This window comes from Enterobacter sp. Tr-810, from assembly GCF_011752765.1.
Lineage (GTDB): Bacteria > Pseudomonadota > Gammaproteobacteria > Enterobacterales > Enterobacteriaceae > Enterobacter > Enterobacter soli.
On the sequence record NZ_VWWW01000003.1, the window covers coordinates 400,798 to 516,140 of the forward strand.

At 54.3% G+C, this 115,343-nt stretch carries 106 protein-coding genes, 12 tRNA genes and 1 riboswitch (2 of these 119 only partly in view); of the genes, 63 read left to right on the forward strand and 55 right to left on the reverse strand.

What is annotated here, in order from left to right; translation table 11 throughout:
• The 7 genes from F3J30_RS11980 to miaB form a co-directional block, all read right to left on the reverse strand.
• A protein-coding gene (locus tag F3J30_RS11980) for an amino acid ABC transporter permease (protein WP_014069337.1) crosses the window boundary here: on the reverse strand, positions 1-69 show its 5' portion. Its footprint begins 672 nt before the window's first position; the window shows 69 of its 741 coding nt (coding positions 1-69); the start codon lies at positions 67-69; its stop codon lies beyond the left edge, outside the window.
• Positions 70-223: 154 nt separating this feature from the next.
• A complete protein-coding gene (locus tag F3J30_RS11985) occupies positions 224-1,129 on the reverse strand; it encodes an amino acid ABC transporter substrate-binding protein (RefSeq protein WP_014069338.1) in 906 nt (301 codons plus the stop codon).
• Between the two features lie 372 nt (positions 1,130-1,501).
• The gene (gene lnt / locus F3J30_RS11990; protein WP_166717389.1) at positions 1,502-3,040 is read right to left on the reverse strand and encodes an apolipoprotein N-acyltransferase; all 1,539 of its coding nucleotides are present in this window, start codon (positions 3,038-3,040) and stop codon (positions 1,502-1,504) included.
• Between the two features lie 5 nt (positions 3,041-3,045).
• Positions 3,046-3,924 (reverse strand): CNNM family magnesium/cobalt transport protein CorC, encoded by an 879-nt coding sequence (corC, locus tag F3J30_RS11995; RefSeq protein ID WP_166717390.1) that lies wholly within the window; start codon positions 3,922-3,924, stop codon positions 3,046-3,048.
• A gap of 89 nt (positions 3,925-4,013) precedes the next feature.
• A complete protein-coding gene (gene ybeY, locus F3J30_RS12000; protein WP_003858677.1) occupies positions 4,014-4,481 on the reverse strand; it encodes an rRNA maturation RNase YbeY in 468 nt (155 codons plus the stop codon).
• Entirely contained in the window at positions 4,478-5,524 is a 1,047-nt protein-coding gene (locus tag F3J30_RS12005) for a PhoH family protein (RefSeq protein ID WP_014069340.1), read from the reverse strand. The genes ybeY and F3J30_RS12005 overlap by 4 nt, the downstream gene beginning before the upstream one ends.
• A 154-nt stretch (positions 5,525-5,678) precedes the next feature.
• Positions 5,679-7,103: a tRNA (N6-isopentenyl adenosine(37)-C2)-methylthiotransferase MiaB gene (gene miaB, locus F3J30_RS12010; protein WP_166717391.1), complete on the reverse strand. Its 1,425-nt coding sequence runs from the start codon at positions 7,101-7,103 to the stop codon at positions 5,679-5,681.
• Between the two features lie 135 nt (positions 7,104-7,238).
• Here miaB and ubiF point away from each other — a divergent pair, with 135 nt between their 5' ends.
• The gene (gene ubiF, locus F3J30_RS12015) at positions 7,239-8,414 is read left to right on the forward strand and encodes a 3-demethoxyubiquinol 3-hydroxylase (protein ID WP_166717392.1); all 1,176 of its coding nucleotides are present in this window, start codon (positions 7,239-7,241) and stop codon (positions 8,412-8,414) included.
• Positions 8,415-8,520: 106 nt separating this feature from the next.
• On the opposite strand, the gene F3J30_RS12020 is transcribed toward ubiF, so the two are convergent.
• The 12 genes from F3J30_RS12020 to nagB form a co-directional block, all read right to left on the reverse strand.
• Positions 8,521-8,595 (reverse strand) — tRNA-Gln (locus F3J30_RS12020).
• A 35-nt stretch (positions 8,596-8,630) separates the two neighbouring features.
• Positions 8,631-8,705: transfer RNA gene (locus tag F3J30_RS12025), tRNA-Gln, on the reverse strand.
• Between the two features lie 44 nt (positions 8,706-8,749).
• Positions 8,750-8,826 (reverse strand) — tRNA-Met (locus F3J30_RS12030).
• 17 nt (positions 8,827-8,843) lie between these two features.
• Positions 8,844-8,918 (reverse strand) — tRNA-Gln (locus F3J30_RS12035).
• 32 nt (positions 8,919-8,950) lie between these two features.
• Positions 8,951-9,025: transfer RNA gene (locus F3J30_RS12040), tRNA-Gln, on the reverse strand.
• Between the two features lie 23 nt (positions 9,026-9,048).
• Positions 9,049-9,133, reverse strand: a tRNA-Leu gene (locus tag F3J30_RS12045).
• A gap of 8 nt (positions 9,134-9,141) precedes the next feature.
• Positions 9,142-9,218, reverse strand: a tRNA-Met gene (locus F3J30_RS12050).
• A gap of 226 nt (positions 9,219-9,444) precedes the next feature.
• The gene (gene asnB / locus F3J30_RS12055; RefSeq protein WP_166717393.1) at positions 9,445-11,109 is read right to left on the reverse strand and encodes an asparagine synthase B; all 1,665 of its coding nucleotides are present in this window, start codon (positions 11,107-11,109) and stop codon (positions 9,445-9,447) included.
• A gap of 249 nt (positions 11,110-11,358) precedes the next feature.
• Positions 11,359-12,111, reverse strand: coding sequence for a ribonucleotide monophosphatase NagD (nagD, locus tag F3J30_RS12060; RefSeq protein WP_166717394.1), 753 nt, complete (start codon positions 12,109-12,111; stop codon positions 11,359-11,361).
• Between the two features lie 45 nt (positions 12,112-12,156).
• Positions 12,157-13,377, reverse strand: coding sequence for an N-acetylglucosamine repressor (locus tag F3J30_RS12065; protein WP_166717395.1), 1,221 nt, complete (start codon positions 13,375-13,377; stop codon positions 12,157-12,159).
• 8 nt (positions 13,378-13,385) lie between these two features.
• The gene (gene nagA / locus F3J30_RS12070) at positions 13,386-14,534 is read right to left on the reverse strand and encodes an N-acetylglucosamine-6-phosphate deacetylase (protein WP_014069346.1); all 1,149 of its coding nucleotides are present in this window, start codon (positions 14,532-14,534) and stop codon (positions 13,386-13,388) included.
• A 55-nt stretch (positions 14,535-14,589) separates the two neighbouring features.
• On the reverse strand, positions 14,590-15,390 hold the full coding sequence (nagB, locus tag F3J30_RS12075; RefSeq protein WP_014069347.1) for a glucosamine-6-phosphate deaminase: 801 nt from the start codon (positions 15,388-15,390) through the stop codon (positions 14,590-14,592).
• A gap of 325 nt (positions 15,391-15,715) precedes the next feature.
• Here nagB and nagE point away from each other — a divergent pair, with 325 nt between their 5' ends.
• The 4 genes from nagE to chiQ all read left to right on the forward strand — a co-directional run bounded on the left by nagE (position 15,716) and on the right by chiQ (position 21,796).
• Positions 15,716-17,734 carry an N-acetylglucosamine-specific PTS transporter subunit IIBC gene (gene nagE, locus F3J30_RS12080; protein ID WP_166717396.1) on the forward strand — a complete coding sequence of 673 codons (2,019 nt, stop codon included), beginning with the start codon at positions 15,716-15,718 and terminating at the stop codon, positions 17,732-17,734.
• Positions 17,735-17,904: 170 nt separating this feature from the next.
• Positions 17,905-19,572, forward strand: coding sequence for a glutamine--tRNA ligase (gene glnS, locus F3J30_RS12085; RefSeq protein ID WP_014069349.1), 1,668 nt, complete (start codon positions 17,905-17,907; stop codon positions 19,570-19,572).
• A gap of 449 nt (positions 19,573-20,021) precedes the next feature.
• Positions 20,022-21,419, forward strand: coding sequence for a chitoporin (chiP, locus tag F3J30_RS12090; protein WP_014069350.1), 1,398 nt, complete (start codon positions 20,022-20,024; stop codon positions 21,417-21,419).
• A 47-nt stretch (positions 21,420-21,466) separates the two neighbouring features.
• Entirely contained in the window at positions 21,467-21,796 is a 330-nt protein-coding gene (chiQ, locus tag F3J30_RS12095) for a ChiQ/YbfN family lipoprotein (RefSeq protein ID WP_166717477.1), read from the forward strand.
• Positions 21,797-21,933: 137 nt separating this feature from the next.
• Here chiQ and fur read toward each other — a convergent pair whose 3' ends face one another.
• From fur to ybfF, 4 genes are all read right to left on the reverse strand, one after another.
• The gene (gene fur / locus F3J30_RS12100) at positions 21,934-22,380 is read right to left on the reverse strand and encodes a ferric iron uptake transcriptional regulator (RefSeq protein WP_014069352.1); all 447 of its coding nucleotides are present in this window, start codon (positions 22,378-22,380) and stop codon (positions 21,934-21,936) included.
• Positions 22,381-22,670: 290 nt separating this feature from the next.
• Positions 22,671-23,201 (reverse strand): flavodoxin FldA, encoded by a 531-nt coding sequence (fldA, locus tag F3J30_RS12110; protein ID WP_003858653.1) that lies wholly within the window; start codon positions 23,199-23,201, stop codon positions 22,671-22,673.
• Between the two features lie 155 nt (positions 23,202-23,356).
• Positions 23,357-23,644 (reverse strand): LexA regulated protein, encoded by a 288-nt coding sequence (gene ybfE / locus F3J30_RS12115; RefSeq protein WP_041162017.1) that lies wholly within the window; start codon positions 23,642-23,644, stop codon positions 23,357-23,359.
• Positions 23,645-23,773: 129 nt separating this feature from the next.
• On the reverse strand, positions 23,774-24,547 hold the full coding sequence (gene ybfF, locus F3J30_RS12120) for an esterase (RefSeq protein WP_166717397.1): 774 nt from the start codon (positions 24,545-24,547) through the stop codon (positions 23,774-23,776).
• A gap of 183 nt (positions 24,548-24,730) precedes the next feature.
• Here ybfF and seqA point away from each other — a divergent pair, with 183 nt between their 5' ends.
• Together seqA and pgm are read left to right on the forward strand one after the other, a co-directional pair.
• Complete coding sequence (seqA, locus tag F3J30_RS12125) at positions 24,731-25,279, forward strand: replication initiation negative regulator SeqA (protein ID WP_014069356.1); 549 nt, start codon at positions 24,731-24,733, stop codon at positions 25,277-25,279.
• 24 nt (positions 25,280-25,303) lie between these two features.
• The gene (gene pgm, locus F3J30_RS12130) at positions 25,304-26,944 is read left to right on the forward strand and encodes a phosphoglucomutase (alpha-D-glucose-1,6-bisphosphate-dependent) (RefSeq protein ID WP_166717398.1); all 1,641 of its coding nucleotides are present in this window, start codon (positions 25,304-25,306) and stop codon (positions 26,942-26,944) included.
• Between the two features lie 103 nt (positions 26,945-27,047).
• Here pgm and potE read toward each other — a convergent pair whose 3' ends face one another.
• The 9 genes from potE to kdpF form a co-directional block, all read right to left on the reverse strand.
• On the reverse strand, positions 27,048-28,361 hold the full coding sequence (potE, locus tag F3J30_RS12135; protein WP_014069358.1) for a putrescine-ornithine antiporter: 1,314 nt from the start codon (positions 28,359-28,361) through the stop codon (positions 27,048-27,050).
• Positions 28,358-30,556 (reverse strand): ornithine decarboxylase SpeF, encoded by a 2,199-nt coding sequence (gene speF / locus F3J30_RS12140; protein ID WP_166717399.1) that lies wholly within the window; start codon positions 30,554-30,556, stop codon positions 28,358-28,360. The genes potE and speF overlap by 4 nt, the downstream gene beginning before the upstream one ends.
• Positions 30,557-30,813: 257 nt before the next feature.
• Positions 30,814-30,918, reverse strand: coding sequence for a leader peptide SpeFL (speFL, locus tag F3J30_RS12145; RefSeq protein ID WP_003858645.1), 105 nt, complete (start codon positions 30,916-30,918; stop codon positions 30,814-30,816).
• Between the two features lie 277 nt (positions 30,919-31,195).
• Entirely contained in the window at positions 31,196-31,873 is a 678-nt protein-coding gene (gene kdpE, locus F3J30_RS12150) for a two-component system response regulator KdpE (protein WP_014069360.1), read from the reverse strand.
• Entirely contained in the window at positions 31,870-34,557 is a 2,688-nt protein-coding gene (kdpD, locus tag F3J30_RS12155; RefSeq protein WP_166717400.1) for a two-component system sensor histidine kinase KdpD, read from the reverse strand. Before kdpD ends, kdpE begins: the two co-directional genes overlap by 4 nt.
• On the reverse strand, positions 34,558-35,133 hold the full coding sequence (gene kdpC / locus F3J30_RS12160; RefSeq protein WP_166717401.1) for a potassium-transporting ATPase subunit KdpC: 576 nt from the start codon (positions 35,131-35,133) through the stop codon (positions 34,558-34,560). It abuts the gene before it with no gap.
• A gap of 12 nt (positions 35,134-35,145) precedes the next feature.
• A complete protein-coding gene (gene kdpB, locus F3J30_RS12165; protein ID WP_014069363.1) occupies positions 35,146-37,194 on the reverse strand; it encodes a potassium-transporting ATPase subunit KdpB in 2,049 nt (682 codons plus the stop codon).
• Positions 37,195-37,212: 18 nt separating this feature from the next.
• Positions 37,213-38,892: a potassium-transporting ATPase subunit KdpA gene (kdpA, locus tag F3J30_RS12170; RefSeq protein ID WP_166717402.1), complete on the reverse strand. Its 1,680-nt coding sequence runs from the start codon at positions 38,890-38,892 to the stop codon at positions 37,213-37,215.
• Entirely contained in the window at positions 38,892-38,981 is a 90-nt protein-coding gene (gene kdpF, locus F3J30_RS22655) for a K(+)-transporting ATPase subunit F (protein WP_166717403.1), read from the reverse strand. The genes kdpA and kdpF overlap by 1 nt, the downstream gene beginning before the upstream one ends.
• 308 nt (positions 38,982-39,289) lie before the next feature.
• Between kdpF and F3J30_RS12180 the strand changes: the two genes are divergently transcribed.
• The 7 genes from F3J30_RS12180 (at position 39,290) to nei (ending at position 45,399) form a co-directional block, all read left to right on the forward strand.
• Positions 39,290-39,496, forward strand: coding sequence for a YbfA family protein (locus tag F3J30_RS12180; RefSeq protein ID WP_014069366.1), 207 nt, complete (start codon positions 39,290-39,292; stop codon positions 39,494-39,496).
• Between the two features lie 601 nt (positions 39,497-40,097).
• Positions 40,098-41,510 (forward strand): deoxyribodipyrimidine photo-lyase, encoded by a 1,413-nt coding sequence (gene phrB / locus F3J30_RS12185; protein ID WP_166717404.1) that lies wholly within the window; start codon positions 40,098-40,100, stop codon positions 41,508-41,510.
• Between the two features lie 10 nt (positions 41,511-41,520).
• Positions 41,521-42,264 (forward strand): type 2 GTP cyclohydrolase I, encoded by a 744-nt coding sequence (locus tag F3J30_RS12190; protein ID WP_166717478.1) that lies wholly within the window; start codon positions 41,521-41,523, stop codon positions 42,262-42,264.
• Between the two features lie 14 nt (positions 42,265-42,278).
• Entirely contained in the window at positions 42,279-42,935 is a 657-nt protein-coding gene (gene pxpB, locus F3J30_RS12195) for a 5-oxoprolinase subunit PxpB (protein WP_166717405.1), read from the forward strand.
• Complete coding sequence (gene pxpC / locus F3J30_RS12200) at positions 42,929-43,861, forward strand: 5-oxoprolinase subunit PxpC (protein ID WP_166717406.1); 933 nt, start codon at positions 42,929-42,931, stop codon at positions 43,859-43,861. The genes pxpB and pxpC overlap by 7 nt, the downstream gene beginning before the upstream one ends.
• The gene (gene pxpA / locus F3J30_RS12205; protein ID WP_166717407.1) at positions 43,848-44,585 is read left to right on the forward strand and encodes a 5-oxoprolinase subunit PxpA; all 738 of its coding nucleotides are present in this window, start codon (positions 43,848-43,850) and stop codon (positions 44,583-44,585) included. Before pxpC ends, pxpA begins: the two co-directional genes overlap by 14 nt.
• Before the next feature lie 22 nt (positions 44,586-44,607).
• The gene (gene nei / locus F3J30_RS12210) at positions 44,608-45,399 is read left to right on the forward strand and encodes an endonuclease VIII (protein WP_166717408.1); all 792 of its coding nucleotides are present in this window, start codon (positions 44,608-44,610) and stop codon (positions 45,397-45,399) included.
• Positions 45,400-45,594: 195 nt separating this feature from the next.
• Here the strand turns inward: nei and F3J30_RS12215 are convergent, their stop codons facing one another.
• Positions 45,595-46,878 carry a citrate synthase gene (locus F3J30_RS12215; RefSeq protein WP_014069373.1) on the reverse strand — a complete coding sequence of 428 codons (1,284 nt, stop codon included), beginning with the start codon at positions 46,876-46,878 and terminating at the stop codon, positions 45,595-45,597.
• A gap of 639 nt (positions 46,879-47,517) precedes the next feature.
• Here F3J30_RS12215 and sdhC point away from each other — a divergent pair.
• The 26 genes from sdhC to pnuC all read left to right on the forward strand — a co-directional run bounded on the left by sdhC (position 47,518) and on the right by pnuC (position 69,911).
• A complete protein-coding gene (sdhC, locus tag F3J30_RS12220) occupies positions 47,518-47,922 on the forward strand; it encodes a succinate dehydrogenase cytochrome b556 subunit (RefSeq protein WP_020684965.1) in 405 nt (134 codons plus the stop codon).
• On the forward strand, positions 47,916-48,263 hold the full coding sequence (gene sdhD, locus F3J30_RS12225; protein ID WP_008501088.1) for a succinate dehydrogenase membrane anchor subunit: 348 nt from the start codon (positions 47,916-47,918) through the stop codon (positions 48,261-48,263). Before sdhC ends, sdhD begins: the two co-directional genes overlap by 7 nt.
• Positions 48,263-50,029: a succinate dehydrogenase flavoprotein subunit gene (gene sdhA / locus F3J30_RS12230; protein ID WP_166717409.1), complete on the forward strand. Its 1,767-nt coding sequence runs from the start codon at positions 48,263-48,265 to the stop codon at positions 50,027-50,029. The genes sdhD and sdhA overlap by 1 nt, the downstream gene beginning before the upstream one ends.
• A gap of 15 nt (positions 50,030-50,044) precedes the next feature.
• Entirely contained in the window at positions 50,045-50,761 is a 717-nt protein-coding gene (sdhB, locus tag F3J30_RS12235; RefSeq protein WP_014069376.1) for a succinate dehydrogenase iron-sulfur subunit SdhB, read from the forward strand.
• A gap of 348 nt (positions 50,762-51,109) precedes the next feature.
• A complete protein-coding gene (gene sucA, locus F3J30_RS12240) occupies positions 51,110-53,917 on the forward strand; it encodes a 2-oxoglutarate dehydrogenase E1 component (protein WP_014069377.1) in 2,808 nt (935 codons plus the stop codon).
• A 14-nt stretch (positions 53,918-53,931) separates the two neighbouring features.
• Entirely contained in the window at positions 53,932-55,152 is a 1,221-nt protein-coding gene (gene odhB / locus F3J30_RS12245; RefSeq protein WP_166717410.1) for a 2-oxoglutarate dehydrogenase complex dihydrolipoyllysine-residue succinyltransferase, read from the forward strand.
• Between the two features lie 85 nt (positions 55,153-55,237).
• Complete coding sequence (sucC, locus tag F3J30_RS12250; protein ID WP_014069379.1) at positions 55,238-56,404, forward strand: ADP-forming succinate--CoA ligase subunit beta; 1,167 nt, start codon at positions 55,238-55,240, stop codon at positions 56,402-56,404.
• Positions 56,404-57,273 (forward strand): succinate--CoA ligase subunit alpha, encoded by an 870-nt coding sequence (gene sucD, locus F3J30_RS12255; RefSeq protein WP_166717411.1) that lies wholly within the window; start codon positions 56,404-56,406, stop codon positions 57,271-57,273. Before sucC ends, sucD begins: the two co-directional genes overlap by 1 nt.
• A 732-nt stretch (positions 57,274-58,005) precedes the next feature.
• Complete coding sequence (cydA, locus tag F3J30_RS12260) at positions 58,006-59,574, forward strand: cytochrome ubiquinol oxidase subunit I (protein ID WP_014069384.1); 1,569 nt, start codon at positions 58,006-58,008, stop codon at positions 59,572-59,574.
• 15 nt (positions 59,575-59,589) lie between these two features.
• Positions 59,590-60,729: a cytochrome d ubiquinol oxidase subunit II gene (cydB, locus tag F3J30_RS12265; protein ID WP_014069385.1), complete on the forward strand. Its 1,140-nt coding sequence runs from the start codon at positions 59,590-59,592 to the stop codon at positions 60,727-60,729.
• A 14-nt stretch (positions 60,730-60,743) separates the two neighbouring features.
• A complete protein-coding gene (gene cydX, locus F3J30_RS12270) occupies positions 60,744-60,857 on the forward strand; it encodes a cytochrome bd-I oxidase subunit CydX (RefSeq protein ID WP_014069386.1) in 114 nt (37 codons plus the stop codon).
• A complete protein-coding gene (gene ybgE / locus F3J30_RS12275) occupies positions 60,857-61,147 on the forward strand; it encodes a cyd operon protein YbgE (protein WP_014069387.1) in 291 nt (96 codons plus the stop codon). Before cydX ends, ybgE begins: the two co-directional genes overlap by 1 nt.
• A 148-nt stretch (positions 61,148-61,295) precedes the next feature.
• Complete coding sequence (ybgC, locus tag F3J30_RS12280) at positions 61,296-61,700, forward strand: tol-pal system-associated acyl-CoA thioesterase (protein ID WP_014069388.1); 405 nt, start codon at positions 61,296-61,298, stop codon at positions 61,698-61,700.
• Positions 61,697-62,389: a Tol-Pal system protein TolQ gene (tolQ, locus tag F3J30_RS12285; protein ID WP_014069389.1), complete on the forward strand. Its 693-nt coding sequence runs from the start codon at positions 61,697-61,699 to the stop codon at positions 62,387-62,389. The genes ybgC and tolQ overlap by 4 nt, the downstream gene beginning before the upstream one ends.
• A 3-nt stretch (positions 62,390-62,392) precedes the next feature.
• Complete coding sequence (tolR, locus tag F3J30_RS12290; RefSeq protein ID WP_003858589.1) at positions 62,393-62,821, forward strand: colicin uptake protein TolR; 429 nt, start codon at positions 62,393-62,395, stop codon at positions 62,819-62,821.
• Between the two features lie 41 nt (positions 62,822-62,862).
• Positions 62,863-64,149, forward strand: coding sequence for a cell envelope integrity protein TolA (gene tolA / locus F3J30_RS12295; protein ID WP_166717412.1), 1,287 nt, complete (start codon positions 62,863-62,865; stop codon positions 64,147-64,149).
• Positions 64,150-64,283: 134 nt separating this feature from the next.
• Positions 64,284-65,576, forward strand: coding sequence for a Tol-Pal system beta propeller repeat protein TolB (gene tolB / locus F3J30_RS12300; RefSeq protein ID WP_014069391.1), 1,293 nt, complete (start codon positions 64,284-64,286; stop codon positions 65,574-65,576).
• Positions 65,577-65,611: 35 nt separating this feature from the next.
• On the forward strand, positions 65,612-66,133 hold the full coding sequence (gene pal / locus F3J30_RS12305) for a peptidoglycan-associated lipoprotein Pal (RefSeq protein ID WP_003858578.1): 522 nt from the start codon (positions 65,612-65,614) through the stop codon (positions 66,131-66,133).
• A gap of 9 nt (positions 66,134-66,142) precedes the next feature.
• Complete coding sequence (gene cpoB / locus F3J30_RS12310; protein ID WP_014069392.1) at positions 66,143-66,937, forward strand: cell division protein CpoB; 795 nt, start codon at positions 66,143-66,145, stop codon at positions 66,935-66,937.
• A gap of 161 nt (positions 66,938-67,098) precedes the next feature.
• Positions 67,099-67,174: transfer RNA gene (locus tag F3J30_RS12315), tRNA-Lys, on the forward strand.
• A gap of 127 nt (positions 67,175-67,301) precedes the next feature.
• Positions 67,302-67,377 (forward strand) — tRNA-Val (locus tag F3J30_RS12320).
• Positions 67,378-67,380: 3 nt separating this feature from the next.
• Positions 67,381-67,456 (forward strand) — tRNA-Lys (locus tag F3J30_RS12325).
• Positions 67,457-67,498: 42 nt separating this feature from the next.
• Positions 67,499-67,574: transfer RNA gene (locus tag F3J30_RS12330), tRNA-Lys, on the forward strand.
• A 30-nt stretch (positions 67,575-67,604) separates the two neighbouring features.
• A tRNA-Lys gene (locus tag F3J30_RS12335) sits at positions 67,605-67,680 on the forward strand.
• Positions 67,681-68,125: 445 nt separating this feature from the next.
• Entirely contained in the window at positions 68,126-69,169 is a 1,044-nt protein-coding gene (nadA, locus tag F3J30_RS12340; RefSeq protein ID WP_166717413.1) for a quinolinate synthase NadA, read from the forward strand.
• 22 nt (positions 69,170-69,191) lie between these two features.
• Positions 69,192-69,911, forward strand: a complete 720-nt coding sequence (pnuC, locus tag F3J30_RS12345; RefSeq protein ID WP_166717414.1) for a nicotinamide riboside transporter PnuC — start codon at positions 69,192-69,194, stop codon at positions 69,909-69,911.
• On the opposite strand, the gene zitB is transcribed toward pnuC, so the two are convergent.
• Together zitB and F3J30_RS12355 are read right to left on the reverse strand one after the other, a co-directional pair.
• Complete coding sequence (gene zitB, locus F3J30_RS12350; protein ID WP_166717415.1) at positions 69,908-70,846, reverse strand: CDF family zinc transporter ZitB; 939 nt, start codon at positions 70,844-70,846, stop codon at positions 69,908-69,910. The genes pnuC and zitB overlap by 4 nt on opposite strands.
• Positions 70,847-70,945: 99 nt before the next feature.
• Positions 70,946-71,326, reverse strand: coding sequence for a protein YbgS (locus tag F3J30_RS12355; protein ID WP_166717479.1), 381 nt, complete (start codon positions 71,324-71,326; stop codon positions 70,946-70,948).
• 303 nt (positions 71,327-71,629) lie between these two features.
• Between F3J30_RS12355 and aroG the strand changes: the two genes are divergently transcribed.
• Positions 71,630-72,682, forward strand: a complete 1,053-nt coding sequence (gene aroG, locus F3J30_RS12360) for a 3-deoxy-7-phosphoheptulonate synthase AroG (RefSeq protein ID WP_166717416.1) — start codon at positions 71,630-71,632, stop codon at positions 72,680-72,682.
• Positions 72,683-72,743: 61 nt separating this feature from the next.
• Here aroG and gpmA read toward each other — a convergent pair whose 3' ends face one another.
• The 7 genes from gpmA to modE all read right to left on the reverse strand — a co-directional run bounded on the left by gpmA (position 72,744) and on the right by modE (position 80,514).
• Positions 72,744-73,496, reverse strand: a complete 753-nt coding sequence (gene gpmA, locus F3J30_RS12365) for a 2,3-diphosphoglycerate-dependent phosphoglycerate mutase (RefSeq protein WP_014069398.1) — start codon at positions 73,494-73,496, stop codon at positions 72,744-72,746.
• Positions 73,497-73,721: 225 nt separating this feature from the next.
• Complete coding sequence (gene galM / locus F3J30_RS12370) at positions 73,722-74,765, reverse strand: galactose-1-epimerase (RefSeq protein ID WP_166717417.1); 1,044 nt, start codon at positions 74,763-74,765, stop codon at positions 73,722-73,724.
• Positions 74,759-75,907 carry a galactokinase gene (galK, locus tag F3J30_RS12375; protein WP_166717418.1) on the reverse strand — a complete coding sequence of 383 codons (1,149 nt, stop codon included), beginning with the start codon at positions 75,905-75,907 and terminating at the stop codon, positions 74,759-74,761. The genes galM and galK overlap by 7 nt, the downstream gene beginning before the upstream one ends.
• Positions 75,908-75,912: 5 nt before the next feature.
• Entirely contained in the window at positions 75,913-76,959 is a 1,047-nt protein-coding gene (gene galT / locus F3J30_RS12380; protein ID WP_166717419.1) for a galactose-1-phosphate uridylyltransferase, read from the reverse strand.
• Between the two features lie 9 nt (positions 76,960-76,968).
• Positions 76,969-77,985, reverse strand: coding sequence for a UDP-glucose 4-epimerase GalE (galE, locus tag F3J30_RS12385; protein ID WP_014069402.1), 1,017 nt, complete (start codon positions 77,983-77,985; stop codon positions 76,969-76,971).
• A 200-nt stretch (positions 77,986-78,185) separates the two neighbouring features.
• Positions 78,186-79,658 (reverse strand): molybdate ABC transporter ATP-binding protein ModF, encoded by a 1,473-nt coding sequence (gene modF, locus F3J30_RS12390; RefSeq protein ID WP_166717420.1) that lies wholly within the window; start codon positions 79,656-79,658, stop codon positions 78,186-78,188.
• A gap of 67 nt (positions 79,659-79,725) precedes the next feature.
• Positions 79,726-80,514: a molybdenum-dependent transcriptional regulator gene (gene modE / locus F3J30_RS12395; RefSeq protein ID WP_014069404.1), complete on the reverse strand. Its 789-nt coding sequence runs from the start codon at positions 80,512-80,514 to the stop codon at positions 79,726-79,728.
• 127 nt (positions 80,515-80,641) lie between these two features.
• Between modE and F3J30_RS12400 the strand changes: the two genes are divergently transcribed.
• The 4 genes from F3J30_RS12400 to modC all read left to right on the forward strand — a co-directional run bounded on the left by F3J30_RS12400 (position 80,642) and on the right by modC (position 83,493).
• On the forward strand, positions 80,642-80,791 hold the full coding sequence (locus tag F3J30_RS12400; RefSeq protein ID WP_014069405.1) for an AcrZ family multidrug efflux pump-associated protein: 150 nt from the start codon (positions 80,642-80,644) through the stop codon (positions 80,789-80,791).
• A gap of 178 nt (positions 80,792-80,969) precedes the next feature.
• Positions 80,970-81,743 (forward strand): molybdate ABC transporter substrate-binding protein, encoded by a 774-nt coding sequence (gene modA / locus F3J30_RS12405; protein ID WP_014069406.1) that lies wholly within the window; start codon positions 80,970-80,972, stop codon positions 81,741-81,743.
• Positions 81,743-82,432 carry a molybdate ABC transporter permease subunit gene (gene modB / locus F3J30_RS12410; RefSeq protein ID WP_014069407.1) on the forward strand — a complete coding sequence of 230 codons (690 nt, stop codon included), beginning with the start codon at positions 81,743-81,745 and terminating at the stop codon, positions 82,430-82,432. Before modA ends, modB begins: the two co-directional genes overlap by 1 nt.
• Positions 82,433-82,434: 2 nt before the next feature.
• On the forward strand, positions 82,435-83,493 hold the full coding sequence (gene modC, locus F3J30_RS12415; RefSeq protein WP_014069408.1) for a molybdenum ABC transporter ATP-binding protein ModC: 1,059 nt from the start codon (positions 82,435-82,437) through the stop codon (positions 83,491-83,493).
• Here the strand turns inward: modC and F3J30_RS12420 are convergent, their stop codons facing one another.
• A complete protein-coding gene (locus F3J30_RS12420) occupies positions 83,494-84,312 on the reverse strand; it encodes a pyridoxal phosphatase (RefSeq protein WP_166717421.1) in 819 nt (272 codons plus the stop codon).
• 140 nt (positions 84,313-84,452) lie between these two features.
• Here F3J30_RS12420 and pgl point away from each other — a divergent pair, with 140 nt between their 5' ends.
• A complete protein-coding gene (pgl, locus tag F3J30_RS12425; RefSeq protein ID WP_166717422.1) occupies positions 84,453-85,448 on the forward strand; it encodes a 6-phosphogluconolactonase in 996 nt (331 codons plus the stop codon).
• A gap of 102 nt (positions 85,449-85,550) precedes the next feature.
• Here pgl and F3J30_RS12430 read toward each other — a convergent pair whose 3' ends face one another.
• The gene (locus F3J30_RS12430) at positions 85,551-86,834 is read right to left on the reverse strand and encodes a putative acyl-CoA thioester hydrolase (RefSeq protein WP_166717423.1); all 1,284 of its coding nucleotides are present in this window, start codon (positions 86,832-86,834) and stop codon (positions 85,551-85,553) included.
• Positions 86,835-87,058: 224 nt separating this feature from the next.
• Between F3J30_RS12430 and hutI the strand changes: the two genes are divergently transcribed.
• The 5 genes from hutI to hutH all read left to right on the forward strand — a co-directional run bounded on the left by hutI (position 87,059) and on the right by hutH (position 93,313).
• Positions 87,059-88,282: an imidazolonepropionase gene (gene hutI / locus F3J30_RS12435; protein WP_166717424.1), complete on the forward strand. Its 1,224-nt coding sequence runs from the start codon at positions 87,059-87,061 to the stop codon at positions 88,280-88,282.
• A complete protein-coding gene (hutG, locus tag F3J30_RS12440) occupies positions 88,279-89,217 on the forward strand; it encodes a formimidoylglutamase (protein ID WP_166717425.1) in 939 nt (312 codons plus the stop codon). Before hutI ends, hutG begins: the two co-directional genes overlap by 4 nt.
• 19 nt (positions 89,218-89,236) lie before the next feature.
• The gene (locus F3J30_RS12445) at positions 89,237-89,971 is read left to right on the forward strand and encodes a histidine utilization repressor (RefSeq protein WP_014069414.1); all 735 of its coding nucleotides are present in this window, start codon (positions 89,237-89,239) and stop codon (positions 89,969-89,971) included.
• A 136-nt stretch (positions 89,972-90,107) separates the two neighbouring features.
• On the forward strand, positions 90,108-91,793 hold the full coding sequence (gene hutU, locus F3J30_RS12450; protein ID WP_166717426.1) for a urocanate hydratase: 1,686 nt from the start codon (positions 90,108-90,110) through the stop codon (positions 91,791-91,793).
• Positions 91,793-93,313 (forward strand): histidine ammonia-lyase, encoded by a 1,521-nt coding sequence (gene hutH, locus F3J30_RS12455; RefSeq protein WP_014069416.1) that lies wholly within the window; start codon positions 91,793-91,795, stop codon positions 93,311-93,313. Before hutU ends, hutH begins: the two co-directional genes overlap by 1 nt.
• A gap of 84 nt (positions 93,314-93,397) precedes the next feature.
• Here hutH and F3J30_RS12460 read toward each other — a convergent pair whose 3' ends face one another.
• Together F3J30_RS12460 and bioA are read right to left on the reverse strand one after the other, a co-directional pair.
• Positions 93,398-93,874 (reverse strand): kinase inhibitor, encoded by a 477-nt coding sequence (locus F3J30_RS12460; protein WP_014069417.1) that lies wholly within the window; start codon positions 93,872-93,874, stop codon positions 93,398-93,400.
• Between the two features lie 70 nt (positions 93,875-93,944).
• Positions 93,945-95,252 carry an adenosylmethionine--8-amino-7-oxononanoate transaminase gene (bioA, locus tag F3J30_RS12465; protein WP_166717427.1) on the reverse strand — a complete coding sequence of 436 codons (1,308 nt, stop codon included), beginning with the start codon at positions 95,250-95,252 and terminating at the stop codon, positions 93,945-93,947.
• A gap of 68 nt (positions 95,253-95,320) precedes the next feature.
• Between bioA and bioB the strand changes: the two genes are divergently transcribed.
• From bioB to bioD, 4 genes are read left to right on the forward strand one after another with little or no spacing between them, the layout of a single operon-like run.
• Positions 95,321-96,361 (forward strand): biotin synthase BioB, encoded by a 1,041-nt coding sequence (gene bioB, locus F3J30_RS12470; protein ID WP_014069419.1) that lies wholly within the window; start codon positions 95,321-95,323, stop codon positions 96,359-96,361.
• Positions 96,358-97,515, forward strand: a complete 1,158-nt coding sequence (gene bioF, locus F3J30_RS12475; protein WP_166717428.1) for an 8-amino-7-oxononanoate synthase — start codon at positions 96,358-96,360, stop codon at positions 97,513-97,515. The genes bioB and bioF overlap by 4 nt, the downstream gene beginning before the upstream one ends.
• Positions 97,499-98,254 carry a malonyl-ACP O-methyltransferase BioC gene (gene bioC, locus F3J30_RS12480; protein ID WP_166717429.1) on the forward strand — a complete coding sequence of 252 codons (756 nt, stop codon included), beginning with the start codon at positions 97,499-97,501 and terminating at the stop codon, positions 98,252-98,254. Before bioF ends, bioC begins: the two co-directional genes overlap by 17 nt.
• On the forward strand, positions 98,247-98,948 hold the full coding sequence (gene bioD / locus F3J30_RS12485) for a dethiobiotin synthase (RefSeq protein WP_166717430.1): 702 nt from the start codon (positions 98,247-98,249) through the stop codon (positions 98,946-98,948). Before bioC ends, bioD begins: the two co-directional genes overlap by 8 nt.
• Here the strand turns inward: bioD and F3J30_RS12490 are convergent.
• Positions 98,911-99,633, reverse strand: a complete 723-nt coding sequence (locus F3J30_RS12490) for an ATP-binding cassette domain-containing protein (RefSeq protein ID WP_014069423.1) — start codon at positions 99,631-99,633, stop codon at positions 98,911-98,913. The two genes, bioD and F3J30_RS12490, sit on opposite strands and share 38 nt — an antisense overlap.
• Before the next feature lie 751 nt (positions 99,634-100,384).
• Here F3J30_RS12490 and uvrB point away from each other — a divergent pair.
• On the forward strand, positions 100,385-102,400 hold the full coding sequence (gene uvrB, locus F3J30_RS12495; protein WP_166717431.1) for an excinuclease ABC subunit UvrB: 2,016 nt from the start codon (positions 100,385-100,387) through the stop codon (positions 102,398-102,400).
• 103 nt (positions 102,401-102,503) lie between these two features.
• Here uvrB and yvcK read toward each other — a convergent pair whose 3' ends face one another.
• Positions 102,504-103,412 carry a uridine diphosphate-N-acetylglucosamine-binding protein YvcK gene (yvcK, locus tag F3J30_RS12500; protein ID WP_014069425.1) on the reverse strand — a complete coding sequence of 303 codons (909 nt, stop codon included), beginning with the start codon at positions 103,410-103,412 and terminating at the stop codon, positions 102,504-102,506.
• A gap of 226 nt (positions 103,413-103,638) precedes the next feature.
• Positions 103,639-103,773, forward strand: a riboswitch (molybdenum cofactor riboswitch).
• Between yvcK and moaA the strand changes: the two genes are divergently transcribed.
• The 6 genes from moaA to F3J30_RS12530 all read left to right on the forward strand — a co-directional run bounded on the left by moaA (position 103,761) and on the right by F3J30_RS12530 (position 107,240).
• The gene (moaA, locus tag F3J30_RS12505) at positions 103,761-104,750 is read left to right on the forward strand and encodes a GTP 3',8-cyclase MoaA (protein ID WP_166717432.1); all 990 of its coding nucleotides are present in this window, start codon (positions 103,761-103,763) and stop codon (positions 104,748-104,750) included. It overlaps the preceding riboswitch by 13 nt.
• 24 nt (positions 104,751-104,774) lie before the next feature.
• Positions 104,775-105,287, forward strand: coding sequence for a molybdenum cofactor biosynthesis protein B (gene moaB, locus F3J30_RS12510; RefSeq protein WP_166717433.1), 513 nt, complete (start codon positions 104,775-104,777; stop codon positions 105,285-105,287).
• 3 nt (positions 105,288-105,290) lie between these two features.
• A complete protein-coding gene (gene moaC / locus F3J30_RS12515; protein WP_166717434.1) occupies positions 105,291-105,776 on the forward strand; it encodes a cyclic pyranopterin monophosphate synthase MoaC in 486 nt (161 codons plus the stop codon).
• Positions 105,769-106,014 (forward strand): molybdopterin synthase sulfur carrier subunit, encoded by a 246-nt coding sequence (moaD, locus tag F3J30_RS12520; RefSeq protein ID WP_166717435.1) that lies wholly within the window; start codon positions 105,769-105,771, stop codon positions 106,012-106,014. The genes moaC and moaD overlap by 8 nt, the downstream gene beginning before the upstream one ends.
• A gap of 1 nt (position 106,015) precedes the next feature.
• On the forward strand, positions 106,016-106,468 hold the full coding sequence (gene moaE, locus F3J30_RS12525; RefSeq protein WP_014069430.1) for a molybdopterin synthase catalytic subunit MoaE: 453 nt from the start codon (positions 106,016-106,018) through the stop codon (positions 106,466-106,468).
• 64 nt (positions 106,469-106,532) lie between these two features.
• Positions 106,533-107,240, forward strand: coding sequence for a Bax inhibitor-1/YccA family protein (locus F3J30_RS12530; protein ID WP_166717436.1), 708 nt, complete (start codon positions 106,533-106,535; stop codon positions 107,238-107,240).
• A gap of 90 nt (positions 107,241-107,330) precedes the next feature.
• Here the strand turns inward: F3J30_RS12530 and F3J30_RS12535 are convergent, their stop codons facing one another.
• Genes F3J30_RS12535 through F3J30_RS12545 form a run of 3 tightly spaced genes read right to left on the reverse strand, consistent with a single transcriptional unit; the run spans position 107,331 to position 110,289 of the window.
• Positions 107,331-108,293 carry a YbhN family protein gene (locus F3J30_RS12535; protein ID WP_166717437.1) on the reverse strand — a complete coding sequence of 321 codons (963 nt, stop codon included), beginning with the start codon at positions 108,291-108,293 and terminating at the stop codon, positions 107,331-107,333.
• Complete coding sequence (gene clsB / locus F3J30_RS12540; protein WP_166717438.1) at positions 108,293-109,531, reverse strand: cardiolipin synthase ClsB; 1,239 nt, start codon at positions 109,529-109,531, stop codon at positions 108,293-108,295. The genes F3J30_RS12535 and clsB overlap by 1 nt, the downstream gene beginning before the upstream one ends.
• A complete protein-coding gene (locus tag F3J30_RS12545) occupies positions 109,528-110,289 on the reverse strand; it encodes an endonuclease/exonuclease/phosphatase family protein (protein ID WP_166717439.1) in 762 nt (253 codons plus the stop codon). Before F3J30_RS12545 ends, clsB begins: the two co-directional genes overlap by 4 nt.
• A gap of 133 nt (positions 110,290-110,422) precedes the next feature.
• On the opposite strand from F3J30_RS12545, the gene F3J30_RS12550 reads away from it, so the two are divergent.
• A complete protein-coding gene (locus tag F3J30_RS12550) occupies positions 110,423-110,833 on the forward strand; it encodes a YbhQ family protein (RefSeq protein WP_014069435.1) in 411 nt (136 codons plus the stop codon).
• On the opposite strand, the gene F3J30_RS12555 is transcribed toward F3J30_RS12550, so the two are convergent.
• From F3J30_RS12555 to hlyD, 4 genes are all read right to left on the reverse strand, one after another.
• The gene (locus tag F3J30_RS12555) at positions 110,795-111,901 is read right to left on the reverse strand and encodes an ABC transporter permease (protein WP_014069436.1); all 1,107 of its coding nucleotides are present in this window, start codon (positions 111,899-111,901) and stop codon (positions 110,795-110,797) included. The two genes, F3J30_RS12550 and F3J30_RS12555, sit on opposite strands and share 39 nt — an antisense overlap.
• 97 nt (positions 111,902-111,998) lie before the next feature.
• Complete coding sequence (locus F3J30_RS12560) at positions 111,999-113,132, reverse strand: ABC transporter permease (RefSeq protein WP_166717440.1); 1,134 nt, start codon at positions 113,130-113,132, stop codon at positions 111,999-112,001.
• Positions 113,122-114,861, reverse strand: a complete 1,740-nt coding sequence (locus tag F3J30_RS12565) for an ATP-binding cassette domain-containing protein (RefSeq protein ID WP_166717441.1) — start codon at positions 114,859-114,861, stop codon at positions 113,122-113,124. The genes F3J30_RS12560 and F3J30_RS12565 overlap by 11 nt, the downstream gene beginning before the upstream one ends.
• Positions 114,854-115,343 carry the 3' end of a secretion protein HlyD gene (gene hlyD, locus F3J30_RS12570; protein WP_166717442.1) on the reverse strand. Its footprint extends 506 nt past the window's final position, so only the last 490 of its 996 coding nucleotides appear in the window; the start codon falls outside the window, past its right edge — the gene reads right to left on this strand; it ends in the stop codon at positions 114,854-114,856. The genes F3J30_RS12565 and hlyD overlap by 8 nt, the downstream gene beginning before the upstream one ends.

The window sequence follows — 115,343 nt, forward strand, 5'->3', positions numbered from 1 at the left end:
GCCAAGATAGGTGGTGTTGCCGAACGGGGCTTCTTGCAGGAATATGCCCCAGTTCCAGTCAATTGACATAATAAACTCCAGAAAAAAAAGGGTAGCAGCGCTACCCTCGAAGATTGGTGAGAAGCTAATTTTCGCGCTGAGTGGGGAACGACCACTCAACGTATAGTCTGTCCGTGCTTCCCGACAATCGAGAGGGCAGGAGATCCCGCCCCTGTTGTTCTAATTAGTTAAGAGCCTTGTCGTTTGGTGATTTGAACAGTGCTTTCATGTCGTCAGACAGTTCAAAGTTCATGTTGAGATTTTTTGGTGGAATTGGGTTCTTGAACCACTTGTCGAACCATTTTTCCGCTTCGCCGGAGGTCTGCGCCTGAGCGATGGTGTCATCGATCAGTTTTTTGAATTCAGCGTCGTCTTTACGCAGCATACAGCCGTAAGCTTCTTTGGATTGCGCGGTGCCGACGATTTCCCAGTTGTCTGGTTTCTTCGCTTTAGCACGCTCGCCAGCCAGCAGTGCGTCATCCATCATGAACGCTACTGCACGGCCGCTTTCCAGCGTACGGAAGGAGTCGCCGTGGTCTTTCGCACTGATGATGCGCATATCCATTTTCTTCTCGTCGTTCAGCTTGTGCAGCAGAACTTCAGAAGTGGTACCGGATGTCACCACAACCGCTTTGCCTTTCAGGTCAGCAAAATCTTTAATTTCGCCGCCTTTCTTGGTCAGCAGGCGGGTACCTACCACGAAGATGGTGTCAGAGAACGCAGCCTGTTTCTGGCGCTCCAGGTTGTTCGTGGTTGAGCCGCACTCAAAATCGAAGGTGCCGTTTTGCAGCAGAGGAATACGGTTCTGCGAGGTGATAGGAATCAACTTCACCTGTAAATCAGGCTTGTTCAGCTTTTTCTTCACGGCTTCAACGATGGCGTTGGAGTAATCCTGTGAATAGCCCACGACTTTTTGCGTGTTGTCGTAGTAAGAGAACGGGACAGAAGATTCACGGTGGCCGACCACGATCACGCCGTTTTTGGCAATCTTGTCGAGAGTGCTCCCGGCAGCCGGAGCGTCTTCAGCGTGGACAACGCCTGCGGACATCCCCATAACCAGCATTGCTGTGGCCAGTTTACGTAATTGCATACCCAACTCCTTTTTTATCAGCGCCAGTGACGCATTGATACCCATTGTGATGTTGTTATATCTCGCGCTATGCGAGTGCAGTGTTATGCAAGCTTGTTAACATTTAGTTTGGCTTAATGTAAAGATTTTGCTGCGTTATTGTTTATTTTTGCGAAGCACGCCGCACCATTCAGAGGCGAAAATCTCTCGTTGCACCGTTTCGGTGCTACCGGTGATCTACGCTGGTGCGACCAGGTTGCACGTTAAGCCAAATTGCGTTTGCGTTAATATACAAAGCAATAGGCGTGCCAAAGTGAAAGTTTGGGAGGAATTGTCGAAGATGGAAAAGCAGGCCGGGTAAGCGTCAGCGCCACCCGGCAGGAGGAGATGAAATTATTTACGACGCTGACGAAGGCTCATCAGCACGGCGCCAAAACCAAACAGTGCGGTCAGGATCCACAGTGGCCAGTTGCCAGTACGGGCGTATGGCGTCATTCCGGTTGTCGGTGTGACCTTTGCGGTTAGCACGTCGCGAGTAAATTGCGGAAGCATGGCCTGAATTTCGCCCTGCGGGCCAATCACGGCGGTAATGCCGTTGTTGGTGCTACGCAGCAGCGGACGCGCCAGCTCCAGGGAGCGCATTCGTGCCATCTGGAAGTGTTGCCACGGGCCAATTGATTTCCCAAACCATGCATCGTTGGAGATGGTCAGCAGATAGTCGGTGTCCGGGCGGAAGTTATCGCGCACCTGCTCACCGAGGATAATTTCGTAGCAAATGGCGGCCGTTAGCGCGAAACCGTGCGCGTGCAGCTGAGGCTGAACGTACGGACCACGGCTGAAAGAGGACATCGGCAAATCAAAGAATGGCGCCAGCGGGCGCAGAATTGACTCCAACGGCACAAATTCACCGAACGGCACCAGGTGGTTCTTGTTATAGCGATTAGTGGAGTTGTAGCTGTATTCGCTGTCCTTGCCGAGCGTAATGATCGTGTTGTACGTGTCATAACGGTTTTGCGGGTTCAGACGCGCATCGACAATCCCGGTGATCAGCGTACTGCCACGCGCACGTAGCAAATTGTCCATCATGCTCAGGAAAGGCTGCTGGTTGATTTCGAGGTCAGGAATGGCGGATTCCGGCCAGATAATCAGCTGGGATTTTCCCATCACCTGCTCGGTCGCACCGGCATAGATTTTCAGCGTGTTGATAAGCTGCTTTTCGTCCCACTTCATTGCCTGCGGGATATCGCCTTGCACCATCGACACCTGCGTTGCCCGTGCGGGCTCCAGGGTAAACCACTGGATATAACGTAGCGGGAAGGGCAGAGCAAACAGCACCAGCGCCGTGACCAGCGGTTTCCAGCTGCGCGTGATAAGCGCGAGCACCAGCAGGCCACTGACCACCATCAACAGGAAGTTAATCGCCTCCACGCCCATCACCGGAGCCAGCCCTTTTAACGGGCCATCAATCTGGCTGTAGCCGAACTGCAACCACGGGAAGCCGGTCAGCACCCAGCCGCGCAGGAATTCCGTGATTTGCCAGACCACCGGAGCCGCAATGGCAACCCGCACCCAGGTGGTTTTCGGCCACAGGCGGGAAAGAATACCGGCGAACAGGCCAGTATAGAGCGAGAGATATGCAGCAAGCAGCACAACCAGGAAGACGTTAACCGGGCCCGGCATCCCGCCAAACTGCGCGATGCTGACATAGACCCAGTTAATGCCGGATCCAAACAGCCCCAGCCCCCAGAAGTAGCCAATGGCTGCGGCCTGCACAGGACGGCGGTTCAGGGTTAAACCCTGTAGCCCCATCAGGGAAATAATGGCGGCAGGCCAGATATCGTAAGGAGAAAAAGCCAGCGTACCGCTGGCTCCGAGTAACAGCGCCAGCAGCAGTCGGACGCGCTGGCGTTCAAGTAATGGGGCAAATGCCATTTACATTAATCTTCCAGTTTTGGCACCGGTGAGTCATCCGGCGTTCTGACATGAACCTGAATAATACGTCGGCTGTCGGCCATAGCGACCTTGAATTGGTAACCGTCGATGTCAATGGTTTCACCGCGAGCCGGAAGATGCCCAAAGGCCTGCATCACCAGACCGCCAATGGTATCGACCTCTTCATCGCTAAAGTGCGTACCGAAGGCGTCGTTGAAATCTTCAATCGAAGCCAGCGCGCGCACGGTCCAGGTGTGGCGGCTGAGCTGACGGAAGTCGATATCTTCTTCTTCGTCGTACTCGTCTTCGATTTCGCCCACGATCAGCTCAAGAATATCTTCGATCGTGACCAGACCCGAAACGCCGCCGAATTCATCAATAACAATCGCCATGTGGTAACGCTGAGAGCGGAACTCTTTCAGCATCCGATCCACACGTTTGCTTTCCGGCACAACCACGGCCTGACGTAACACTTTTTCCATGCTGAAGGCTTCGGCATCGCTGCGCATAAACGGCAGCAGATCTTTCGCCATCAAAATCCCTTCGATGTGATCTTTATCTTCGCTGATAACCGGGAAACGCGAATGGGCAGACTCGATAATGACATCGAGGCACTCGTCGAGCGTTTGATTGCGTTTCAGGGTGATCATCTGCGAGCGGGGGATCATGATGTCGCGGACGCGCTGGTCGGCGATGTCCATGACCCCTTCGAGCATTTCGCGCGTATCTTCGTCGATAAGGTCGTTTTGCCCGGAATCACGAATCAGCTCCAGCAGTTCATCACGGTTTTTCGGTTCGCCGTGGAAAAGCTGGTTCAGAATGAGGGAGAAGAATCCCTTTTTACTGTTTGTCGTGTCGCTACTGTGTGAATTGTCGTCGCTCATGGCGTTTGTTAAGGGTTCTCTTGTAAGTTCAATGTTTACCGCCGCGCTATTTCCTTACGCGGCGGCATGTTAGCCGGTCTGTTGACTGACTATTCTTTCTCGGCAATGTACGGATCCTCATAGCCCAGAGCAAGCATTATCTCTGTCTCGAGGGACTCCATCTCTTCCGCTTCGTCATCTTCAATATGATCGTAGCCCAGCAAATGCAGGCTGCCGTGTACGACCATATGCGCCCAGTGGGCCTCAAGCGGTTTTTGCTGCTCTTTGGCTTCCTGCTCAACCACCTGACGGCAGATGATCAAATCGCCCAGCAGCGGCATCTCGATACCCGGTGGAGCTTCAAACGGGAAAGAGAGCACGTTGGTCGGTTTATCTTTACCGCGGTAGGTTAGATTAAGCTCATGGCTTTCCGCTTCATCCACCAGGCGGATGGTGACTTCTGATTCTTCCTGAAACTGGGGGATGACCGCATCCAGCCATTTCTGAAATTGCGCCTCTTCCGGCATTCCAGAATTATCTTCACAGGCCAGCTGTAAATCGAGGATCACCTGACTCATTTTTGATCTTGCTCCTGCGCTTCGCGCTTACGTTCTGCGGCCAGTTCGGCCTTTCGCTTCTGCTCTGCCTCTTCCCAGGCTTCATAAGCGTTGACGATGCGTGCCACCACCGGGTGACGTACCACGTCTTCGCTGTGGAAGAAGTTGAAACTGATTTCGTCAACTTCGGCCAGCACTTCGATGGCGTGACGCAGGCCGGATTTGGTGCTGCGCGGCAGGTCAATCTGGGTCACGTCGCCGGTGATAACGGCTTTCGAGTTAAAGCCGATACGCGTCAGGAACATTTTCATCTGTTCGATGGTGGTGTTCTGGCTCTCATCCAGAATGATGAAGGCATCGTTGAGGGTACGGCCACGCATGTACGCGAGGGGAGCCACTTCGATAACGTTACGCTCGATCAGTTTTTCAACTTTCTCAAAGCCCAGCATTTCGAACAGCGCATCGTACAGCGGGCGCAGGTACGGGTCGACTTTCTGGCTCAGGTCGCCTGGCAGGAAGCCCAGTTTCTCGCCCGCTTCTACCGCCGGACGGGTCAGCAAAATACGACGGATATCCTGACGCTCCAGCGCATCCACAGCCGCGGCTACTGCCAGATAGGTTTTCCCTGTCCCGGCCGGGCCCACGCCGAAGGTGATGTCATGGTCGAGGATATTGGCGATGTACTGCGCCTGGTTTGGCGTGCGCGGCTTAATCACGCCACGCTTGGTCTTGATGTTAATCGCCTTGCCATAGTCAGGAACGCTTTCAGCGCTCTGCTCAAGCACTCGCGCCTCTTTAATGGCGAGGTGGATCTGTTCCGGCTCGATATCCTGAGTCTGGCCGCGCATCGGGGCGGTATCGACATACAAACTGCGCAGAATATCCGCAGCCGCATTGACGCAAATTGTGCGCCCGGTGAGTTTGAAATGATTATCGCGACGATTGATTTCGATACCCAGACGTCGCTCCAGTTGCTTGATGTTGTCATCAAACGGCCCGCACAGGCTCAGCAGGCGAGCGTTGTCTGCGGGCTCAAGGCTAATTTCACGCGTGTCTATATTCAAACCGTTCCTCTTTGAGTGTTTTGTAGGTCTGGCATCATAAAACTGTCATTACCGAAAGTATTCACGCCACAGAATAAAGGCGCAAGCATTGCCATCGATATTGGGGGCGAAGAGGGGAAATACAAGGCCTGCCAGAAAGGCAGGCCTGGACGAATTAAGGCTGATAGATACCGACGCCAGATTCGTTTTCTTTACGGGTACGGGAGATAACGGATTCCGGAGATTCAGCAATGCGCAGCCCCATTTCATCCTCGGTACGTACAAGCTTCGCGCGCAGCGAGTTAGTCAGCACCTCGACAATCTCGACGTCCACGAATTTTCCAATCATATCCGGGGTGCCTTCGAAGTTCACCACACGGTTATTTTCGGTACGACCGGAGAGCTCCATAATGCTCTTACGGGACGTGCCTTCAACCAGAATGCGCTGGACAGTACCGAGCATCCGGCGGCTCCAGGCGTTGGCCTGCTGGTTGATGCGCTCCTGGAGAATATACAGACGCTGCTTTTTCTCTTCTTCCGGAACATCGTCCACCATATCGGCCGCCGGGGTGCCAGGACGTGCAGAGAAAATAAAGCTGTAGCTCACGTCGAAATTCACGTCGCCGATGAGCTTCATGGTGCGCTCAAAGTCATCGGTGGTTTCGCCAGGGAAGCCAACGATAAAGTCGGAGCTAATCTGGATATCCGGGCGTGCGGCAAGCAGCTTGCGGATGGTGGCTTTGTATTCCAGCACCGTATGCGGGCGCCCCATCAGGTTAAGCACGCGATCAGAACCACACTGGATAGGCAGGTGCAGGAAGCTCACCAGTTCCGGTGTGTCGCGATAAACATCGATGATGTCATCGGTAAATTCCATCGGGTGGCTGGTGGTGAAGCGAATACGGTCGATACCGTCAATGGCCGCCACCAGACGCAGCAGTTCAGCAAAGCTGCCGGTGCTGCCGTCATAGTTCTCGCCACGCCAGGCGTTAACGTTCTGGCCCAGCAGGTTTACCTCGCGTACGCCCTGCGCGGCAAGCTGCGCGACTTCAAACAGCACGTCATCTGCCGGGCGGCTGACTTCTTCACCGCGGGTGTAAGGTACCACGCAGTAAGTACAGTATTTGTTGCAGCCTTCCATGATGGAGACGAACGCGGTCGGGCCATCAGCACGCGGCTCCGGCAGACGGTCAAATTTTTCGATCTCCGGGAAGCTTACGTCAACAACCGGGCTACGATTGCCGCGAACTTTGTTGATCATCTCAGGCAGGCGGTGCAGGGTCTGAGGGCCAAAGACGATATCCACATAAGGGGCTCTCTGGCGGATCAGTTTGCCTTCCTGCGACGCAACGCAGCCGCCAACACCGATGATCAGATCCGGATTTTTACGTTTGAGAAGTTTCCAGCGACCTAACACATGAAAGACTTTTTCCTGCGCTTTTTCACGAATTGAACAGGTGTTTAGCAGCAGCACATCGGCTTCTTTCGCATTTTCAGTCAGCTGGTATCCGTGGGTTGTATCCAGCAGATCGGCCATCTTCGATGAATCGTATTCGTTCATCTGACAGCCCCAGGTTTTTATATGGAGTTTTTTAGTCATCGACTTGCTCAGCTCAGGATTGCAAGCCGCGTATTGTAATGCTTTGGTGCGGTTGTGACCAGTATGAAGGTTGTCAACCTCCTTACCCTAAAAATCCGGTAAACTTAAGGGATTCTGCAATAAGGAAAATTGACCATGACACTCCAACAAACCGAAATTGCCGTTGTCGGCGGCGGTATGGTCGGCGGCGCACTGGCGCTGGGGCTCGCGCAGCAGGGATTTGAGGTAACGGTCATTGAACAGGCCGAGCCTGTGGCATTTGATGCGACAGCAAAACCCGATGTCCGAATTTCTGCGATCAGTGCCGCCTCTGTCGATCTTCTGCGTGGGCTGGGCGTATGGGATGCCGTGCTTGCGATGCGAGCGCATCCCTACAGTCGACTCGAAACATGGGAGTGGGAAAATGCCCATGTGGTGTTTGATGCCGCCGAGCTGAAATTACCGCGGCTGGGTTATATGGTGGAAAACAACGTCCTGCAACAGGCGCTATGGCAGGCGCTGGCGGTGCACCAGAAGGTGACGTTGCGCGTCCCTTCTTCGCTCAAGGCCCTGCATCGTCATGAAGGCGGGTACCGCCTGACGCTGGATAATGATGATGAAGTTGCCGTGAAGCTGGTGGTGGGGGCTGATGGCGCGAACTCGCAGGTCAGACAAATGGCGGGGATCGGCGTTCATGCCTGGCAGTATCAGCAATCCTGTATGTTAATCACTGTGCAGTGTGAAAATGACCCGGGTAAGAGTACCTGGCAACATTTCACGCCAAACGGCCCACATGCCTTCTTGCCGCTGTTTGACAACTGGGCATCCCTGGTGTGGTACGACAAACCGGCGCGTATTCGCCAGTTGCAGGGGTTATCGATGGCGCAGCTACAACATGAAGTTTTGCACCACTTCCCGGGCCGTCTGGGACATGTGACGCCGGTTGCTGCCGGAGCATTCCCGCTGACCCGCCGACACGCATTGCAATACGCCCGCGAAGGGCTGGCGCTGGTCGGGGATGCGGCACATACCATTCACCCACTGGCAGGGCAGGGTGTCAATCTGGGATATCGTGACGTTGAAGCGTTGCTGGATGTATTAACCAGTGCGCGAGCGCACGCTGAACCCTGGGCGAGCCAGCAGGTACTGAAACGTTATCAGACGCGTCGTATGGCGGATAACTTCTTGATGCAATCGGGGATGGATCTGTTTTACGCCGGGTTCAGTAACGACTTAGGGCCGGTGCGAATTTTGCGTAATATTGGGCTGATGGCGGCAGAGCGTGCCGGTGGTCTGAAGCGTCAGGCGCTGAAATACGCTCTCGGACTCTAATCATTTTTCCCTCTCCCCGTGGGAGAGGGCCAGGGTGAGGGCATCAGGCCGCACAATTCTGTACAAAAACAAAAAAGCCCGCAGAGCGGGCTTTTTTGTTACTAAGTGGCTGGGGTGCAGGGATTCGAACCCCGGAATGCTGGTATCAGAAACCAGAGCCTTACCGCTTGGCGACACCCCAATTGCGTTAAACAAACAGCTTAACGACTTTTAAATTGGCTGGGGTACGAGGATTCGAACCTCGGAATGCTGGTATCAGAAACCAGAGCCTTACCGCTTGGCGATACCCCAACAATTTTTTCTAGCTTACCGACATAATCGATAATGTACTAATTTGGTGGCTACGACGGGATTCGAACCTGTGACCCCATCATTATGAGTGATGTGCTCTAACCAACTGAGCTACGTAGCCAGTACTGCATTCTTCGATGGCTGGGGTACCTGGATTCGAACCAGGGAATGCCGGTATCAAAAACCGGTGCCTTACCGCTTGGCGATACCCCAATACCGCGGAGAACCGCAAAATCGAAGAAATATGGCTGGGGTACCTGGATTCGAACCAGGGAATGCCGGTATCAAAAACCGGTGCCTTACCGCTTGGCGATACCCCATCCGTGCAACGCTTACCTGGGAATGGTGCGGGAGGCGAGACTTGAACTCGCACACCTTGCGGCGCCAGAACCTAAATCTGGTGCGTCTACCAATTTCGCCACTCCCGCAAAAAAGATGGTGGCTACGACGGGATTCGAACCTGTGACCCCATCATTATGAGTGATGTGCTCTAACCAACTGAGCTACGTAGCCATCTTTTTTTCGCGTTACCTTATCGGCGTTGCGGGGCGCATTATGCGTATAGACCCTTGCAGCGTCAACACCTTTTTCATCGAAAATAGCTGGAATGTGACTGTTTGGTTAGGTTGCGAACAGCGTGGCCGAATATTCGGCAATTATTGGTTATTAATCGTTTTTGTCCAGCAAAAGGCAATGCAAAAAAAACAGGCCCCGGAGGGCCTGTTAGTCATTCAGACAATCATTTATATGCTGACTGGTGAACGCCTACAGCACGTCCTGACGGGTCGTTCATGGATTTGAACGATTCGTCCCATTCAATCGCTTTTGCGGAAGAGCAAGCGACTGACGGGCCACCAGGAACACATTCCGCAGCACTCGGTACCGGGAATAGCTCTTCAAAGATTTCACGGTACAGATAGGCTTCTTTGGAGCCCGGCGTGTTGTACGGGAAGCGGAAGCTGGCGGTTTCCAGTTGTTGGTCAGAAACCTGTTTTGCCGCCACCTCTTTCAGGGTGTCGATCCAGCTGTAACCTACGCCATCAGAGAACTGCTCTTTCTGACGCCATGCAACGCTTGCCGGCAGGTAGGACTCAAAACATTCACGAAGGATATGTTTTTCCATTTTGCCGTTGCCGCACATTTTATCCTGCGGGTTAATACGCATCGCCACGTCGAGGAATTTCTTGTCCAGGAACGGTACACGAGCTTCCACGCCCCAGGCCGACATCGCTTTGTTGGCACGCGCACAGTCAAACATATGCAGTGCCTGAAGTTTGCGGACCGTCTCTTCATGCAACTCTTTGGCATTTGGCGCTTTGTGGAAGTACAGGTAGCCACCGAAGACTTCATCAGAACCTTCGCCAGACAGCACCATCTTAATGCCCATCGCTTTGATCTTACGAGACATCAGGTACATCGGCGTAGAGGCGCGGATGGTCGTCACATCATAGGTTTCGATGTGGTAGATAACATCGCGGATCGCATCCAGGCCTTCCTGCACGGTGAAATGAATTTCATGGTGCACGGTACCAAGATGGTTTGCCACTTCCTGCGCGGCTTTCAGGTCAGGAGCCCCTTCCAGGCCAACGGCAAAGGAGTGCAGCTGTGGCCACCAGGCTTCTGAACGCTCCTGATCTTCCACACGACGCGCAGCAAATTTCTTGGTGATGGCGGAAATCACAGAGGAATCCAGACCGCCGGAAAGCAGCACGCCGTAAGGCACGTCGGACATCAGGTGGCTTTTAACGGAATCTTCCAGCGCCTGACGCAGCTCGGTTTTGTCGGTCACGTTGTCTTTCACTGCATCAAAATCGAACCAGTCGCGCTGGTAGTACTGGCGGATCTCGCCGTCTTTACTCCACAGATAGCTGCCTGCCGGGAACTCTTTAATGGTGCGGCAAACGGGCACCAGGGCTTTCATTTCAGAAGCCACATAGAAGTTACCGTGTTCATCATGTCCCATATACAGCGGGATAATCCCGATGTGATCGCGGCCGATCAGGTAGGCGTCTTTTTCGCTGTCATACAGTGCAAAGGCGAACATGCCTTGCAGGTCATCCAGAAACTCTGGTCCTTTCTCCTGATACAGCGCGAGGATAACTTCGCAGTCAGAACCGGTCTGGAAAGCGTAGCGGTCGCCGTATTCAGCGCGCAGCGCCTGATGGTTATAGATTTCACCGTTCACCGCCAGCGCGTGCGTTTTTTTCTCGTTATACAGCGGCTGTGCACCAGCGTTGACGTCAACAATAGACAGACGTTCATGCGCCAGAATCGCTTTATCACTGGCGTAAACGCCTGACCAGTCCGGGCCGCGATGGCGCATCAGGCGGGACAGTTCAAGAGCCTTTTTACGCAGTTCGCCTGCGTCAGTTTTAATATCCAGTACGCCGAAAATTGAACACATAACCTTCTCCGTTAACCCTGTTGCTTTGTAATGTTGCTTGCTTATGAAAATGCCGCAAAGGGGGAGGGCGCGCAAGGGTTTTACGGCTTAAAACGGAAATAGTGCAATGGCAATTGCTGAATGTTGAAAAAAGAGTATGTCCTGAACGCTTTTATTGATGATTATGCAATGAATTGTGGTTTTTGTTAGATGGGATTGTGTTTATCAGGGCCATAAATGAAAAACCACGCCCTGAGGCGTGGTTCTGAATCAGATGACGTCAATTTCATCGACTGAGGGGTAAATCCAGCTCGGCCGGAACGGCATAGAGTCGATATCGTCGAGGGTGGATACACCGGAAAGCACGAGGATCGTTTCAAGACCCGCCTGGAAACCGGCCAGAATGTCAGTTCTCAGGTTGTCGCCCACAATCACGGTCTGCTCAGAATGCGCCTGCATTTTGTTCAGTGCGGCGCGGATGATCCACGGGCTCGGTTTACCGACAACAAACGGCTTACGGCCGGAGATTTTTTCGATACCGGCACACAGCGCCCCGCAGGCCGGATAAAAACCGCGACCATGGGTGTCCGGGTTGGTCGCGATAAAGCGCGCGCCGTTGGCGACAAAGTACGCTGCTTTATGCATCATCTCCCAGTTAAAGGAGCGCGTTTCACCCACAATCACAAAGTCCGGGTTCACATCAGTGATGGTAAAGCCCGCTTTATACAGCTCGTGGATCAGCGCGCCTTCACCCACCACGTAGGCTTTTTTCCCTTCCTGACGTTTCAGAAAATCCGCCGTTGCCATTGCGGAGGTATAAAACACAGTGTCCGGCACGTCGACACCCGCCGTCGCAAAGCGGTTAGCCAGATCCTGACCGGTTTGGGAAGGGTAGTTCGTGAGAAGAACCAGTGGCATTCCTTTGTCGATGATGCGGTGTAAGAACTCCGCAGCACCCGGCACGGCAACGTTGTCGTGCATCAGCACGCCGTCGATATCACAAATTACATTCTTAATGGTCATGGACAATCCGACATCAAAAAAAGAAGGCGTTACTATAAGATCCGATCAGGATTCCAGCAAATGCTGGAGCAGGATCCCGTTAAGCATGGCGCGTTTTACCAGCGCGAAAGCACCAATCGCTGAGCGGTGATCCAGCGTTGAGCGCACCACCGGCAGGTTCTGGCGAAACGCTTTCAGCGCCTGGGTGTTAATACAGCCTTCAATAGCCGGTAATAACACTTTTTCAGCTTCGACGATCTCACCCGCGATCACCACTTTTTGTGGGTTAAACAGGTTGATGGCAATGGCAATGGTTTTACCCAGGTGGCGACCAACCTGTTCGATAACTTCACAGGCCAGCGCGTCGCCTTTGTTGGCGGCTTTGCAAATTGCACCAATTTTGCAGTCGTCGAGGGTCACGCGGCTTTGGTAACCCTGTTCAAGTAAGTGGCGGACCCGATTTTCTATTGCCGCGTTGGCGGCGATGGTTTCAAGGCAGCCGAAATTACCGCAGTGGCAACGCTCGCCCAGCGGCTCTACCTGAATATGGCCAATCTCACCCACGTTGCCGTTGCGGCCAATAAAAATGCGGCCATTAGAGATAATGCCTGCGCCCGTACCACGGTGAACACGCACCAGAATAGAGTCTTCACAGTCCTGACTCGCACCAAAATAGTGCTCTGCCAGCGCCAGAGAACGAATGTCATGGCCGACGAAGCAGGTCACGTTAAAGCGTTTTTCCAGCGCCTTAACCAGCCCCCAGTTCTCAACCTGGATATGTGGCATATAACGAATCACACCACTTTCAGGGTCGACCAGACCCGGCAGGATCACCGAAATAGCAATCAGCTCGCGGATCTTGCGCTGACAGGTTTCAATGAAGTGCGCGATGGTATTAAGCAGGGCGTGCTCCAGGGTTTCCTGGGTGCGTTCCGGCAGTGGGTAATGTTCTTCGGCAATAGCTTTACTGCTCAGATCGTAGAGGGTAAGCGTAGTGTCATGACGGCCAAGACGGACGCCAATAGCCTGGAAGTTGCGGGTTTCGGTAACAATGGAGATAGCGCGGCGCCCCCCGGTGGAGGCCTGCTGATCGACTTCTTTTATCAGGCCGCGCTCAATAAGTTGACGTGTAATTTTTGTCACACTGGCGGGAGCAAGCTGGCTTTGTTCGGCTATCTGAATGCGTGAGATTGGCCCGTGCTGGTCAATCAGGCGATAAACTGCCGCGCTGTTAAGTTGTTTAACGAGATCGACATTACCGATTTGAGCTTGTCCGCCTGGTGTCATACTTTTACTTACTCAGTGACGACCTCGTTACCATTAACGATGGTCTTAATAATTTTATAATCGTGTGTGAAGGCAGTCAGGTTTGCAATCATACCTGGCGCAATCCCACCGAGCTGTTTATCCACGCCCATCGCGCGAGCCGGATACAGTGTTGCCATACGCAGCACTTCATCAAGCGCGATACCGCAATGCTCGACCAGGTTACGCACCCCTTCGATCATGGTCAGCGCAGAGCCACTCAGCGTGCCGTTTTCGTCCACACACAGTCCATTGCGGTAGTATATTGTTTTACCAGCAAAAATGAACTGGTCAATATCTGCCCCTGCCGGTGCGGTTGCATCTGTTACCAGACACAGCTTATCGCCTTTCAGACGCTTGGCATTGCGGATGTTGGTGTAATCGACATGTAACCCATCGGCAATAATGCCGCAGTAGACGTCTGGCTCATCCAGAATCGCGCCGACCAGCCCCGGTTCACGACCGGTGATGTACGGCATGGCATTATAAAGGTGGGTTGCGAAGGTAATGCCTGCGCGGAAGCCGATTTTAGCTTCTTTCAGCGTGGCATTAGAGTGGCCGGCAGACACCACAATCCCGGCCGCAGCCAGTTTGCTGATAACCTCTGGCCCGGTCATTTCTGGTGCCAGCGTCACTTTGGTGATTACATCGGCGTTGGCACACATGTAATCGACAAGCTCCGCGTCCGGTTTACGAACATAATCCGGGTTATGGGTGCCTTTCTTGACCATGTTCAGCCACGGTCCTTCCAGGTGCAGGCCCAGCGCCTGATTAGGGTATTTTGCAAGGTACTCGCGCATCACGCGGATACCTTTTTTCATCAGTTCATCGCTGCTGGTGATAAGCGTTGGCAGATAGCTGGTGCAGCCCGATTTTTCATTGGCTTTTTGCATGATTTCCAGCGTTTCAACGGTCACTGCTTCTGCGGTGTCGTTAAACTGCACGCCGCCGCAGCCGTTAAGCTGAACGTCGATAAAACCGGGGGAGATAATTGCTCCATTGAGTGAGCGCTGTTCAATCTCCGGCGGCAGTTCAGCCAGCGGACAGATACGTTCAATCAGGCCATTCGCGATAACAATCGCGTGGTCATCCAGAATTTCATGGCCGGTATAAATCCGACCGTGGGTTAAAGCATACATAACGACCCCCGGTTTAAAAATGCGACCGCCTCTTCGCAAAGAGGCGGTTATTCAATTACAGACCTTTGATGTTCTCAGCTTCTAACTCGTTGAAGTATTTCAGCGTCTTCACTTTCAGTTCCATGGTGGACGGCTCGTCGCACACAATAACTGATTTCGGGTGCAGCTGGAGACAGCTGATAGTCCACATGTGGTTAACGTTGCCTTCAACGGCCGCCTGGAGTGCCTGCGCTTTCACGCCGCCCAGCACCAGAATCATCACTTCTTCGGCATCCAGCAGGGTGCCCACGCCAACGGTCAGGGCGTATTTTGGAACCTGGTTAACATCGCCGTCAAAGAAGCGTGAGTTTGCCACGCGAGTGTCATGGGTCAGGGTTTTAATACGCGTACGGGAAGCCAGAGATGATGCTGGTTCGTTAAACGCGATATGCCCATCGTTACCCACGCCACCCATGAACAGGTGGATTTTACCGTATGCGCGGATTTTTTCTTCGTACTGACGGCATTCCGCATCAATATCAGGCGCGTTTCCATTCAACAGGTTAATATTTTCAGCAGGGATATCAACGTGATCAAAGAAGTTGCGGTGCATGAAGCTGTGATAGCTCTCAGGATGTTCCTTTGGCAGGCCAACATATTCATCCATGTTGAAGGTCACAACATGTTTGAAGCTAACCTGGCCCGCTTTGTGCATTTCAACCAATGCCTTGTATGCAGTCAGCGGTGTGCCGCCAGTCGGAAGACCAAGAACGAAAGGACGATCGGCGGTCGGTTTGAACGCATTAATGCGGTTAACGATATGACGAGCGGCCCATTTACCGACTTGTTCAGCTGTTGCCAGGGGAATCAGTCTCATTGTTCACCTCTAGAGTTAAAGTAAAAAAGTGGGCGGATGGTTATCGAACCTGAACTAAGAGTAACCTGGAACCTGTCAGGCTGGATGAATCCGTCTTGATTTTTTGAATGATAAAATAAGTTTTCACTGTTAGCCAGTGAAAGGGAGGGTTAATAACGATATTTGGTGACAAAAATCACAAAAAATACGTGTTTAATTTGCGATACGAATTAATTTTTCACACACTCAGAATGCCAGTGAATCATCAACCGTATGTATAGGTTAGTGACACAATAAAAACACAGCTGAGAACGTGCCTTAAACGGGGTCTCATAGGGGGAAGAAAGTGAGTATTCTAGGTTATTTACAAAAGGTTGGCCGCGCGCTTATGGTGCCGGTTGCCACGCTGCCTGCCGCAGCGATATTAATGGGTATCGGTTACTGGATTGACCCGGTAAGTTGGGGCGGCGATAACGCTCTGGCAGCACTGTTTATTAAATCGGGCTCCGCCATTATCGATCACATGTCAGTCCTGTTCGCGATTGGTGTGGCTTATGGTATGTCCAAAGATAAAGACGGTGCAGCTGCGCTGACCGGCTTTGTCGGTTTCCTGGTGTTAACCACCCTCTGCTCCCCGGCAGCGGTATCCATGATTCAGAAAATCCCTCTGGATCAGGTTCCTGCCGCATTCGGGAAAATTGAAAACCAGTTCGTGGGTATCCTCGTCGGTATCATCTCTGCGGAACTGTACAACCGCTTTAGCGGCGTTGAGCTGCCAAAAGCGCTGTCCTTCTTCAGCGGACGCCGTCTGGTACCGATTCTGACCTCCTTCCTGATGATTGCTGTCGCATTCATCATGATGTACATCTGGCCGGTTATCTTTGACGGTCTGGTGAACTTCGGTGAGCACATTCAGAAACTGGGTTCTGTCGGTGCGGGCGTGTATGCGTTCTTCAACCGTCTGTTGATCCCGGTTGGTCTGCACCACGCGCTGAACTCCGTATTCTGGTTTGACGTTGCCGGTATTAACGATATTCCTAACTTCCTGGGTGGCGCACAGTCCATCGAAGCAGGTAAAGCGGTTGTGGGTATCACCGGTCGTTACCAGGCGGGCTTCTTCCCAATCATGATGTTCGGCCTGCCGGGTGCAGCGCTGGCTATCTACCACTGCGCGCGTCCAGAGAACAAAGCGAAAGTGCTGGGTATCATGATGGCGGGTGCGTTCGCAGCCTTCTTCACCGGTATCACCGAGCCGCTGGAATTCTCCTTCATGTTCGTGGCACCAGTACTGTATGTGATCCACGCCGTGCTGACCGGTATCTCTGTGTTCATCGCCGCAAGTATGCAGTGGATTGCCGGTTTCGGCTTCAGTGCGGGGCTGGTGGATATGGTGCTTTCTTCCCGTAACCCGCTGGCGACCCACTGGTGGATGCTGATCCCACAAGGTCTGGTGTTCTTCGCGATTTACTACGTGGTGTTCCGTTTCACTATCACCAAATTCAACCTGATGACCCCGGGTCGTGAACTGGCTGTTGCCGGTAGCGAAGCGGATGGTCAGGACGTGAATGTGAGCGCGGATAAAGACCAGGACGTTGCAGGCCTGGCGCGTCAGTACATTGCCGCTGTTGGTGGCTCTGACAACCTGACCGGTATCGATGCGTGCATCACCCGTCTGCGTCTGAACGTAAAAGACTCTTCCCTGGTGAACGAAGCGCTGGCAAAACGCCTGGGTGCATCCGGTGTTATCCGTCTGAACAAAACCAGCGTGCAGATTATCGTTGGCTTCGTGGCAGAAAAAATTGCTAACGCCATGAAAACCACCGGGCCGGTAGCGGCAGCAACCTCTGCTCCAGCAGCAGCGGCGCCAGCGGCAGCAAAACCTCAGGCTGTACCAAACGCAACCACCATTGCTGCACTGGTTTCCCCAGTGACCGGTGAAGTGGTTGCCATTGAGCAGGTTCCTGACGAAGCCTTCGCCAGCAAAGCGGTCGGTGACGGTGTGGCGGTGAAACCAACGGAAAAAACCGTGGTATCTCCGGCAGCCGGTACGATTGTGAAGATCTTCAACACTAACCATGCGTTCTGTCTTGAAACCGAAAAAGGCGCGGAAATCGTCGTCCACATGGGCATCGATACCGTAGCGCTGAACGGGAAAGGCTTTACCCGTCTGGTGGAAGAGGGTGCAGAGGTGGTCGCAGGTCAGCCGATTCTGGAAATGGATCTGGATTTCCTGAACGCCAACGCACGCTCCATGATTAGCCCGGTTGTGTGCAGCAACATCGACGACTTCAGCGGCCTGGTGCTTCAGGCGAAAGGTCAGGTGGTTGCAGGTCAGACACCACTGTATGAGATTAAAGGCAAGTAATCGCTCCTGAGTAGAGTCATGCCTTAAGCGGCGGGGGTTATCCTCCGCCGCTTTTTTTTGCAGCATTTGCCCCCATTATTTACGTCCTGGACGTTTTAAAGGGTTGTCACTGCGCCCTGCTTATAAGATCATATGCCGTTATACGTTGTTTACGCTTTGAGGAACCTACGATGAGTGAGGCTGAAGCCCGCCCGAGTAACTTTATTCGTCAGATCATCGATGAAGATCTGGCCAGTGGTAAGCACACCACAATTCATACCCGTTTTCCGCCGGAGCCGAACGGCTACCTGCATATTGGTCATGCAAAATCCATCTGCCTGAACTTTGGCATTGCGCAAGACTATAAAGGGCAGTGCAACCTGCGTTTCGATGACACCAACCCAGTAAAAGAAGACATCGAATACGTTGAGTCCATCAAGAACGACGTGCAATGGCTGGGCTTCAACTGGTCTGGCGATATCTGCTACTCCTCTGACTATTTCGATCAGCTGTTTGCTTACGCAGTAGAGCTTATCAATAAAGGTCTGGCGTATGTCGACGAGCTTTCTGCCGACGAAATCCGTGAATACCGCGGCTCGCTGACCGCGCCGGGTAAAAACAGCCCGTACCGCGATCGCAGCGTAGAAGAGAACCTGGCGCTGTTTGAAAAAATGCGTGCCGGTGGTTTTGAAGAAGGCAAAGCCTGTCTGCGTGCCAAAATCGATATGGCGTCACCGTTTATCGTGATGCGCGATCCGGTGCTGTACCGCATTAAGTTCGCGGAACACCATCAGACCGGCAACAAGTGGTGCATCTACCCGATGTACGATTTCACCCACTGCATCAGCGATGCGCTGGAAGGGATCACCCACTCTCTGTGTACGCTGGAGTTCCAGGACAACCGTCGTCTGTACGACTGGGTGCTGGATAACATCACCATTCCTGTGCATCCACGTCAGTACGAGTTCTCTCGTCTGAATCTGGAATACACCGTGATGTCCAAGCGTAAGCTGAACCTGCTGGTCACTGACAAGCACGTTGAAGGCTGGGATGACCCACGTATGCCGACCATCTCTGGCCTGCGTCGTCGTGGCTATACCTCTGCCTCTATCCGTGAGTTCTGCAAGCGTATTGGCGTGACCAAGCAGGATAACACCATTGAGATCGCCTCTCTGGAATCCTGCATCCGTGAAGATCTGAACGAAAACGCACCACGTGCAATGGCTGTTATCGATCCGGTTAAACTGGTTATCGAAAACTACCCGCAGGGTGAGAGCGAGCTGGTGTCCATGCCTAACCATCCGAGCAAGCCGGAAATGGGCAGCCGCGACGTGCCGTTCAGCGCTGATATCTGGATCGACCGTGCTGACTTCCGCGAAGAAGCTAACAAGCAGTACAAGCGTCTGGTGCTGGGTAAAGAGGTGCGTCTGCGTAACGCGTACGTGATCAAAGCCGAGCGCGTAGAGAAAGATGCAGAAGGCAATATCACTACTATCTTCTGTACCTATGATGCAGAGACTCTGAGCAAAGATCCGGCTGATGGCCGTAAAGTGAAAGGCGTTATCCACTGGGTGAGCGCAGCACACGCGCTGCCGGTTGAGATCCGCCTGTACGACCGTCTGTTCAGCGTACCTAATCCAGGTGCTGCGGATGACTTCCTGGCAACCATCAACCAGGAATCTCTGGTTATCAAGCAGGGCTTTGCTGAACCTTCACTGAAAGACGCTGAAATCAGTAAAGCGTACCAGTTTGAGCGTGAAGGTTACTTCTGCCTGGACAGCCGTTACAGCACCGCAGAAAAACCGGTATTTAACCGTACTGTGGGTCTGCGTGATACCTGGGCTAAAGTCGGCGAATAATAACGCTTGCCTGGTCAATGAGAAACAAACGCCGCTTATTGCGGCGTTTTTTTTATTTAATGATCATGCCATTAACGCCATGGCGAAAGAAATATCGCTAAATAAGGAGGTCAATGAGCTGCTACTTATTTTCCTCAAAAAAAGTTTGAGGATTTACGGAAAGGCAGAACCGGTGGAAATAAACGCAAGCCTCTCTAATTAGCCTCTGAATTTAATAGCTTTCCCGCGTGAAATCTCGCTTCGCGAGAAATGTTACAAATCACTACCAATTATGTGCACTTCGTCATAATCCTGACTTTTGCCCGCTAAAAAGCATTGATAATTCGCGTCGCGAAAAATACCCTAAAGACGGTAGTTAATTCGAGGGTATTTCTAACTACCCCTGACCATTTGGTCTTTTATATTTTTCGCCGTATTAGGCGTTTTAATTCGTCAAAGAGGAATAATCTATGCGTACGTTCAGTGGCAAACGTAGTGCGCTGGCGCTGGCTATTGCCGGTGTGACAGCAATGTCGGGCCTGGTTGTCGCTCCAGAAGCTAAGGCGGCAGGTTTCATCGATGATTCTACTCTCACGGGCGGTATCTATTACTGGCAGCGTGAACGTGACCGTAAAGACGTCACCGAAGACAAATACAAAACTAACCTTTCTCACTCCACCTGGAACGCCAACCTGGATTTCCAGTCTGGTTATGCCGCCGATATGTTCGGTCTGGATATTGCGGCATTCACCGCAATTGAAATGGCAGAAAATGGCGACAGCGGCCACCCGAACGAAATTGCATTCTCTTCCAGCAACAAAGCATATAAAGAAGACTGGTCAGGGGATAAGAGCGGAGTCAGCCTTTATAAAGCGGCTGCGAAATTCAAATATGGCCCGGTATGGGCACGTGCAGGTTATATTCAGCCAACCGGACAAACGCTGTTAGCGCCGCACTGGAGCTTTATGCCTGGTACTTATCAGGGTGCAGAAGCTGGCGCGAATTTTGACTACGGCGACGCGGGCGCACTGAGCTTCTCGTATATGTGGACCAACGAGTATAAAGCGCCATGGCATATCGAGATGGATAAGTTTTACCAGAACGATAAAAAAACCAAAGTTGATTATCTTCACTCGCTGGGTGCGAAGTACGATTTCAAAAACGACCTGGTTCTTGAAGCCGCATTTGGTCAGGCTGAAGGCTATATCGACCAGTATTTTGCCAAAGCAAGCTACAAGTTTGATATTGCAGGCAGTCCGTTGAGCACCAGCTATCAGTTCTACGGTACGCGCGACAAAGCCAGCAGCGGTACGGTAAATGATATTTACGACGGCACGGCGTGGTTGCAGGCGTTAACCTTCGGCTACAAAGTGGGCCAGGTCGATTTACGTCTTGAAGGGACATGGGTGAAGGCCGAAGGCCAGCAGGGTTACTTCCTGCAACGTATGACCCCAACGTACGCCTCTTCAAACGGTCGTCTGGATATCTGGTGGGATAACCGTTCAGACTTCAACGCCGATGGCGAAAAAGCCGTCTTCTTCGGTGCCATGTATGACCTGAAAAACTGGAATCTGCCAGGCTGGGCGGTGGGGGCTTCCTACGCTTACGCATGGGATGCAAAACCAGGCGATATGGCCACACCAGATGCGTATTACGACCCGAACTATCGCCTGAAAGAGTCCTCTTACAGCCTGGATGCGATCTACACCCTTCAGGATGGTCGCGCGAAAGGCACGATGTTCAAACTGCACTTCACTCAGTACGACAACCACTCCGATATCCCAAGCTACGCGGGCGGTTACGGCAACATCTTCCAGGATGAACGTGACGTGAAATTCATGGTTATTGCCCCGTTCACAATCTTCTGATGAGCAGACCGGCGGGTTAAGTCCCGCCGGAATGGAGACTGAAAATGATGAAAAAAATCATAATCGTCGCGATGCTGGCATCGGGGCTGGTGGCTTGTGCACAAACTCAGGCACCAAAAGAGGACTCACGTCTGAAAGAAGCATACAGCGCCTGTATTAATACCGCTGAAGGCTCGCCAGAGAAAATCGAAGCCTGCCAGAGCGTGCTTAATGTGCTGAAGAAGGAGAAGGCGCATGAGCAGTTCGCAACTCAGGAAAACGTCCGCGTGATGGATTACCAGGCCTGTATCCAGGCGCGTAAAACCGGAAACGATCAGGAAGTGGCAAAACGTTGCGACCAGATCTGGAAAGAAATTCGCAGTAACAACGCAAACTGATGATACGCCATCATGCCCGTTAGGGGATGAGAGCAATGCAGGCCCGGTGTGCTTAGAGCCACCGGGCTTTTTTTATGCCAGATTACAGGCAAAAAAAAGCCAACCTTTCGGCTGGCTCAGAGTATGAAAAAAGGTACTTACTTCGCGTCGTGCGCGTGATCATTTTCGCGGCAATCGCCTTCCGCACAGTGGCCGTACAGATACAGGCTGTGGTTGGTCAGACGGATGCCATGACGAGCCGCGATTTCACGCTGGCGCGCTTCGATAGAGTCGTCACTAAATTCAATGACCTTGCCACAGTCGAGGCAGATCAGGTGATCGTGGTGGTGCTGCTGGGTCAGTTCGAAAACAGATTTACCGCCTTCGAAGTTATGACGGGTAACAATGCCCGCGTCATCAAACTGGTTCAGCACGCGATAAACGGTTGCCAGCCCAATTTCTTCACCCATGTCGATAAGACGCTTGTAAAGGTCTTCCGCACTGACATGGTGATTGTCTGGCCCCTGAAGCACTTCAAGGATTTTTAACCGAGGAAGCGTAACTTTCAGGCCAGCCTTCTTTAATGCGGTATTGTTGTCAGTCATGCGGAATCTGTCCTGTTGCTAAACGATTCACTTCTAAGGAAGAAGTGACAGAGAATGCACTTGGGATAATGCGTTTCATTATAGAACTGCCATGTCTAAATGAAAACTGCAAGTCTCAAGCAAAGTATGCATATAAAAACGTGGTATCACCAACAAACTTGTTCGATGGCACCCACGTTTTACCAGGGGGATATTGTACAGGTCTGAACGAAAAAGTTAAAAGTTTGTAGCAATTAATTTAATCGGTTTGACCCGTTACGCGGGCGCAACCGGAGTTGCGCCGCTTGTCATCAGGCGTTAAGAATGTCGTCCAGGTTCAACTCTTCGCGGACCTGTTTAACCCATTTTTCAACGCGTTCTGCGGTCAGCTCAGGCTGGCGGTCTTCATCGATGGCCAGTCCCACAAAGTGATCGTCGTCGGCAAGCCCCTTAGAGGCTTCGAAATGGTAACCCGCGGTTGGCCAGTGACCCACGATAGCCGCGCCGCGTGGTTCGATGATGTCGCGGATGGTGCCCAGCGCATCACAGAAGTATTCTGCGTAGTCTTCCTGATCGCCACAACCGAACAGCGCAACCAGCTTACCGTTGAAATCAACTTCTTCCAGAGTCGGGAAGAAATCGTCCCAGTCGCACTGTGCTTCGCCGTAGTACCAGGTTGGAATACCCAGCAGCAGGATGTCATATCCTTCGAGATCTTCTTTGCTGCTCTTGGCAATGTCATGCACATCGGCAACGTCTTTACCGAGCTGTTTTTGAATGTTTTTTGCGATATTTTCGGTATTGCCGGTATCACTGCCGAAGAAAATGCCGATGATTGCCATGAGTAAAATAACCTCTTGAAACTTAATGGTATGGTGGCGCAATTTGTCCACGGATAAGGGCAATAATAGCAGAACAGACAACCCTGCGGAAACAGCTATCACGCAGGACTGCACTCTGTGCTACATGAAAAGGGTGAGAAAGGGAGTTTTCTGACTTATGCCTTGCTGTGCAATTTTTCGAGTTGCGCGATCAACATCTCTTCAATCAGCTCGCTGCGGCTGATATCACGGGCGCTGGCAAGCTCGTTGAGTGCATCAACGGCATCGGCGTTGAGTTTCAGTTCGACACGCTTAAGCCCACGATTTTTATCGCGTTTAAGCTGGTTGCGTTTATTAATACGCAGCTGTTCATCGCGCGAAAGCGGATTTGTCTTGGGTCGTCCCGGGCGACGCTCATTCGCGAACAGATCTATTGTCGTGCGGTCCGTTTGTTCTTTGGCCATGATTTTGAGACTTCGGGGGAAAACAAGCCGCCCTGCTATTGCCCGGGCGATAAGCGCGCCATCATACATCACCCACATCGGCACGCCAACGACTGGAAGCCTGCTGGCTTCCAGTCGCTGTCTTTTTAATCAATTCGCAGTATCAGAGAGATAGCGGCGGATTGCACGAAGCACCGCTTCTGGTTTTTCAGCGTGAACCCAGTGCCCGGCTCCGGCGATAACATGAGCGCGCGCTTCGGGGAACTGCCTGATCAATTCATCACGGCAGGCTTCGGTGACATACGGCGAATTGCCGCCGCGCACAAACAGGGTAGGGTGTGGCCAGGCCGGAACCGGCTGCCAGCCAACGATTTCTGAATATTGATCCCACAGCACCGGCACGTTGAAGCGCCACTGGCCGTCGACAAACGATTTCAGCAGAAACTGCACCACGCCTTCTTCATTAAGATGTTCGCGCATGATGGCCGCGGCCTGCTGGCGGGTGGAAACACCGGCATCGGTCACCGCATTGATAGCGGCAAAAATCTCATCGTGGCGACGCACGTCATAATCCACGGGCGCAACGTCAATCACCACCAGGCCGTTAATGCGCTCCGGCGCAAGTGCGGTCAGAGCCATAACGGCTTTGCCTCCCATTGAATGCCCGATCAGCGTCACCTTTTCGAGGTGATTGGCATCCAGCGTATCCAGAAGATCCTGCGCCATTGCGGCGTACGTCATTTCTGGCGAGCGCCCGGAAAGGCCGTGGTTACGCATATCCACCTGCAAAATATCGTGATCGGTAACCAGATCCCGAGCCAGCACACCCAGGTTATCCAGGCTGCCAAAAAGGCCGTGAACCAGTACGATGGGAGAATTATTGTTCGGCGATTGTGCAGATTGCGCTCGGGTATTCAATTTCATGGCAAAGTTCTTTTTTTACGTATGTCAGGTTAGGGTATCATGTTGACCATTCTGCCGCCCGGCTGCAAGGATCCAGTTTAATCTGACTTTTGCTGCCAACCTGGCTTGACGCTATCCGCTGTTGGGATTTGACCTTATAATCCCAACGACTTGTATTCAGATAAGATATCGCACTGGATTAAGATGAAAACAATCGAAGTTGATGACGAACTCTATCAGTATATCGCCAGCCAAACGCGGCATATCGGGGAGAGCGCGTCCGACATTTTACGGCGTATGCTTAAAATTTCCGCCGCCTCACAGCCTGTCACTCCTGTCGCGAAAGATGTCGTGTCTCAGCCGAGCGTTGCGGTGCAAGCCAAACCCGCCATGACACCTGCGAAAGACAAAGTTCGTGCGATGCGCGAACTGCTGCTGTCTGATGAGTATGCAGAACAGAAGAAAGCGGTTAACCGCTTTATGCTGGTGCTGTCTACACTCTACTCACTGGATAACAAAGCGTTTGCTGAAGCGACCGAGTCGCTGCATGGTCGTACTCGCGTCTATTTTGCGGGCGACGAGCAGACGCTGTTGCAAAATGGCAATCAAACCAAACCCAAACACGTGGCTGGTACCCCGTATTGGGTGATCACCAATACCAACACCGGGCGCAAGTGCAGCATGGTCGAACACATCATGCAGTCCATGCAGTTCCCGGCGGAATTGATTGAAAAGGTTTGCGGTACAATTTAACCCTTGCATAAGAAGGACCAGGCAATGGCAAATCACAGCCGTGCAGGCCAACCTGCACAACAAAGCGATTTGATTAACGTCGCCCAACTGACCGCTCAGTACTATGTGCTGAAGCCGGTGGTAGGCAACGCGGAACACGCAGTGAAGTTTGGTACATCTGGCCACCGCGGTAGCGCGGGGCGCCACAGCTTTAACGAACCGCATATTCTGGCCATTGCCCAGGCCATCGCGGAAGAGCGCGCTAAAAATGGCGTTACTGGTCCGTGCTATGTAGGGAAAGATACCCACGCCTTGTCTGAGCCTGCATTTATTTCCGTACTGGAAGTACTGGCCGCCAATGGCGTAGACGTCATTGTGCAGGAAAACAACGGCTTTACCCCAACGCCGGCGGTGTCCAACGCGATTCTGGTGCACAACAAAAAAGGTGGTGCGCTGGCTGACGGTATCGTTATTACGCCATCCCACAACCCACCGGAAGACGGTGGTATCAAATACAACCCACCTAACGGCGGCCCGGCTGATACCAACGTCACCAAAGTGGTGGAAGATCGTGCTAACGCCCTGCTGGCGGATGGCCTGAAAGGTGTGAAACGCATTTCTCTGGATGCCGCGATGGCGTCTGGTCATGTGAAAGAGCAGGATCTGGTGCAGGCGTTTGTTGAAGGGCTGGCGGATATCGTCGATATGGCGGCTATCCAGAAAGCGGGCCTGAAACTGGGTGTGGATCCGCTTGGCGGCTCCGGTATCGAATACTGGAAACGTATCGCAGAACATTACAAGCTGGATCTGACCATCGTAAACGATCACGTCGATCAGACCTTCCGCTTTATGCATCTGGATAAAGACGGCGCTATCCGTATGGATTGCTCCTCTGAATGCGCAATGGCTGGCCTGCTGGCGCTGCGCGACAAATTCGACCTGGCGTTTGCTAACGACCCGGATTATGACCGTCACGGTATCGTCACCCCGGCAGGGCTGATGAACCCGAACCACTATCTGGCGGTAGCGATCAACTATCTGTTCCAGCACCGTCCACAGTGGGGCAACGATGTTGCCGTGGGTAAAACGCTGGTGTCCTCTGCGATGATTGACCGTGTGGTTGACGCGCTGGGCCGCAAGCTGGTGGAAGTGCCGGTTGGCTTCAAATGGTTTGTTGATGGCTTGCATGACGGCAGCTTCGGCTTTGGCGGCGAAGAGAGCGCGGGCGCATCCTTCCTGCGTTTTGACGGTACGCCATGGTCCACCGACAAAGACGGCATCATTATGTGTCTGCTGGCGGCAGAGATTACTGCCGTAACCGGGAAAAACCCGCAGGAGCACTACAATGAGCTGGCTGCACGTTTTGGTGCGCCAAGCTACAACCGTATTCAGGCTTCTGCGACCTCTGCGCAGAAAGCCGCACTGTCTAAACTGTCCCCGGAAATGGTGAGCGCTAACACGCTGGCCGGAGACCCTATCACGGCACGCCTGACGGCAGCGCCGGGTAACGGTGCCTCTATTGGCGGTCTGAAAGTGATGACCGACAACGGCTGGTTCGCCGCGCGTCCTTCCGGTACGGAAGATGCGTACAAAATCTATTGTGAAAGTTTCCTCGGCGACGAACACCGTAAGCTGATTGAGAAAGAAGCGGTGGAGATTGTCAGCGAAGTGCTGAAAAACGCGTAAATGCTAATCTGGTGCGGACTGATGCCCTCACCCCGGCCCTCTCCCACAGGGAGAGGGTGAAAACATTAAAAACGGCAACCCTTGGGTTGCCGTTTTGCTTTTCCTAACTGTGTTTATTCTTCAATTCAAACCGCGGTGAGACTAAACCATACAGAGTCCAGCCCATAAAGGTCACCATCGCGCCATAAAGCATCGCTTCCTGGCCGGACGAATAGAGCGCATAGAAGCTGTAAATCGCCCCAATCAGCGCCACGATGTTGGCCACTCTGGCTTTGCCCGGATCGACTTTCGCTACCTTCTGAATAATCACCAGTGCCGCCATCGACAGGATGTACGGAATGATGTTCGTGACTACCGCCAGGTTTACCAGCACGTTGAACTGGCTGTTCAGCGACGGGCTGATGGTCATCAGCGACAAACCACTCTGGAAGATAACAATCGCTAACATGCCCTGCACCGGCGCATCTGCTTTCGTCACGCGGGAGAAGATTTTCGGGAAATAACCTTCGTCTGCGGATGATTTAAACACCTGTGCAATAGTGAACTGCCAGCCGAGCAGTGAGCCACAGCAGGACATCACCATCAGCCCCATGATCACTTTCCCGACGGTTGGGGTAAACATCTGCGCAAAGGCCAGCCCGAACGGCGCGGTGGAGTTGGCGAGATCCATGTTAGGCACAATCCCGGCAATCACGTTGGTTGAAACGATGTAGATAACAGCCGCGCCCAGCGTACCGCCCAGTACGGCAATCGGGACGTTCTTTTCCGGGTTTTCCACAACTTCGGCATTCGCGCAGGCGGATTCCAGACCGAGGAATGCCCATAGCGTCATGGCGATAGATGACCCCACCGCAGTAAAGAATGGTACATTGTGCGGGTTCCAGGAGTTGGCATACAGCGTAGGGCTAAACCAGAACCAGCCGATGATGCACAATCCCACCACCGGGATGATCACCCCCCAGACGGTGATACTGCTGATCTGCCCGGTGATGCGGGCACCACCGAAGTTCGCAATGGTACAGATCCACAACACACAAATAGTGGCGATACCGATTTGTACCGGACTGAGCGTGGCACCGAACAGTTCTGTACCGTAACCGACAGCCGAAATGGCAATCGCCACGTTGGCAATCAGCAACGACACACCGTAGGTATAGTTGGCCATAAAGTTGCCCGACTTGCCGAAGGCATACTCCGCATAGCCACCCATGCCGCCTGATTTACGGCTGAACATCCCGCACTTGGCAAAGGCCCACGCCAGCGCCATTGAGCCAACGGCGGTCACCAGCCAGGAGATAATCGAGATCGTACCGACTTCTGCGAGCTTGGTAGGCAGCATGATAATTCCCGACCCCATCATGTTTACCATGGTGAGGATGGTCAGCTGCACCACGCCCATCTTGTTAGACTTACTCATAATTTTTCTCCTTTCAGCAGCGAAGGCTGAGCGGCAGGTTGCTTGATGACGTTACATCGAACGTGTTTGCGGCCGTCACACTCTTCCACGTACACGCCCTGAAGCTCTGGCGCAAAGCCTGGCAACAGGTTGATCCCTTCTTCCAGCGCGGCAAAGTAGCGCAGCACTGCACCGCCCCAGACTTCGCCCGGCACAACGCACAGCACGCCTGGTGGGTAAGGGAGAGCACCTTCGGCGGCAATACGGCCTTCGGCATCGCGCAGGGACACCAGCTCCACCTCACCGCGCAGGTAGGCATAGTTGGCGTCCTGGGGTGACATCATCACGCGCGGGAAATGAGACTTACGGAACATCTCTTTTTGCAGCTGTTTCACGTTATTACGTGCGTACAGGTCGTGCATTTCCTGGCAAATCTGCCGCAGGGAATAGTCGGCGTAGCGTTCCGGGTATTGCTTACAAATCGACGGCAGCACCTCTTTTAACGGCGCATCGGTCTGGAGCAGTTTTTCGAAGCGCACCAGCTGAGCCACAAGCTGCTGCAATTTGCCCATATCCTCTGCCGGGGTCAGCAGGAACAGGATGGAGTTCAGGTCGCATTTTTCCGGAACAATGCCGTTTTCGCGCAGGAAGTTCGCAAGAATGGTCGCCGGGACGCCGAAATCCTCGTACTCACCGGTACGGGCGTTGATGCCCGGTGTGGTCAGCAGCAGTTTGCAGGGGTCGATAAAGTACTGATGCTCGGCATAACCTTCAAAGGCGTGCCAGTTCTCGCCGGGGACAAAGTGGAAGAAGCGCAGGTCAGTGGCGATTTCTGCCGTATCCCAGCTCTCCCACGGGCGACCATCGACGGTTTCCGGCACGAACGGACGAAGGAACTGGCAGTTTTGCAGAATAAGTTTGCGTGCTTCGATACCCGTGACCACGCAATCCATCCACATGTTGCGACCGCTCTGACCCTCATGCATTCGGGCATTGATATCGAGTGCGGCAAACAGCGGATAGAACGGGCTGGTGGAGGCGTGCATCATAAAGGCGTTGTTGAGCCGCTTATGAGGCACATAGCGCTGCTGGCCTTTGATGTGACTGTCTTTTTTGTGGATCTGCGAGGTTTGCGAGAAGCCAGCCTGCTGTTTATGCACCGACTGGGTCACCAGAATGCCCGGATCGTTTTCGTTCAGCTCCAGCAGCAGCGGCGAGCAGTCGGCCATCATCGGGATAAATTGCTCGTAGCCCACCCACGCAGAGTCAAACAGGATGTAATCACACAGGTGGCCAATGTTATCCACCACCTGACGGGCGTTATAAATGGTGCCATCGTAAGTACCAAGCTGGATCACCGCCAGCCGGAACGGGCGCTGGTCACGGGCACGGCCCGGGGCGACTTCGGCGACCAGCTCGCGAAGATAGCTTTCTTCGAAGCAGTGCGCGTCAATCCCGCCAATAAAACCGTACGGGTTACGTGCTGTTTCCAGATAAACCGGTGTTGCTCCGGCCTGTAACAGCGCTCCGTGGTGGTTGGATTTATGGTTATTACGATCGAACAGCACCAGATCGCCAGGCGTCAGCAGGGCGTTTAAGACCACTTTGTTTGATGATGACGTGCCGTTCAGTACGAAGTAAGTCTTATCGGCATTAAACACTTTTGCGGCATGTTGCTGGGCAATACACGGGGCACCTTCGTGGATCAGCAAATCGCCCATGGCCACATCTGCGTTGCACAGATCCGAACGGAACAGCGTTTCGCCAAAGAAATCAACAAACTGATTTCCGGCAGGATGACGGCGGAAGAACTGGCCACCCTGATGCCCCGGGCAGTCAAACGCGCTGTTACCCTGTTTGACGTAGTCTACCAGGGCGCGGAAGAACGGTGGGCGTAGCTGGGTTTCGTACTTCTGGGCTGCGGTTTCAAGCTGGCGGCCATAGAAATCATTGCTGGTGTCAGAGTATTCAAAAACACCCTGAATACGTGGCAAATATTCTGCCGGAACAATTTCTTCTTTATGTGTGGCAATAAAAATGGGGATCCCAAATCCCGTTGCTTCTATTTCTTCTATAGCACCACTGGAAATATCGCTGATGGCCAAAACTACGGCAGCAACATCAATATAATCAGAAGCACTCACATCCACCATTTCGCGCGTGGTGGTAAAGCAATCAGGACATGAACGGCTGGCAGCAATTTTTAAATTTTTCATCTTTATCTCTTTATTTTAGGCAATAGGAGGCCTTCGATTCTTTGCAATGAAAAAATCGACAATTTACCGGAATAAAAAGCAAAGCCTGACCTCTGATAAAAAAATCAGTTAATTGCTTTTTACAGAATTAAATCCAGTCCGTCCGGCTACGGAAGAGCCTGGATCAAGAGAAATGAGCGCACGTGTTCACAGGCAGTTGCCTGTAAAATAAAGTTTTTCAGAATGACCTGTAAGCAGATGCGCCAGAAGTCGAAGGACTACCGGGCATTAAAGAGATGAAAGTCGAAGCAGTTACGGTGGGCAAACATCATAATATGAGTTGTCCGCCTTATATGGGGCATTAAACGATTGTTGTTTTCCATGTGTATTTTCCTTTCAGTAATTGAAAGCATGGTCATTTTATCCAGGAAAAGGCGGTAAACCGTGAAGGAGATCAACAATAATCGATCAGATCAGAAATAAATATTCTGATTTACTGAATAATGCAGATCAAAATGCTGTTTTGTATGTTTAATGTTAACACTATGTTTTTGTATTGTTTTTATTAACGAGAAATAAGCCGTAAATAACGGCTTTGTTATTTTTTAATATAAATTCAGGAGGGTGTTAAGATTAAATAAAATTAAAATGAATAACTATTCAGATCATGAACCGATAACCGATACCGGTTTCAGTTAATAAATGACGAGGACGCGCGGGGTCGACTTCGAGTTTCTGGCGAAGGTGTCCCATATATATGCGTAAATAGTGACTATGCTCGACAGCATTGGGTCCCCAGACCTGATTTAACAGCTGACGCTGGGTGAGGACCTTACCGTGGTTGTTGAGCAAAACAGCGAGCAGGCGAAACTCAATCGGGGTGAGGTGGATTTCTTCTTCACCGCGCTGAATGCGCCGCGACGCTAAATCAACCTGAATGTCAGAAAAGGTATACACCGGCTCTGAAGGGGTGGTGGCGCTGTGTCGGCGCAGCGCCACGCGAAGCCGGGCCTGAAGTTCGCCAATCCCAAAGGGCTTAATCAGATAGTCGTCAGCCCCGGCATCGAGTGCCGCGATTTTATCTGTCTCTTCGGTACGGGCCGAGAGCACCAGAATGGGCATCTGACTCCACTGGCGCACTTCGCGGATGAAATCGATGCCATCGCCATCCGGTAGCCCCAGATCGAGAATGACCAGGTCCGGCTTACGGGTTGCGGCTTCGATAAGGCCACGCTGGAGCGTCCCCGCGTCATGAACGCGCAGGCCGTCTCCTTCCAGCGCGGCGCGCAGAAAACGGCTAATCGCGAGTTCATCTTCAACAATCAGGACGTTAATCACAAATCCTCTGGTAATTCATCAAGTTCTGGCGGGGGATCAAGAGGAAGTGTAACACAGAAATGCGCGCCACCTTCCGGGCGGTTCGCCGCCGAAATGGTTCCTCCATGCACATCAATGATAGCCTGGCAAATCGCCAGCCCAAGCCCGACTCCCGGAATGGCTGATTCCTTATTCCCGCGCGCGAATTTCTCAAAAATAGCGTGCTCCTGCCCGGCAGGAATGCCTGGCCCGGTGTCCCAGACGTCGAGCTGCAAGGTATGTTCCTCTACCGTTGCGTTAATGCCAATACGCGCTTTCTGCCCCGCATATTTAGCGGCATTTTCCAGCAGGTTGATCAGCACGCGTTCGAACAGCGGGCCATCAACGTGGATCAGCGTCAGCGGCTCTGGCAGGTTCAGCTCAATATGCCGACCGCCCATTCCCGGCTCGAGCATTTTTAAGGCGCTGCCGACCACTTCCTCAAGCGTCAGCCACTCTTTTTTGAGGTTAAAACCGCCGGACTGAATGCGTGCCATATCCAGTAAGTTATTCACCAGCCGGGTGGTATTGAGCACATGCTGGCGTATTTCGCTGGCCTGCATGGCGTGGCTGGAGCCTTCTGCCGCCAGGTCAAGCGTCAGGATCTCTGACTGACCAAACAGCACGGTGAGCGGGGTACGCAGGTCGTGCGACAGCGCCGCCAGCAGGGAGTTACGAATGCTCTCGCGCTCGCTGGCAAGCCTTGCCTGCTCTTCGCTGGCGGTGAGCGCCAGACGTTCAAGTGCGCTGGCGACCAGCAGGGTAAATGTCTCCAGCAGACGCTGTTGCTCAGGGATCATCAGCTGGCGCAGGTTGGTGGGTTCGACAATCACCAGCCCCTGATTTTTGTCGGCACTGCGCAGCGGCAGGATCTGGTAAGGTACGCCTGGCAGCGTATCGGTCCCGGCACCGGCGGGTAAACCTTTGTCAAAACTCCAGCGGGCAATGGCTTCATCCCAGGGAGTCATGCCGGTGGCTGACGTCAGTGGACGCAACACGCCATGTTCGTCAGGTAATAAAATCAGGTTGCTGGCATGAAACGTGGAGCGAATAAACTGCTCGCTGGTCTGGACGATATCCAGCGGCGTGCGGCCCACTGCCAGGGATTTGGACATCTCGTACAGATGGCGCGTACGCTGTTCGCGATAGCGGGCAATCCGCGCCTGATAGCGAACGCCTGCGGTCAGATTCCCGATAACCAGCCCCACGGTAAGCATCACACCAAACGTCAGGATGTACTGCACATCCGACACCGCAAGTGTCCCGCGCGGGGCAATAAAGAACAGATCGAAGCTCACCACGTTGATAACCGTCGCCAGTACCGACGGCCAGCGGCCGAAGAAAAGCGCCACCACTACCACACCCAGCAGGTAAATCATCACCAGGTTAGCGGCGTCAAAGGCGAGCAGCCACTGGCTGGCAATCAGGGTTATCAAGGCGCAAAGTACGACAGCCACAAGGCAGCCGCGGATCTGAATACGCCATTTATCACTAAACGCCCGGGCATCCGGCAGGCGGCCAGGCAGGGGAGAAGGTTTGTCATCAAGCGCTACAATCACCAGGTCCAGATCCGGTGCGCGTCGGGCCAGCTTATCGGCAAAGGATTCGCGGCTAAACCAGCGGCGATGCTGACGTCGACCAATCACGATTTTGCCGAGATTGTGTTCGCGTGCGTAGCGCAGAATGGCTTTATCTTCTAATGGGTCGGAAAGGGTGGCAGTTTCAGCGCCAAGCTCCTGGGCCAGCCGGAGCGAGCTCAGGATCGCCCGGCGCTGGTTTTCCGGCAGAGCATGAAGACGAGGGGTTTCGACATACACCGCGTGCCAGACGCTACCAAATTTTGCCGCCAGCCGGGCGGCTGTACGGATAAGTTTTTCATTGCCGCTGCCGTGATCGATGCACAGCAGAATGGCATCCCGCGTGTGCCAGACGCGCTCTTGTCCTTGCAGGTCACGCCAGGCGCGCATCTGATCGTCAACGCGGTCTGCCGTGCGGCGCAGGGCCAGCTCGCGCAGGGCAATCAGGTTGCCTTTGCGAAAAAAATGTTCGATAGCGCGTTCGGCCTGGCCTGAGATATACACCTTACCTTCGTGCAGACGCTGGCGCAGATCGTCAGGAGGAAGGTCAACCAGCACCACCTCATCGGCAGAGTCGAAGAACGGATCCGGCACGGTTTCCCGCACCTGAATACCGGTGACACCACTGACCACGTCGTTCAGGCTCTCCAAATGCTGAACATTCACCGTCGTAAAAACGTCGATGCCCGCTTCCAGAAGCTCCTCGACGTCCTGCCAGCGCTTAGGGTGACGTGAGCCTGGCGCATTGCTGTGCGCCAGCTCGTCCATCAGGATAAGCGCCGGGCGGCGGGCGAGGGCTGCATCCAGATCGAACTCAGTGACCAGACGTCCACGGTGGCTGATGCGGCGTGCCGGCTGCGTGGCAAGCCCGGTCAGCAGCGCTGCCGTCTCTTTGCGCCCGTGCGTTTCGACGACGCCGATAAGAATATCGAGCCCTTGCGCCCGTAGCCGCTGTGCTTCCGTGAGCATGGCAAAGGTTTTCCCGACCCCCGCACAGGCGCCGAAAAAGATTTTCAGTTTGCCGCGATGGGCTTCAGCGGTCTGTTCGAGCAGCCTGTCCGGATCCGGGCGAATGGGCTCGTCGGTCATTTAGTTTTTCCTTAGCGCGTCCAGCGCCAGATTCAGCTCAACAATGTTCACGACTGGCATCCCGATGAAACTGACCAGCGGTTTTTGCGTATGTTCGGCCACCAGCTGGCTTACCTGTTCTGTGGTCAACTGGCGGGCGGCAGCCACGCGCGGAATTTGCCATGCGACTGATTCCGGGGTCAGGCTGTAGTCCAGCCCGCTGGCAGATGCCGTCACCAGCTCGACTGGCACCTCGCGGCTGGCCTGCGGATTGGCTGCACGCAGGGCGGCAACGCGTTCAGCGACCGCATGGTCCAGGTCCGGGTTGCTGCCGGCCAGATTACTGCCGCCGGAAGCCATTGGATTATACGGGCTTTCAGCCGTGGCGGAAGGGCGGCCCTGGAAGTAGCGGGCATCCGTAAAGTTCTGACCAATCAGGCGTGAACCACGGGTTTCGCCATCCTGCATAATCAGCGAGCCGTTCGCCTGATCGGTAAACCACCACTGGCCCAGCGCGGTGGTTACCAGCGGGTAAAGCCCGCCGGTAACCAGCGATAACAGAATAAACAGAAGTATAGCGGGGCGTAACATTGTCATTTGATTCACCTTTTAAACCAGCCCGAACAGGGTCAACAGCATGTCGATAACCTTGATGCCAACGAAAGGAACGACCAGCCCACCGAGCCCGTAAATCCACAGATTACGGCGCAGCATGGCGGCGGCGGTCAGTGGCTTGTAGCTCACGCCCTTTAGCGCCAGCGGGATCAGGAAGACGATGATCAGGGCGTTAAAAATCACCGCGCTCAGAATGGCCGACGCCGGGGAGTGCAGATGCATGACGTTTAGCGCGTTCAGTTGCGGATAGGTTGCCGCGAACGCCGCCGGGATAATGGCAAAATACTTCGCCACATCGTTGGCAATACTGAAGGTGGTGAGCGAACCACGGGTCATCAGCATCTGTTTACCGATGTGAACGACCTCAATCAGTTTGGTCGGGTTAGAGTCGAGGTCGACCATGTTTCCCGCCTCTTTCGCCGCCTGTGTCCCGGAGTTCATTGCCACCGCGACATCGGCCTGCGCCAGTGCTGGCGCATCGTTGGTGCCGTCACCGGTCATCGCCACCAGGCGGCCTTCAGCCTGATACTGGCGGATCAGCGCCAGTTTGGCTTCCGGCGTAGCTTCTGACAGGAAATCATCCACGCCCGCTTCTGCTGCGATGGCGGCAGCAGTAAGACGGTTATCCCCGGTGATCATCACCGTTTTGATCCCCATCTTGCGTAACTGGGCGAAACGCTCTTTGATCCCGCCTTTAACGATATCTTTCAGCGCAATAACGCCCAGCACATGCGAACCCTCTGCCACAACCAGTGGGGTGGCACCCTGACGGGCAACGCTTTCGACCAGTTTGTCCACTTCTGGCGGGAAATGGCCGTTGTTAGCTTCGATGTGGCGACGAATGGCGTCAACGGAGCCTTTGCGGATCATCCGGTCCTGGATGTTAATCCCGCTCATACGAGTCTGGGCGGTGAACGGCACAAAGGTGGCATGAAGACTCTGCACATCGCGCTGACGCAGGTTAAAACGCTGCTTAGCCAGAATCACGATGCTACGGCCTTCCGGTGTTTCATCGGCCAGCGACGAAAGCTGCGCAGCGTCAGCCAGCGTTTTTTCATCCACGCCGGGCGCGGGTAAGAAATCCGACGCCTGACGGTTACCGAGGGTGATGGTCCCGGTTTTATCCAGCAGCAGAACGTCCACATCACCCGCGGCTTCAACGGCACGTCCGCTGGTGGCAATCACGTTCGCACCCAGCATCCGGCTCATGCCCGCCACACCAATGGCTGAAAGCAGCCCGCCGATGGTGGTCGGGATCAGGCAGACCAGCAGGGCAACCAGCACAGTGATACTGACAGCCGTACCACCGTAGGCGGAAAATGGCCACAGGGTGGCGGTTGCCAGCAGGAAGACAATGGTCAGGGCAACCAGCAGAATGGTCAGGGCGATTTCGTTTGGCGTTTTACGACGCTGCGCGCCTTCGACCATGGCGATCATCCGGTCGAGGAAGGTTTCACCCGGGTTAACGCTGCACTGGATAACCAGCCAGTCAGAGAGAATACGCGTACCGCCCGTGACGGAGGCAAAGTCGCCGCCGGACTCGCGGATAACCGGGGCGGATTCCCCGGTAATGGCGCTTTCGTCGACCGATGCCCCCCCTTCGATGACTTCGCCATCGCAGGGGATGATATCCCCGGCTTCGACCAGCACCACATCGCCTTTACGCAGCTCATCCGCCGGGACGTGATCCATCTGTGCGCCATATTTTGGCTCACGCAATTTGCGGGCAAACGCGGTCTTTTTTACCCCTTTCAGGCTGTTAGCCTGCGCTTTACTGCGGCCTTCCGCCAGGGCTTCGGCAAAGTTGGCAAACAACACGGTGAACCACAGCCAGAGGCTGATTGCCGCGGTAAACAGCGCGTTTCCCACCAGATGACCGGTTCCCATCGCTACCGCCAGTGCCGTGGTGAGCAGGCTGCCAACCCAGACGATAAACATCACCGGGTTATGCCACTGAACGCGCGGGCTCAACTTTTTCACCGCATCCATTAGCGCCTGGCGAACTAAAGACGGTTCAAGCAGGGCCAGTTGTTTACGACTCATGACAAATTCTCCGCAAAATCAGCGTAAAGAGAGATATTCCGCGACCGGGCCTAACGCGAGGGCGGGGATAAAGGTCAGGGCACCGACCAGCAACACAGTGCCAATCAGCAGTCCAGTGAACAGCGCACCGTGGGTCGGTAATGTACCGCTGGTGGTTGGTTGGATTTTTTTACTCACCAGCGAACCGGCAATAGCCAGCACGGGGACGATGACGCCAAAACGGCCGACAAACATGCAAAACGCCAGCAGACAGTTCCAGAACGGGGAGTTGGCGCTCAGACCCGCAAAGGCGCTACCGTTGTTGTTGGCTGCAGACGAGACGGCGTAAAGCACTTCGCTAAAACCGTGAATGCCCGGGTTGAAGATGCCGCTGCGTCCCGCTTCGGTCATCAGCGCCAGCGCAGTGCCAAGCAGCACCAGTGCCGGAGTGACCAGGATAGCCAGCGCCGTGAGCTTCATTTCGCGCACGTCGATTTTTTTACCCAGGTATTCCGGGGTGCGGCCAATCATCAGCCCGGCGATAAATACCGCCAGCAGAACAAACAGCAACATGCCATACAGCCCGGAACCTACGCCGCCAAACACCACTTCACCAATTTGCATCAGCCAGAGTGGGATCATGCCGCCCAGTGCCGTAAAGGAGTCGTGCATCGCATTGACTGCACCGCATGAAGCCGCCGTGGTGACAACCGCGTAAAGGCTACTCGCCAGGATGCCAAAGCGGCTCTCTTTCCCTTCCATATTGATGTTGCTGCTGGCACCCAGTTGCATGAAGTGGCTGTTGCCATTCCATTCGGCCCACATCACCAGCGCTGCGCAAACCACGAAGATCAGGGACATCGCCCAGAGCAGGGTACGGCCCTGGCGGCGATCGTTAACCACATCGCCAAACGCAAAGCACAGCGCGGCAGGGATCAGGAAGATCGCCAGCATTTGTACGCAGTTTGTCAGCGCGGTTGGGTTCTCAAACGGATGAGACGAGTTGGCATTGAAGAACCCGCCCCCGTTGGTACCGAGCATTTTTATGGCCTCTTGCGAGGCAACTGGCCCCATTGGCAGAAGCTGTTTGGCCCCTTCAAGCGAGGTATAGCTTGTGTAGGGAAGCAGGTTTTGCAGCGTGCCTTGCTGAATAAAGAACAGGGCCATGATGAGGGAGATCGGGAGCAGCACCCACAGGGTGATACGTGTCAAATCGACCCAGGCGTTACCCAGCGTACCGACATTCTGGCGCGCAAAGGCTCGTGTCAGGGCGAAGATCACCGCAATCCCGCTGGCCGCAGAAAGGAAGTTCTGCACCGTTAGGCCGGCCATCTGGCTGAAGTAGCTCAGGGTGGTTTCACCGGCATAGGACTGCCAGTTGGTATTACTGACGAAGCTGACCGCCGTGTTCAACGCCAGATGCCAGGACAGGCCCGGCAGCTGTTGCGGATTCAGCGGCAGAATGCCCTGAAGCATCAACATCGCGAACAGCGCAAACAGGCCGACAATGTTGAGCAGCAGGATGGCCATCAGATACTGGCACCAGTTCATCTCCAGGTCGCGTATTCCCAGTACGCGCCAGATCCCTTTTTCAACACTGCCAACAACGGGCAGTGCCACGTTGTTTATCATGCGCGCAAGCAGGGTTCCCAGTGGCCTTGCAAGCAGGAACAGCACCAGTAAAAAGCTGGCAATAAGCAAAAACGCCTGAGCAGCCATCAGAATGCCTCCGCATTAATCAGGGAATAAACCAGATAACCCAATAACAGGAAAACCAGCACGATGCCGGCAATCAGACCTGCACTCACAATCCACCTCCGGGTGACATTTGTATTTGTGCTAAAGGTAGGATTTACGGCGCAAAGATTTCGCAAAAATCAGGAGGAGGGGTGTAAAAAAAGTATAAAAATGAAAAGGCCACAATTTAACTAATGGTAAGTATCTTGTTAACTTCTCTGTAACTTAGTTACGAGTTGAATGTAAATATTTGCCAAATGAATGAAAATAAGTGGTCGGATGAGTAGTAAAATTACAATCAAGACGGTATTATTTTAGCCAGATCACAGATTTTGAATTTTTCGGATGACGTTTCCGGCCAACTATAGGGGAGAAAATTATGGATCTTTATAAAGAATATCCGGCTCATATCGTTTTCATGCGTCGCACTTTCGCCGTAGTGGCTGGTGTCCTCGCACTGCCGGTGATGCTTTTCTGGAAAGACCGCGCACGTTTTTACAGCTATCTGCACCGCGTCTGGGCGAAAACCAGCGAGAAGCCGGTATGGATGGATCAGGCCGAAAAAGCGACCTGCGATTTCTACTAAAAAAAGATTACACACAGCAATAAAAAAACCGCCAACAGCAATGTGGCGGTTTTTTTGTCCCTCTGGATTCGCGGTCCGTTGGGTGGTCTTGCAGCCCCTACCCGGGATTTTCATCATACCCTCGAGTGAACAGATAGCAATCCCTTCTGACCTTTATAAAATCCTAATTTTATTCGAATAACTTATCTTTGGCGGTGATGTTAACTATGATGCAGTGTCCCTTTCCGCCATCTCGCACATGGGCATCGGTCCAGGGAAAGGTGTATTTACAGCCGTAAAGCAGCCCACCTACCCGGGCTTGTGTCCACCGACTTATCACCGGTGGTGAACGGTGGAGCGGTTAGCTGCAGGGACCGCATAATGAAACGCTATATATGCATTGCGTTCATTGTCGCCAGCGTACTCGTTGTTAAGCGTGATGAACCGACCGGGTTTGTTGCATTGACCACGATAGCGCAGGACAAGTAGCGTTAAGGCCGCCTCGGGCGGCCTTTTTTATTTTATCCCGTCTACACTTCATGGCAAAGTACAGTAAAAGGACGCCGCTTTTTCCTTTGGTGGCGTGCCCTTACGGACATAATGGATATTTGCCTGGAGTTTTATGCCCACCCATCTGGTTTGGTTTCGCGCGGACCTGCGCCTACATGACAACATCGCTCTCGCGGCAGCCTGCCGCTCTAAGGATGCCAGAGTGCTGGCGCTGTTTATCGCTACGCCCGAACAGTGGCGGCAGCATAAGATGGCCCCACGGCAAGCGGCCTGTTTAGCCTCGCATCTCAATAGCCTGCAACACTCACTCGCAGAAAAAGGCATTCCTCTGCTGTATGAAGAGGTCAGTGATTTTGCCGCGCAGTTGCAAAAGGTGCAGCACATCTGCGAACAGCACAGCGTTACGCATCTCTTTTACAACTATCAGTACGAATTCAACGAGCAGCAACGCGATCGCCAGCTGGAAAAAACGTTGCAGAATGTGGTGTGTCAGGGATTTGATGACAGCGTAATGCTGCCACCGGGCAGCGTTATGACCGGCAACCACGAGATGTATAAAGTCTTTACTCCGTTCAAAAATGCGTTTATCAAACGCCTGAAAGAGTCGCTCCCGGAGTGCGTTGCCGCCCCTGCGTCCAGGGGAGAAACGTTAACGGACCTGCCCAGACTCACGTTTGATTACCCGCAAAAAGCCTTTGATGAAACCTTTTTTCCCCCAGACGAAAAGGCGGCTATTGCTCAGATGCGCCACTTCTGCAAACAGGATGCGGCTGAATACGAAACCCGCCGGGATTACCCTGCCATTGAAGGCACCAGCCGTTTATCCGCCTGTTTAACCCTCGGTGTCCTTTCGCCGCGTCAGTGTTTGCATCGTCTTCTGGCGGAACAGCCGCAGGCGCTGGAAGGCGGCGCGGGCGCGGTGTGGCTTAACGAGCTTATCTGGCGTGAGTTTTACCGTCATCTGATGACATATCATCCTGGTTTATGTAAGCACCGGCCCTTCATTCGCTGGACGGATAACGTAAAATGGCAGATGAATGATACTCAGTTGAACGCCTGGCAAAACGGGCTGACGGGATACCCGATAGTGGATGCCGCGATGCGTCAGCTCAATGAAACCGGCTGGATGCACAACCGCCTGCGCATGATCACCGCCAGTTTTCTGGTGAAAGATCTGCTTATCGACTGGCGTATCGGGGAGCGTTATTTTATTTCTCAGCTAATTGATGGCGACCTTGCGGCCAACAACGGCGGCTGGCAATGGGCCGCGTCAACGGGAACAGATGCCGCTCCCTATTTTCGTATTTTTAACCCGACCACCCAGGGGCAAAAGTTTGATCCTGACGGCGAGTTTATTCGTCACTGGCTCCCCGAGCTTGCTGACGTGCCGCTGAAAGCGCTCCATGAGCCCTGGGTGTGGGCGGATAAACAGGGTGTCACGCTCGATTATCCTCGCCCGATTGTTGACCATAAACAGGCGCGCGTTGCCACGCTGGCAGCGTATGAAGCCGCCCGTAAAGCCTAAGAGAGTGATGATGAAAAACAGCGAACTGGAACGTCTGATTAACGAGAAACTGAACAGTGCCAGCTTCAGCGACTACGGTCCAAATGGCTTGCAGGTTGAAGGGCGTGAAAACATACAGAAGATAGTGACAGGCGTAACGGCAAGCCAGGCGCTGCTGGATGAGGCAGTGCGCCAGGAAGCCGATGCGGTGATTGTGCATCACGGTTATTTCTGGAAAAACGAATCGCCGATTATCCGTGGTATGAAGCGTAACCGTCTCAAAACGCTGCTGGCAAACGACATTAACCTCTACGGGTATCACCTGCCGCTGGATGCCCATCCTGAACTGGGTAATAACGTCCAGCTCGCTCAGCTGCTGGGCATCACGGTGATGGGCGAAATCGAGCCGCTGGTCCCGTGGGGTGAGCTGGCCATGCCGGTGCCGGGGCTTGAGCTGGCCTCCTGGATTGAAGCCCGGCTGGGCCGCCGCCCGCTGTGGTGCGGTGATACCGGGCCAGATACGGTTAAACGCGTTGCCTGGTGCACGGGCGGCGGCCAGGGCTTTATCGACAGCGCGGCGCGTTTCGGCGTGGATGCATTCATCACCGGCGAAGTGTCTGAACAGACTGTTCATTCCGCACGTGAACAAGGACTGCATTTTTACGCGGCCGGGCATCACGCAACAGAGCGTGGCGGCATCCGCGCACTCAGCGAGTGGCTGACGGAAAATACCGATCTGGATGTGACGTTTGTGGATATTCCTAATCCTGCCTGATGAGAGGTGCCTAAGTGCAGCGAGCGCGTTGTTATCTTCTGGGTGAAACGGCAGTGGTTCTGGAGCTTGAGCCCCCGGTGACCCTTGCCACGCAAAAGCGTATCTGGCGGCTGACGCAGCGCCTGGCGGATGTGCCGGAAGTGGTGGAGGCCATTCCGGGGATGAACAATATCACCGTTGTTCTGCGTAATCCGCATACCCTGGCGCTGGACGCCATTGAGCGTTTACAGCGCTGGTGGGAAGAGAGTGACGCGCTGGAGCCCGAATCCCGGGCCATTGAGATCCCGGTCATTTATGGCGGTAAGGGCGGCCCTGATTTGTCTGTTGTGGCGCAGCACTGCGGGTTAACAGAAAAACAGGTAGTCGAACTGCACGCTTCGGTGAACTACGTGGTCTGGTTTTTAGGATTCCAGCCCGGTTTCCCGTATCTGGGTGGTTTATCTCCTGAGCTTTATACGCCACGTCGGGCTGAACCGCGCCTGAGCGTCCCGGCGGGGACCGTGGCTATCGGAGGACAGCAAACCGGCATTTATCCGCTTGCTTCACCCGGTGGATGGCAGTTGATCGGGCATACCTTTGCGCCGTTATTTGAACCGGGGCAGGACGCGCCAATACTCCTGCGCCCCGGCGATACCCTGCGCTTTATCCCGCAGAAGGAGGGGATATGTTAACGCTTATTCGCGCAGGACTTTATACCTCGGTTCAGGATGCGGGTCGGTTTGGTCTGCGCCAGTCGGGCGTCAGCTATTGTGGTGCGCTCGACCGGCCTGCACTTGAAATTGCCAACCTGCTGGTGGGCAACCCGGGCAGTACGGCAGCGCTGGAAATCACCCTTGGTCAGTGCGTGGTGGAATTTAGCCAGGAAACCTGGTTTGCCCTGACCGGTGCAGGTTGCGATGCCACGCTTGATGGCAAAGCGGTGTGGACGGGCTGGCGACTGCGGGCGAAAGCGGGCCAGCGTCTGGCGCTCAAACGCCCGTTACACGGCGTGCGCAGCTATCTTGCAATTGCCGGGGGCATCGATGTACCGGAAGTGATGGGCTCGCCCAGTACCGATGCCAAAGCGGGCATTGGCGGGCATGAAGGGCGCTTACTTCGCGACGGCGATCGCCTGGCCGTTAAGCCGTCATCTCACCACTTCACCACGACCCAGGGGGTGAAACAGCTGCTCTGGGGTAACCTGATCCGCGCCTTGCCAGGACCGGAATATCAGGAATTTGACGAGGTTTCTCAGGAGTCCTTCTGGCGTTCCCCGTGGCACCTTAGCTCACAAAGTAACCGCATGGGCTATCGTTTGCAGGGGCAACCCCTGAACCGGACCACCGACCGGGAAATGCTGTCCCACGGTTTGTTGCCAGGCGTCATCCAGGTGCCAGGAAACGGTCAACCGATTGTGCTGATGAATGATGCGCAGACAACAGGTGGTTACCCGCGTATTGCCTGTATTATTGATGCCGATCGCTACCATCTGGCGCAAATACCGCTTGGGCAGCCGATCCACTTCGTGCAATGTTCGCTGGAAGAGGCGCTGAAAGCGCGCCACGATCAGCAGCGCTATCTGGAACAACTGGCGTGGCGACTCGATGGTAAAGATTGATTTAAACGCCGATTTAGGCGAGGGCGGGCAGGCCGACGCAGAGCTGATGACGCTGGTCTCTTCGGTCAATATCGCCTGCGGGTTTCATGCGGGCGATGCGCAAACCATGCTGGTGAGCGTGCGTAATGCCATTAAACATGGCGTGGCGATAGGCGCCCATCCGGGATTCCCCGACCGGGAAAACTTCGGCCGTACGGCAATGGTTTTACCGCCCGAGACGGTTTACGCCCAGACGCTGTACCAGACCGGAGCGCTGGATGCGATTGTCCGCGCCCAGCACGGCGTACTGCGCCACGTGAAGCCGCACGGAATGCTCTACAATATGGCCGCGCAGGATCCGGCTCTGGCGGACGCCATTGCCCGTGCCGTGCGGGATTACAACCCGCAGCTGATCCTGGTCGGGCTGGCGGGCAGTGAACTCATTCGCGCCGGGCAGCGTCTGGGGCTGGTGACTCGTCAGGAAGTGTTTGCCGACAGAGGATATCAGCAGGACGGAAGCCTGGTACCACGCGGTCAACCGGGCGCGCTTATCACTGATGACGCGCAGGCGCTGGCGCAAACGCTGGACATGGTACGCACCGGGCGGGTAAAAACCATTAACGGTACGCAGGCAAACGTACAGGCCGAAACGGTGTGCTTACACGGTGATGGCGAGCACGCGCTGCTGTTTGCGCATCGTCTGCGGGCGGCTTTTGCCGAACAGGGGATCCTCGTTCGCGCCTGAATTTTACAATAAGGACTGAAAGATGCCAGAAGGCCCGGAGATCCGCCGCGCGGCGGATAGCCTGGAGGTGGCGATAAAAGGCAAACCCCTGACGGATGTCTGGTTTGCTTTCCCTCAACTTAAGCCGTTTGAAGCGCAGCTGGTGGGGCAAACGGTGACCCATATCGAAACGCGGGGCAAAGCACTGCTGACGCACTTTTCCCATAACCTGACGTTATATAGCCATAACCAGCTTTACGGTGTCTGGCGGGTGGTTAATACGGGTGAGTCATTACAAACCACCCGAGTGTTGCGTGTTAAATTGCAAGCGGCTGATAAAACTATCCTGCTGTACAGCGCCTCGGATATCGAAATGTTAACACCGGAGCAACTGCTCACTCACCCGTTCCTGCAACATGTCGGGCCGGATGTGCTGGATATGCGGCTGACGGCACAGGATGTTAAAGCACGGTTGTTATCGCCCACTTTCCGCAACCGGCAGTTTTCGGGGCTGTTGCTCGATCAGGCGTTTCTGGCGGGGTTAGGGAATTACCTTCGTGTGGAAATTCTGTGGGCGGTGGGGCTGGCGGCGCAACATAAAGCATCGCAGCTGAATGACGCGCAACTCGATGCGTTATCCCATGCGCTGCTGGATATCCCGCGTCTTTCGTACAACACGCGTGGCATGGTGGATGACAACAAGCACCACGGGGCGCTGTTCCGCTTTAAGGTGTTTCATCGCGATGGCGAACCCTGCGAGCGGTGCGGCGGGGTGATTGAGAAGACAACGCTCTCTTCAAGACCGTTTTACTGGTGCCCTGGATGCCAGGTGTAAAAGCAAAACGGCAACCCTGAGGTTGCCGTTTTTAATGTTTATTCCCTCTCCCTGTGGGAGAGGGCAAGGGTGAGGGCATCAGACCGCACAAGGTAAAAGCAAAACGGCAACCCTGAGGTTGCCGTTTTTAATGTTTATTCCCTCTCCCTGTGGGAGAGGGTTAGGGTGAGGGCATCAGACCGCACCCTGTTAACATCAGCGCTTAATATCAGACTTAAAATCACGCTGCTCGTAGCCGGTATACAGCTGGCGAGGACGGGCGATTTTCATGCCTTCGCTGTGCATTTCGTTCCAGTGCGCGATCCAGCCCACGGTACGTGCCATGGCGAAGATCACGGTGAACATGGAAGACGGAATACCCATCGCTTTCAGGATGATACCAGAGTAGAAATCGACGTTCGGGTAGAGTTTCTTCTCGATGAAGTACGGATCGTTCAGCGCGATGTGTTCCAGCTCCATCGCCACTTCCAGCAGATCATCTTTGGTGCCCAGCTCTTTCAGCACTTCATGACAGGTTTCACGCATCACGGTTGCGCGTGGGTCATAGTTTTTGTAAACACGGTGACCGAAGCCCATCAGACGGAAGGAGTCATTCTTGTCTTTCGCGCGACGCACAAACTCAGGAATGTGTTCCACGGAGCTGATCTCTTCCAGCATCTTCAGTGCCGCTTCGTTCGCGCCGCCGTGTGCCGGTCCCCACAGGGAGGCAATGCCCGCAGCGATACAGGCGAACGGGTTCGCGCCTGAAGAGCCAGCGGTACGCACGGTAGACGTAGAGGCATTCTGCTCGTGGTCTGCGTGCAGGATCAGAATACGGTCCATTGCACGTTCCAGCACCGGGTTCACTTCGTACTCTTCGCACGGAGTGGAGAACATCATACGCAGGAAGTTACCGGCATAAGAGAGGTCGTTACGTGGGTAAACGAACGGCTGACCGATAGAGTATTTGTAACACATCGCTGCCATGGTAGGCATTTTGGACAGCAGACGGAACGCCGCGATATCACGGTGACGTGGGTTATTCACGTCCAGGGAATCGTGGTAGAACGCCGCCAGCGCACCGGTAATACCGCACATCACCGCCATCGGGTGAGAGTCACGACGGAACGCATGGAACAGACGGGTGATCTGCTCATGGATCATGGTGTGGCGGGTAACGGTGGTTTTGAATTCATCATATTGATCCTGCGTCGGTTTTTCGCCGTTAAGCAGGATGTAGCACACTTCCAGATAGTTGGATTCGGTGGCTAACTGATCGATGGGGAAACCGCGGTGAAGCAGGATACCTTCGTCACCGTCGATGAAGGTGATTTTGGATTCGCAAGATGCGGTAGAGGTAAATCCAGGGTCGAAGGTGAAAACACCTTTAGAACCCAGCGTACGGATATCAATAACATCCTGACCGAGCGTGCCTTTTAGCACATCCAGTTCAATAGCAGTGTCACCATTTAGGGTGAGCTTTGCCTTTGTATCAGCCATTTACGGTCTCCTTAGCGCCTTATGCTTAAGACTGCTGTTCACCGGATTTGCATTCAGCTGTTAATCACCGTTACCAGATTGTTATTTGGCTTACCGCTCAGCTCACGAGGAGAAACCAGGGTACAGAGCTATGGCGCCTTGCAGGTAAACGGATGAAATATCAGTGAAAACACAGCAAATCAGCGTTTTTGCAGTCCGAATTATTCAAACCTGTATATCACTAATAACTGTCCTGATAACTTCGGTCAATACCATCACACTGTTACATAACTATTTGTCAGGTGAAAGAGAGACCTCATAACTTTTGCGCATTATATGCCTTTTCTGATGACGTTTGTAACAATATTGTTTAACATTTGTCAAATCAGATGATTAAAATTTAAAAAGATGTTGTTATCGTGACCCTGATCACTGTTCCAGAGAAAACCCGACAAACTGTATGTAGGTTAATTGTAATGATTTTGTGAACGGCCTATACTGCCGCCAGGTCTCCGGAACACCCTGCAATCCCGAGCCACCCAGCGTTGTAACGTGTCGTTTTAGCATTTGGAAGCAATGTTTTGCATGACGCGCAGTTATAGAAAAGGAACGCTGCTTGACCCGCATCGCAGTCCGGAGGAAGGAAACAATAAGAACAGCATGTGGGCGTTATTCATGATAAGAAATGTGAAAAAACAAAGACCTGTCAATCTGGATCTCAAAACGATCCGATTCCCTGTAACAGCAATAGCGTCCATTTTGCACCGTGTTTCAGGTGTAATTACATTTGTGGCGGTCGGTATTCTGCTGTGGTTGCTGGGAACCAGCCTCTCATCTCCTGAAGGGTTCCTTCAGGCCTCTGCCATTATGAACAGCTTCTTCGTGAAATTTATCATGTGGGGCATTCTGACTGCGCTGGCGTACCACGTTGTAGTGGGTGTTCGCCATATGCTGATGGACTTTGGCTATCTGGAAGAAACCTTCGAAGCCGGGAAACGCTCCGCTAACATTTCGTTTGTGATTACTGTCGTGCTTTCACTTCTCGCAGGAGTTCTCGTATGGTAAGCAACGCCTCCGCATTAGGACGCAACGGCGTACATGACTTCATTCTGGTCCGTGCTACCGCCATCGTTCTCACCCTTTACATCATCTATATGATTGGTTTCTTCGCGACCAGCGGCACGCTGACGTGGGAAATCTGGAGCGGGTTCTTCGGATCTGCCTTCACCAAAGTGTTCACCCTGCTGGCTCTGTTCTCCATCCTTATCCATGCCTGGATTGGCATGTGGCAGGTGTTGACCGATTACGTTAAACCACTGGCTATTCGCCTTCCTCTGCAGCTGGCTATCGTCGTTGCTCTGGTGGTTTACGTCATTTATGGATTCGTTGTGGTGTGGGGTGTGTAATGAAACTGCCAGTCAGAGAATTTGATGCTGTTGTAATTGGTGCTGGTGGCGCAGGTATGCGCGCAGCGCTGCAAATTTCCCAGAGCGGCCAGACCTGTGCGCTGCTCTCTAAAGTCTTCCCGACCCGATCGCACACCGTATCTGCGCAGGGTGGCATCACCGTTGCGCTCGGTAATACCCATGAAGATAACTGGGAATGGCACATGTACGATACGGTAAAAGGTTCCGATTACATCGGCGACCAGGATGCCATCGAATACATGTGTAAGACCGGCCCGGAAGCGATTCTGGAACTGGATCATATGGGTCTGCCGTTCTCCCGTCTGGAAAATGGCACCATCTACCAGCGTCCGTTTGGCGGCCAGTCGAAAAACTTCGGCGGCGAGCAGGCGGCACGTACTGCGGCGGCAGCTGACCGTACCGGTCACGCACTGCTGCACACGCTGTATCAGCAGAACCTGAAAAACCATACCACTATCTTCTCCGAGTGGTACGCGCTGGATCTGGTGAAAAATGCCGATGGCGCCGTTGTCGGTTGTACCGCGCTGTGCATCGAAACCGGTGAAGTGGTTTACTTCAAAGCCCGCGCAACCGTGCTGGCGACCGGCGGCGCAGGCCGTATTTATCAATCGACTACTAACGCCCACATCAACACCGGTGACGGCGTTGGCATGGCTATCCGCGCTGGTGTGCCGGTGCAGGATATGGAAATGTGGCAGTTCCATCCAACCGGCATCGCCGGTGCGGGCGTTCTGGTAACAGAAGGCTGCCGTGGTGAAGGTGGTTATCTGCTGAACAAACACGGCGAGCGCTTCATGGAGCGTTATGCCCCGAATGCGAAAGACCTGGCGGGTCGTGACGTGGTGGCGCGTTCCATCATGATCGAAATCCGTGAAGGTCGCGGCTGTGACGGCCCATGGGGTCCACACGCCAAGCTGAAACTGGATCACCTGGGTAAAGAGGTTCTGGAATCCCGTCTGCCGGGCATTCTGGAGCTGTCCCGTACCTTCGCCCACGTTGACCCGGTAAAAGAACCGATTCCGGTTATCCCAACCTGTCACTACATGATGGGCGGTATTCCGACCAAAGTGACCGGTCAGGCGCTGACCGTGAACGAGCAGGGCGAAGATGTGGTTATCCCTGGCCTGTTCGCGGTAGGCGAAATCGCCTGCGTATCCGTACACGGTGCAAACCGTCTGGGCGGTAACTCTCTGCTGGACCTGGTGGTATTTGGTCGTGCGGTGGGTCTGCATCTGCAAGAGTCGATTGCCGAACAGGGCGACCTGCTTGACGCAACCGACGCTGAAATCGATGCCTCTCTCGAACGTCTGAACCGCTGGAACGGTAACCGTAACGGTGAAGATCCGGTGGAAATCCGTAAAGCGCTTCAGGAATGTATGCAGCACAACTTCTCGGTGTTCCGCGAAGGTGACGCGATGGCCAAAGGCCTTGAGCAGCTGAAAGTGATCCGCGAACGTCTGAAAAATGCCCGTCTGGACGACACCTCCAGCGAGTTCAACACCCAGCGCGTTGAATGTCTGGAGCTGGATAACCTGATGGAAACCGCGTTCGCAACCGCGATGTCGGCAAACTTCCGTACCGAGAGCCGTGGCGCACATAGCCGCTTCGACTTCCCGGATCGTGATGACGAAAACTGGCTGTGCCATTCCCTGTATCTGCCAGAGTCGGAATCCATGACGCGTCGTAGCGTCAATATGGAACCGAAACTGCGTCCGGCGTTCCCGCCGAAGATTCGTACTTACTAATGCGGAGACAGGACAATGAAACTCGAATTCTCAGTTTATCGTTATAACCCGGATGTAGACGATGCTCCGCGTATGCAGGATTACACGCTGGAAGCAGAAGAAGGCCGTGACATGATGCTGCTGGATGCCTTAATGCAGCTGAAAGAAAAAGATCCGACACTGTCGTTCCGTCGCTCCTGCCGTGAAGGGGTTTGCGGCTCTGATGGCGTGAACATGAACGGCAAAAATGGTCTGGCCTGCATCACGCCAATTTCGGCGTTGCAGCGCCCTGGTCAGAAAATTGTTATCCGTCCTCTGCCAGGCCTGCCGGTCGTGCGCGATTTGGTGGTGGACATGGGGCAATTCTATGCACAATATGAGAAGATTAAGCCTTACTTATTGAATAATGGGCAAAATCCACCCGCTCGCGAGCACTTACAGTCTCCTGAGCAGCGTGAAAAACTCGATGGGTTGTACGAGTGTATTCTCTGTGCATGTTGTTCGACGTCTTGCCCATCGTTCTGGTGGAACCCGGACAAGTTCATCGGCCCGGCGGGTCTGCTGGCTGCCTATCGCTTCCTGATCGATAGTCGCGACACCGAAACCGATAGCCGTCTGGAAGGACTGAGTGACGCTTTCAGCGTATTCCGCTGCCATAGCATCATGAACTGCGTCAGTGTTTGTCCTAAGGGGCTGAACCCAACGCGCGCCATCGGCCATATTAAGTCGATGTTGTTGCAACGCAGTGCGTAAGTAGTGAGAGGGGAGCCCTGTTCCCCTCACCCTAACCCTCTCCCACAGGGAGAGGGTTAAATGCAGGAAATCTTTAAAAACCGCCAGAATGGCACATCCAGTAATCGAGGCGTTCAGAGCGAGACAAGGCGGCAACTGAACGCATCCCCAGGAGCATAGTTCACTATGTGACAGGGGTAAGTGAAGGCAGCCAACGATGTCGCAGCCTGAACGAAGAAGATTAATGGCAGTTTTTAAAGGTTCCTTCGCGAGCCAATAAGAGCTCGCAGGTGAACCCCGGCACGTACACGTGGTGTGCGTGGTAGTTTCTACGGCGAAAGTAAGCATAAAAATGCTTAAGGGATCACGATGCAGAACGGCGCAATGAAAGCCTGGCTGGACTCTTCTTTCCTTTCTGGTGCGAACCAGAGCTGGATCGAACAGCTCTATGAAGACTTCTTAACCGATCCTGACTCAGTGGACGCAAACTGGCGTTCCATGTTCCAGGAGTTGCCTGGCACGGGAGTCAAACCGGATCAATTCCACTCCAAAACACGTGATTATTTCCGCCGTCTGGCGAAGGATGCCTCACGTTACTCTTCTGCGATTTCCGACCCTGACACCAATGCGAAGCAGGTTAAAGTCCTGCAACTTATCAACGCTTACCGCTTCCGTGGTCACCAGCACGCGAATCTCGATCCGCTGGGACTGTGGCAGCAAGACCGTGTAGCGGATCTTGATCCGGCTTATCACGATCTGACCGAGGCCGATTTCCAGGAAACCTTTAACGTAGGTTCTTTTGCTATCGGCAAAGACACGATGAAGCTGGGCGATCTGATTGATGCGCTCAAGCAAACCTATTGCGGCTCCATCGGCGCGGAATATATGCACATTACCTCTACAGAAGAAAAACGCTGGATCCAGCAGCGCATTGAATCTGTGGCAGGCCATGCGACCTTCTCTGTTGAAGAGAAAAAACGTTTCCTGAGTGAACTGACCGCAGCAGAAGGCCTTGAGCGCTATCTGGGCGCGAAATTCCCGGGGGCAAAACGCTTCTCGCTGGAAGGCGGTGATGCATTAGTGCCAATGCTCAAAGAGCTGATTCGCCACGCAGGCAACAGCGGTACCCGTGAAGTGGTACTGGGCATGGCGCACCGTGGTCGTCTGAACGTGCTGGTCAACGTGCTGGGTAAAAAACCGCAGGACCTATTCGACGAATTCGCGGGCAAACATAAAGAACACCTCGGCACCGGTGACGTGAAGTACCACATGGGCTTCTCGTCTGATATCGAAACCGATGGCGGTCTGGTTCACCTGGCGCTGGCGTTTAACCCGTCGCACCTTGAGATCGTCAGCCCGGTGGTTATCGGTTCCGTACGTGCGCGTCTGGATCGTCTGGACGAGCCAAGCAGCAATAAAGTGCTGCCAATTACCATTCACGGTGATGCGGCAATTACCGGTCAGGGCGTGGTTCAGGAAACCCTGAACATGTCGAAAGCGCGTGGTTATGAAGTGGGCGGTACCGTTCGCATCGTGATCAACAACCAGGTGGGCTTCACCACCTCTAACCCGCTTGACGCACGCTCAACGCCGTACTGCACCGACATCGGTAAAATGGTACAGGCGCCAATCTTCCACGTTAACGCGGATGACCCAGAAGCGGTTGCTTTCGTGACCCGCCTGGCGCTGGACTACCGTAATACCTTCAAGCGTGACGTGCTGATTGACCTGTTCTGCTACCGCCGCCACGGCCACAACGAAGCTGATGAGCCAAGTGCAACCCAGCCGTTGATGTACCAGAAAATCAAAAAACACCCAACTCCACGTAAAATCTATGCTGATAAGCTGGAAGGCGACAAAGTGGCGACGCTGGAAGATGCGACCGAGCTGGTCAATCTTTACCGCGACGCACTGGATGCGGGTGAGTGCGTAGTGAAAGAGCTGCGCCCAATGAACATGCACTCCTTTACCTGGTCGCCGTACCTCAACCACGAGTGGGATGAGAGCTACCCGAACAAGGTCGAGATGAAACGTTTGCAGGAGCTGGCTAAACGCATCAGTACCGTACCAGATGCTATCGAGATGCAGTCTCGCGTAGCGAAGATCTATGGTGACCGTCAGTCTATGGCGGCAGGTGAAAAGCTGTTCGACTGGGGCGGCGCTGAAACCCTGGCTTACGCAACGCTGGTTGATGAAGGTATTCCTGTTCGTCTGTCCGGTGAAGATGCCGGCCGTGGTACCTTCTTCCACCGTCACGCGGTTGTTCACAACCAGACCAACGGTTCAACTTACACCCCGCTGCAGCACGTGCACAACGGCCAGGGCCAGTTCAAGGTCTGGGACTCCGTACTGTCTGAAGAAGCGGTACTGGCATTTGAATACGGCTACGCCACCGCAGAACCACGCACCCTGACCATCTGGGAAGCGCAGTTTGGTGACTTCGCTAACGGCGCACAGGTTGTTATCGACCAATTCATCTCTTCGGGTGAACAGAAGTGGGGCCGTATGTGTGGTCTGGTCATGCTGCTGCCACACGGTTACGAAGGGCAGGGTCCGGAGCACTCCTCCGCGCGTCTGGAACGTTATCTGCAACTCTGTGCTGAGCAGAACATGCAGGTTTGCGTGCCGTCTACCCCGGCTCAGGTTTACCACATGCTGCGTCGTCAGGCGCTGCGCGGGATGCGTCGTCCACTGGTGGTGATGTCTCCGAAATCACTGCTGCGTCATCCGCTGGCCGTGTCCAGCCTGGATGAACTGGCAAACGGCACCTTCCTGCCGGCTATCGGCGAGATTGACGAGCTGGATCCGAAAGGCATCAAGCGTGTCGTAATGTGTTCTGGTAAGGTTTATTACGACTTGCTGGAACAACGCCGTAAGAACGACCAGAAAGATGTCGCCATCGTGCGTATCGAACAGCTTTATCCATTCCCGCATCAGGCGATGCAGGAAGTGCTGAAACAATATGCTCACGTACATGATTTTGTCTGGTGCCAGGAAGAGCCGCTCAACCAGGGCGCATGGTATTGCAGCCAGCATCATTTCCGTGAAGTGATTCCATTTGGGTCTGCTCTGCGTTATGCAGGTCGCCCGGCCTCCGCCTCTCCGGCGGTAGGGTATATGTCCGTTCACCAGAAGCAGCAACAAGATCTGGTCAATGACGCGCTGAACGTCGATTAATTAAAGGATACATAATGAGTAGCGTAGATATTCTTGTTCCCGACCTGCCTGAATCTGTAGCAGATGCGACCGTCGCCACCTGGCACAAAAAACCGGGCGATGCCGTTAAGCGCGATGAAGTGCTGGTAGAAATCGAAACTGACAAAGTGGTACTGGAAGTACCGGCTTCGGCGGATGGCGTTCTGGATGCAGTGCTGGAAGATGAAGGCACCACCGTAACCTCTCGTCAGATCCTGGGTCGCCTGCGTGAAGGCAACAGCGCGGGCAAAGAGTCCAGCGCTAAGTCTGATGAGAAAGCCTCTACCCCAGCGCAGCGTCAGCAGGCCTCTCTGGAAGAGCAGAGCAACGATGCACTCAGCCCGGCGATCCGTCGCCTGCTGGCTGAGCACAACCTGGACGCGGCTGCCATTAAAGGCACCGGTGTGGGTGGTCGTCTGACTCGCGAAGACATTGAGAAACACCTGGCGAAAGCGCCTGCGAAAGCAGAAGCCAAAGCCCCTGCGGCAGCGCCAGCGGTACAGCCTGCTCTGGGCGCACGCAGTGAAAAACGCGTACCGATGACTCGTCTGCGTAAGCGTGTGGCTGAGCGTCTGCTGGAAGCGAAAAACTCCACCGCAATGCTGACTACCTTCAACGAAGTGAACATGAAGCCAATCATGGACCTGCGTAAGCAGTACGGTGACGCGTTTGAAAAACGTCACGGTATCCGTCTGGGCTTTATGTCCTTCTACGTAAAAGCGGTTGTTGAAGCGCTGAAACGCTACCCGGAAGTGAACGCGTCTATCGATGGCGATGACGTGGTTTACCACAACTATTTCGACGTCAGCATGGCGGTTTCTACCCCACGTGGCCTGGTAACGCCAGTTCTGCGTGATGTGGATACCCTGGGTATGGCAGACATCGAGAAAAATATTAAAGAGCTGGCAGTGAAAGGCCGTGATGGCAAGCTGACCGTAGATGACCTGACCGGCGGTAACTTCACCATTACCAACGGCGGAGTATTCGGTTCACTGATGTCTACGCCGATCATCAACCCACCGCAGAGCGCGATCCTGGGGATGCACGCCATCAAAGATCGTCCGATGGCGGTAGACGGTAAAGTTGAGATCCTGCCAATGATGTATCTGGCGCTCTCTTACGATCACCGTCTGATCGATGGCCGCGAGTCCGTCGGCTTCCTGGTAGCCATTAAAGAGCTGCTGGAAGATCCAACGCGTCTGCTGCTCGACGTCTAGTTTTAGCAGTCTTGCCCGGCGGCGTTGAGCTTGCCGGGCCTACAAAAGCAATACCTAACGATTACCTGAAGGATGGATAGAACACATGAACTTACATGAATATCAGGCCAAACAGCTGTTTGCCCGGTATGGCTTACCGGCTCCGGTGGGTTATGCCTGTACTACCCCGCGTGAAGCAGAAGAAGCCGCATCTAAAATCGGTTCCGGCCCTTGGGTAGTTAAATGTCAGGTTCACGCTGGTGGCCGTGGTAAAGCGGGCGGTGTGAAGGTTGTTAAGAGCAAAGAAGAGATCCGTGCTTTTGCTGAACATTGGCTCGGTAAGCGCCTGGTAACCTATCAAACAGATGCGAATGGCCAGCCTGTTAACCAGATCCTGGTAGAAGCGGCGACCGATATCGCAAAAGAATTGTACCTCGGCGCAGTGGTAGACCGTAGCTCCCGTCGCGTGGTGTTCATGGCGTCTACTGAAGGCGGCGTGGAAATCGAAAAAGTGGCAGAAGAAACCCCTCATCTGATCCACAAAGTGGCCATTGATCCGCTGGCAGGCCCAATGCCTTACCAGGGTCGTGAGCTGGCGTTCAAACTGGGTCTGGAAGGTAAACTGGTTCAACAGTTCACCAAGATCTTCATGGGCCTGGCGACAATCTTCCTGGAGCGCGATCTGGCGCTGATCGAAATCAACCCGCTGGTTATCACCACTCAGGGCGATCTGATCTGCCTCGACGGTAAGCTGGGCGCTGACGGCAACGCACTGTTCCGCCAGCCGGATCTGCGCGAAATGCGTGACCAGTCTCAGGAAGATCCGCGTGAAGCGCAGGCTGCACAGTGGGAACTGAACTACGTGGCACTTGATGGCAACATCGGCTGCATGGTTAACGGTGCGGGCCTGGCAATGGGCACCATGGACATCGTTAAGTTGCACGGCGGCGAGCCAGCGAACTTCCTCGACGTAGGTGGCGGCGCAACCAAAGAGCGCGTAACCGAAGCGTTCAAAATCATTCTCTCTGACGACAATGTTAAAGCCGTTCTGGTTAACATCTTCGGCGGTATCGTACGTTGCGACCTGATCGCTGACGGTATCATCGGCGCGGTGGCAGAAGTGGGCGTTAACGTCCCGGTTGTTGTGCGTCTGGAAGGTAACAACGCTGAACTCGGCGCGAAAAAACTGGCTGACAGCGGCCTGAATATTATTGCAGCGAAAAGTCTGACGGATGCAGCTCAGCAGGTTGTTGCCGCAGTGGAGGGGAAATAATGTCAGTTTTAATTAATAAAGATACCAAGGTTATCTGCCAGGGCTTCACCGGTAGCCAGGGGACTTTCCACTCCGAGCAGGCGATTGCCTACGGTACGCAGATGGTTGGCGGTGTCACGCCAGGTAAAGGCGGTACCACTCACCTGGGTCTGCCAGTGTTCAACACCGTACGCGAAGCCGTAGAAGCGACGGGCGCAACCGCGACCGTTATCTACGTTCCGGCGGCATTCTGCAAAGACTCCATTCTGGAAGCGATCGACGCAGGCATCAAACTGATCATCACCATCACCGAAGGCATCCCGACCCTGGACATGCTGACTGTGAAAGTGAAGCTGGATGAAGCAGGCGTGCGTATGATTGGCCCGAACTGCCCAGGTGTTATCACCCCGGGCGAGTGCAAAATCGGCATCATGCCAGGTCACATTCACAAACCAGGCAAAGTGGGCATCGTTTCCCGCTCTGGCACCCTGACGTATGAAGCGGTTAAACAGACCACTGACTACGGTTTCGGCCAGTCCACCTGTGTGGGCATCGGTGGTGACCCGATCCCGGGCTCTAACTTCATCGACATCCTGAAACTGTTCCAGGAAGACCCGCAGACCGAAGCGATCGTCATGATCGGTGAAATCGGCGGTAGCGCAGAAGAAGAAGCCGCTGCGTACATCAAAGATCACGTGACTAAGCCTGTAGTGGGCTACATCGCGGGCGTCACGGCGCCGAAAGGCAAACGTATGGGCCACGCAGGCGCAATCATCGCGGGCGGTAAAGGTACAGCGGATGAGAAATTCGCTGCGCTGGAAGCTGCTGGTGTGAAAACTGTGCGCAGCCTGGCCGATATCGGCGAAGCACTGAAATCCATCATTAAGTAAGTCCTCTCTGCTCCCAGGACTGGGAGCTTTGAAATAAAAATGTCCGTTTCGACATGGTTGGCCGCTGAAAAGCGGCCTTTTTTATTGCGCTCGGCATGTCATGAAATAGTCACAAACCGGTGTTAATTTACGGACTTGTAAAAGTAAAATATTTGTTATTTATTTGCGTTAAAGAAAGGGAGTGGAAAAATACGTAAGACCAACTAAAATTAATGTCCTTCCTGTATCCACCCGCCTGCGTCACAATAGTTAATTAAAATCACTTTTGTTTATATTAATAATCCCATTCGATAACTTCAGATGTATTTGTGTATACATATATTTAACATGGTTTTTACTCCGTTTACCGCATCGGCACACAATTAACATAAAGACTTAATTTTGATTTAAATCAATGTTTAATGTTTGGAAAAAGGACTCAAAAGGCGCTAAATTGTGCCAGATCAAAATGGCTGAAAAGTGGTAGTTTTGCTATAAGTTGATCACCGTCGTAAAACGTAAATGTGATTCAATAAAAACCTGTTTATTGTAAGGGTTTTGCAGCGTATTATATTTGCGGGATCAATTTGGGTTTTTTATTAACGTATTTGCAACCTTTCATCACTGCTTTTTCCTCCAGGAGAGAATAGGCAACGAAGAAGGGGAGTAGATAACTTTGTATTGGGGCATGTGTGTGGATCTCTCTTACGGGTTTCACTCTCGGAGTCTTCATGCGATGAGCAAGGAGTCATGATGTTAGATATAGTCGAACTGTCGCGCTTACAGTTTGCCTTGACCGCGATGTACCACTTCCTGTTTGTGCCACTGACGCTCGGTATGGCGTTCCTGCTGGCCATCATGGAAACGGTCTACGTCCTCTCCGGCAAACAGATTTATAAAGATATGACCAAGTTCTGGGGCAAGTTGTTTGGTATCAACTTCGCACTGGGCGTGGCAACCGGTTTGACCATGGAGTTCCAGTTCGGGACTAACTGGTCTTATTATTCCCACTACGTTGGGGATATCTTCGGTGCGCCGCTGGCCATTGAAGGTCTGATGGCCTTCTTCCTCGAATCCACCTTTGTAGGTCTGTTCTTCTTCGGTTGGGACCGTCTGGGCAAAGTCCAGCATATGGCGGTCACCTGGCTTGTGGCATTGGGTTCCAACCTGTCCGCGCTGTGGATCCTGGTGGCGAACGGCTGGATGCAAAACCCAATCGCATCTGATTTCAACTTCGAAACCATGCGTATGGAGATGGTCAGCTTTGCCGAGCTGGTCCTGAACCCGGTAGCTCAGGTTAAATTCGTTCACACCGTGGCATCTGGCTACGTTTGTGGTGCGATGTTCGTTCTGGGTATCAGTTCCTACTACATGCTGCGCGGCCGTGACTTTGCTTTCGCTAAGCGCTCCTTTGCTATCGCTGCTAGCTTCGGTATGGCTGCAATCCTCTCCGTTATCGTTCTGGGTGATGAATCCGGTTACGAAATGGGTGACGTGCAGAAAACCAAACTGGCTGCTATCGAAGCTGAGTGGGAAACCCAACCGGCTCCGGCTGCCTTTACCCTGTTCGGTATCCCGGATCAGGATGCGCAGCAAAACCACTTCTCTATTCAAATCCCTTACGCGCTGGGCATCATCGCAACCCGCTCCGTCGACAAACAGGTTACTGGCCTGAAAGATCTGATGGTGCAGCATGAAGGCCGTATCCGTAATGGTATGAAAGCTTATTCACTGCTGGAGCAGCTGCGTGCTGGCTCAACCGATCAGTCTGTACGCGATGAGTTCAACAGCGTGAAGAAAGACCTGGGTTACGGGCTGCTGCTCAAACGCTATACCCCGAACGTCTCTGACGCGACGGAAGCGCAAATCCAGCAGGCTACCAAAGACTCCATTCCACGCGTTGCGCCACTGTACTTCGCATTCCGTATCATGGTGGGCTGCGGCATCCTGATGCTGCTTATCATCGCAGCGTCCTTCTGGTCAGTTATTCGTAACCGTATCGGTCAGAAAAAATGGCTGCTGCGTACCGCGATGTACGGTATTCCACTGCCGTGGATTGCTATCGAATCCGGTTGGTTTGTGGCGGAATATGGCCGTCAGCCATGGGCGATAGGTGAGGTGCTGCCAACGGCAGTAGCGAACTCCTCCCTGACAGCGGGCGATTTGATCTTCTCCATGCTGCTGATTTGTGGTCTGTATACCCTGTTCCTGGTGGCTGAACTGTTCCTGATGTTCAAGTTCGCGCGCCTTGGCCCAAGCAGCCTGAAAACCGGTCGCTATCACTACGAGCAGTCCGCTGCGACTACTCAGCCGGCACGCTAAGACAGGAGTCATCAAATGATCGATTATGAAGTATTGCGTTTTATCTGGTGGCTGCTGGTTGGTATTTTGCTGATTGGCTTTGCTGTCACCGACGGTTTCGACATGGGGGTGGGGATGCTCACCCGTTTCCTCGGTCGTAATGACACCGAGCGTCGAATTATGATCAACTCCATCGCCCCGCACTGGGACGGTAACCAGGTGTGGCTCATCACCGCGGGCGGCGCGCTGTTTGCTGCCTGGCCGATGGTCTACGCTGCTGCGTTCTCCGGCTTCTATGTGGCGATGATTCTGGTGCTGGCGTCTTTATTCTTCCGTCCGGTCGGTTTCGACTACCGTTCCAAGATTGAAGACACCCGCTGGCGCAACATGTGGGACTGGGGCATCTTCATTGGTAGCTTTGTTCCACCGCTGGTGATTGGTGTGGCGTTCGGTAACCTGTTACAGGGTGTTCCGTTCCACATTGATGAGTACATGCGTCTTTATTACACCGGTAACTTCTTCCAGCTGCTGAATCCGTTTGGTCTGCTGGCGGGCGTGGTGAGTGTGGCGATGATCATTACTCAGGGCGCGACTTACCTGCAAATGCGTACGGTAGGTGAACTGCATCTGCGTTCACGTGCAACCGCTCAGCTGGCTGCCCTGGTGACGCTTGTCTGCTTCGCACTGGCCGGTGTCTGGGTGGTGTACGGTATCGATGGCTACGTGGTGACTTCTGCGATGAACCATGCTGCGCCATCTAACCCGCTGACGAAAGAAGTGGTGCGTCAGGCTGGTGCCTGGATGACTAACTTCAACAACATGCCTGTGCTGTGGGTTATCCCGGCTCTGGGTGTTCTGTTGCCGCTGCTGACCGTGCTGACGTCCCGTCTGGAAAAAGGCGCTCTGGCGTTTGTGTTCTCTTCACTGACGCTGGCGTGCATCATTCTGACGGCGGGTATCGCGATGTTCCCATTCGTTATGCCGTCCAGCACCATGATGAACGCAAGTCTGACCATGTGGGATGCAACATCTAGCCAGCTGACGCTGAACCTGATGACGTATGTTGCGTGCGTGTTCGTACCGATTATTCTGCTCTACACCACCTGGTGTTACTGGAAAATGTTCGGTCGTATCACGAAAGAAGACATCGAACGTAACACTCATTCCCTGTACTAAGTAAGGAGCTGAATATGTGGTATTTCGCATGGATTTTGGGGACGCTTCTTGCCTGTGCATTTGGCATCATTACTGCCCTGGCGCTTGAGCACATTGAAGCGTCCAAAGCGAGTGACGAAAAACACTAATGAACATTATCGCGACGCTTTACGCGGTAATGGATAAGCGCCCGTTAAGGGCGCTTTCTTTAGTGATGGCATTACTGCTGGCAGGTTGTATTTTCTGGGACCCTTCGCGTTTTGCAGCGAAGACCAGCGAGCTCGAGATCTGGCACGGTTTCTTCATCATGTGGGCCGTGTGCGCAGGTGTTATTCACGGCGTTGGCTTTCGTCCGAAAGCCATTCACTGGCAGGGTATTTTCTGCCCGCTGATTGCCGATCTGGTGCTTCTCGCTGGGCTGATTTTCTTCTTCTTCTGAATAAGAAATGTCCGTTAATCATATGGGCTTACCCGAGCCCATAAAAATTTACTCTCCGTTTACTTTCTCCCATTCCAAACCACCTTTCCCGCGCGTATAGTAGCGAAGTTTGAAAGCTCCAACTTTTCTTGTATTACCGGGATGTAAAGTGAATACAACGCTGTTTCGATGGCCGGTTCGTGTCTACTACGAAGATACCGATGCCGGTGGTGTGGTTTACCACGCCAGCTACGTTGCTTTTTATGAACGGGCACGCACAGAGATGCTGCGCCATCATCACTTTAGCCAGCAAGTGCTGTTGGCTGAGCGAGTTGCCTTTGTGGTACGCAAGATGACGCTTGAGTATTTTGCGCCTGCCAGACTCGACGATATGCTCGAAGTCCAAACAGAAATAACATCAATGCGCGGAACCTCACTGGTGTTCACGCAACGGATCCTCAATGCAGAGAACACGGTACTGAACGAAGCTGAAGTACTGATTGTCTGTGTTGATCCACTCATCATGAAGCCTCGTGCGCTTCCTAAGTCTATTGTCGCGGAGTTTAAGCAGTGACTGACATGAATATCCTTGATTTGTTCCTGAAGGCAAGCCTTCTGGTTAAACTTATCATGTTGATTTTGATTGGTTTTTCAATCGCATCCTGGGCCATCATCATCCAGAGAACGCGTATCCTCAATGCCGCTGGCCGCGAGGCTGAAGCGTTTGAAGACAAGTTCTGGTCTGGTATCGAACTTTCCCGTCTGTATCAGGAAAGCCAGGGGCGTCGGGATAACCTCGCAGGCTCCGAACAAATTTTTTACAGCGGTTTCAAAGAATTCGCCCGTTTGCATCGCGCTAACAGCCATGCACCGGAAGCGGTCGTTGAAGGTGCGTCTCGTGCGATGCGCATTTCCATGAACCGTGAGCTGGAAACCCTTGAAACGCATATTCCTTTCCTTGGCACAGTCGGTTCCATCAGCCCGTATATCGGCCTGTTCGGTACAGTGTGGGGGATTATGCACGCCTTTATCGCCCTGGGTGCGGTGAAGCAGGCAACGTTGCAGATGGTTGCTCCGGGTATCGCAGAAGCACTGATCGCGACCGCTATCGGTCTGTTCGCCGCTATCCCGGCGGTTATGGCCTATAACCGTCTGAATCAGCGCGTGAACAAACTGGAACTGAACTACGACAACTTTATGGAAGAGTTCACCGCGATTCTGCACCGTCAGGCGTTTACCAGCACCGAGAGTAACAAGGGGTAAACCATGGCCAGATCGCGTGGACGAGGTCGTCGCGAGCTCAAGTCCGAAATCAATATCGTTCCTCTGCTGGACGTACTGTTAGTGCTGTTGCTTATCTTTATGGCAACAGCGCCGATAATCACCCAGAGCGTGGAAGTTGATCTGCCGGATGCGACAGAATCACAGGCGGTAAGCACCAATGACGATCCTCCGGTCATCATTGAGGTTTCCGGCGTAGGGCAATACAGCGTGGTGGTAGAAAAAGATCGTATGGATCAGTTACCGCCAGAGCAGGTGATTGCCGAAGCGCAGCGCCGCCTGGAGTCAAATCCGAAGACGGTCTTCTTAATCGGTGGTGCAAAAGATGTGCCTTACGATGAAATTATAAAAGCGCTGAACTTGCTCCATAGCGCGGGCGTTAAGTCTGTTGGCTTAATGACGCAGCCTATTTGATCACCTGCTAGCAGTGGGATACGAGTTTTTGGGAACCGATAGTGTCAAAGGCAACCGAACAAAACGATAAGCTTAAGCGAGCGATAATTATCTCCGCAGTGCTGCACGTTATTCTTTTTGCGGCACTGATCTGGAGTTCGTTCGACGAGCATATAGATGCATCAGCTGGCGGTGGTGGGGGTTCTTCCATCGACGCCGTCATGGTGGATCCTGGTGCGGTAGTACAAAACTATAATCGCCAGCAACAACAGCAGGCGAGTGCAAAACGTGCTGAAGAGCAGCGTGATAAACAGGCGCAACAGCAAGCTGAGGAACTGCGTGAAAAGCAGGCCGCAGAGCAGGAGCGTTTGAAGCAGCTCGAGAAAGAACGTTTGCAGGCGCAGGAAGCAGCAAAAGAGCAGGCGGAACAGCAGAAACAGGCTGAAGCCGCTGCTAAAAAAGCGCAGGAACAGCAGAAACAAGCCGAAGAGGCCGCAACGAAAGCGGCTGCTGATGCGAAAGCTCAGGCTGACGCACAGGCAAAACTGGCTGCAGAAGCCGCGAAGAAAGCCGCAGCGGATGCCCAGAAACAGGCTGAGGAAGCAGCGAAGAAAGCGGCTGCCGATGCTCAGAAGAAAGCTGAAGCCGAAGCTGCGAAAAAAGCCGCAGCAGATGCTCAGAAGAAAGCTGAAGCAGATGCCGCGAAAAAAGCCGCTCAGGAAGCCGAGAAGAAAGCTGCCGCCGATGCAGCTAAGAAAGCGGCTGCCGCTGAGAAAGCTGCTGCGGAAAAAGCCGCTGCTGCTGAGAAGGCTGCTGCCGCCGCTGAGGCTAAGAAAGCTGCCGCCGCTGAGAAGGCTGCTGCGGATAAAGCTGCCGCTGCTGCAAAAGCTGCTGCTGATAAGAAAGCCGCTGCGGCTGCTAAAAAGGCTGCCGCGGAAAAAGCCGCTGCTGCATCGGGAGTGGATGACCTGCTGGGCGACCTGAGTTCTGGTAAGAATGCGCCGAAAGGCACGACCAGTGGTAGCGCTGGTGGTTCATCTCCTGCTAAAGGAAGTAAGCCGGGGCAGGGTGGTGCATCTCAGGCAGAGATTGCTTCGTACATCTCTCAGGTTCAGGCAGCTATTCGTGGTCACCTGTATGACTGGGATACCTACAAAGGCAAAACCTGTACTTTGCGTGTAAACATCAGTTCAGACGGCTCGATACTTAGCGTGAAACCGGAAGGTGGGGATGATGCGTTCTGTCAGCAGATGCTGTCTGCGACCAGCAGAATGACGAAGTTCCCTAAACCGCCGTCTCAGGCTGTGTATGAAACGTTTAAAAATGCACCGCTGGACTTCAAACCTTAAGTTACATTTTCCCCGTGCAAACGGGGAAAAATAGACCAGGTTTAGTCACAGGGTTCTGGTAGTTTTGTCTATTTGAGTTTGTTAACATTCTGCTAAATTATCGCGGGTAAGGTTACCCAGATAAGGGAGATATGATGAAGCAGGCATTACGTGTAGCATTTAGTTTCTTAATGCTGTGGGCAGCTGTGCTGCACGCAGAAGTACGTATCGAGATCACCCAGGGGGTAGACTCGGCACGCCCAATCGGTGTTGTACCGTTCCAGTGGGCCGGTCCTGGCGCTGCACCAGAAGATATTGGTGGCATCGTTGCGGCTGACCTGCGTAACAGCGGTAAATTCAACCCGTTAGATCGTTCTCGTCTGCCTCAGCAGCCGGGCACTGCGCAGGAAGTTCAACCTGCTGCATGGTCTGCGCTGGGTATTGATGCGGTTGTTGTAGGCCAGGTAACTCCTAGCCCGGACGGCGGCTATAACGTGGCTTATCAGCTGGTGGATACTGGCGGTGCGCCAGGTACCGTTCTGGCTCAGAACTCTTACAAAGTGAACAAGCAGTGGCTGCGTTATGCTGGTCACACAGCGAGTGACGAAGTGTTCGAGAAGCTGACCGGTATTAAAGGCGCTTTCCGTACCCGTATCGCTTATGTGGTACAGACCAACGGTGGTCAGTTCCCGTATGAACTCCGCGTGTCCGATTACGACGGTTACAACCAGTTCACAGTTCACCGTTCTGCACAGCCGCTGATGTCTCCGGCATGGTCTCCAGACGGTTCTAAACTGGCTTATGTCACTTTCGAAAGCGGCCGTTCTGCGCTGGTCATTCAGACGCTGTCAAACGGTGCTGTACGCCAGGTTGCGTCCTTCCCGCGTCACAACGGTGCGCCGTCATTCTCTCCGGATGGTTCAAAACTGGCATTTGCCCTGTCTAAAACCGGTAGCCTGAACCTGTACGTGATGGACATTGGGTCTGGCCAGATCCGTCAGGTGACTGATGGTCGTAGCAACAACACTGAGCCGACCTGGTTCCCGGATAGCCAGAACCTGGCGTTTACTTCCGACCAGGCAGGCCGTCCACAAATCTATAAAGTGAATGTCAACGGCGGTGCTCCGCAGCGTATTTCCTGGGAAGGTACACAGAACCAGAACGCAGACGTGAGCAGCGACGGTAAGTTTATGGTAATGGTCAGCTCCAACGGTGGGCAGCAGCACATTGCCAAACAAGATCTGGTAGCGGGTGGCGTTCAAGTTCTGTCGTCAACGTTCCTGGATGAAACGCCAAGTCTGGCACCTAACGGCACTATGGTAATCTACAGCTCTTCTCAGGGGATGGGATCTGTGCTGAATCTGGTTTCTACAGATGGGCGTTTCAAAGCGCGTATTCCGGCTACTGATGGACAGGTAAAATCACCTGCCTGGTCGCCGTATCTGTAAATAATAATTAATTGATTACTAAAGGAATCATAGAAATGCAACTGAACAAAGTGCTGAAGGGGCTGATGATCGCTCTGCCTGTAATGGCAATCGCAGCGTGTTCTTCTAACAAGAACGCAAGCAATGACCAGAGCGGCGAAGGCATGATGGGTGCCGGCACCGGTATGGACGCGAACGGCAATGGCAACATGTCTTCTGAAGAGCAAGCGCGTCTTCAGATGCAGCAGCTGCAGCAGAACAACATCGTTTACTTCGATCTGGATAAGTACGACATCCGTTCTGACTTCGCTGCGATGCTGGATGCTCACGCTAACTTCCTGCGTAGCAACCCATCTTACAAAGTCACCGTAGAAGGTCACGCGGACGAACGTGGTACTCCAGAGTACAACATCTCCCTGGGTGAACGTCGTGCTAACGCTGTTAAAATGTACCTGCAAGGTAAAGGCGTTTCTGCTGACCAGATCTCCATCGTTTCTTACGGTAAAGAAAAACCAGCAGTACTGGGTCATGACGAAGCGGCTTACTCCAAAAACCGTCGTGCCGTACTGGTTTACTAAGAGAATTGCATGAACAGTAACTTCAGACATCATCTGTTGAGTCTGTCGTTACTGGTTGGAATAGCGGCCCCCTGGGCCGCTTTTGCTCAGGCACCAATCAGTAGTGTCGGCTCAGGCTCGGTTGAAGACCGTGTCACTCAACTCGAGCGTATTTCTAATGCTCACAGCCAGCTTTTAACCCAACTCCAGCAGCAACTTTCTGATAACCAAAGCGATATTGATTCTTTACGTGGGCAGATCCAGGAAAGTCAGTATCAGCTTAATCAGGTTATGGATCGTCAGAAGCAGATCATGTTGCAAATCGATAGCCTGAGTAATGGTGGTGCAGCTGCACAGCCAGCAGCGGGCGATCAGAGTGGTGGTGCTGCGGCAACACCGGCTCCGGCAGCAGATGCTTCAGCCTCGACAGGTGCGCCTGTACAGAGCGGTGACGCGAATACGGATTACAACGCGGCCATTGCCCTGGTACAGGACAAATCTCGTCAGGACGATGCTATCGTTGCGTTTCAAAACTTCGTCAAGAAGTACCCTGATTCCACTTACCAGCCAAATGCGAATTACTGGCTTGGTCAGCTGAATTACAACAAGGGTAAGAAGGATGATGCGGCGTTCTATTTTGCCTCTGTGGTGAAAAATTACCCAAAATCACCTAAAGCACCTGATGCGATGTTCAAGGTCGGCGTGATCATGCAGGACAAAGGTGATACCGCAAAAGCGAAAGCCGTCTACCAGCAGGTTGTGACGAAATTCCCGGGTACCGAAGGTGCCAAACAGGCGCAAAAACGTCTGAGTTCGATGGGATGATTACCGCATGACCAGAAATCGCGTTTTTTCTGGTCGTGCAGCATGATTACTAAGCAGTTAAGTGATCTTCATCGAAATTTTTGTTGCGCAGAATTCTTAAATCAGTAATATATGCCGCCGTTGCCACGGGATATCAAACAACGTGAAAGCAGCGCAAAAGTGGGTCGTTAGCTCAGTTGGTAGAGCAGTTGACTTTTAATCAATTGGTCGCAGGTTCGAATCCTGCACGACCCACCAATAATCTGGTGGATAGCAGTAATTAAACGTGAAGGATAACGTTGCGTAAGCAACGGCCCGTAGGGCGAGGCAAAGCCGAGTCATCCTGCACGACCCACCACTTAAAGCAGTTCCGGTAGTACAGAGTGGGTGATTAGCTCAGTTGGTAGAGCATCTCCTTTACACGGAGGGGGTCGGCGGTTCGAGCCCGTCATCACCCACCACTCGGGTCGTTAGCTCAGTTGGTAGAGCAGTTGACTTTTAATCAATTGGTCGCAGGTTCGAATCCTGCACGACCCACCAATTCTTATTGGTTCCGAGTGATAATTCAGGCAATACCCAGATGGGTCGTTAGCTCAGTTGGTAGAGCAGTTGACTTTTAATCAATTGGTCGCAGGTTCGAATCCTGCACGACCCACCAGCCTGAATAAATTTGAAGTACATCCCGCAAGGGTCGTTAGCTCAGTTGGTAGAGCAGTTGACTTTTAATCAATTGGTCGCAGGTTCGAATCCTGCACGACCCACCAATGTAAAAAAGCGCCCTAAAGGCGCTTTTTTGCTATCTGCGATTTGAACGATTCGAAACTGCCGCAGGTTCGAGCCTCATCTTGTGAGGCAGCGGAGCCGTTTACGGCGACGACCCGAAGGGCGAGAGAAGCGAGTCATCCTGCACGACCCACCAATGTAAAAAGGCGCCCTAAAGGCGCCTTTTTGCTATCTGCGACTCCAGAGCCTAAAGCACATTGCCTGATGGCGCTGCGCTTATCAGGCCTACGAAAAACAAAACTCAGGCCCTGTCATGTCGGGTAAGGCAAAGCCGCCACCCGACAAATGCTGCGCGCACCTATTTCCGGTGACTTTTCACCTCAAATTCGCTATCTTGTTTAGTATACAAAACACAATTGCCACCCGTTTTGCTATGTCATGCAAAAGAAAGGCAATATTGTTAAGCCAGTAAAACGAGAAGCCATAATGAGTGTGATGTTCGATCCAGAAGCAGCGATCTATCCCTTCCCACCAAAGCCCGTCCCGCTAACCCTGGATGAAAAACAGTTCTACCGTGAGAAGATCAAACGACTTCTCAAAGAGCGTGATGCGGTGATGGTGGCGCATTACTACACCGACCCGGAAATTCAGCAATTGGCGGAAGAGACAGGCGGGTGTATCTCCGATTCCCTGGAGATGGCGCGCTTTGGCGCAAAACATCCCGCTTCCACGCTACTGGTGGCGGGCGTGCGTTTTATGGGTGAAACGGCAAAAATCTTAAGCCCGGAAAAAACCATCCTGATGCCGACGTTAAACGCCGAATGCTCGCTCGATCTCGGTTGCCCAATCGAGGAGTTTTCCGCGTTCTGCGATGCGCATCCTGACCGTACTGTTGTGGTCTACGCTAATACCTCTGCCGCGGTCAAAGCACGTGCAGACTGGGTAGTGACCTCCAGCATTGCGGTAGAGCTGATTGAACATCTGGATAGCCAGGGCGAGAAAATTATCTGGGCACCCGATCGTCATCTTGGGAACTATGTTCAAAAGCAAACCGGTGCCGATGTCCTCTGTTGGCAGGGCGCATGTATTGTGCATGATGAATTCAAAACACAAGCGCTGGCACGTATGAAGGGGCTATACCCTCAGGCGGCCATTCTCGTTCACCCGGAATCACCGCAGTCGATTGTTGATATGGCCGATGCCGTTGGGTCAACCAGTCAGCTGATTAATGCTGCGAAGACGCTACCGCATAAGCAACTTATTGTGGCCACCGATCGCGGTATCTTCTATAAGATGCAACAGGCCGTGCCGGAAAAAGAGCTGCTCGAAGCGCCGACCGCAGGAGAGGGCGCAACTTGCCGTAGCTGCGCCCACTGCCCGTGGATGGCGATGAACGGCCTGAAAGCCATTGCAGAAGGGTTAGAAGCGGGTGGTGCGGCCCATGAAGTACATGTGGATGCCGCATTGCGTGAAGGCGCGTTAATTCCGCTTAACCGAATGCTGGATTTTGCGGCTACACTACGTACTTAATTCAACACGCCCAGGGGAAAAGATGGATTTTTTTAGCACGCAAAACATTCTGGTTCATATACCGATTGGTGCGGGTGGCTACGACCTGTCATGGATTGAAGCGATAGGTACACTGGCTGGCCTGCTTTGTATCTGGCTGGCCAGCCAGGAGAAGATCAGCAACTACGCGTTTGGGCTTATCAACGTCACGCTGTTTGCGATTATTTTCTTCCAGATCCAGCTCTACGCTAGCCTGCTGTTGCAGCTGTTCTTCTTTGCCGCCAATATTTATGGCTGGTATGCCTGGTCGCGTCAGAACAGCCAGCAGGAAGCAGAACTCCAGATCCGCTGGTTGCCGCTACCTAAAGCAATCGCCTGGTTTGTGGCCTGCATAGTCGCTATCGGCTTAATGACCGTGTTTATCAACCCGGTGTTCGCCTTCCTGACACGCATTGCGGTGTCAGTGATGTCAACGCTTGGGCTGAATGTCGCTATGCCCGAGCTCCAGCCTGATGCCTTCCCGTTCTGGGATTCCTGCATGATGGTGCTGTCGATTGCGGCGATGATCCTGATGACCCGCAAGTACGTCGAAAACTGGTTGCTGTGGGTCATCATTAACGTCATCAGCGTGGTGATTTTCGCCCTACAAGGCGTTTACGCCATGTCGCTGGAATATCTGCTGCTGACCTTCATTGCGCTCAACGGTAGTCGTATGTGGATAAACAGCGCGCGTGAGCGTGGCTCACACGCGCTATCCAGTTAATGATGGTGATGATGTGAATGGCCGGACTGCATCTCGTTAAGATGGCAGTCCGGACCGTTACAGGGCTGATATTCCATCTGGATGGTTGCGTGAGCAATCTCGTAGTGGTGTTCCAGGAAATGCTGAATGCGTTCAAGTAGCGCATCATGATCGTGAGGTGGGATCACCTGGACATGCAGCGTCATAATCGGTTTTTCACCCACCAGCCAGACATGAACATGGTGCACGTTTCGCACTTCCGGGATCGAGCGGCACAGGTTGCGCTTGAGCGCCGGGATATCCAGCGAAGTGGGCGCACCCTCCAGTAACTCATTAACACTCTCTTTCAAAAGCCGCCAGGCACTGCGCAGCACAAGGCATGAAACCAGCACCGACAGGATCGGGTCGATAGGTGTCCAGCCTGTGTAGAGGATAACCAGCGCAGCCGCAATAGCCCCTACCGAACCCAGCAAATCACCCAGCACGTGAAGCGCCGCGGCCCGCACGTTCAGATTCTTTTCGCCGCTGCCGCGATGCAAAATCCAGAATGCCAGGATGTTGGCAAGCAGTCCGGCAACGGCAATAACCATCATGGTTGCACCGGCAACAGGCTGCGGGTGCCTGAATCGCTGAAATGCCTCCCAGACGATAAGAATGGTAATAACAACCAGCGCAATGGCGTTAACAAAGGCCGCAAGGGTCGTCAGCCTGAGCCAGCCAAACGTATGACGGGCGTTTGGTGGCCGACGTGCAAACTGTACTGCCAGCAGTGCAAACAGCAGGGCAGCGGCGTCGGTAAGCATATGCCCGGCGTCTGCCAGCAGCGCCAGAGAGCCTGAAATCAGCCCGCCGATGACCTCGATGACCATAAAGGTTGCAGTAACCCCGAAAGCCAGCGCCAGCCGCTTAACGTTGTCGTCACCTGAAGTGTGTGAATGGGAGTGGGTGTGCGCCATGTCTTCTTTCCTGATTTGTTATTATTTTTAGTGTAGCGTTTTTAAGAGGTTAAATAAAAAAGGAGAGCTCAGGCTCTCCTTTGGTCAGAATATTCAATGTTATTGCGTGGTGCCATCCGTTTTGGTATCAGCATCGTTCCCCACTTTGTCATTCGGGTTCGGGCATTTACCGTCTTTACACATCGAATTTTTATGCACCTCATCCGTGGTCATACCGTCATGATTCATTGTGCCCGAACCGGTACCGTTCGGATGGAGCATTGTCCCACCCGTATTGGTGCTGCCGTTGTTGATATGGCTGTTATCGACATTATTAGGGGCGATGTTCTGTTTGGCATCAGGGGCGACCTGGCCTGCTGATGCTGCGGCATTGGCGTCACCGTTGCCTTCAGATGCGCTCGTTTCTGCGGCGAGCACGCTACCGCTTGCCAGGGTGAGGGTGGCGGTCAGGAAAAGGGTTGCCAGTTTCGTCATTTTCATCATGCTGCTCCTGTTTTTGTCGTTACGCTGGATAACATTTCCAACAGTGCATCTCGTTCACAGGCGAAAGATTCTGGTATACAGACTTACGTCAGTATCGAATCGCGTTTAATCACTCAAAAATAGTTGTTACAGTTAAAAAGATTAGGCCAGAACTCACTTTTCGCTATTTTGTGGCGATTTTTAGGCTAATTCCAGGAATTATCTGCGTGAAGTGTAAAATCCCGTTTACACTTCCTGGCCGACGAGATAGATTGAAAGGATTGCAATCATTACTAAAGATATGGCAGAGCTGAACAGAAAATGAATTATCAGAATGACGATTTACGCATTAAAGAGATCAATGAGTTATTACCTCCAGTAGCACTCCTTGAAAAATTCCCCGCCACAGAAAACGCAGCAAACACGGTTTCTCATGCCCGCAAAGCGATCCATAAGATCCTGAAAGGTAATGACGATCGTCTTCTGGTGGTGATTGGCCCATGCTCCATTCACGATCCTGCGGCGGCTAAAGAGTACGCTTCCCGCCTGATTAAACTGCGTGATGAGCTAAAAGGCGAGCTGGAAGTCGTGATGCGCGTTTATTTTGAAAAGCCGCGTACCACCGTGGGCTGGAAAGGGCTGATTAACGATCCTCACATGGATAACAGCTTCCAGATCAACGACGGTCTGCGCATCGCGCGTAAGCTGCTGCTGGAAATCAACGACAGCGGTCTGCCAGCTGCCGGTGAATTCCTGGACATGATCACCCCACAGTATCTTGCCGACCTCATGAGCTGGGGCGCTATCGGCGCACGTACCACAGAATCTCAGGTGCACCGCGAACTGGCATCCGGCCTTTCTTGCCCGGTTGGTTTCAAAAACGGGACCGACGGCACTATCAAAGTGGCCATTGACGCAATCAATGCCGCAGGCGCGCCGCACTGCTTCCTGTCAGTGACCAAATGGGGTCACTCTGCCATCGTGAACACCAGCGGCAACGGCGATTGCCACATCATCCTGCGCGGCGGTAAAGAGCCGAACTACAGCGCAAAACATGTGGCAGAAGTGAAAACCGGTCTTGAGAAAGCAGGGCTGTCACCGCAGGTGATGATCGACTTCAGCCACGCTAACTCCAGCAAGCAATTCAAAAAGCAGATGGAAGTGGGTACGGACGTTTGTCAGCAGATTGCGGGCGGCGAAACGGCAGTCATCGGTGTGATGATCGAAAGTCACCTGGTTGAAGGCAACCAGAATCTGGAAGGCAGCGAGCCGCTGGTTTATGGCAAGAGCGTGACGGATGCCTGCATTGGCTGGGAAGATACTGACACGATTCTGCGTCAGCTGGCGGAAGCGGTAAAAGCACGTCGCGGCTGATACGGATTCTGGCAATAAAAAAGCGTGGATTGCTCCACGCTTTTTTTATGTCTGGCGAAAATTACTTCGCTTTACCCTGGTTCGCTACGGCCGCCGCTTTTGCAGCGATTTCATCAGCGTTACCCAGATAGTAGTGTTTGATTGGTTTGAAGTTTTCGTCGAACTCGTATACCAGCGGCACGCCAGTTGGGATGTTCAGTTCGAGGATCTCGTCTTCACCCATGTTATCCAAAAATTTCACCAGCGCGCGCAGGGAGTTACCGTGAGCTGCGATGATCACGCGCTCACCGCTTTTCAGGCGTGGCAGAATGGTTTCGTTCCAGTAAGGCACAACGCGGTCGATGGTCAGCGCCAGGCTTTCGGTCTGTGGCAGTTCAGCATCGGTCAGTTTCGCATAGCGCGGATCGTGGCCCGGGTAACGCTCGTCATCTTTGGTCAGCTCTGGTGGAGTCACTGCGAAGCCACGACGCCACTGTTTAACTTGCTCGTCACCGTATTTTTCAGCGGTTTCAGCTTTGTTCAGGCCTTGCAGAGCACCGTAGTGACGCTCGTTCAGTTTCCAGGATTTCTCAACTGGCAGCCATGCCTGATCCAGCTCGTCCAGAACGTTCCACAGAGTGTGGATGGCACGTTTCAGCACAGAGGTGTAAGCAAAATCAAAGCTGAAGCCTTCTTCCTTCAGCAGTTTACCTGCTGCTTTTGCTTCGCTTACGCCTTTCTCGGACAGGTCAACATCGTACCAACCGGTAAAGCGGTTTTCGTTGTTCCACTGGCTTTCGCCGTGGCGCACCAGAACCAGCTTAGTAATAGCCATCTCTTACTCCTCAAGCATTTTGAATGATAACAATTCTCATTATATTGCCGTGTCAGTGCCAGCGGCAACGCTTAACCATAACCATAGCGAAAATAGTCTCTCAGTGTAAGCTGCTTGTGAATCCAGGGTTATGATTTTGTCTATGAGTGGCGCTATTTTCAGCAAGATGGACAAAAAAAAGCCCTCATGGCGAGGGCTCTACATTTCCCAGGATTGCGCCTGGCGTTATGCGTGAGGAATAAAATGATATTCCGTCACGCTAACGTACTCTTCACCCGGGCGCAGCACGCAGTCTGGCTGCGGCCATTCCGTGTGGTTAGGGCTGTCCGGGAGGAACTCGCTTTCCAGCGCCAGGCCCTGCCAGTCGCTGTACTCGTTATGCGCGCGGGCTGGCGTGCCGCCGAGGTAGTTACCCGAATAAAATTGCAGGGCAGGGGCCGTGGTGTAGACCGTCATCTGCAACTTTTCATCCGCCGACCAGACGTGGGCCGCTGGCTGCTTCACGTCGCCTTGTGCCTGTAACAGGAAAGCGTGGTCGTAACCTTTCACTTTGCGCTGATCGTCATCGCTCAGGAAATCCTGGGCGACAGGTTTTGCCGCGCGGAAATCAAAGCTGGTGCCGCTCACCGATTTCAGGCCCTGGTACGGAATACCCATCTCATCGACCGGCAGATAGTCATCTGCCAGCAGCTGAAGCTTATGCTGGCGAACATCGCACTGGTTACCGTCGAGATTGAAATACGCGTGGTTAGTCATATTGACCGGACAGGCTTTATCAGTCGTTGCGCGGTACTCAATCGCAATACGGTTATCTTCCGTCAGGGTAAAACGCGCCGTGGCGGCGAGATTACCCGGGAAGCCCTGATCGCCATCAGGAGAGTCTAGCGAGAACAGCACTTCGCCATCATTCTGCTGAACAATCTGCCAGCGGCGTTTATCAAATCCTTCCGGCCCGCCGTGCAGCTGGTTTTCGCCCTGGCTGGACAGCAGCGGATAGCTCACGCCATCCAGTACAAAACGGCTTTTGGCGATGCGGTTGGCGTAACGGCCCACGGATGCGCCGAGATAGGCCGCCTGAGTAATGTATTGTTCCGGCGACGCGCAGCCGAGCAGGGTTTCACGTACGCTGCCATCGGGCATAGGCACACGTGCTGAGAGTAATGTTGCGCCCCAGTCCATCAGCGTAACCACCATCCCTGCGCTGTTGCGCAGGGTTAACAGGCGATACGGCAGACCATCCGGTGCGAGGGTTGGCGTTTCGTTTAGCACTGTCCCGCTCCTTGTGTTGCTTTACACACATAGAAGGTTTCTTTGATGCCGGTTTTCGCTTCGTATTGTTTCGCTACGGCATCCTGAACGGCCGGAACCAGCTCTTCAGGCACCAGCGCCACGATGCAGCCGCCGAAACCGCCGCCAGTCATGCGCACACCGCCTTTATCGCCGATGGTGGCTTTAACAATCTCAACCAGGGTGTCGATTTGCGACACGGTGATTTCGAAATCATCGCGCATGGAGGCATGGGATTCAGCCATCAGTTCACCCATGCGTTTCAAATCACCTTTTGCCAACGCTGAAGCAGCTTCAACCGTACGGGCGTTTTCCGTCAGAACATGGCGAACGCGTTTGGCAACGATCGGATCAAGCTCATGGGCAACTTTGTTGAATTCATCGATAGAAACGTCGCGCAGGGCAGTCTGCTGGAAGAAACGCGCGCCGGTTTCGCACTGCTCGCGACGGGTGTTGTACTCGCTGCCTACCAGGGTACGCTTGAAGTTACTGTTGATGATAACGACCGCCGCGCCTTTTGGCAGCGGAACCGCTTTGCTTCCCAGAGAGCGGCAGTCAATCAGCAGCGCGTGCTCTTTCTTGCCGAGGGCCGAAATCAGCTGATCCATAATGCCGCAGTTACAGCCAACGAACTGGTTTTCTGCTTCCTGACCGTTCAGCGCGATTTGCGCGCCGTCCAGCGGCAGATGGTAAAGCTGCTGGAATACAGTACCTACCGCCACTTCCAGCGAAGCCGATGAGCTCAGCCCGGCACCCTGCGGGACGTTACCGCTGATCACCAGATCGGCACCGCCGAAGTTTTTATTGCGCTTTTGCAGATGCTTAACCACTCCGCGCACGTAGTTCGACCATTGCTGGGTATCGTGGGCAATAATCGGGGCATCCAGAGAGAATTCGTCAGTCTGGTTGTCATAATCCGCCGCTACCACGCGAACCTTGCGGTCATCACGTTTAGCGCAGCTGATCACCGTCTGGTAATCAATGGCGCAGGGCAGCACGAAGCCGTCGTTATAATCTGTGTGTTCGCCAATCAGGTTTACGCGGCCAGGCGCCTGAATAACGTGGGTGGCAGGGTAGCCAAATGTTTCAGCAAACAGGGATTGTGTTTTATCTTTCAGACTCATTTTTTTTAGACTCCTGATTCGCGATAGTGGACGTCGCTAACGGCGCGCAGACGTTCTGCCGCCTGTTCTGCCGTCAGATCACGCTGGGTTTCGGCCAGCATTTCGTAGCCCACCATAAATTTACGTACCGTCGCGGAACGCAGCAGCGGCGGATAGAAATGGGCATGTAACTGCCAGTGTTGATTTTCTTCACCGTTAAACGGTGCGCCGTGCCAGCCCATCGAATAAGGGAAGGAACACTGGAACAGGTTGTCGTAGCGGCTGGTCAGTTTTTTCAGCGCCAGTGCCAGATCATCACGCAGCGCATCGCTGAGGTCGGTGATGCGTTGCACATGTGCTTTTGGCAGCAGCAACGTTTCAAATGGCCAGGCAGCCCAGTACGGCACAACGGCCAGCCAGTGTTCGGTTTCGACCACGGTACGGCTGCCATCAGCCAGCTCGCGTTGGGTGTAATCCACCAGCATCGGCGAGCCATTCTGCGCGTAATACTCTTTTTGCAGACGGTCTTCGCGCTCGGCTTCGTTTGGCAGGAAGCTGTTCGCCCAAATCTGGCCGTGCGGGTGCGGGTTAGAGCAACCCATCGCCGCACCTTTGTTTTCGAACACCTGCACCCAGGGATAGGTTTGACCTAACTCTGCGGTCTGTGCCTGCCAGGTGGTTACCACCTCTTTCAGGGCCTCGACGCTCAGTTCCGGCAACGTTTTGCTGTGATCGGGCGAGAAGCAGATCACGCGGCTGGTGCCACGTGCGCTTTCACAACGCATCAGCGGATCTTCGCTTTCCGGTGCATCCGGGGTGTCGGTCATCAGGGCTGCAAAATCGTTGGTGAAAACGTATGTTCCCTTGTAGTCAGGGTTGGTATCGCCGGTGACGCGCGTGTTGCCCGGACACAGGAAACAGTCTGGATCATGCTGAGGCAGCGTCTGTTTTGCAGGCGTTTCTTGCGCCCCCTGCCAGGGGCGCTTGGCGCGATGCGGTGAAACCAAAATCCATTGCCCGCTGAGCGGGTTAAAACGACGATGCGGATGATCGACGGGATTGAATTGCGTCATGACAAATCCTTAATTCGGATAGCCCTGTGGGTGGCGTGACTGCCAGTGCCAGGTATCCTGTGCCATTTCATCAAGCGTGCGCGTTACACGCCAGTTAAGCTCTTTATCGGCTTTGGTTGCATCAGCCCAGTAAGCCGGAAGGTCGCCATCGCGGCGGGGTGCGAAGTGATAATTCACCGGCTTGCCACACGCTTTGCTGAAGGCATTTACCACATCCAGCACGCTGCTCCCGACACCCGCGCCGAGGTTGTAAATATGCACGCCCGGTTTGTCTGCCAGCTGCTGCATCGCTGCAACGTGACCATCGGCCAGGTCCATGACATGAATATAGTCACGCACGCCGGTGCCATCTTCGGTTGGATAATCGTTACCAAAAATCGCCAGTGAATCGCGACGGCCAACAGCCACCTGCGCGATATACGGCATCAGGTTGTTTGGGATGCCCTGCGGGTCTTCACCCATATCGCCTGATGGATGTGCGCCAACCGGGTTGAAGTAACGCAGCAGGGCGATGCTCCAGTCAGGCTGCGCTTTTTGCAGGTCGGTCAGGATCTGTTCCACCATCAGCTTGCTTTTGCCATACGGGCTTTGTGGCGTACCGGTCGGGAAGCTTTCGACATAAGGGATTTTTGGCTGATCGCCATACACGGTGGCAGACGAGCTGAAGATAAAGTTTTTCACGTTTGCTGCGCGCATGGCTGAAATTAAGCACAGCGTACCGTTGACGTTGTTGTCGTAATACTCAAGCGGTTTTGCGACCGATTCGCCAACGGCTTTCAGACCGGCAAAGTGGATCACGGTTTCAATGGCGTGGTCGTGAAGGATCTCGGTCATCAACGCTTCGTTGCGAATATCGCCTTCGACGAAGGTAGGTTGTTTGCCGCCAAGACGTTCAATCACAGGCAGCACGCTGCGCTTACTATTGCACAGGTTGTCGAGGATGATGACATCATGTCCGTTTTGCAGCAGCTGCACGCAGGTATGACTACCGATGTAACCGCTACCACCTGTTACCAGAACTCGCATATTTCGCTCCATTGGGCTTATGGTATGAATTAACCATAGCATAACAGAGACGCGAAAAGTGTGACATGGGATAAAATAGTGGAATCGTTTACACTAATCATCGCACCTTAATTTTGAATGGACGGTAGCATTCTAGATCAAAGAGATAACGTTGTAATGTTGCAGGTAATCTGAAAAGCGGGGGCAGGGCCCCCGTCTGATTAATCGATTTTGCTCAGAAGGTAGCGATAGCTCTCACCATCCGGGATGAATTCCAGTCGGTGGGTAATGCAGGAAGGGGCATCTTCGGCGTGATGTGACACAAACAACAGCTGGGTTTCACCTTCCCCAATCAGCACATCCACAAAGCGTCTAATTAGCTGACGATTGAGCGGGTCCAGCCCCTGGAGCGGTTCGTCGAGGATCAACAAGGTAGGATGTTTCACCAGCGCACGGACGATGAGTGCCAGCCGCTGCTGTCCCCACGACAGGCTATGAAACGGCGCGTCAGCGACCCGGTTATCCATGCCCAGAATATCCAGCCACTGCTGCGCCAGCTTGTGCTGTTTGTCCGAAACTGCCTGATAAATGCCGATGGAATCGAAAAAACCCGACAAAATAACGTTGCGCACCGTGGTGCTAACGCGATAGTCCAGATGCAAACTGCTGCTGACGTAGCCAATATGTTTTTTGATGTCCCAGATGGTTTCGCCACTTCCGCGACGACGGCCAAACAGGGTGAGATCGTTACTGTAACCCTGCGGATGATCGCCGGTTATCAGGCTCAGCAGCGTCGATTTCCCCGCCCCGTTAGGGCCAGTGATCTGCCAGTGTTCGCCGGGGTTTACCGTCCAGCTCAGCTGGTTAAGGATAGGGCGATCGTTATAAGAAACCACGCCGTTATGCAGCACAATACGCGGCTGGTGGGGATCTAAGCCGTGTCGGGCAGAAGGAGCGTCAGGTTCAGGGAGCGAAATACCGTCCAGTTTTTCACTGTGCGCCAGCTGCGCAATCAGGGCCTGCTTCAGTAATGCGGCTTTTTCACCGGTTTCGGTCAGGCTACAGTCTGCTAATACTCCAGCGTTTTGCACAAAATCCGGGATTTCATCAAAGCGGTTAAGCACCAGAACCAGGGTGTAACCTTGCTGATTGAGCTTTTCCAGCAGGGTGGCTAGCTGGGCGCGGGATTGCACGTCCAGCCCGTCGAAGGGCTCATCCAGGATCAGCAGTTCCGGCTCGCTCATCAGCGCCTGACACAGCAGCGTTTTTCGCGTCTCGCCGGTGGAAAGATATTTAAAGCGTCTGTCCAGAAGGGCGGTAATGCCGAATTGTTCGGCCAGATAGTGGCAGCGTGCGCTGTCTTTTATCTCATCCTGGATTATCTCGGCCGTAGTGCGGCCGGTATCTTCTTCACCGGGGCTCAGCAAATCGGTGTTGTTACGCTGCCATTCATCGCTGACCAGCTTTTGCAGTTGCTCAAACGAGAGGCGAGTCAGACGCGTAAAGTCGCACTGACGTTCACCTTTAAGCTGCGTAAGCTCGCCTGCCAGTGCGCGCGCCAGGGCAGATTTACCGCTACCGTTTGTGCCGACAAAGGCCCAGCTTTCCCCTGCGCGTAACGTTAAATCAGGAAGCGCCAGCGTTCGGGTATCGCTAAGACGAAACGTACCTTGCGAAATATGCAATGATGACATGATTTATCCCATTTTTTGCAGCAATAAGCGTCAGGGATACTCACAGTCGGCACGCTTGTCAATGCGCTTAGCATAATGTGGCGATAATCACCCGGTCTGCGTTGAAATATGCGGTGACGACAGCACCTTCTTCTAACTCAGCGGCATCGGCGAGTGGCACGGTGGCACACAGAATTTGCCCATCCGGTAAGGTCATGAGCACCTCACACTGCTCCTCGCCGCGTTCAATGTGGCTGATTGCGCCGTGCAGTTGGTTATCGGCGTGTTTCGCCAGCTCAGGGTCGCGCGTGATGCTGACCCAGGGGGCTTTCAGTAAAACCAGAACTTCTTTGCCTTCGTCCAGCCCGAGGCGCTCTCCGCTTTGCGCGGTGATGGCGGCTTTCAGACGCGTCGCGCCGTCTGCCAGCAGGATCTCAATATGTTGTTGTACATGCGAGTTGTCCCTGGCCGTCACGGTACCAAACCACTGGTTGCGGGCACTGGTCTGGAGCGAGAAACGAGAAATGGCCGCCAGCAGGCTGTCCAGGGGAACGTTGTCGTCATCGCTTAAGACATCAAAGGCTTTTTGCTGAATCTGTGCCAGCAGATCGTAAAGCTGAATCAGACGCTGACCGTAGCGGGTCAATACCGCACCGCCGCCGCCCTTACCGCCAGTCGCTCTGTCGACCAGCGCCTGTTCGCTCAGGGTGTTCATCTCATTGATGGCATCCCAGGCGCTTTTGTAGCTGATGCCGGCGTTTTTTGCCCCCTGGCTAATTGAGCCCGTTTGTTCTATTTGTTTTAGCAGGGCGATACGTCGCGGATCGGCGAAAAGCTTCTGCTGAAGTCGTAAGGTGAGGAGAATTTCGGCCTGCATAACAATGTCCTGGCAAAAAGTGTATTGTGACCCAAATGCCCCTACGGGCAAAGTGCACCGCACAAAAGGGGATGTTTTTCTCACTTGAAAGGGTAGAATAAGCCGTTCACAATGTCTGGAGAAAACCATGTTAGAGTTGTTGAAAAGTCTGGTATTCGCCGTGATCATGGTACCAGTAGTGATGGCTCTCATCCTCGGTGCTATCTACGGCCTGGGTGAAGTGTTCAACGTGTTTTCGAACATCGGTCACAAAGACCAGCCTAAAAAGCAGCATTGATTCCCTACAAAACGCCCGGCCAGTCCGGGCGTTTTGCTCTCAAGTTTCTTCCTTCCCCGCCGATATTATTCACAACATCGGGTGAGTTTACTCATTAATCGGTACGATTTAACGCTAGGATATCCCTACAGTTGTCGTTATATTTGGATGTATATAACGACACTCACAGGAGCTACAGATGGCACGTACATGGTTACGCCTTTTCGCAGGGGCAACACTGACACTTTCTCTGGCAGGGCACGCACTGGCTGAAGAAGGTAAAATCACGGTCTTTGCAGCGGCATCGCTGACTAACGCGATGCAGGATATTGCAGCGGAATACAAAAAAGAGAAGAACGTTGAGGTTGTCTCTTCTTTTGCATCTTCTTCTACGCTGGCACGCCAGATTGAAGCCGGTGCGCCTGCTGACCTGTTCATTTCTGCTGACCAGAAATGGATGGACTACGCGGTAGAGAAAAAATCTATCGATACGGCAACTCGTGCCACTTTGCTGGGTAACAGCCTGGTCGTTGTGGCGCCAAAAGCCAGCGCGCAGGCGGATATCGCCATCAACAAAGAGACAAACTGGACTCAGCTTCTGAACGGTGGCCGTCTGGCGGTGGGCGATCCTGAGCACGTACCTGCGGGTATTTACGCTAAAGAAGCCCTGCAAAAACTGGGTGCGTGGGAGACGTTATCCCCTAAACTGGCACCGGCGGAAGACGTGCGCGGCGCACTGGCGCTGGTTGAACGCAACGAAGCACCACTGGGTATCGTTTACGGCTCTGATGCTGTTGCCAGCAAAGGTGTAAAAGTGGTTGGTACTTTCCCGGAAGATTCCCACAAGAAAGTGGAATATCCTGTTGCTGTGGTTGATGGACATAAAAATGCGACAGTTAGCGCCTTCTACGACTACCTGAAGGGCCCGCAGGCGTCTGCAATCTTTAAACGTTACGGATTTACGACTCACTAATGATATTGACCGATCCTGAATGGCAGGCCGTGCTGCTGAGCCTTAAAGTCTCTTCCCTGGCCGTTGTGCTGAGTTTGCCTTTTGGGATCTTCTTTGCCTGGTTACTGGTTCGCTGTAAGTTTCCAGGCAAAGCTTTACTCGACAGTATTCTTCATCTCCCCCTCGTTTTACCCCCGGTTGTGGTGGGTTACCTGTTGCTGATTGCGATGGGGCGCCGCGGTTTTATCGGCGAACGGCTCTATGACTGGTTTGGCCTGACGTTTGCGTTTAGCTGGCGCGGTGCGGTACTGGCGGCGGCAGTGATGTCCTTCCCGCTGATGGTGCGGGCGATCCGCCTGGCACTGGAAGGTGTTGACCTCAAACTTGAACAGGCGGCACGTACGTTAGGCGCAGGGCGCTGGCGCGTGTTTCTGACCATTACCTTACCGCTCACGCTGCCGGGCATTATCGTCGGTACCGTGCTGGCCTTTGCCCGTTCACTGGGTGAATTCGGGGCGACTATTACCTTTGTGTCAAACATCCCGGGCGAAACGCGCACTATTCCGTCAGCGATGTATACCCTGATTCAGACGCCTGGCGGTGAAAGCGCCGCAGCAAGGCTTTGTATTATCTCTATTGTTCTGGCGCTGGTATCACTGCTGGTTTCAGAGTGGCTGGCGCGCATCAGCCGTGAACGGATGGGGAAATAATCATGCTGGAGCTGAATTTCACCCAGACGCTTGGCGACCATTGTCTGACGCTGAACGAAACCCTGCCGGCGAGCGGCATTACGGCTATTTTTGGCGTCTCTGGCGCGGGGAAAACCTCGCTGATTAACGCCATTAGTGGCCTGACGCGCCCTCAGTCAGGCCGCATTGTACTGAATAAGCGCGTCTTAAATGACGTGGAAAACAAGGTTTACCTGTCGCCGGATAAACGGCGCATCGGTTACGTTTTCCAGGATGCAAGGTTATTCCCGCATTACAGCGTGCGCGGCAATCTGCGTTACGGCATGGCAAAAAGCATGGCCGGGCAGTTTGATAAGCTTGTTGCGCTGTTGGGCATTGAACAGTTGCTCGACCGTCTTCCGTCTTCGCTTTCTGGCGGTGAGAAGCAGCGTGTGGCCATCGGCCGTGCATTGTTGACCGCACCGGAACTGCTGTTGCTGGATGAGCCGCTGGCATCGCTGGATATCCCTCGCAAACGCGAACTGCTGCCGTATCTGCAACGCCTGGCCCGCGAAATTAATATCCCGATGCTCTATGTCAGCCATTCGCTTGATGAAATTCTGCATCTGGCAGACAAAGTGCTGGTGCTGGAAAACGGCAGTGTGAAAGCGTTCGGCAATCTGGAAGAGGTGTGGGGCAGTAGCGTCATGCATCCGTGGCTGCCAAAAGAACAGCAGAGCAGTATCCTGAAGGTCAGCGTGCTGGAGCATCATCCACACTACGCCATGACCGCGCTGGCGCTTGGCGATCAGCATTTGTGGGTCAATAAGATTGATAAACCGCTTCAGTCTGCGTTGCGTATTCGCATTCAGGCCTCGGATGTCTCTCTGGTGCTGCAACCGCCTCTGCAAACCAGTATTCGTAATATTCTGCGCGCCAAAGTGGCTCAGTGTTTTGACGATAACGGCCAGGTGGAAGTGCAGCTCGAGGTTGGCAGTAAGACGCTGTGGGCGCGTATCAGCCCGTGGGCCAGAGATGAGTTAGGGATCAAACCTGGCCTGTGGCTTTACGCGCAGATCAAGAGCGTCTCGATCACCACCTAATCACAGCAGGTGGGTATAGATGTACTGCGCAATGCTGTCGGTGGTGTTGTCGCCAATCACCACGTTGGCGCGTGCTTTAATGGCATCATCGGCATTGCCCATCGCCACGCCGGTGCCTGCGGCTTCCAGCATACTGATGTCGTTATAGTTGTCGCCAAAGGCAATCACGTCCTGCATTAACCAGCCCTGAGACTCCACATACTGCGTCAGGCGTTTGCCTTTGCTGTTGCCTTTGCGGGCAATATCCACCTGATCGTGCCATGACCATTCGCATTCCAGACCGAGCGTCTGCTCGACGTGTTTTGCGAAGACATTCAGTTTGGTGGTGTCTTCGTCCGTCAGGGCGAATTTCCAGATAGCGTCGACATCCGCAGCTGCCTGGCGCAAAGAGGCAACCTGAGTAAAGACCGGACGCTGTGCTTCAGGCAACGATAGCGCCCAGTTGCTGGTACGAATAACGTGGCCGGTAGGGCGTTCATACACCATGGCGTTATCCACATACATCAGGCCGTGAATGTTGTGTTCATCCAGCAGATCAATCAATTGCAGTGCCTGTGGAACAGGCAGCGGATCGGACTCCAGAACCTTTTTTGCCTGATAATCATACAAATAAGTGCCATTACAACAAATTGCAGGTGTATCTAACGCCAGTGCCTGATAAAAAGGATGAATGGCAACGTGATGTCGACCCGTTACGATCAGGAGTTGATATCCCGCTTCTTTTGCGCGCTTCAGCGCTTCGAGAGAAGAGGGAAGCAGGGTTTTTTGAGGGGTAAGCAGTGTACCGTCTAAATCCAGTGCAATCACACGCGAGGTCATTTGTTCTTCCGGGTTAATATTGAATTTAAGGTCTTAGGGGATGGTACACCGAGTGAAGATCGCTGCAAAATTCCTGGCTAAAATTCAGCATTCACCGTTAAAAATAATCACTTTCACGCGCAGTGAGGAAAGGAGTATTCATGAAACAAACCGTTTATACCGCCAGTCCTGAAAGTCAGCAGATCCATGTCTGGCGTTTGAATGCAGAAGGTTCACTCACGCTGGTTCAGGTTGTTGATGTTCCCGGACAAGTTCAGCCGATGGTCGTCAGCCCGGATAAACGTTTTCTCTATGTTGGCGTGCGTCCTGAGTTTCGCGTGCTGGCTTACCGTATCTCCCCGGATGATGGCGCACTGACCTTCACCGCCGAAGCTCCGCTGCCGGGAAGCCCGACCCATATCTCGACCGATCACAAAGGCAATTTCGTGTTCAGCGGCTCCTATAACTCTGGCTGCGTCAGCGTGACGCGTCTGGAAGATGGCATCCCGTTTGAAACGGTCGATGTGGTTGAAGGGCTGGAAGGGTGCCACTCTGCCAATATCACCCCGGACAACCGCACGCTGTGGGTTCCTGCGCTGAAGCAGGATCGCATCTGCCTGTTTACCCTGAGTGACGATGGTCACCTGGTTGCGCAAAACCCGGCTGAAGTGACGACCGTTGAGGGCGCAGGCCCACGTCACATGGTGTTCCACCCTAATCAGCAGTACGCCTATGTAGTGAACGAGCTAAACAGCTCTGTCGATGTGTGGGAGCTGAAAGATCCAAACGGCGAGATTGAGTGCGTTCAGACGCTGGATATGATGCCGTCTGACTTCTCCGACACCCGCTGGGCTGCGGATATCCACATTACACCAGATGGTCGTCATCTTTACGCCTGTGACCGCACCTCCAGCCTGATTACCGTGTTCAGCGTGTCTGAAGACGGCAGCGTGCTGGCGATTGAAGGCTTCCAGCCAACGGAAACCCAGCCACGTGGCTTTAATATCGACCACAGCGGGAAATACCTGATTGCGGCGGGACAAAAATCCCATCATATCGCGCTGTACGAAATCAAAGGTGAGCAGGGCTTGCTGGAAGAGAAGGGACGTTATGCCGTAGGCCAGGGGCCAATGTGGGTTGTCGTTAACGCACACTAAGCGGTGTAAAACAAAAAAACCTCGCAGATGCGAGGTTTTTTTATGCCCGGTGAACAGGTTTTGTAGGCCGGGTAAGGCGAAGCCGCCACCCGGCAAAACAGATTACTGTTTCGGCTCAGCAACCACTTTGCTACCCAGACCGCGGTTGTTGTACTCCCACATGCGGTTGAAGTTAGCGTCGTTCAGGTTGCGCTGCACGTTGCCTTTATCATCCACGGCACCGGTGTTGCCGGAGAATGGACGTTTAGACACTGCGGCGTCTGCCCACGGTTTTGCCGTGTTGAAACCTTCGTTGATCACGCTGTCGCGGATAACAACCTGGCCGTTGGTGGCAGAATCTACATCCAGAGAGCGACCCAGCTGCGCCACGCCATTACCGGACGCGGTGAAGCGGCTGTTCACTGCCAGGAAGCCGTAGAACAGGTTGGACTGTGTTGCTGGTGCGAACACATAACCTTCCTGCTGTGTACGGGAGTTAACTACGCGGAAATCCGTATTATCAAACACTACCGCGCCACGGCCGGAAACGAGGTCCACATCGCCTTCAACGTAGCTGTTGGTGACCAGAGTACGGGTCAGACGGTTGTTCACCAGTGCGTTCTGCACACCGCTGTTGGTCACGAAGAAGGTGTTCTGACGACCCAGAATGTTCACGTTATTAATCTGAACCTGATCGCCATCGCTGCGCAGTGCAACCGCCTGATGAGTACCGGCATCCACGCTATCACCCAGGGTGTTTTGAATGGTCAGATTCTGCAACTGGAGGCCGTTATTCTGCGACCAGAATACCGCAGAGCACATCACACCGACGGTTGCGGTACGTTTGCTCTGGCAGTTATCGAACATATACCACGCAGGTTTGCCCGGCATATATTTCCCGGCCGGGTTCACCAGGCGACGCCAGGTGTTGCTGTCGGTTTCGGAGTCAATCGCCAGACCAATTTTCACGTCGATGGCTTTTTCACCCGTACCGTACAGGGTAATGCTGCCCGGTGCGGCAGGCACGTATACGGTGCCTTCGTATTCGCCTGGCAGGATCGCGATGTACTGGCGGGATGCGCTGTGTTTAGTGATTGCAGCGTCAACCGCGGCCTGAATAGAAGTGTGCGTGACACCCTGCGTACCTGCCGGGCCGACGACGAAATCAGGCTGCTTAGGCAGGTTGATTGAAGACGGGCTCCACGGTGCCCCATTTGGGTCCATTGCCGTGAAGTAACGCGCCTGGCTGAAGTTTTTCGCTTCATCAGCAGACAGAATCGGACGAGATGCGGTGCCCGGTGCAACCTGCTCAGAAGGCTGCTGGTCCGGTGGCGTTGAGCTACATGCGGATAATGTCACGCCAAAGGCGAGTGCTAACGCCAGACGGGAAATCCTGGAAATGTTCAAGGTAAAGCTCCTGGGTATGCAAGTCTTAACGGGATAGACGAAATAGCCTGCTTTTTTATACTAAGTTGAGCGAAACGGGAAGTTTAAATGGTAAAAAGTTGCATTTTTCGCCCGGCGGATGCGGGAAAGTAATCACAAATAAATAACATTTTCCGTAAAGGCGGTTGACAGCTGCAAGCAGATGAAAATAAATGTCTATACAACCCATGACAAGTGGAAGCCCCATGCAGCAGCTTCATCCCGACGATGTTATCTGGCGTAATGCGCGACTGGCGACAATGGATCCCGACCATTCTGCCCCTTATGGACTGACCGAACACTGTGCGTTAGTGGTCCGCGACCAAACTATTCTGGCCGTTATCCCCGAAGCAGAAATCCCTCACGGGCACGCTAACAGCATTGATTTAGCGGGAAGGCTGGTTACGCCGGGGCTTATCGACTGCCATACCCATCTGGTCTTTGGCGGCGATCGCGCGGCGGAATGGGAGCAGCGGTTAAACGGGGTCTCTTATCAGGCCATCAGCGCCCAGGGCGGCGGGATTAACGCCACCGTGACTGCAACCCGCAACAGCACTCACGAAGCATTACTGACGCTTGCGCAGCAGCGCCTGCAACGGCTGATGAATGAAGGCGTGACAACCCTTGAAATCAAGTCAGGATACGGTCTGAACGCCGAAGCCGAAGAGAAAATGTTGCAGGTGGCGCGTCAGCTTGGCGAGGATTATCCGGTAGAAATTAGCCCTACGCTGCTTGCGGCTCATGCGGTTCCCGCGGAATACCGCCACGACCCGGATGCCTATCTCACGCTGGTGTGCGAACAGATCATGCCTGTCCTGTGGCAAAAAGGGTTGTTCGAATCTGTCGACGTCTTTTGCGAAAACGTCGGATTCACCCCGGCGCAAACCGAGCGGGTATTCCAGGCTGCGCTCGCGCTGGGCATTCCGGTAAAAGGGCATGTCGAGCAGCTGTCTAATCTGGGCGGCGCGGCGTTGGTCAGCCGTTACCAGGGGCTGTCCGCCGATCATATTGAATATCTTGATGAGGCCGGGGTTCAGGCGATGGCAGAAAGCGGCACGGTTGCGGTTCTGCTGCCCGGCGCTTTCTATTTCCTCCAGGAGCGCCAGCGTCCGCCGGTTGAACAGCTCAGAAAGCAGGGCGTTGCTATGGCGGTCGCCACCGACTACAACCCCGGGACCAGCCCGTTTGCCAGCCTGCATCTGGCGATGAATATGGCCTGCGTCCAGTTTGGCCTGACTCCGGAAGAAGCCTGGGCTGGCGTGACGCGACATGCCGCCCGCGCGCTCGGACGCGGTGCAACACACGGGCAGTTAAAGGCAGGCTTTGTGGCGGACTTTATCGTCTGGGATGCGAAGCACCCGGTGGAAATGGTGTATGAACCCGGGCGTAACCCGCTGTATCAGCGAATCTTTCGTGGGGAGGCAGTATGACGTTATGGCGGCCCGTTTCTGAGCAGGTCTGGCAGGGGCGCGATGACAGCGCAGAGGCCAGCAATGCCAAACGCATTTTTCAGACCATCCGGCAGCAGGCGCAGTTTGCACCTGCCTCCTCAGGTATTGCACTGCTGGGTTTCGCATGTGATGAAGGCGTAAAACGCAACCACGGCAGGCCGGGAGCCGCGCAGGCTCCCGATGTCCTGCGCAAGGCGCTGGCCAATATGGCCAGCCATCAGGGGCATGAGCAGCTTGCGGATTTGGGCACGATTGAGGTCGAGGGCGATGGGCTTGAGGCTGCACAGCGGGCGTTAAGCGATGCGGTTACGGCCTGCCAGCGTTCCGGGATGCATACGCTTGTTTTTGGTGGCGGACATGAAACGGCCTGGGCGCACGGGCGCGGTGTGCTGGATGCATTTCCGCATGAGCGTGTAGCCATCATTAACCTTGATGCGCATCTTGACCTGCGCAAGGCCGAACGTGCCACCTCCGGCACGCCGTTTCGTCAGCTTGCGCACTACTGCGCTGAGCAGTCCCGCGCGTTTCAGTATGCCTGCTTTGGCGTGAGCCGGGCGGCAAATACTCAGGCGTTGTGGGATGAGGCCGAACGGCTGAACGTGACGCTGGTTGAAGATCTCCATTTCCGTCGCGATGCGTTATCCGTGCTTGAAGAGGTACTGGCCGGGGCAGACAGCGTTTATCTGACCATCGATCTTGATGTGTTGCCCGCCGGTGAGATGCCCGCCGTATCAGCCCCTGCGGCGTTAGGTATTCCTGCGCTGGATTTGTTGCCAGTTATCGAGCGCATCTGCCGCAGCGGAAAACTGCGGGCGGCAGATTTAGTTGAATTTAATCCACATTACGACCAGGACGGTCAGGGGGCGAAACTCGCCGCCCGTCTGGCCTGGCAAATTGCTCACTGGTGGGCATAACACAGGTTAAGGAGTCACCATGTTTTCACGCTCACCTCAGGCCAACCCGAGCCCGCCTGCGCCTTTTTATGAAAAGGTGAAGCAGGCGATCAGCGAAAAAATTGCCAGCGGCGTATGGCGCCCGCATGACCGCATCCCGTCAGAGGCTGAGCTGGTGGCGCAGTTTGGTTTTAGCCGCATGACCATTAACCGTGCGCTGCGCGAGCTAACCGATGAAGGTTTGCTGGTGCGCCTGCAAGGGGTGGGGACCTTTGTGGCTGAACCAAAAGGCCAATCAGCCCTGTTTGAAATCCGCAGTATTGCCGATGAGATTGCCGCGCGTAACCATCAGCACCGTTGCGAAGTGCTGGTGCTTGAAGAGACCCATGCCAGCGCCGAACAGGCTCTGGAGCTGAACGTCAAAGAGGGAACGCGGGTGTTCCATTCGATAATGGTCCACTTTGAAAATGATGTTCCGGTGCAGATTGAAGATCGCTGCGTCAACGCGCTGAGCGTGCCGGAATATCTTGAGCAGGACTACACCCGCACCACGCCGCACGCGTATCTGTCGCTGGTGGCTCCGCTCACTGAAGGGGAGCATATCGTGGAAGCGGTGCGCGCTACACAGCAGGAGTGTGAACTGCTGCGGATGAAAGAGCACGATCCCTGCCTGCTTATCCGCCGCCGCACCTGGTCATCGTCCCAGATAGTGTCACACGCCAGGCTGCTCTTCCCGGGAGATCGTTACCGCTTGCAGGGCCATTTTATGTCCTGAGGGTCATAAGAAGTAAAAGCGTGATAGCTAACTCAATATAACAAAATTGTATCTTTTTTGTTAAAACCAATCTTGTGTGTGCTTGTCTATACAAGTATATCTATTTGTATCATCTGTCCCGTATGAGGAGCACACAATGTCGTCAGGTAAATACCGCCAGCAGGATGTCCGCGCCGCGCGTGGCACCACGCTCACCGCAAAAAGCTGGCTCACCGAAGCACCGCTGCGCATGTTGATGAACAACCTTGATCCTGAGGTCGCAGAAAATCCCCATGAGTTAGTGGTCTACGGCGGCATTGGCCGCGCCGCGCGCAACTGGGAGTGCTACGACGCCATTGTTGAAGCTCTGACTCAACTGGAAAACGACGAAACCCTGCTGGTGCAATCCGGCAAGCCGGTCGGCGTATTCAAAACTCACAAAAACGCACCGCGCGTGCTGATTGCAAACTCAAACCTGGTGCCACACTGGGCGACCTGGGAACACTTCAACGAGCTGGATGCGAAAGGGCTGGCGATGTACGGCCAGATGACGGCGGGTAGCTGGATCTACATTGGCAGCCAGGGGATTGTGCAGGGAACCTATGAAACCTTCGTTGAAGCCGGTCGCCAGCACTATAACGGCTCGCTGAAAGGCCGCTGGGTGCTGACCGCGGGTTTAGGCGGAATGGGTGGCGCACAGCCGCTGGCCGCAACGCTTGCCGGCGCCTGTTCTCTGAACATTGAATGCCAGCAGAGCCGCATCGATTTCCGTCTGCGTACCCGCTATGTCGACGAGCAGGCTGAAAACCTTGATGACGCGCTGGCACGTATTAAAAAATACACCGCGGAAGGTAAAGCTATGTCGATTGCCCTGTGTGGTAACGCGGCAGATATCGTCCCGGAACTGGTGGCTCGTGGCGTTCGCCCGGATTTAGTCACCGACCAGACCAGCGCCCACGACCCGCTGCACGGTTATCTGCCAAAAGGCTGGACGTGGGAAGCCTACCAGCAAAAAGCCGAAACCGACCCGGAAGGCACGGTGCTCGCGGCAAAACAATCCATGGCAGAGCATGTGAACGCCATGCTGGCGTTCAGCAAAATGGGCATCCCAACCTTCGATTACGGCAACAACATCCGCCAGATGGCCAAAGAGATGGGCGTTGCCAACGCCTTTGATTTCCCGGGCTTCGTACCGGCTTATATCCGCCCGCTGTTCTGTCGCGGTATTGGCCCGTTCCGCTGGGTGGCCCTGTCCGGCGACCCGGAAGATATCTACAAAACGGATGCAAAAGTTAAAGAGATTGTCGCAGACGACGAACACCTGCATCACTGGCTGGATATGGCCCGCGAACGCATTAACTTCCAGGGCTTACCGGCGCGTATCTGCTGGGTAGGGCTGGAATGGCGCCAGAAGCTGGGCCTGGCGTTTAACGAAATGGTGCGCAGCGGTGAAGTTTCCGCGCCGATTGTTATCGGGCGCGATCACCTCGACTCCGGTTCGGTCGCCAGCCCGAACCGTGAAACCGAAGCCATGCGCGACGGATCGGATGCGGTATCCGACTGGCCACTGCTGAATGCGTTGCTGAACACCGCCAGCGGCGCAACCTGGGTATCTCTGCACCACGGCGGCGGCGTAGGAATGGGCTTCTCCCAGCATTCAGGGATGGTCATTGTCTGCGACGGTACTGACGAAGCGGCCGCGCGTATCGCTCGCGTGCTGCATAACGACCCGGCAACCGGCGTGATGCGTCACGCGGATGCGGGTTACGAGATAGCGGTTGAATGTGCCAAAGAGCAGGGGCTAAACCTGCCGATGATCCCTGCCACACAAGGAAAGCTTTAATGAACGCTCTTACACTCACTCCCGGCTCACTGACGCTAAAACAGCTGCGTAACGTCTGGCGTCATCCGGTAACACTGGCGCTGGATGAAAGCGCCCATCGCGCAATTAACGATAGCGTTGCCTGCGTCGAGGCCATTGTGGCCGAAGGGCGCACCGCATACGGTATCAACACCGGATTTGGCCTGTTAGCCCAGACGCGAATTGCGACTCACGATCTGGAAAACCTGCAACGCTCGCTGGTGCTTTCCCATGCAGCGGGTGTGGGGCAGCCGCTGGATGATGAGATTGTCCGTCTGATGATGGTGCTCAAAATCAACAGCCTGGCACGTGGTTTTTCCGGCATCCGACTGAGCGTTATCCAGGCGCTGATGGCGCTGGTGAATGCCGGAGTTTATCCGTGGATCCCGGCGAAAGGCTCTGTGGGCGCTTCCGGCGACCTGGCGCCGCTGGCACATATGTCTTTGCTGCTGCTGGGTGAAGGCAAGGCGCGCTGGCAGGGAGAGTGGTTACCTGCAACAGAAGCGCTGAAAAAAGCCGGTCTGGCGCCGATTACGCTGGCGGCGAAAGAGGGGCTGGCGCTGCTCAATGGGACGCAGGCATCCACGGCGTTTGCCCTGCGCGGCCTGTTTGAAGCCGAAGATCTGTTTGCCTCAGCGGTGGTGTGCGGTGCACTGACCACGGAAGCCGTGCTCGGCTCCCGTCGTCCGTTTGATGCGCGTATTCACGAGGTGCGCGGTCAGCGTGGCCAGATTGACGCTGCCGCCCTGTATCGCCATCTTCTGACCGATACCAGCGACATTGCCGAGTCTCACCATAACTGCGACAAGGTGCAGGACCCGTACTCCCTGCGCTGCCAGCCGCAGGTGATGGGGGCGTGTCTGACACAACTGCGTCAGGCGGCGGAGGTATTGCTGGTGGAAGCCAACGCGGTATCGGATAACCCGCTGGTGTTTGCCCAGGAAAACGAGGTGGTGTCCGGCGGTAACTTCCACGCCGAGCCTGTGGCGATGGCGGCGGATAACATCGCGCTGGCCATTGCCGAAGTGGGGGCGTTATCTGAACGTCGTATCGCGCTGATGATGGACAAACATATGTCTCAGCTGCCACCGTTCCTGGTGCGTAACGGTGGGGTGAACTCGGGCTTTATGATTGCTCAGGTGACGGCCGCGGCGCTGGCAAGTGAGAACAAAGCGTTGTCGCATCCGCACAGCGTGGACAGTCTGCCGACATCGGCCAACCAGGAAGATCACGTTTCGATGGCTCCGGCTGCCGGGCGTCGTCTGTGGGAGATGGCTTCTAACACCCGCGGCGTGCTGGCGGTTGAGTGGCTGGCAGCCTGCCAGGGGATCGATCTGCGTGATGGGCTGAAATCCAGTGCATTGCTGGAACAGGCGCGCCATGTTCTGCGCGAGCATGTCACGCATTATGACGATGATCGTTTCTTTGCCCCGGATATTGATAAAGCGATGCAGCTTCTTGAAGAAGGGCGACTGGTGGGATTATTACCTTCGGTGCTGTGATTGTTTGCCCGGTGGCGCTGCGCTTACCGGGCCTATGAGTGCAAAATGTAGGCCGGGTAAGGCGAAGCCGCCACCCGGCTTTTTTCAGGAGTACATCGCCGTTATCGACGCGCTTCCAAGCGTTTGGAAGTGCACGTTAAAGCCCACCATCGCGCCGCTGGCACCTTCGTCCACCTCAATCTTATCCACATCCAGTGCATGAACCGTGAAGATATAGCGGTGGGTTTCCCCTTTTGGTGGCGCCGCGCCGCCATAGCCCGCTTTACCAAAATCGGTACGCGTCTGGATCGCGCCTTCTGGCAGGGCGGAAACGCCAGAACCCGCACCCTGTGGCAGGACGCGCGTGCTGGCAGGCAGGTTGGCGACAATCCAGTGCCACCAGCCGGAGCCGGTTGGCGCATCCGGGTCGTAGCAGGTGACGACAAAGCTTTTGGTTCCTGCAGGAACGTCATCCCAGGCCAGATGCGGGGATAAATTATCCCCCTGATATCCCATTCCGTTAAATACGTGGCGCTCAGGCAATTTCTCGCCGTCGCGCAGATCCTGACTGATGAGTTTCATTCGTTTTCTCCGTACTGAGCCGTGCAAAAAGTGTAATGCATAAACAGAGTACCGAAGCTAACGCCCTGGATTAAATCGCAAAATGTGCGGGAACCTTAACCGCTTCGACAACCGCGGCGGTCAGCTTGCGCAGCTGTACCCCGGTAATAAGGTACGGCGGCATCAGATAAATCAGTTTCCCGAAAGGACGAACCCAGACGCCACGCTCGACGAAGAAGCGTTGTAGCGCGGCCATATTCACCGGATGCGTTGTCTCAATCACGCCAATTGCGCCAAGTACGCGCACATCCGCCACAAACTCAGAATCTGATGCCGCGCTGAGCTCCTGCTGAAGCTGCGCTTCAATTGCGGCAACCTGGGTTCGCCATTCACCGCTTTCCAGAATGGCCAGGCTTTCGCTTGCCACCGCACAGGCCAGTGGATTTCCCATAAATGTCGGGCCATGCATAAAGCAGCCTGCTTCACCGTCACTAATGGTATCCGCAACGTGGCGGGTGGTGAGCGTGGCGGAAAGCGTCATCGTGCCACCGGTCAATGCCTTACCCAGGCACAGGATATCCGGCGCAATACCGGCATGTTCGCAGGCAAACAGTTTACCGGTGCGGCCAAAGCCGGTGGCTATCTCATCAGCAATCAGCAGAATGCCCTCGCGATCGCACATCTTACGAATACGTTTTAACCACTCCGGGTGGTACATGCGCATCCCGCCCGCACCCTGCACAACGGGCTCGAGGATCACGGCTGCTATCTCGTGGCGGTGCGCGGCCATCAGGCGTGCGAAGCCCACCATATCGGCTTCATTCCACTCGCCATCGAAGCGGCTCTGCGGTGCCGGGGCAAACAGGTTATCCGGCAGATAACCTTTCCACAGGCTGTGCATCGAGTTATCCGGGTCACAGACCGACATCGCGCCGAAGGTATCCCCGTGATAACCGTTGCGGAAGGTGAGGAACCGCTGGCGGGGTTCGCCTTTGGCGTGCCAGTACTGCAACGCCATTTTCATTGCCACCTCAACGGCCACGGAACCTGAGTCAGCGAGGAAAACGCACTCCAGCGAGTCCGGCGTCATCGCCACCAGACGGCGGCAAAGATCAACCGCAGGCTGATGGGTGATACCGCCGAACATCACGTGCGACATCTGGTCGATCTGCGTTTTCATCGCCGCATTCAGACGCGGGTGGTTGTAACCGTGAATGGCGGCCCACCAGGAAGACATCCCGTCAACAAGCCGCTCTCCGCTGGCGAGATGCAGTTCGCAGCCGTGGGCAGAGGCCACCGGGTAAACGGGCAGCGGGTTCGTCGTGGAAGTGTAAGGGTGCCAGATATGCAGCTTGTCGAAGGCGAGATCGTCCTGGGTCATAATCGACTTGTAAACCATTTTGAAAAGTTTTAGGTTTACGAGTATAAACCGAACCGGAAATTAACAAAACCCTTTGGAGAAGCCCGATGGCTCACCACGCACGCTGGACAATGTCGCAAGTTACTGAATTATTCAATAAACCTTTCCTTGAGCTATTGTTTGAAGCGCAAACGGTACACCGTCAGCACTTCGACCCGCGTCATGTGCAGGTCAGCACGCTGCTGTCGATCAAGACGGGCGCGTGCCCGGAAGATTGCAAATATTGCCCGCAAAGTGCCCGCTACAAAACCGGGCTTGAATCCGAACGCCTGATGGAAGTCGAGCAGGTTCTGGATTCCGCGCGTAAAGCGAAAAACGCCGGGTCGACCCGTTTTTGCATGGGTGCGGCGTGGAAGAACCCGCACGATCGCGACATGCCATACCTGGAACAGATGGTGAAAGGCGTGAAGGAGATGGGGCTGGAAGCCTGTATGACCCTGGGAACGCTGAATGACGATCAGGCGCAACGTCTGTCCGCTGCGGGGCTGGATTACTACAACCATAACCTCGACACCTCTCCGGAGTTTTACGGCAACATCATCACCACGCGTACCTACCAGGAGCGTCTGGACACGCTGGATAAAGTCCGCGATGCAGGCATCAAAGTGTGTTCCGGCGGTATCGTTGGCCTGGGCGAAACGGTGAAAGATCGCGCTGGCTTGCTGCTGCAACTGGCCAACCTGCCAACCCCACCGGAAAGCGTACCAATCAACATGCTGGTGAAGGTGAAAGGTACGCCGTTGGCGGATAACGACGATGTCGATGCGTTTGATTTTATCCGCACTATTGCGGTCGCGCGTATCATGATGCCGACCTCTTTTGTGCGCCTGTCTGCCGGACGCGAGCAGATGAGCGAACAGACCCAGGCTATGTGCTTTATGGCCGGTGCGAACTCCATCTTCTACGGCTGCAAACTGCTGACCACGCCAAACCCGGAAGAGGACAAAGACGTCCAGTTGTTCCGTAAATTGGGGCTGAATCCGCATCAGACCGAGGTGCTGACGGGTGATAACGAGCAACAGCAGCAGCTGGAGCAGCAAATTTTTAACGCTGATACTGACCAGTTTTACAACGCGGCGACCGTATGACCTGGCAACAACGCATAAACACCGCCCTGGAGGAACGCCGGGCGGCGGAGGCTTTTCGCGTACGCAGGGTGGTGGAAAACGGTGCAGGCCGTTTTCTCACTCGCGACAATCAGCGTTTTTGCAACTTCTCCAGTAACGATTATCTGGCCCTAAGTCAGCACCCGCAGGTTGTGCGCGCCTGGCAGCAGGGGGCCGAACGTTACGGCGTGGGCAGTGGCGGATCGGGCCACGTCAGCGGCTACACCACAGCCCATCAGGCGCTGGAAGAAGAGCTTGCCGACTGGCTGGGGTATCCCCGTGCGTTGCTGTTTATCTCGGGCTTTGCGGCCAATCAGGCGGTGATTACTGCCCTGATGGGGAAAGACGACAGAATTGTGGCCGACCGTTTAAGCCATGCCTCACTACTGGAGGCGGCAAACCTCAGTCCGGCGCAACTTCGCCGCTTTGCCCATAATGACTTCACCCCGCTTCACGCTCTGCTGGGCAAACCCTGTGACGGCCAGCAGCTGGTGGTGACGGAAGGGGTGTTTAGCATGGACGGCGACAGCGCACCGCTGAACGCCCTGCATGACACTGCGCAGCAGCACAATGCCTGGCTGCTGGTGGATGATGCCCACGGTATCGGTGTGGTGGGTGATGAAGGGCGTGGAAGCGCATATCACCAGGGCGTGAAACCCGAATTGCTGGTGGTGACGTTCGGTAAAGGATTCGGCGTCAGCGGGGCAGCGGTGCTGTGCAGTGAAACGGTGGCCGATTATCTGCTGCAATTCGCACGGCACCTGATTTACAGCACCAGTATGCCGCCTGCGCAGGCCGTGGCGTTATCTGCGGCTATGCAGGTCATTCGCGGGGATGACGGAGAAACTCGTCGGCAGCGCTTAGCGCAGCACATCCGCCATTTCCGCCAGGGCTTAAGCACGCTACCTTTCCAGAGCACTGACTCACTGAGTGCCATTCAGCCGGTGATCGTGGGGGATAACGGCCAGGCGCTGGAGCTGGCGCAGCAACTCCGTGAACAGGGCATGTGGGTGACGGCGATCCGCCCGCCGACTGTACCACCGGGCACGGCGCGGTTACGCCTTACGCTCACGGCGGCGCACGAAACGCAGGATATCGATACGCTGCTGGAGGCGCTGCATGTCGCCCGTCAATAAAGAGGCCATTGCCGCCGCATTTGGCCGCGCGGCGCAGAGCTATTCACAACACGATGAACTGCAACGTCAGAGCGCGCGTGGGTTGCTCCGCACGCTGGGGGAGAGCGATTTCCCGCAGGTGCTGGATGCCGGGTGTGGCCCGGGCGCAAATAGCCGCTACTGGCGTGCGGCGGGAAGCTGTGTAACGGCTATCGATCTCTCCTCGCAAATGCTGGACGAAGCACGCCAGCAACAGGCGGCCGACCGCTATCTGGTGGCGGATATTGAAGCTATTCCCCTGCCAGATGAGCAGTTTGACCTGGTGTGGAGCCACCTTGCGGTGCAGTGGTGCAGCAGCCTGCCTCAGGCGTTGCAGGAGCTGTATCGCGTGGCACGACCGGGCGGAAAAATCGCCTTTACCACGCTGCTTGAAAGCTCGTTGCCGGAGCTAAATCAGGCCTGGCACGCGGTGGATAGCGAGGCGCACGCGAACCGCTTTTTATCGCAGGACGAAGTGCTCCAGGCGCTGAAAGGCTGGCGTTATCGCAGTGTGGTGCAGACCATTACGCTCAGTTTTAGCGATGCCCTCAGCGCCATGCGCTCACTGAAAGGTATTGGGGCAACGCATTTGCATTCAGGGCGGGACAAAAAACCACTTACCCGCGGTCAGTTGCACCGTTTAGAGATGGCCTGGCCGCAGCAACAGGGTGAGTTTCCGCTCTCTTATCAACTTTTTCATGGGATTATCGAACGTGACTGAACGTTATTTTGTCACCGGCACCGATACGGAAGTCGGTAAGACGGTTGCCAGCTCGGCGCTATTGCAGGCGGCGAATCTACAAGGGTTTGTCACCGCTGGCTACAAACCTGTGGCCTCCGGCAGTGAGATGACGGCAGAGGGGTTACGTAACACCGACGCGCTGGCGTTGCAACGTAACAGCAGCCTTGCGCTGAGCTACCCGCAGGTGAATCCATACACGTTCGCGGAACCAACCTCTCCGCACATCGTCAGTGCAGATGAAGGTCGGGCGATTGATTTCGCGGTGCTGTCGGGGGGATTACGTGCTCTGGAACAGCAGGCAGAGTGGGTACTGGTGGAAGGGGCTGGCGGCTGGTTTACCCCGCTTTCGGACCAACAGACCTTTGCCGACTGGGTTCAGGCTGAGCAGCTTCCGGTCATTCTGGTGGTGGGGGTGAAGCTTGGCTGCATCAACCACGCCATGCTGACTGCGCAGGCTATCCAGCAGGCAGGGTTGCGCCTGGCGGGCTGGATAGCCAACGACGTGGTTGCCCCGGGCAGGCGTCATCAGGAGTATCTGGCAACGCTAAAACGCGTGCTGCCTGCGCCATGTCTGGGTGAGATCCCCTGGCTTACTGAGGGGGCCGACGGTGCCGAAACCGGTCACTATCTGGATCTCAGCGTCTTGCCTCCAGCGTCATCCAGTGGGCAATAAGCTCATCATTCAGCTCGTTAACGTGGCCCTGCGCCACGTTACGCCCGCGATACAACATGCAGAAGCGGTCCGCAACCCGGCGGATAAACGACAGCTGCTGCTCCGCTAACAGTACTGTCATACCCAGCTCCCGGTTCAGCCGTATCAGTAGTTGCGCAAGCTTCTGGGCAAAGCTCGGCCCCGCGCCGTGCATCGGCTCATCCAGAATTAATACCCGCGGTCGGTTCACCAGGGCGTTGGCTATCGCCAGCTGATACTGAATATCCGGTGATAACCCGTTGGCGCGGGTCTGGCGCAGCGTATAGAGCTGCGGGAACAGGGCGTAAACCTCGCTTTTGGCGGTGGCATCCGGCTTCCCGGTGGCCCGCATCGCGATATGCAGATTTTCTTCAATGGTCAGTTGCGAGAATATCCGCCTGTCCTGCGGGACGTAGCCAATACCAGGCCGGTTTCGCTGTTCAGGCGGCTGGCTGAGCAGGTCGCGCGGTGGTGCGCCAGCTTCATGCCAGATGATGGTTCCGCTCTCAACGGGTAAATTGCCCGCGATACAGTTCATCAGCGTGGATTTCCCCATACCCGGCAGGCCAACGACCCCCGTACACAGACCTGGCGGTAAATCTAAATCAACATTCCATAGCGTATGTTGGCTTCCGTAAAACTGATTCACTGCACGCAGACTCAACATGTTTCTCTCCTTAAACATCGATGTGGGTATGGCTCGTACGAATTGTGCAAAACTCCTGCCAGAACCGTTAAGTTGATTAAAAAAGAGACTTTTTTAGGAATGAGCCTGGGGCAAGGGAGGGATGCGGCAGGGAATTGCACAGTAGCAGTGCTGGTGGTGTTGAGTTGTGGTGCAGCGGCATAATCACTGAATTGTGATTAAGATCTCACCAATCCGTTATGTCTGGCGCAACTGATTACTATCAAAAAAGAGCTATAAAAATTTTTTGTCACCCCACCGATGGGAAAAACCGGGAATTAGCTGAGTGGCGGTCTATACGGGCTGGAAGCAGTTATCCACTATTCCTGTGGATAACCATGTGTATTAGAGTTAGAAAACACGCGATAAGCGAGAGAATACGCGGCTTACGCCTGAATTGGTGCGAAACGCGGCTTTATGAAATATCGGTTAAAAATCAATTTGTTATATAAAAGCAATTAGCGTAATGAAACTGTCACTGGTTGCCACAAAACTTTCATTACACACCTTGACAAATGTTAAAAAAGAAAAAGTTCTGGGGATAACCCGGGTTCGCTGGTGTTTTATTTTGTCTCAGTCTAAATTTTGACCGGGATTGCGCTAATCACCCGAACGCTACTCTAAATATCCTGCCACGCCACTGGTTTTTCATCCAGTATTTTTTACTGGCAATCCTGGCAGCTGCGAGTAAAATTACTCACCTGCCGCTAATTACGTCATCAGGTCATCGCCCATGAGTAAACCGTTCAAATTGAATTCTGTTTTCAGCCCTTCAGGCGACCAGCCTGAGGCGATCCGTCGCCTGGAAGAGGGGCTGGAAGACGGTCTGGCACATCAGACGCTGCTGGGCGTTACCGGCTCGGGTAAAACGTTTACTGTTGCCAACGTCATTGCGGATCTCCAGCGCCCCACAATGGTGCTTGCCCCGAATAAAACGCTGGCGGCTCAGCTCTATGGCGAAATGAAGGAGTTCTTCCCGGAGAATGCGGTGGAGTACTTCGTCTCTTACTACGATTACTACCAGCCTGAAGCGTATGTCCCAAGCTCCGATACCTTTATCGAAAAAGATGCGTCGGTAAACGAACACATCGAACAAATGCGTCTGTCGGCAACCAAAGCGCTGCTGGAACGCCGCGATGTCATTGTGGTGGCGTCGGTGTCCGCTATCTACGGTCTGGGCGACCCGGATTTGTACCTGAAGATGATGCTGCACCTCACTCAGGGAATGATCATCGATCAGCGTGCGATTTTGCGCCGCCTGGCGGAGCTGCAATACACCCGTAACGACCAGGCCTTCCAGCGCGGTACGTTCCGTGTGCGCGGTGAAGTTATCGATATCTTCCCGGCAGAGTCGGACGATATTGCACTGCGTGTTGAACTGTTCGACGAAGAGGTTGAGCGGCTGTCGTTGTTTGACCCGCTGACCGGGCATGTGGAATCGATCATTCAGCGTTTCACGGTTTACCCTAAAACGCACTACGTAACCCCGCGCGAACGTATTGTGCAGGCGATGGAAGAGATTAAAGTCGAGCTGGCAGACCGCCGTAAGGTGCTGCTGGCGAATAACAAGCTGCTCGAGGAGCAGCGCTTAAGCCAGCGCACCCAGTTTGACCTGGAGATGATGAACGAGCTGGGGTACTGCTCCGGTATCGAAAACTACTCACGCTTCCTCTCTGGCCGTGGGCCGGGCGAGCCACCGCCAACCCTGTTTGACTATCTCCCGGCGGACGGCCTGCTGGTGGTGGATGAATCCCACGTGACGATCCCGCAGATTGGCGGCATGTATCGCGGTGACCGGGCTCGTAAAGAGACGCTGGTGGAGTACGGCTTCCGCCTGCCATCAGCGCTGGATAACCGCCCGATGAAGTTTGAAGAGTTTGAAGCGCTTGCCCCGCAAACCATCTACGTGTCGGCAACGCCAGGTAGCTACGAGCTGGAAAAATCCGGCGATGAGGTCGTTGATCAGGTGGTGCGTCCGACCGGTCTGCTGGATCCGATTATCGAAGTGCGTCCTGTTGCCACCCAGGTTGACGATCTTCTGTCTGAGATCCGCACTCGCGCTGCCATCAATGAACGTGTGCTGGTGACGACCCTGACTAAGCGCATGGCGGAAGATCTGACTGAATATCTTGAAGAACACGGTGAGCGCGTGCGGTATTTGCACTCGGATATCGATACCGTGGAGCGTATGGAAATCATCCGTGACCTGCGCCTGGGCGAGTTCGACGTCCTGGTGGGGATCAACCTTCTGCGAGAAGGTCTGGATATGCCAGAAGTGTCGCTGGTCGCGATTCTGGATGCCGACAAAGAGGGCTTCCTGCGTTCTGAACGTTCCCTGATCCAGACCATCGGCCGTGCCGCACGTAACGTGAACGGCAAGGCAATCCTCTACGGCGATAAGATAACCCCATCGATGGCGAAAGCGATTGGTGAAACGGAACGTCGACGCGAGAAACAGCAGCGTTATAACGAAGAAAACGGTATTACGCCGCAAGGGCTGAACAAGAAGGTGGTGGATATCCTGGCGCTGGGTCAGAACATCGCCAAAACCAAAGCGAAAGGGCGTGGCAAGGCACGTTCAGTGGTGGAAGAAGATACCGTCGTGCTGACGCCGAAAGCGCTCCAGCAGAAAATTCATGAGCTGGAAGGACAGATGATGCAGCATGCGCAGAACCTGGAGTTTGAAAAGGCTGCGCAAATCCGCGACCAGCTGCATCAGTTGCGGGATCTGTTTATTGCTGCATCGTAACAAAAACAAGATGGCAGCCAAAAGCTGCCATCTTTAGTGTTTTCTCCCTCTCCCTGTGGAAGAGGGCCGGGGTGAGGGCACCAGACCGCACGAAAACAAAACCTTAACCCAGCGCCTGAATCGCCTTTTCCAGCGCTTCGCGCAACAGATGGCGATCGTGGCGATACTGAATATCACTGGCTTCCAGCGGTTCCTGCACCACCACACGGGCACTAATTCCTGACACATCCGCTTTCGGGCCGACCACCACCGCGTCGATGATTTTTTTCCCGACGTACTGTTCCATGATGCCGAGCTTATCCGCAAGCGTCAGGCTTGCCGCCGCCGGGCTCAGTTCACGCCCTAAATTACCGATATAGACAACCGGTGCAGGGGTTCTGCGCAGCGCCTGGGCCAGCTCTTTGACCAGCAGAATGGGCATCAGGCTGGTGTAAAAACTGCCCGGCCCAATAAGGATCAAATCCGCTTCGCCGATAGCATCAACGGCTTCGCGCGTCGCGGGCACGGCCGGATATGTCATAAGCTCTTTTGGCGGCAGGGTCAGCTGGTCAATATTCACTTCGCCGTAAACTTCATGGCCTTCCACATCAATTGCCATCAAGTCGACCGGATGTTCAGACATCGGGATCAGGAACGCATCTACTTTAAGCAGATTACGTATTAAATTGATGGCCTCAAGAGGCCGCACGCTCAGGTGATCCAGCGCCTTTAACATCAGATTTCCGAGGTTATGGCCAGAAAGTTCGCCGTTACCGGCAAAACGATACTCAAACATCGCAGATGCTACGCTCGGTTCGGTAATTAACTGATTTAAACAGTTACGCATATCGCCCCATGCGATACCGCCTTCCGAACGGCGAATGCGCCCTGTAGAACCGCCATTATCAGTGGTGGTGACTATCCCTGTGAGCCTGGATCCAAGAGAGGAAAGTGAAGACATCACTCGCCCCAGACCGTGGCCTCCGCCAAGAGCGACCACCCGATCAAGATCCGCAAAAGTGCGATTGCGCATACCCATTCCTTATCACGTTCGAACAGCGTAACAGTAACCTAACTACCCCTAAAAGACGATGCTTCACCCGATGCAAAATGACGTATATCAATGCGAAAGTCCTGTTTTTGCGTATTCTGTTACGAAAATGCACGATCAGGTCGTTATATATATAATTATATAGCGAAAAGCGATAATGGCGAAGAGATGATTTCCGCGCTACTATCGCCTTAACCACGTTTTCGAATTTGAAAACATACACTCTAGCCTTTGTGCCTGTGTCGAAAGATATGGCGCTCTGGCCGTGGCGGATTTGCCACCAGGGTACAGAAAGAAATGACTGTGCCTCCCGTATCTGGAAAGGTGTACATGGCTTCACAACTTACTGATGCTTTCGCGCGTAAGTTCTTCTACTTACGTCTGTCGATTACCGATGTGTGCAATTTCCGTTGCACATATTGCCTGCCTGACGGTTACAAGCCTGGCAGCACCACCAATAACGGCTTTCTCTCCGTGGATGAAGTGCGCCGCGTCACGCGTGCGTTCACTGAACTCGGCACCGAAAAAGTGCGCCTGACCGGGGGAGAACCTTCTCTGCGTCGCGACTTTCCCGACATTATCGCTGCGGTGCGCGAAAACGACCGTATCCGTCAAATTGCGGTAACCACCAATGGGTATCGTATGGCGCGGGACGTGGCGAACTGGCGTGACGCTGGCCTGACGGCGATTAACGTCAGCGTCGATAGCCTTGATGCCCGCCAGTTCCACGCCATTACCGGCCAGGATAAGTTCCGGCAGGTGATGGACGGCATTGATGCGGCGTTTGCTGCCGGTTTCGAGAAGGTGAAAGTCAATACGGTACTGATGCGCGATGTTAACCATCATCAACTGGACACCTTCCTGGCGTGGATCAAATCACGCCGCATTCAATTGCGTTTTATTGAGCTGATGGAAACCGGCGAGGGTAGCGAGCTGTTCCGTCGTCATCACATCTCCGGCATGGTGCTGCGCGACGAGCTGCTGAAACGCGGCTGGATCCACCAGATCCGCCAGCGCAGCGACGGCCCGGCGCAGGTCTTTTGTCACCCTGATTACGAAGGGGAAATCGGGCTTATCATGCCGTACGAGAAAGACTTCTGCGCCAGCTGCAATCGCCTGCGCGTCTCGTCCGTGGGCAAGTTGCACTTATGCCTGTTTGGGGACGGCGGCGTCGACCTGCGCGACCTGCTGGAAAATGATGCTCAACAGGACGCGCTTGAAGCGCGCATTTCCGAAGCACTGACGCATAAAAAACAGACCCACTTCCTGCATCAGGGCAATACCGGAATTACTCAGAACCTGTCATACATTGGCGGGTAATCAGTCTTAAGAAGGAACCAGAAGATGAGTCAGGTAAGCGCAGAATTTATCCCGACACGTATCGCTATTCTTACCGTTTCTGAACGCCGTGGTGAAGAGGATGATACCTCTGGCCACTGGCTGCGCGATGCGGCACACGAAGCCGGGCACCATATTGTGGATAAAGCGATTGTTAAAGAGAACCGCTATGCCATCCGCGCCCAGGTTTCCCAGTGGATCGCTGGCGATGACGTGCAGGTGGTGCTGATTACTGGCGGGACCGGTTTTACCGCAGGAGATCAGGCTCCCGAAGCGTTGATTCCCCTGTTCGATCGCGAAGTGGAAGGTTTTGGCGAAGTGTTTCGGATGCTCTCATTTGAAGAGATTGGCACCTCAACCTTGCAGTCCCGCGCGGTGGCGGGGGTGGCGAACAAAACGCTGATCTTTGCCATGCCAGGCTCCACCAAAGCGTGTCGTACCGCGTGGGAGAACATCATCGCGCCGCAGCTCGATGCCCGTACCCGCCCGTGTAATTTCCATCCCCATTTAAAGAAATAAGTTATGTCGCAATTGACCCACATTAACGCCGCTGGCGAAGCGCATATGGTGGATGTGTCTGCCAAAGCCGAAACGGTGCGTGAAGCGCGTGCTGAAGCTTTCGTGACCATGTTGCCTGAAACCCTGGCGATGATTATCGATGGCAGCCACCACAAGGGCGATGTGTTTGCTACCGCGCGCATTGCCGGTATCCAGGCCGCGAAACGGACCTGGGATTTGATCCCACTGTGCCACCCGTTGATGCTCAGCAAGGTTGAGGTAAACCTGCTGGCACAGCCGGAACATAACCGCGTGCGAATTGAATCGCTGTGTCGTTTAACCGGGAAAACCGGCGTCGAGATGGAAGCACTGACGGCGGCCTCTGTCGCCGCGTTGACTATCTACGATATGTGCAAAGCCGTGCAAAAAGATATGGTGATTGGCCCGGTTCGTCTGCTGGCAAAAAGCGGTGGCAAATCTGGCGATTTTAAGGTGGACAGCCATGATTAAAGTGCTCTTTTTTGCTCAGGTCCGCGAGCTGGTCAACACCGATAGCCTGACCCTGGATACTTCATTCGATAACGTTGCCGCACTGCGCGCGCATCTGGCAGAACAAAGCGACCGCTGGGCGCTGGCGCTGGATGAGGGCAAATTGCTGGCGGCTGTTAATCAGACTCTGGTGGATTTTAACCATCCGCTGAAGTCCGGTGACGAAGTGGCGTTCTTCCCGCCGGTAACAGGAGGCTGAAATGGCTGAAACCCGAATTCTGGTAGGTCACGACCGCTTCAGTGTCGGTACAGAATACAGCTGGCTGGCGGAGCGCGACGAAGATGGCGCGGTGGTCACCTTCACCGGTAAAGTGCGTAACCACAATCTTGGCGACAGCGTAAAAGCGCTCACGCTGGAACACTATCCAGGCATGACCGAAAAATCGCTGGCGGAGATCGTGGACGAGGCGCGCGGGCGCTGGCCGCTCGGGCGCGTCACGGTTATCCACCGCATCGGCGAAATGTGGCCGGGTGAAGAGATCGTGTTCGTAGGCGTCACTAGCGCGCATCGCAGCAGTGCGTTTGCGGCGGGCGAATTTATTATGGACTACCTCAAAACCAAAGCGCCATTCTGGAAGCGTGAAGCAACGCCAGAAGGTGAGCGGTGGGTGGAATCGCGTGACAGCGATAAACAAGCTGCTGGTCGTTGGTAGTCGGTTTACGTAGATGTGTTAGTCTTAAAGCGTATGTCTACTTAATCTTAATCAGGAGTGAATCATGGACCGATTTCCGCGTTCCGATTCGATAGTGCAGCAGACCCGAACCGGGCTGCAAACGTATATGGCCCAGGTGTACGGCTGGATGACAGTCGGCCTGCTGCTGACCGCGTTTATCGCGTGGTACGCCGCAAATACACCTGAGCTGATGATGTTTATCTTTTCCAGCAAAATCACCTTCTTTGGCTTAATCATCGCCCAACTGGCGCTGGTGTTCGTCCTTTCTGGCATGGTGCAAAAGCTCAGTGCCGGCATGGCGACCACGCTTTTTATGCTGTACTCGGCGCTGACCGGGCTAACGCTTTCGAGTATTTTCATCGTTTACACCTATTCCTCCATCGCCAGCACGTTTGTCGTGACCGGCGGGATGTTTGGCGCGATGAGCCTGTACGGTTACACCACAAAGCGCGATTTGAGCGGTTTTGGCAGTATGCTGTTTATGGCGCTGATTGGGATCGTGCTGGCATCGCTGGTGAACCTGTGGCTCAAGAGCGAAGCGCTGATGTGGGCAGTGACCTACATTGGGGTGATTGTCTTTGTCGGGCTGACGGCCTATGACACGCAGAAACTGAAAAACATCGGCGAGCAGATTGACGTGCGCGATAGCTCAACATTGCGTAAATACTCCATCCTTGGCGCGCTGACGCTGTATCTGGACTTTATCAACCTGTTCCTGATGCTGCTGCGTATTCTGGGCAACCGTCGCTAGGGTTGGTGCGGCCTGATGCCCTCACCCTGACCCTCTCCCACGGGAGAGGGAACAAACACAAAAAACGGCAACAAGGTTGCCGTTTTGCTTTTATTTCGCCATCGCCTTCTCATTCTTCGCTCTAAGCTTTTTCGCCCGGCTCTCCAGCAGCAAATAACAGATCGTTGCCAGCGCCAGCGGCAGGAAGTAATAGAGCATACGGTACGCGAGCAGGGCGGCGATAATGGTTCCCTGAGAGACATGCTCCCCGGCAAGCAGGGCGATAAACACCGCTTCCAGTACGCCAATCCCTGCCGGGATATGGACAATTACACCCGCGATACTGCTCACCAGCAGCACACCCAGCACGAAGAAATAGTTCACATCCTCGCCGATCAGTAGCCAGATGATCACCCCCATCACCATCCAGTTGGCGCCTGATATCACTAACTGTATGGCGGCAAATCGCCAGGAGGGCAGCACCAGCTTTTGGCCTTTTATGGTCATGTGGCGGCGGCGTGAAAACGCACAGGCCCACAGATAAAACGCGATAATCAGCAACAGCACACCGCCTAAAATGCGCAGCGTAGTTTCATCGATGTACCAGTGTGTGGGCAGTTGCACCACGCCTGTGGTGAAAATAACGCCGCCCAGCAGGATATAGCCCAGCCAGTTTGTGGTAATACTCAGGGAAAAAATACGCGTGATGGTACTGCCAGGCAGCCCAAGCCGGGAGTAGAGGCGGTAACGCATCCCGATGCCGCCCACCCAGGTGCTGAGCGTCAGGTTGAAGGCATAACAAATAAACGACACCAGCATCACCTGCCGTTTCGCCAGTTTATGGCCGCAGTACTTTCGCCCCAGCAGGTCGTAACAGCCGTAAATCAGGTAACTGACAATCACCAGTCCAGACGCGCCCAGCAGTACCATCCGGTTGTAGTTGCGGATAACCTTCCACACCTCTTCCCAGTCGACTGTCCGGGCGTATACCACCAACAGCACCACGACGGCGATAAAGAAAAGCCAGGTGAGGATTTTCTTAGCCAGGCGCCAGCGAGGATGGGAGTGTGACATCAGGTTTTTCCTCCATCTTCCACTTCAACGCGATCCTGTGTTTCCATTTCAGGCTGCACCGGCGGGTTGACCAGCGCAAGTTTAGGTGTGTGTGCAGGCAGCCAGCCGACCATGGCCGGGAAATGGCGCAGGAAGTGGAACACCACCACACTGATACCGAGGTTCCACCAGGTGCGTTTCGGCACCATAGACTCATCCACTTGCACGCAGTCGTTAACGATCAGTCCCTGAAGGTTATCGCGCAGGGTCTGGTTGAACTGGCGATCGTGGACGATCAGATTGGCTTCCAGATTGAGCGACAGGCTCAGCGGATCGAGATTACTGGAGCCGACGGTCGCCCAGTGATCGTCCATCAGTGCGACCTTTCCATGCAGTGGTCGGCGGCGGTATTCGTAAATCTGCACGCCGCCTTTCACCAGATAGTTATACAGCAGACGCGCGCCGACTTTGACAATCGGCATATCGGGCTCGCCCTGCACAATCAGTTTCACCCGCACGCCGCGACGCGCCGCATTGCGCATGGCGTGCAACAGGCGGTAGCCAGGGAAGAAATAGGCGTTGGCAATAATCACCTCGCGCTTCGCGTTCGCCAGCATCTTCAGATAATGACGCTCAATATCGTTCCGGTGTTCGCCGTTATCCCGCCAGACAAACAGCGCCTGCGCTTCGCCGGGCTTGCGGTTCTCTTCCGGGCGATGGCGGCGCTTCCACCAGCGTCGCACCGCATTATTACCCGGCAGGTTTTCCAGTTCGAACAGTAAGATGTCCTGAACCACCGGGCCTTCGATACGGATCGCGTAATCCTGTTTGGCCTCCGGGCCATAGTCAGACATATGTTCGGCGGAATAATTAATGCCGCCGACAAAGGCTACTGTTTCATCGACCACCACAATTTTGCGGTGCATACGGCGAAAAAGATTGGTGCGCATACCAAACAGACGTGAGCCGGGATCGTAGTAACGGAATATCACGCCAGCCGACGTGAGTTCATTGACGAATTCGTCGCTCAGATCCGGAGAGCCGTAGCCGTCGAGCAGCACTTCGATTTTGATGCCGCGCAGGGCAGCGCGCAGCAGCACGCTGTGTAACTGTTTCCCCACTTCGTCCTCGAACCAGATAAAGGTTTCGAGGATCACTTTCTGCTGGGCACGGTCAATGGCCTTGAACACTGCAGGATAATAGTTATCGCCATTTTCCAGCAGCGTGATGCGGTTTCCTTCCTGCCATGAGCATCTCATAAGTGGATCTCCGCGCTCAGCGGGGCGTGGTCGGAAAGATGGCGCCAGTTGAGTAACGCCAGGGCGGTCGGGCTGCTGGCATGAGCGTTTTTCACGTAGATACGGTCAAGTCGCAGCAGGGGAAAACGCACCGGGAAGGTCCGTGCGGGGCGGCCATTGGCGCGGGTAAAAATCTCCTCCAGCCCGGCTTCCACCTTCAACGGGTGGTTGGCCCGCTGCCGCCAGTCGTTAAAATCACCCGCCACCACTACCGGCTCACCTTCCGGTAGGGCATTGCTCCATTCGGCCAGCATCTTTAGCTGCGCCTGACGGTGCGCTTCACGCAGGCCGAGATGCACGCAGCCAACGTGAACGGGAAAGTCCAGTCTGGGTGGGGTAATGCGGCAGTAAAGCAGACCGCGTTTTTCGCTTTCGCCCACGGAAACGTCGCGGTTTTCGTAATATTCAATCGGGAAACGCGATAGCACCGCGTTGCCGTGATGGCCTTCCGGGTAAACCGCGTTACGCCCGTAGGCATAATCACTCCACATCGTATCCGCCAGAAATTCGTAGTGCGGCGTGTCGGGCCAGTTTTCGACATGCATTGGGTGCACGTCATGGGCGCCCATCACCTCTTGCAGGCAGACGATGTCCGCGCTGACGGTGCGTACAGCGTCGCGCAGCTCCGGTAACATGAAGCGGCGGTTAAATGCTGTGAAGCCTTTGTGAATGTTAATTGTCAGCACTTTAAGCGATAAATGCTGCGTTTTATGCGTCATAAACACCTTCCAGGGTGACTATCCTGATGAAAATAAAGTGTAGTAGGCGTCACAAAAAGATGCGGTGTTACGGAATTTTCCGTAAAGTGCGGTAGTCTGAATTAGCAGAGAAATGTTCTTCAGGAGAGAAGCCATGAAGTGGCAACAACGTGTTCGTGTCGCAACTGGCCTGAGTTGCTGGCAGATAATGTTGCATTTACTGGTCGTGGCCGTACTGGTGATGGGCTGGATGAGCGGCGCGCTGGTGCGTGTCGGCTTAGGGTTATGTGTTCTTTACGGTGTCACCGTACTGTCGATGCTGTTTTTGCAGCGCCACCATGAAGCGCGCTGGCGCGAGGTGGGTGATGTGCTCGAGGAGCTCACCACCACCTGGTATTTTGGTGCCGCAATGATTGTGCTTTGGCTGTTGTCGCGTGTGCTGCAAAACAACCTGCTGCTGGCCCTGGCGGGTCTGGCAATTCTTGCAGGGCCTGCGGTTGTCTCGTTGCTGACTAAAGAGAAAAAGTTACGCAATGTTTCGTCTAAACATCGCGTACGCCACTGAGCCCGTCGTGGCCGCTATAACCAATAGCGGCCACAAACTTCCCCAGATAATCTCCAGACTCGCATCCTTAAGATAAATTTGCTTGGTGATATCCGTAAAGTGCCGGATAGGGTTAATCCATGTCAGATCCTGCAACCACACCGGCATGTTCTCGACAGGTGATACATACCCTGAAAGCAAAATCGCCGGCATCATAAAGACGAATACCCCGATAAACGCCTGCTGTTGCGTGGAGCACAGTGCGGAAATCAACAGACCAAAACCCACCAGCGACAGACCGTAAATCACCATAGTGAAGTAAAACAGGGCCAGCGATCCGGCGAAGGGAATTTGGTACGCCCAGATCCCCACGCCCAGCACAATAGTTGCCTGGAAGGTGGCAACAATCAGCGCTGGAACGGCTTTACCGACAAAAATCTGCCAGGTGGCCAGCGGGGACACCAGCAGCTGATCGAGCGTGCCTTGCTCGCGTTCACGGGCGACCGACAACGACGTCACGATCATCACGCCGATGGTGGTGATCATGGCGATAAGAGATGGCACCACAAACCATTTGTAATCCAGATTCGGGTTATACCAGTTACGCACCACCAGCTGGCTGTTGTTGGGCTTGGTTTTGCCCTCCATCAGCTCCTGCTGGTAGTCCTTCACCACCTGTTGCAGGTAATTTGCGGCAATTTGCGCGCTGTTCGAGTTACGTCCGTCCAGAATCAGCTGCATCGGCGCAGTCTGCCAGGTATCCAGGTTGCGGGAAAAATCGGCCGGGAAACGCACCAGCAGCAGCGCTTTTTGCGTGTCGATGGTGGGCTGGATCTCCTGGGGGCTTTTCAGCAGCAGAATGTGGGTAAAGGCTTTCGCCCGGGCAAAACGCTGGGTCAGCTCCACGGAGTGTTTGCCGCTGTCTTCGTTGTAGATGGCAATGGTGGCGTTCGTCACCTCAAGCGTTGCGGCAAACGGAAACAGGAAAACCTGGATCAGCACGGGCAGGATCAAAATGGCGCGGGTTTGCGGTTCGCGCAACAGCGATTGCAGCTCTTTGCGTATTAACGTCCATAAGCGGTGAAACATTGCATCGTCCTCCTGTCGGGTGGCGCTTGCGCTTACCCGACCTACAAATCGTAGGCCCGGTAAGCGTAGCGCCACCGGGCGAAATATCTGCTCAGCGTTAATCTAATCGCCGTTTGGTTTTTATCCACGTCAGTCCAATAAACATTACCGCTGACGCCATCAAAAACAGGATGTTGATAATCAGCACCACCGGAATGTTCCCGGCCAGGAACAGGCTTTGCAGCGTACTGACGAAGTAACGCGCCGGAATGATATAGGTCACCGCACGGATGACGGCGGGCATACTGTCTATCTGGAAGATAAAGCCCGACAGCATGATTGACGGTAAAAACGCGGCGTTCAGCGCGACCTGCGCGGCGTTAAACTGATTACGGGTGATGGTTGAAATCAGCAGCCCCATACCCAGGGTGCTCAGTAAAAACAGACTGGTGATAAAGAACAGCAACACCAGCGAGCCGCGATAAGGCACTCCCAGAATGAACACCGACACCAGCATACAGAGCAGCATGGCCAGCATTCCGAGGAAGTAGTAGGGGATAAGCTTACAAAGCAGTAGCTCCACCCGCGTGACTTCGGTGGAGAGCAGCGCCTCCATCGTGCCGCGCTCCCACTCGCGGGCGATCACCAGCGACGTGAGGATCGCCCCGATCACCGTCATGATGATGGTCACCGCACCTGGAATGATAAAATGCTGGCTGATGGCAGCCGGGTTAAACCAGTAGCGGGTCTGTACGTCGATCAGCGGTTCGAAGGTTTCCCCTGTGTCTTCCGCCCGCTGCTTCTGCCAGAGCTGCCAGATGCCTTCAACATAGCCCTGCACAAAGTTAGCGGTGTTAGGCTCGCTACCGTCGGTAATGACCTGAATCGGCGCGTCGGTATTGGCGCGCGCCATGTTGGCGGCGAAATCCACCGGGATCACCACCAGGCCGCGAATTTTCCCGGCCTGCATTTTCTGGATCAACGCCTGGCGATCGTCGCTGATGGTAGCGTCAATGTAAGGCGAGCCGGTCATGGCGTGGGTGAAATCCAGCGCCTCTTCGCTCTGCTGTTCCAGCAAAATCCCCACCCGCAGCTTGCTGGAGTCGAGGTTTATCCCGTAGCCAAAGATAAACAGCAGCAGCAGTGGGATCACCACCGCAATCAGCCAGCTGCTGGGATCGCGTACGATCTGGCGGGTTTCTTTGATGCATAACGCCCGCACCCGGCGCCATGAAATCGCGTTATGACGCATTGGCGTGCTCCTTATCCCAGTCGTGAATGAGCGTGATAAACGCCTGCTCCATTGTCGGATCCGGTTGCTCATCGTCAGCGGCCTGGCTTTTCAGGTCATCCGGCGTACCGTGGGCGATCAATTTGCCGCGATACACCAGCCCGATACGATCGCAATATTCCGCTTCATCCATAAAGTGCGTGGTCACCATGACGGTAACGCCTTTTTCCACCATGCTGTTGATATGCAGCCAGAACTCGCGGCGGGTGAGGGGGTCAACCCCAGAGGTTGGCTCATCAAGAAACAGGATGTCGGGTTCATGCATCAGCGAACAGGCCAGCGCCAGTCGTTGTTTAAAACCGAGTGGCAGATCGTCAGTAGCGTGAGAGGCAATATTCGTCAGGCTGAACGCGTCGCTCATGCGGCTGATTTTTTCGTTTTGCGCCCGCCCGCGCAGGCCGTAAACGCCGGAGAAAAAGCGTAAGTTCTGTTCAACGGTCAGGTTGCCGTACAACGAGAATTTTTGCGCCATATAGCCGAGGTGTTGCCGCGCTTTCCCGGAGCTTACTTTCAGATCCATATCCAGCACCAGCGCTTTACCAGAGGTCGGCACCAGCAGGCCGCACATCATTTTAAAGGTGGTGGATTTCCCCGCGCCGTTTGGCCCCAGCAGGCCAAAGATCTCGCCGCGTTTCACCGCGAAATTAACGTTGTCGGTGGCGGCAAAATCGCCAAATTTTTTGGTCAGGGATTTGGCTTCAATCACTGTTTCGCCTGGTGTGCCCTCAACGGTGTGCAGAATCGCCCCCAGTGGAGATTCTGATGTCCCCGCGCCGCCCAGCAGGTCGATAAACGCATCTTCAAAACGCGGGGCGGTCTCTTCAATCTCAACCTGCGGCATTCCCTGCGCCTGACGAATATCGTCCGGCGTGGATTCTTTTTTGAGAATGACCCGCACAGATCGTCCCTGAATCATCCCGTCACTGACCTGCGGCAGTTTCAGTACCCGCTGGAGCAGCTTGCGGTTGGACTCCTGCGGGCTGTGCAGCAGGAAGCTGCGCCCGGCCATGCTTTGCGTGAGCGTTGTTGGCTCGCCCTGATAAAGAAGTTCCCCTTCGTTCATCAGCAGTACATCACGACACTGCTCTGCTTCGTCGAGATACGAGGTGCTCCAGAGGATCAGCATCCCGTCGCCCGCCAGCTCGTGCACCATTTGCCACAACTCACGGCGCGAGATGGGATCCACGCCTACGCCGGGTTCATCAAGCAGCAGCACTTTTGGCTCGCCAACCAGCGTGCAGGCCAGCCCGAGTTTTTGCTTCATCCCACCGGATAACTTACCCGCGAGGCGCTCCGTGAACGGCCCGAGCGAGGTAAATTCCAGCAGACGGGCGAAGGTTTTTTGCCGCGTTTCTCCGGTGACGCTGCGCAAATCGGCGTACAGATTCAGGTTTTCCATCACCGTCAGATCTTCATACAGACCGAATTTCTGCGGCATGTAGCCCAGCATGGCGTGCAGGGCGCTGTCGTCATGGACAGGATCAAGCCCAAGTACGCTTGCACGTCCGTCATCAGGTTTGAGCAACCCGGCAAGCATTCGCATCAGCGTGGTCTTGCCCGCGCCATCGGGGCCAACCAGCCCCGTAACATAGCCTTTTTGCAGCGTACAGTTCAGCGGCGCGACGGCGGGTTTATCCATGCCCGCGAAGCGTTTTACCAGGTTGTCGAGTTGGATAACCGCGTCATTCATGTCGTTCCCCGTCGGTGAATTTCACGGTAACCGGCATCCCCTGACGCAGGGAATCGTCAGCGTCAGTCACGACGATGCGCAGGCGATAGACCAGGTCAGTACGCAGGTCTGGCGTTTCAACGGTTTTCGGCGTGAACTCGGCAGTCGGCGACACAAAGCCCACCTTGCCGTGGTAAGGCTTGTCAGGGCGACCATCGGTATAGAGCAGCAGCTCACGGCCTGGCTGGACCTGGCTGAGATTCGGCTCGTCGATATAGGCCCGCACCCACACCGGGCGCGTCAGCGAAAGGGTCAGTACGGTGCTGCCTGCGCTTAACATGCTGCCGGGTTCCACGGCGCGGGTCATTAGCGTACCGTCAGAAGGAGCAACCAGCGTGGTGTCATGCAGATCCAGTTGTGCCTGAGCCAGCTGCGCCTGCGCCTGTTCGAGGCTGGCTTTGGCCTGGGCGATATCCTGCGGGCGATTACCGGTGTGGTACTGG

Coding starts and splice junctions, on each gene's coding strand:
- nagA (WP_014069346.1), bottom strand. CDS start 14,534: ATGTATGCTTTAACCCACGGTCGGATTTATACCGGCCATGAAATTCTG.
- nagB (WP_014069347.1), bottom strand. CDS start 15,390: ATGAGACTGATTCCCCTGGCAACAGCTGAACAAGTCGGTAAATGGGCC.
- miaB (WP_166717391.1), bottom strand. CDS start 7,103: ATGACTAAAAAACTCCATATAAAAACCTGGGGCTGTCAGATGAACGAA.
- F3J30_RS12180 (WP_014069366.1), top strand. CDS start 39,290: ATGGATCTTTATAAAGAATATCCGGCTCATATCGTTTTCATGCGTCGC.
- nagD (WP_166717394.1), bottom strand. CDS start 12,111: ATGACCATTAAGAATGTAATTTGTGATATCGACGGCGTGCTGATGCAC.
- sdhA (WP_166717409.1), top strand. CDS start 48,263: ATGAAACTGCCAGTCAGAGAATTTGATGCTGTTGTAATTGGTGCTGGT.
- F3J30_RS12560 (WP_166717440.1), bottom strand. CDS start 113,132: ATGCGTCATAACGCGATTTCATGGCGCCGGGTGCGGGCGTTATGCATC.
- nei (WP_166717408.1), top strand. CDS start 44,608: ATGCCAGAAGGCCCGGAGATCCGCCGCGCGGCGGATAGCCTGGAGGTG.
- tolR (WP_003858589.1), top strand. CDS start 62,393: ATGGCCAGATCGCGTGGACGAGGTCGTCGCGAGCTCAAGTCCGAAATC.
- F3J30_RS12530 (WP_166717436.1), top strand. CDS start 106,533: ATGGACCGATTTCCGCGTTCCGATTCGATAGTGCAGCAGACCCGAACC.
- sucC (WP_014069379.1), top strand. CDS start 55,238: ATGAACTTACATGAATATCAGGCCAAACAGCTGTTTGCCCGGTATGGC.
- F3J30_RS12460 (WP_014069417.1), bottom strand. CDS start 93,874: ATGAAACTCATCAGTCAGGATCTGCGCGACGGCGAGAAATTGCCTGAG.
- F3J30_RS12565 (WP_166717441.1), bottom strand. CDS start 114,861: ATGAATGACGCGGTTATCCAACTCGACAACCTGGTAAAACGCTTCGCG.
- modA (WP_014069406.1), top strand. CDS start 80,970: ATGGCACGTACATGGTTACGCCTTTTCGCAGGGGCAACACTGACACTT.
- sdhD (WP_008501088.1), top strand. CDS start 47,916: ATGGTAAGCAACGCCTCCGCATTAGGACGCAACGGCGTACATGACTTC.
- potE (WP_014069358.1), bottom strand. CDS start 28,361: ATGAGTAAGTCTAACAAGATGGGCGTGGTGCAGCTGACCATCCTCACC.
- cydB (WP_014069385.1), top strand. CDS start 59,590: ATGATCGATTATGAAGTATTGCGTTTTATCTGGTGGCTGCTGGTTGGT.
- gpmA (WP_014069398.1), bottom strand. CDS start 73,496: ATGGCTATTACTAAGCTGGTTCTGGTGCGCCACGGCGAAAGCCAGTGG.
- tolB (WP_014069391.1), top strand. CDS start 64,284: ATGAAGCAGGCATTACGTGTAGCATTTAGTTTCTTAATGCTGTGGGCA.
- F3J30_RS12215 (WP_014069373.1), bottom strand. CDS start 46,878: ATGGCTGATACAAAGGCAAAGCTCACCCTAAATGGTGACACTGCTATT.
- corC (WP_166717390.1), bottom strand. CDS start 3,924: ATGAGCGACGACAATTCACACAGTAGCGACACGACAAACAGTAAAAAG.
- F3J30_RS11985 (WP_014069338.1), bottom strand. CDS start 1,129: ATGCAATTACGTAAACTGGCCACAGCAATGCTGGTTATGGGGATGTCC.
- galT (WP_166717419.1), bottom strand. CDS start 76,959: ATGACGCAATTCAATCCCGTCGATCATCCGCATCGTCGTTTTAACCCG.
- F3J30_RS12420 (WP_166717421.1), bottom strand. CDS start 84,312: ATGACCTCGCGTGTGATTGCACTGGATTTAGACGGTACACTGCTTACC.
- chiP (WP_014069350.1), top strand. CDS start 20,022: ATGCGTACGTTCAGTGGCAAACGTAGTGCGCTGGCGCTGGCTATTGCC.
- pxpC (WP_166717406.1), top strand. CDS start 42,929: ATGTTAACGCTTATTCGCGCAGGACTTTATACCTCGGTTCAGGATGCG.
- moaA (WP_166717432.1), top strand. CDS start 103,761: ATGGCTTCACAACTTACTGATGCTTTCGCGCGTAAGTTCTTCTACTTA.
- ubiF (WP_166717392.1), top strand. CDS start 7,239: ATGACACTCCAACAAACCGAAATTGCCGTTGTCGGCGGCGGTATGGTC.
- pxpA (WP_166717407.1), top strand. CDS start 43,848: ATGGTAAAGATTGATTTAAACGCCGATTTAGGCGAGGGCGGGCAGGCC.
- modE (WP_014069404.1), bottom strand. CDS start 80,514: ATGCAGGCCGAAATTCTCCTCACCTTACGACTTCAGCAGAAGCTTTTC.
- sucD (WP_166717411.1), top strand. CDS start 56,404: ATGTCAGTTTTAATTAATAAAGATACCAAGGTTATCTGCCAGGGCTTC.
- hutG (WP_166717425.1), top strand. CDS start 88,279: ATGACGTTATGGCGGCCCGTTTCTGAGCAGGTCTGGCAGGGGCGCGAT.
- ybfE (WP_041162017.1), bottom strand. CDS start 23,644: ATGGCCAAAGAACAAACGGACCGCACGACAATAGATCTGTTCGCGAAT.
- F3J30_RS12555 (WP_014069436.1), bottom strand. CDS start 111,901: ATGTTTCACCGCTTATGGACGTTAATACGCAAAGAGCTGCAATCGCTG.
- glnS (WP_014069349.1), top strand. CDS start 17,905: ATGAGTGAGGCTGAAGCCCGCCCGAGTAACTTTATTCGTCAGATCATC.
- F3J30_RS12535 (WP_166717437.1), bottom strand. CDS start 108,293: ATGTCACACTCCCATCCTCGCTGGCGCCTGGCTAAGAAAATCCTCACC.
- sdhB (WP_014069376.1), top strand. CDS start 50,045: ATGAAACTCGAATTCTCAGTTTATCGTTATAACCCGGATGTAGACGAT.
- kdpC (WP_166717401.1), bottom strand. CDS start 35,133: ATGACAATGTTACGCCCCGCTATACTTCTGTTTATTCTGTTATCGCTG.
- cydA (WP_014069384.1), top strand. CDS start 58,006: ATGTTAGATATAGTCGAACTGTCGCGCTTACAGTTTGCCTTGACCGCG.
- F3J30_RS12550 (WP_014069435.1), top strand. CDS start 110,423: ATGAAGTGGCAACAACGTGTTCGTGTCGCAACTGGCCTGAGTTGCTGG.
- sdhC (WP_020684965.1), top strand. CDS start 47,518: ATGTGGGCGTTATTCATGATAAGAAATGTGAAAAAACAAAGACCTGTC.
- moaC (WP_166717434.1), top strand. CDS start 105,291: ATGTCGCAATTGACCCACATTAACGCCGCTGGCGAAGCGCATATGGTG.
- moaE (WP_014069430.1), top strand. CDS start 106,016: ATGGCTGAAACCCGAATTCTGGTAGGTCACGACCGCTTCAGTGTCGGT.
- bioB (WP_014069419.1), top strand. CDS start 95,321: ATGGCTCACCACGCACGCTGGACAATGTCGCAAGTTACTGAATTATTC.
- cydX (WP_014069386.1), top strand. CDS start 60,744: ATGTGGTATTTCGCATGGATTTTGGGGACGCTTCTTGCCTGTGCATTT.
- bioC (WP_166717429.1), top strand. CDS start 97,499: ATGTCGCCCGTCAATAAAGAGGCCATTGCCGCCGCATTTGGCCGCGCG.
- fldA (WP_003858653.1), bottom strand. CDS start 23,201: ATGGCAATCATCGGCATTTTCTTCGGCAGTGATACCGGCAATACCGAA.
- modB (WP_014069407.1), top strand. CDS start 81,743: ATGATATTGACCGATCCTGAATGGCAGGCCGTGCTGCTGAGCCTTAAA.
- fur (WP_014069352.1), bottom strand. CDS start 22,380: ATGACTGACAACAATACCGCATTAAAGAAGGCTGGCCTGAAAGTTACG.
- bioA (WP_166717427.1), bottom strand. CDS start 95,252: ATGGTTTACAAGTCGATTATGACCCAGGACGATCTCGCCTTCGACAAG.
- moaD (WP_166717435.1), top strand. CDS start 105,769: ATGATTAAAGTGCTCTTTTTTGCTCAGGTCCGCGAGCTGGTCAACACC.
- kdpB (WP_014069363.1), bottom strand. CDS start 37,194: ATGAGTCGTAAACAACTGGCCCTGCTTGAACCGTCTTTAGTTCGCCAG.
- kdpA (WP_166717402.1), bottom strand. CDS start 38,892: ATGGCTGCTCAGGCGTTTTTGCTTATTGCCAGCTTTTTACTGGTGCTG.
- ybfF (WP_166717397.1), bottom strand. CDS start 24,547: ATGAAATTGAATACCCGAGCGCAATCTGCACAATCGCCGAACAATAAT.
- yvcK (WP_014069425.1), bottom strand. CDS start 103,412: ATGCGCAATCGCACTTTTGCGGATCTTGATCGGGTGGTCGCTCTTGGC.
- sucA (WP_014069377.1), top strand. CDS start 51,110: ATGCAGAACGGCGCAATGAAAGCCTGGCTGGACTCTTCTTTCCTTTCT.
- seqA (WP_014069356.1), top strand. CDS start 24,731: ATGAAAACAATCGAAGTTGATGACGAACTCTATCAGTATATCGCCAGC.
- lnt (WP_166717389.1), bottom strand. CDS start 3,040: ATGGCATTTGCCCCATTACTTGAACGCCAGCGCGTCCGACTGCTGCTG.
- modC (WP_014069408.1), top strand. CDS start 82,435: ATGCTGGAGCTGAATTTCACCCAGACGCTTGGCGACCATTGTCTGACG.
- speFL (WP_003858645.1), bottom strand. CDS start 30,918: ATGGAAAACAACAATCGTTTAATGCCCCATATAAGGCGGACAACTCAT.
- phrB (WP_166717404.1), top strand. CDS start 40,098: ATGCCCACCCATCTGGTTTGGTTTCGCGCGGACCTGCGCCTACATGAC.
- cpoB (WP_014069392.1), top strand. CDS start 66,143: ATGAACAGTAACTTCAGACATCATCTGTTGAGTCTGTCGTTACTGGTT.
- hutI (WP_166717424.1), top strand. CDS start 87,059: ATGCAGCAGCTTCATCCCGACGATGTTATCTGGCGTAATGCGCGACTG.
- asnB (WP_166717393.1), bottom strand. CDS start 11,109: ATGTGTTCAATTTTCGGCGTACTGGATATTAAAACTGACGCAGGCGAA.
- kdpD (WP_166717400.1), bottom strand. CDS start 34,557: ATGACCGACGAGCCCATTCGCCCGGATCCGGACAGGCTGCTCGAACAG.
- galK (WP_166717418.1), bottom strand. CDS start 75,907: ATGAGTCTGAAAGATAAAACACAATCCCTGTTTGCTGAAACATTTGGC.
- F3J30_RS12065 (WP_166717395.1), bottom strand. CDS start 13,377: ATGACACCAGGCGGACAAGCTCAAATCGGTAATGTCGATCTCGTTAAA.
- moaB (WP_166717433.1), top strand. CDS start 104,775: ATGAGTCAGGTAAGCGCAGAATTTATCCCGACACGTATCGCTATTCTT.
- hutH (WP_014069416.1), top strand. CDS start 91,793: ATGAACGCTCTTACACTCACTCCCGGCTCACTGACGCTAAAACAGCTG.
- hutU (WP_166717426.1), top strand. CDS start 90,108: ATGTCGTCAGGTAAATACCGCCAGCAGGATGTCCGCGCCGCGCGTGGC.
- ybgE (WP_014069387.1), top strand. CDS start 60,857: ATGAACATTATCGCGACGCTTTACGCGGTAATGGATAAGCGCCCGTTA.
- uvrB (WP_166717431.1), top strand. CDS start 100,385: ATGAGTAAACCGTTCAAATTGAATTCTGTTTTCAGCCCTTCAGGCGAC.
- chiQ (WP_166717477.1), top strand. CDS start 21,467: ATGAAAAAAATCATAATCGTCGCGATGCTGGCATCGGGGCTGGTGGCT.
- F3J30_RS12490 (WP_014069423.1), bottom strand. CDS start 99,633: ATGTTGAGTCTGCGTGCAGTGAATCAGTTTTACGGAAGCCAACATACG.
- zitB (WP_166717415.1), bottom strand. CDS start 70,846: ATGGCGCACACCCACTCCCATTCACACACTTCAGGTGACGACAACGTT.
- pnuC (WP_166717414.1), top strand. CDS start 69,192: ATGGATTTTTTTAGCACGCAAAACATTCTGGTTCATATACCGATTGGT.
- F3J30_RS12400 (WP_014069405.1), top strand. CDS start 80,642: ATGTTAGAGTTGTTGAAAAGTCTGGTATTCGCCGTGATCATGGTACCA.
- bioF (WP_166717428.1), top strand. CDS start 96,358: ATGACCTGGCAACAACGCATAAACACCGCCCTGGAGGAACGCCGGGCG.
- speF (WP_166717399.1), bottom strand. CDS start 30,556: ATGAAAAATTTAAAAATTGCTGCCAGCCGTTCATGTCCTGATTGCTTT.
- F3J30_RS12545 (WP_166717439.1), bottom strand. CDS start 110,289: ATGACGCATAAAACGCAGCATTTATCGCTTAAAGTGCTGACAATTAAC.
- odhB (WP_166717410.1), top strand. CDS start 53,932: ATGAGTAGCGTAGATATTCTTGTTCCCGACCTGCCTGAATCTGTAGCA.
- pgm (WP_166717398.1), top strand. CDS start 25,304: ATGGCAAATCACAGCCGTGCAGGCCAACCTGCACAACAAAGCGATTTG.
- modF (WP_166717420.1), bottom strand. CDS start 79,658: ATGTCATCATTGCATATTTCGCAAGGTACGTTTCGTCTTAGCGATACC.
- pgl (WP_166717422.1), top strand. CDS start 84,453: ATGAAACAAACCGTTTATACCGCCAGTCCTGAAAGTCAGCAGATCCAT.
- pal (WP_003858578.1), top strand. CDS start 65,612: ATGCAACTGAACAAAGTGCTGAAGGGGCTGATGATCGCTCTGCCTGTA.
- F3J30_RS12355 (WP_166717479.1), bottom strand. CDS start 71,326: ATGAAAATGACGAAACTGGCAACCCTTTTCCTGACCGCCACCCTCACC.
- clsB (WP_166717438.1), bottom strand. CDS start 109,531: ATGAGATGCTCATGGCAGGAAGGAAACCGCATCACGCTGCTGGAAAAT.
- F3J30_RS12190 (WP_166717478.1), top strand. CDS start 41,521: ATGAAAAACAGCGAACTGGAACGTCTGATTAACGAGAAACTGAACAGT.
- F3J30_RS12445 (WP_014069414.1), top strand. CDS start 89,237: ATGTTTTCACGCTCACCTCAGGCCAACCCGAGCCCGCCTGCGCCTTTT.
- aroG (WP_166717416.1), top strand. CDS start 71,630: ATGAATTATCAGAATGACGATTTACGCATTAAAGAGATCAATGAGTTA.
- ybeY (WP_003858677.1), bottom strand. CDS start 4,481: ATGAGTCAGGTGATCCTCGATTTACAGCTGGCCTGTGAAGATAATTCT.
- galE (WP_014069402.1), bottom strand. CDS start 77,985: ATGCGAGTTCTGGTAACAGGTGGTAGCGGTTACATCGGTAGTCATACC.
- nadA (WP_166717413.1), top strand. CDS start 68,126: ATGAGTGTGATGTTCGATCCAGAAGCAGCGATCTATCCCTTCCCACCA.